Below are 115,343 nucleotides of genomic sequence, written 5' to 3' on the forward strand. Positions count from 1 at the left end.
GCCACAAACCCACCCTCACGGGTAACCGAAGTCAGCAGCGAACCCGGCACCGCATCCACAAGACCAGCGAGATCCCAACCCCGATCAGCAGGGAACCCACCAATGGCGTCCCCACCGCTCGCCAGCAACTCCCACAGCGCTTCCGGGCTGTCCACCCCACCGGGGAACCGGCAGCCCATCCCGACGATCACCACCGGATCCCCCGTGACCGGCGCCCGCCCGGCCACGCCGAGCATCCGCTGAGCAGGGCTCAGCTGCTGGTCGCCCAGCAGCTGGGTGAGAATCTGCCGCCCCAGCACCAGCGGGGACGGGTGGTCGAACACCACTGTCGAGGGCAGGTGCAGCCCGGTGGCCTGGTTCAGCCGGCTGCGCAGTTCCACCGCGGTCAGCGAGTCGAACCCCATCTCCCGGAACGCCCGGCCTGACTCGACCGCGTCGGGGGAGGCGTGTCCGAGCACGGCCGCCGCGTGCGCGCGGACCAGTTCCGTCACGATGCGTTCCCGCCGCCCGGGCGTAGCGCCCACCAGGCGGCCCAGTAGCTCCGCGGCCTCGCCCGAGGTCACCACCGCGGCGCCGGCCGGGCCGGCCTCGGCCTGCCGCGCTTCGGGGATCTCGTCCAGCAGCGGCCAGGCCCGCATGGCGTTGAACACGGCCGAGAACCGTGGCCAGTCCACATCCGCCACCGACAGCACGGTCTCGTCGTCGGCGAGCACCTGGCCCAGGGCCGACAGTGCCCGGCCCGGGTCCAGCAGCCGCAGGCCCTGACGCCGCAGCCGTTCCGGGATCACGCTCAGCGCGCGGTCGGCCGGGTCGGAATCCTGCCCGGTGTCCCAGACTCCCCAGGCCACCGATGTCGCCGGCAGACCCCGGGCGCGGCGGTTCTCCGCCAGCGCGTCCAGGTGGGCGTTCGCCGCCGCGTACGCGCCGTGCTCGCTGACGCCCCAGATGGCCGCGATCGACGAGAACAGCACGAAGGCGTCCAGGTCCAGATCAGCGGTCAGCTCGTCCAGGTGCGTGGCTCCGGTGACCTTCGCGCCCAGGGTCAGTGCCAGCTGGTCCACGCCGGTGTCGGACAGGGTCAGGAGCTCCACCGCCATGGCCCCGTGGATCACCGTCGACAGCGCCGGTCCGATGCGGTCGATCCAGGTCAGCAGGCCGGCGACGGCATCGCGGTCGGTGACGTCGCAGGTCGCCAGGCTGATGGCGGTTCCGGCGGTGGCCAGGGCCGCGGCCACGGCGGCCGCCCCGGGGACCATCGGCCCGCTCCGGCTGACCAGCGTCAGGTGCGGGGCGCCCGCGTCGGCGAGCCAGCGGGCCAGCTCGGGGCCGATCTCGCCGCTCGCCCCGGTCACGAGTACGGTGCCGCGCGGTTTCCACAGGCCGGTGCTGCGGGACGGCCCGCTCCTGACCAGCCGGCGGCCCACGACTCCGGCCGGGCGGATGGCCACCTGGTCCTCACCGCATCCGGCCAGCACGGCGCCGAGGCGCTTGGCGGCCCGCGCGTCGGGCGTGGGCGGCAGGTCGATCAGGCCGCCCCAGCGATCCGGGTGCTCCAGGCCCGCGACCCGGCCCAGGCCCCAGACCTGCGCCTGGGTCGGGCTGGTCAGCGGCTCGCCGGGAGCGGTGGCCACCGCCCCGGACGTCAGTACCCACAGCGGCGCGGTGATCGCGGCCTGGCCGAGCGCCTGGACCACGCCCAGCGTGCCGGCCACGCCGGCGGCCACCGAAGGCCGGCCGGGCAGCGGTGTCTCGTCCAGTGCCAGCAGCGACACGACCCCCGCCACGGACGTCTCGCTCGTGCCGTCCGCCCGGCCGAGGGCGTCCATGATCAGAGTGGCCAGCGACGCCTGGTCGTACTCACTCGAACGCACCTCGGCGAGTACGACGTCCGCGCCGCGAGCGGTGAGGGCCCGCACGCAGGTGGCGTGCGGCTCTCGCTCGGTTCCGCCGGCCGGGACGACGACGAGCCAGGCCCCATGGAGGGCGGCCGACGCCTCTTCGGGCACCGGCACCCAGGAGACCTGGTAGCGCCAGCCGGCCGTCGCCGAGTCGTCGCGCTCCCGGCGCCGCCAGGACGCCAGGGCCGGGACGACGTCGTTGAGGCGCTGTTCGTCCACCGCGAGGGTGTCGGCCAGGACGTCCACGTCGCCGTTCTCGACGGCGGCCCAGAACCGGACCTGCGCCGCCGAGTCGTTCTCGCCCGGCGTGTCGCGCGTGGCCGGGACCGGGCTCGGCCAGAAGTGCTGACGCTGGAACGCGTACGTCGGCAGCTCGACCCGCTGCCCGGCGGGCAGCACCGCCGACCAGTCGACACCGACGCCGTGGACGTGCGCCTCGGCCAGCGAGGTCAGGATCCGGGCCGGACCGCCGTCGTCCCGGCGTAGTGTCCCGGTGACCACCGGCGCCGGGCCGGACAGGCCGTCGGTGTCCTCGCGTCCGGCGAGGCTCTCCAGGGTGGCGGTGATCGACGTGGTCAGCACCGGATGCGCGGAGGTCTCGATGAACACCCGGTACTCGCTCAGCGCTTCGATCGCCCGGGCGAACTGGACGGTCGCCCGCAGGCTCGCGTACCAGTACTCTGCCCCGAGCTCCGGACCGGCCAGCGTCTCGCCGGTCATCGCCGACACCATCGGAATCCGGCCCGCCTGCGGAGTGACCCCGGCCAGCAGACTCAGGATCTCTTCACGCAACGCATCCACCTGCGGACCATGCGAGGCGTAATCCACCGGCAGCATCCGCGCCCGGACACCATCCCGCTCACACCCGGCCAGCACCTCCGCCAGCGCCTCCAGGTCACCCGAGACCACCGTCGCGCCAGGACCGTTCACCGCCGCGACCGACACCCGATCAGCCCAAGGCGCCACCCGGACCTCGACCGCATCCGCAGACTCGGCGATCGACAGCATCCCGCCCCGGCCCGACAGAGCGGTCAACGCCTGACTGCGCAGCGCCACCACCTTCGCGGCATCCTCCAACGACAAGATCCCCGCCACCACCGCAGCCGCGATCTCCCCCTGGCTGTGACCGACCACCGCATCCGGCTCCACACCGGCCGCCTGCCACACCGCAGCCAGCGACACCATCACCGCCCACAACACCGGCTGAACCACATCCACCCGGTCAAACCCAAGAGCCCCGGCCAGGGCGTCATCCAACGACCAGTCCACATAAGGAGCCAAAGCTTGCCCACACTCAGCCAACCGAGCCGCGAAAACCGGACTGACCTCGGCCAACTCCCGACCCATCCCCACCCACTGCGACCCCTGACCAGGGAAGACGAAGACGACCCGGTCCCGCCCGCGACCGGGAGGAACCACGCCGCTCACAACGCCGGCGGCGGGCAGGTCGGTGGCCAGCGCGGCCAGTCCCGACAGCAGCTCGTCCCGGTTCTCGCCCCGGACCACGGCCCGGTGCTCGAACACCGATCGGGTCGTCGCCAGCGACCACCCGATGTCGGTCAGATCCAGATTCACCCGGTTCCGGGCGAAATCGGCCAGCCGTTCGGCCTGGGCCCGCAGCCCGTCCGCGGTTCGCGCCGACACCAGCCAGGCCGTCCCCTCGGACAGCACCGCCGGGGTCACGGCAGGCGCGGACTGAGGGGTGTCGGCGGGGTCGCCGTCGGTGTCACCCGCCGCAGGAGCTTCCTGAACGATGACGTGCACGTTGGTGCCGCTGGCTCCGAACGCCGAGACGCCGGCCCGGCGGGGCTGCCCGTCGGCGGGCCACGGCACCGCCTCCGTCAGCAGCCGGACGTCGCCCACCGACCAGTCGACCTGCGGCGAAGGCACGTCGACGTGCAGGGTGGGCGGCATCAGGTCGTGCTGGAGCGCCAGCACCATCTTGATGATCCCGGCCACCCCGCCCGCCGCCTGGGTGTGCCCGATGTTCGACTTCACCGATCCCAGCCACAGCGGACGACCCTCCGGCCGGTTCTGACCGTAGGTGGCCAGGATCGCCTGCGCCTCGATCGGGTCGCCCAGGACCGTGCCGGTGCCGTGCCCCTCCACCACGTCCACCTGGTCGGCCCGGACCCGGGCGTTGGTCAGGGCCTCGCGGATGACGCGCTGCTGCGAAGGCCCGTTCGGCGCAGTCAGCCCGTTGCTGGCGCCGTCCTGGTTCGCGGCCGTGCCGGCGATCAGTGCCAGCACGGGATGGCCGTTACGGCGAGCGTCCGAAAGCCGTTCCAGGACGAGCAGTCCGGCGCCCTCGCCCCAGCCCATGCCGTCCGCCGCGCCGGCGAAGGCCTTGCTGCGCCCGTCCGCGGCCATCCCCTGCTGCCGGGAGAACTCCGCGAACGCCCCCGGCGTGATCATCACGACGACGCCGCCGGCCAGCGCCAGGGAGCAGTCTCCCGAGCGCAGCGCCTGAGCGGCCAGGTGCAGGGCGACCAGCGACGACGAGCAGGCCGTGTCCACGGTGAGCGCCGGACCCTCCAGACCCAGGGTGTACGCCACCCGACCGGAGATCATCGCGGTCTGGCTCCCGGTCAGCAGGTATCCCTCCGAGCCGGCGTCGGCTTCGACCAGGCCCTCGCCGTACCCGGCGAATCCGGCGCCGACGAACACACCGGTCGAGGAGCCTCGCAGCGACCGCGGCTCGATCCGGGCCCGCTCCAGTGACTCCCACGCCACTTCCAGCAGCAGCCGCTGCTGGGGGTCCATCGCCAGCGCCTCGCGCGGGCTGATCCCGAAGAACCCGGCGTCGAAGTCCGCGGCGTCATAGACGAACCCGCCCTGGTGCGCGAAGGCGCTCGCGCTGTCCGCGTTGCCGCGCCGGAGTGCTTCCCAGCCTCGGTCGGTCGGGAATCCGGCGATGGCATCCGTACCGGACACCACCAGGTCCCAGAAACTCTCCGGGTCACGGACGCCGCCAGGGTATCGGCAGCCCAGGCTCACGATGGCGATCGGTTCCTGCTCGGCCGCCTCCATCCGGTGCAGCCGCTTACGGGTTTCCTGAAGTTCGGCCGACGCCTTTTTGAGGTACTCAAAGAGTTTTTCTTGGCTATCCATGACGGACTCCCAGAATGAGCGGGTCGATTAGTCTGCGGCGTCGATCGCGGGTAGCCCGAGTTCCTGATCCAGGAAGCTGAATACCTCGTCGGGCGTGGCTGATCGGAATTCGATGTCGGTGCTCGCGGGCTTTTCCGCGCTGTGTGTGTCGATCCAGTTCGACAGCATTCCGCGCAGAAGCTTGGTGACGTCGTCGCGCTTGTCGAAGTCGGCGGTGACGCCGGAGAGAGCCGACTGCAGCCGCTCGATCTCGGTGATGATCGACGGCGAGTCGGTCTCCCCGCCCAGGTTCATCGCGGTCCGTACGTGACCGGCCAGAACCTCCGGCGTCGGGTAGTCGAAGACCAGGGTGGCCGGGAATCTCATCCCGGTGGCTCTGTTCAGCCTGTTACGCAGCTCCACGGCGGTGAGTGAGTCGAAACCGAGGTCCTTGAAGGCCCGGTCGGCCTCCACCTCGTTCACCGAGGGGTGCCCGAGGACGGCGGCGGCCTCGGCCCGGACCAGGTCTGTCAGTATTCGCTCCTGCTCGACCCGGGACAAGCCGTGCAACTGCTGACCAAGTGCGCCTTCGCCGGGTCCGTCGTCCTCGCCGCCGGGGCCGGACGCGCCCGGCGACAGAGCCTGCCGGACCTCGGGCAGGTCGCCGATCAGCGCGCTCGGGCGGTGCAGGGTGAACACCGGCGCGAACCGGGCCCAGTCCAGGTCCGCGACCGTCACCGTTCCCGTCTCGCCGGCCGGGCCGTCGAGGATTCCGGCCAGCGTCTCGATCGCCAGGTCCGGGTCCATCTCCCGCAGGCCCAGCCGCTGCAGCCGGTCACCGCCCTCACCCTGGCCCATGCCGCCGCCGCCCCACAGCCCCCAGGAGACCGACGTCGCCGCCAGTCCCCGGCCTCGGCGGTGCTCGGCCAGGCCGTCCAGGAACGCGTTGGCCGCGGCGTACCCGGCCTGCATGCCGCTGCCCCAGACGGCGGCGCCGGACGAGAACGTCACGAAGGCGGTCAGCTCCCGGCCGGCCGTGAGCTCGTCCAGGTTCACCGCCCCGGCGACCTTGGCCTCGGCGACCTCGGCGAGGCCGGCGACGGTGAGGTCGTCCAGCGGGGTGACCTGGCCGGTCCCGGCGGCGTGGAAGACGGCGGTCAGCGCCGGCCCGGACCGATCGATCGTGTCGAGCAGCCCGGCGGCCGGTCCCCGCCGGGCGGTGTCGCAGGCGACCACCTGGACGGCGCTCCCGGCTTCGGCCAGCCGGGCGGCGAGCGTGGCGGTACCGGTGGCGGCCGGCCCGGAGCGGCTGGACAGGACGATCCGGGGTGCGCCACGCTCGGCCAGCCAGCCGCCGACCCGTCCGCCGATGGCTCCGGTCCCGCCGGTCACCAGAACCGTTCCCGGCGGCGTCCAGCGTTCGGCCGCGCTGGGCCGGGGCGCCCGGACCAGGCGCCGGCCCCGGATCCCGCCACCGCGGATCGCGACCTGATCCTCACCGCCGCCGTCGGCCAGGAGCCGGACCAGCCGGTCCATGGCCTGCTCGGCCGGCTCCGGAGGCAGATCGATCAGCCCACCCCAGCGGCCGGAATGTTCCAGGGCCGCGACCCGGCCGAGGCCCCACACAGGCGACTGTCCGGGCGCGGTGAGCGGCTCGCCCGGTTCGGCGGCGACGGCGCCCTGGGTCAGGACCCACAGCGGCGCCTCGATCTCGCGGTCGCCGAGGGCCTGAAGCAGTGCGAGCGTCCCGGCCAGACCGGCCGTGACCCCCGGCGCGTCGGGCAGCGGCGTCTCGTCCAGCGCGAGGAGCGAGACCACACCCGCCACCGCCGAATCCGGCTCGAGCCGCCCCGCCGCCATCAGGTCGGCATCCAGCCGCTCCGCCGCCGGGTCCGGATCCAGCCGGTCCGCCAGCGCCTGCCTGCCTGTCTCGCCGGGTGCGATCTCGATGCGTACGACCTCGGCGCCGGCCGTGTCGAGGGCCCGTACGCACCTGTCGGCCAGATCCCGCTGGGCTGGGGTGGCGACGAACAGCCAGGTCCCGGTCAGGGGCGTCGACTGCGGGTCGGGCAGGGCCGGCCAGGAGGCCCGGTACCGCCAACCGGCGGTGACCGTTTCGCCGCGTTCGCGCTGCCGCCAGGACGCCAGCGCGGGCAGGACCTCGCGGAACGGCTTGTCCGCGCCGACGGCGAGCGTGCCGGTGAGCCCGGCCAGATCGCCGTCCTCGACGGCGGCCCAGAACCGGGCCTCGGCGAGGCTGCCAGCCTGGGGCGCCTTCGCCGCCGCGAGCCACAGTCTCTGGCGCTGGAAGACGTACGTGGGGAGATCGACCCGCGCGCCGGTGGGCAGGACGGCGGCCCAGTCGACCGGGACGCCGTGGACGTGCACCTCGGCCAGCGAGGCCAGCAGCCGGTCCGCACCGCCGTCGTCGCGACGCAGGGTTCCGGTCAGTACCGGGGGCCGGCGCAGAGCTCGGGCCCGTTCGGTGCCGGGTTCCGTGGAGTCATCGGTTCGGGTGTTCTCGAGGGTGGCGCCGATGGCGGTGACGAGCACCGGGTGGGCGGAGGTCTCGATGAACACCTCGTAGTCGCCCAGCGCTTCCACCGCCCGGGAGAACTGGACGGTCGCTCGCAGGCTGGCGTACCAATAGCCGGCGTCCAACTCGGGACCTTCGAGGAACTCACCGGTCATCGCCGACACCATCGGAATCCGGCCGGCCTGCGGAGTGACCCCGTCCAACAGACTGAGGATCTCCTCACGCAACGCATCCACCTGCGGGCCATGCGAGGCGTAATCCACCGGCAACATCCGCGCCCGGACACCATCGCGCTCACACCCGGCCAGCACCTCCGCCAACGCCTCCGGATCACCGGAAACGACCGTGGCATCCGGCCCATTGACCGCAGCCACCGAGGCACGCCCGTCCAACGACGCCACCCGAGCCTCGACAGCATCCGCCGACTCCGCGATCGACAACATCCCGCCCCGGCCCGACAGGGCGATCAACGCCTGGCTGCGCAGCGCCACGATCTTCGCGGCGTCCTCCAGCGACAAGATCCCGGCGACCACCGCAGCGGCAATCTCCCCCTGCGAATGCCCCACCACCGCATCCGGCTCCACCCCAGCCGCCTGCCACACCGCAGCCAGCGACACCATCACCGCCCACAACACCGGCTGCACGACATCCACCCGGTCAAGCCCCGAAGCACCAGCCAGGACATCGTCCAACGACCAGTCCACATAAGGAGCCAGAGCCTGCCCGCACTCCACCAGCCGAGCCGCGAACACCGGCGAGGAAGAAGCGAGTTCACGCCCCATCCCGACCCACTGCGACCCCTGACCCGGGAACACGAACACCACCCGGCCACCGCCACCACCAGCCGGAACCACCCCCGACACCACACCAGCCACCGGCCGACCAACCGCCACCGCCGACAACCCCGACAGCAACCCCCGCCGATCCCCACCGACCACCACCGCCCGATGCTCGAACACCGACCGACTCCTGATCAGCGACCACGCCACATCCCCAACACCCAACCCCGGACGAGCCCCCACGAACTCACCCAACCGACCAGCCTGCGCCCCCAACCCAGCACCCGACCGCGCCGACACCAACCACGCCACCACCGACCCCGACAACACCGGCAGACGCGGACTCTCGATGGCGGGAGGTTCGACGGCTGCGGGGGCTTCTTCGATGATGACGTGGGCGTTGGTGCCGCTGATCCCGAACGACGACACCCCGGCCCGCCGGGGACGGCCGTCGACCGGCCACGGCTTCGGCTCGGCCAGGAGCTCGATGTCTCCGGCCGCCCAGTCGATGTTCTCCGCCGGCTCCTCGGCGTACAGGCTGCGGGGGAGTTCCTGATGCTGCAGGGCCAGCACCATCTTCATCACGCCGGCGGCGCCGGCTGCGCTCTGGGTGTGGCCGAGGTTGGACTTCACCGACCCGAGCCACAGCGGCCGACCTTCAGGACGGTCCTGCCCGTACGTCGCCAGCAACGCCTGCGCCTCGATCGGGTCGCCCAGCGTCGTACCGGTGCCGTGCGCCTCCACCACGTCGACATCCACGGCCGACAACCGCGCGTTGGCCAGCGCCGCCCGGATCACCCGCTGCTGCGACGGACCGTTCGGCGCGGTCAGCCCGTTCGAGGCGCCGTCCTGGTTCACCGCACTGCCCCGCATCACGGCCAGCACCGGGTGCCCGTTGCGGCGGGCGTCCGACAGCCGCTCCAGCAGGATCATCCCGGCGCCCTCGGCCATGCCGATACCGTCGGCCGAGGCCGAGAACGCCTTGCAGCGGCCGTCCTGGGCCAGGCCACGCTGCCGGGAGAACCCGACCAACGCCCCCGGCGTCGCCATGATCGTGACACCACCGGCCAGCGCCAGCGAACACTCCCCCGCCCGCAACGCGGACGCGGCCAGATGCATGGCCACCAACGCCGACGAGCAAGCCGTATCGACGGTGACCGCCGGTCCCTCCAGGCCCAGCGTGTAGGAGACGCGTCCGGACAGGACGCTGGTCGAGCCCCCGGTCAGCAGGTGGCCTTCGGAGCCCGTCGAGGCGAAGAGTCCGTACCCCAAGGCCGCCCCACCGGCGAAGACCCCGGTCTGCGATCCCCGCAGGCTCATCGGGTCGATCCCGGCCCGTTCCAGCGCTTCCCACGAGATCTCCAGCAGCAGCCGCTGCTGCGGGTCCATGCTGAGCGCCTCACGCGGACTGATCCCGAAGAACCCCGGGTCGAACTCGGCCGCGTCGTGTACGAATCCGCCGGACCTGGCGTAGAAGGTGCCGGCCTTGTCGGGGTTCGGGTCGTACAGGCCGTCTATGTCCCAGCCCCGGTCCAGGGGCAGCTCCGTCACCGCGTCGCCGCCGGCGGCCAGCAGGTCCCACAACGATTCCGGGTCACGGACGTCGCCGGGGAACCGGCAGCTCATGCTCACGATCGCGATGGGTTCACCGGGCTCGATCGGGGCGGTGATGGGCGCCGGCCCGTCCGGGCTCAGGACGCCGAGCAGCTCCGAGGCGAGGTGACCGGCCAGGACCGTGGCGGTCGGATAGTCGAACACCAGCGTGGCCGGCAGCCGCAACCCGGTCGCGGCGCTCAGCCGGTTACGCAGGTCCACGGCGGTCAGCGAGTCGAACCCGAGGTCGGTGAAGGCCCGGCTCAGCTCGACCGCGCCGGACGACGTATGCCCCAGGACGGCGGCGACGTGCGTACGCACCAGATCCGTCAGCACCCGATCGCGTTCGGCCGCAGACACGCCGGCCAGTCTCCGGCGTAGGGTGTCCGCCAGCGCTCCCTGGTTCGCGGCTGAGGCCGTGGTCAGTCGAGCCGGCCCGGCCAGCCCTCTCAGAAGGGCGGGGATCTCGGCGCCACGGGCGGCCTGGGCGCGCATCCCGGCGACGTCGAACCGGACCGGCAGCAGCACGGCCTCGTCCCGGGCGAGGGCAAGATCGAGCAGGGTGAGGCCCTCGTCGGCGGACAATTCGGCGGCGCCGCTGCCGGTGATCCGGTCGAGCAGGCCCTTGCTCAGGTTCCGGCCGATTCCCTCGCTGGCCATCCAAGCTCCCCAGGCCAGGGAGACGGCGGGCAGGCCGGCGGCGCGGCGGCGGGCGGCCAGCGCGTCGAGGAAGGCGTTGCCCGCCGCGTAGTTGCCCTGGCCTGGCCCGCCGAACGTGGCCGCGGCCGAGGAGAACAGGACGAACAGGTCCAGATCGAGACCCAGGGTCAGCTCGTGGAGGGTCCACGCCGCGTCGGTCTTGGGCCGCATCACGGCGTCGACCCGGTCGGGAGTGAGTGAGCCGATGATGCCGTCGTCGACGACTCCGGCGGTGTGGACGACGCCGGACAGAGTGGTTCCGGCCGGAAGACCGGCCAGCAGCCCGGTCACGGCGGCCCGGTCCCCGACGTCGCACGCGGCGACCAGCACGCCGGCCCCGGCGGCCGCGATGCCGGCGGCCAGGGCCCCGACTCCAGCGGCGGCCGGCCCGGAGCGGCTGACCAGGATCAGCTGACCGGCCCGGCCGCCGGCGGCCAGGTGCCTGGCGGTGAGACCGGCCAGCTTCCCGGTGCCACCGGTGACCAGGACCGCGCCGGGAACGCGGGGGGACGGCGCCTGATCATCGTTCATGGTGCCGGCCGGTGTGGCGGCGACGGACGGGCGGGCCAGCCGCCGGCCGTAGCCGCTGCCGCCGCGAACGGCGAGCTCCGGCTCCGCGGCGTCCAGCGCGGCGACCAGCACCCCGACCGCATCCGGGGCCGCACCGATGTCGTCCTGAGCGGGCAGGTCTGCCAGGACCAGCCGGCCGGGGTTCTCCGACTGCGCTGAGCGGAGCAGCCCCCAGGCCGCCGCGGCGCCCAGATCGGCCACAGTCTCGCCGGGTACGGTCGCGACCGCCCCCTGGGTGACGACGACCAGGCGCGCCGGCAGCTCCAGCGCCAGCCATCGCTGCGCCAGCCCCAGCGCCTCACCGGTCACTCGCCGGGCGGCCACACCCTCATCCACGTCTTCCCTGCCGTGAGCCGCCGCACCGGCACCGGCCCGCACCACCTGGCCGTGAGCCGCCGTGCCGACACCGGCCAGCACCACCTCCGGCACCGTGCCACCCGCCTCGATCTCCGCCGACAGCGCGGCCAGATCGGTGTAGGCGCTCACCGCGACGCCGGTTACTCCCAGACGCTCGGTCAGTCTCAGCCCGTCGGGCCCGATGACCGCCCAGTGACCGCTCGGGGCGGACTCCCGCACCGGAACGGGAATCCATTCGATGCTGAACAGGGCCTCCCTCAGCGCGCCTCCAGCCGCCGGGGCCGCCACGGGTCGTAGCACCAGCGATTCGACCGAAACGACCGGATTCCCCGTCGGGTCGGCCGCGACCAGCGACAACGCGCCGGTCGCCGACTGCCGCACCCGGGCCCTCAGCACCGACGCGCCGACCGCGTACAACGACACCCCGGACCAGGCGAACGGCATCCGCGCGCCACCCGCGTCGGCGGCCGGCTCGGCCAGCCAGACGGCGTGCAGAGTGGCGTCCAGCAGGGCCGGGTGAAGGCCGAAATCACCGGCGTTGCCGGCGATGCCCTCCGGCAGAACGACCTCGGCGAAGACCTCGCCGGCGCGCCGCCAGGCCGCCCGTAAACCTTGGAACGCGGGCCCGACCCCAGCGGCCGCCGCCAGCTCCTGGTGTACGCCGTCCACCGGCACGACCACGGCGCCGGCCGGGGGCCAGACGGTGAACTCACTCTCGGCGAAACCGGCGGGCGGCCGGGCCGGAGCGACCCGCCCGGTGGCGTGCCGGATCCACGGGACACCGGCGTCCACCGGACGGGCGAAGATCTCGATCTCCCGCAGGCCGTCATCGTCCGGGGCACCCACGGTGACCTGGACCTGGACGGCATCGGTAGCGGGCAGCACCAGGGGCGCGGCCATGGTCAGCTCGTCGATCCGGGTGCATCCCAGCCGTGATCCGGCCACCATGGCGAGCTCGGCGAACCCGCTTCCGGGGAAGAAGACCGTCCCGTCCATCTCGTGATCGGCGAGCCAGGGCTGGGTCGTCAGCGACAGCCGCCCGGTGAACACGAGGGCGTCACCGTCAGCCAGCTCGACCACGGCGCCGAGCAGCGGATGCCCGACCGATCCCAGACCGGCGGAGGCGACGTCGGCGGCGCCGGCCGCGGCCTCGGGCCAGTACCGTTGCCGCTGGAAGGCGTAGGTCGGCAACTCGACCTGTTCGCCCATCGGCAGCACTGCCGCCCAGTCCACCGGAACGCCGTGCACATGCACCTCGGCCAGGGAAGCCAGCAACCGCGCGGGGCCTCCGTCGTCCCGCCGCAACGTCCCCGACACCACCGGGGACGCATCATGCGCGTCGGTGATCGCCGCTGTCAGTACCGGGTGTGCGGAGGTCTCGATGAACACCCCGTACTCGCCCAGCGCTTCCACCGCCCGGGAGAACTGGACGGTCGCCCGCAGGCTCGCGTACCAGTAGCCGGCGTCCAACTCGGGACCTTCGAGGAACTCACCGGTCATCGCCGACACCATCGGAATCCGGCCCGCCTGCGGAGCGACCCCGTCCAGCAGCCTCAAGATCTCCTCCCGCAACGAGTCCACCTGCGGGCCATGCGAGGCATAATCCACCGGCAACATCCGCGCCCGGACACCATCGCGCTCACACCCGGCCAGCACCTCCGCCAGCGCATCGACCTCACCCGACACCACCGTCGCGCCAGGACCGTTCACCGCCGCGACCGACACCCGATCAACCCAAGGAGCCACCCGGACCTCGACCGCATCCGCCGACTCCGCGATCGACAGCATCCCGCCCCGGCCAGACAGAGCGGTCAACGCCCGACTACGCAGCGCCACGATCTTCGCGGCGTCCTCCAACGACAGGATCCCGGCGACCACCGCAGCGGCGATCTCCCCCTGCGAATGCCCCACCACCGCATCCGGCTCCACCCCAGCCGCCTGCCACACCGCAGCCAGCGACACCATCACCGCCCACAACACCGGCTGAACCACATCCACCCGGTCAAGCCCCGAAGCACCAGCCAGGACATCGTCCAACGACCAGTCCACATAAGGAGCCAACGCCCGACCACACTCAGCCAGCCGAGCCGCGAACACCGGGCTGCTCTCAGCCAGCTCCCGACCCATCCCGACCCACTGCGACCCCTGACCCGGGAACACGAACACCACCCGGCCGGCGTCCCCGTCGGCCGGAACCATGCCGCTGATCACGCCGTCGGCCGGTTCGCCGGCGGCGATCGCGGCCAGTCTCGCGGTCAGCTCGTTCCGATCCTGGCCGAGCAGGACCGCGCGATACTCGAACGCCGATCGGGTGGTGGCCAGGGACCAGCCCACGTCCCTCGGGTCCGGAGACTCATCGGCTGAGGTGAAGTCACCCAGCCGCTGGGCCTGGGCGGCCAGGCCGGCGGCGCTGCGGGCCGAGAGCAGCCAGGCCGTGGTGCCACCGGTCAACACCCTCGCGGCGGTGTCGTCCGGGGCGGCCGTGCCGGTCGTGTCGCTGGTGTCCGGGTCGGGGGCTTCTTCGAGGATGGTGTGGACGTTGGTGCCGCTGCCCCCGAAGGCCGACACGCCGGCCCGGCGGGGGCGGTCGCTCACCGGCCAGGCGACGGGCTCGTTCAGCAGCCGTACCTGACCCGAGGACCAGTCGATGTGCGGCGAGGGCTCGTCCACGTGCAGGGTTCGCGGCAACTCCTGATGCCGCAGAGCCAGCACCATCTTGATGACAGCGGCCATCCCAGCCGCCGCCTGCGTGTGCCCGATGTTCGACTTCACCGACCCCAGCCACAACGGCCGACCCTCAGGCCGATCCTGCCCATACGTCGCCAGCAACGCCTGCGCCTCGATCGGGTCGCCCAGCACCGTCCCAGTGCCGTGCGCCTCCACCACATCGACATCCGCCGCCGACAACCGAGCACTCGCCAGCGCGGAGCGGATCACCCGCTGCTGCGACGGACCGTTCGGCGCCATCAGCCCGTTCGACGCGCCGTCCTGGTTCACCGCACTGCCACGGACGACCGCGAGAACCGGATGCCCGTTGCGGCGAGCGTCGGAAAGCCGTTCTAGTACGAGGACGCCCGTACCCTCGGCGATCCCCATGCCGTCGGCTCCCGCTCCGAAGGCCTTGCAGCGACCGTCGCGCGCCAGCCCGAGCTGTGAATTGAAATCGGTGAACATCACGGGGGTGGCGGCGACGAACGCGCCGCCGGCCAGGGCCAGGGTGCACTCTCCCGACCGCAGTGCCTGCCCGGCCAGGTGCAGCGCCACCAGTGACGACGAGCAGGCCGTGTCCACCGACACCGCCGGGCCTTCCAGACCCAGCACGTACGACATCCGCCCCGACAACACACTGCTCGACATGCCAGTGAACAGGTGTGCCTTGTCGCCGCCCACCTCCTGCTGCCGGTCGAGGCCGTACCCGGACCAGGAAGCCCCGACGAACACCCCGGTCGCCGACCCGCGCAACAGCCCAGGGTCGATGCCCGCCCGCTCCAGCGCCTCCCACGACGTCTCCAGCAGCAGCCGCTGCTGCGGGTCCATGCTGAGCGCCTCACGCGGCGAGATCCCGAAGAACCCAGGATCGAACTCACCCGCGTCATACAAGAACCCACCACGAGGAGCCTGACCCGGCTCGGCCGAGGCTGGGTCCTGGATGGCTGTCATGTCCCAGCCCCGGTCGGCCGGCAGGTCCGAGACGACGTCCGCCCCGGCTGCGAGCAGCCGCCAGAACTCCTCCGGACCACGCACCCCACCGGGGAAACGACAGCCGATGCCCACGATCGCGATCGGCTCGTCCGAAGCAGTCGCCGTGACGATCACGGCATCATCACGGTCACCGAGCAGCCGCGAGCGCAGGAAGCCGGCCAGCGCCGCCGAGGTCGGGTAGTCGAAGACCAGCGTGGCCGGCAACGTCATCCCGGTGGCGGCGTTCAGCCGGTTGCGCAGATCCACGGCGGTCAGCGAGTCGAAGCCGAGGTCCTTGAACGCCCGCCCGACCGCCAGCGCCTCCGGAGAGGAGTGGCCCAGGACGACGGCCGCCTCGGTCCGGACCAGATCCGTGAGCAGCCGGATCTGATCCGCCCGATTCAGGCCGGCCAGCCGAGCCGTCAGCTCTGTGCCGGCGGTGATCTCGTGCTCTTCGGTGCTGGTGGGGGTCGGGTCGCTCAGGGCTCGCCGGGCTTCGGGCAGATCACCGATCAGCGGACTGGGCCGCTGCACCGTCAGCACCGGCGCGAACCGGGCCCAGTCGATGTCGGCGACCGTGACCGGCCCCTCACCATGATCCAAAGCCTGCGCCAGCACACCGATCGCCAACTCCGGGTCCATCTCCCGCAGCCCCATCCGCTGCAGCAACTCCCCGGACCGCCCCTCGGCCATCCCACCGCCGCCCCAGAGCCCCCACGCCACCGACGTGCCGGCCAGCCCACGCCCACGCCGATCCTCCACCAGGGCATCCAAGAAGGCGTTGGCGGCCGCGTACCCGCCCAGATGCGAACTCCCCCACGTCGCCGCCCCAGAAGAGAACGTGACAAAAGCGTCCAGATCCACCGTCAGCCCGTCCAGATGCGCAGCGCCACCGACCTTGGCCGCCATCGACGCCGTCAGACCGGCCGCATCCAGCTGGGTCAGCGGATCCCCGCCCCCCACACCAGCCGCGTGGAACACCGAACTCACCCGAGGCCCGGTCGCACCGATCCACTCCACCAGAGCCGCCACCTCGGCCCGGACACCGACATCGCCGGCCAACACCGCCACCGACGTACCCGCCAACGCCAACTCCGCCGCCAGCGCCCCAACACCGTTGGCAGCCGGACCGGAGCGACCGGACAACACCACCCGGCTCGCACCCCGGCCTGCCACCCAGCGGGCCAGCCGGCCACCGATCGCCCCGGTTCCCCCGGTCACCAACACGCTCCCACCCGGAGCCCAAGCGTTCCGAACCCGCAGCTGCTCAGACGGCGACCGTGAAGCCCGTACCAGACGCCGGGCCAGCACACCCGTGCCCCGGATCGCCACCTGGTCCTCGCCGCCCGCCGCCAGCACCACACACAGCCGGTCCGCCGCCGGGCCGTCCAACACCTCGGGCACGTCGATCAGACCGCCCCACCGGTCCGGATGCTCCAGAGCGGCAACTCGGCCCAAACCCCAAACTTGAGCCTGCGCCAAGGCGGCCGGCACCTGCTCGGGTCCGACCGCACCCGACGTCAGCACCCACAACGGCGCAGCAAGCTCAAGATCCCCAAGAGCCTGGATCAGCCCCACCGTGGCAACCAACCCCGTCGACACCACCGGGCTGCCCGCCAGCGACATCTCCTCCATCGCCAACAGCGACACCACCCCGGACAACGACCGCCCTCCGACGACCTCCCGAAGCCGAGCCGCCAAAACCCCCCGATCCACCGACGCAACCTCAGCAAAAACAACATCCGCTCCATGACCGGCCAGCGCCTCAACGCGCACGGCAGCCGACCCGGCACCCGCCGACCCCGTCACCACCAGCCACGTCCCGGTCAAGACAGCCGCGCGACGGTCACCCACCGACAGACGGTCATTGATCGGCACCCACGAGATCCGGTACCGCCAATCCGCCGTCCGCGACTGATCCCGCTCCCGACGCCGCCACGACGCCAACGCGGGCAGCACCCCCTCCAGCCGCCGCCCCTCCAACGCCAAAGTCTCCGCCAGACCGGCCACGTCACCGTCATCGACAGCAGCCCAGAACCGCTCCTCCGCCCGGCCACCGGACGGGACCGCCGATGCCCCCTCCGCCCAGAACCGTTCCCGCACGAACGCATACGTCGGCAGATCCACCCGCCGGCCAGGCGTCAACACCGCCCGCCAATCAACCGGCACACCCCGGACATGCACCTCGGCCAAAGACCGCAGCACACGCAGCGCCCCGCCATCGTCACGACGCAACGTCCCCACCACCACCGGCGGGTCCTCAACCTCCACCTGCGACCGCAGATCGAGCGTGGCACCGATCGCCCCGGTCAAAACCGGATGCGGAGACACCTCAACGAACACCCGATGCCCACCGTCATACAGCGCCTCCACCGCCCGCGAGAACCACACCGACCCACGCAAACTCGCGTACCAGTAGTCGGCGTTCATCTCCGAGCCTTCGAGAGACTCACCCGTCATCGCCGATACCAGCGGGATCCGGCCCGGCTGCGGGGTAACCCCATCCAGCAGCCCCAGGATCTCCTCCCGCAGCCCCTCCACCTGCGGCCCGTGAGAGGCGTAGTCGACCGGCAGCAGGCGGGTTCGCACCCCCGCGCGTTCGCACTCGGCGGCGATCTCGTTCAGTACGGCGGGCTCCCCCGAAACCACTGTGGCGCCGGGGCCGTTCACGGCCGCGATCGCCACCTGGCCGCCCCAGGCGGCCACCCGGGTCTCAACCTCGTCGGCGGACTCGGCGATCGAGAGCATCCCGCCCCGACCCGACAGGGCAGTCAGAGCCCGACTCCGCAGCGCCACGATCTTGGCGGCGTCCTCCAGCGACAGGATCCCGGCGACAACCGCAGCCGCGATCTCCCCCTGACTGTGACCGACCACCGCACCCGGCTCCACGCCGGCCGCCTGCCACACCGCAGCCAGCGACACCATCACCGCCCACAACACCGGCTGAACCACATCCACCCGGTCAAACCCCGAAGCTCCAGCCAGGACCTCGTCCAGGGACCAGTCCACGTAAGGAGCCAGAGCCCGACCACACTCGGCCAGCCGAGCCGCGAACACCGGACTGGTCTCAGCCAGCTCCCGACCCATACCGACCCATTGCGACCCCTGACCGGGGAACACGAACACCACCGGGCTCACCGCCCCGGCCTCCGCACTCACCACACCGGCCGACGACTCCCCCGCCGCCAACGCCGACAACCCCGCCACCAACTCATCCCGATCCCCGCCCAGCACCACCGCCCGATGCTCGAACGTCGACCGGGAAGTCGCCAAAGCCCACCCCACATCCAGCGGATGGAGATCCGTACCGGCATCCAGACGCGCGGCCAACCGAACCGCCTGCCCCCGCAACGCCTCCCGACTCCGCCCCGACACCAACCACACCGGAGCCCCGGTCAGCACCGGCCCGGCAGCTTTCGGGCTGCTGTCCCGGCGCTCCTCCTCCAGAGTGTCCGGCTCGGCGGGAGCCTCGTCGTGCGCAGAGTCCGGCTCGCTCACCGGTGCCTCTTCAAGGATGACGTGCGCGTTCGTACCGCTGATCCCGAACGACGACACCCCGGCCCGCCGGGTACGGCCGTCGACCGGCCACGGCACCGCCTCCGTCAGCAACCGGACCTGACCGGACGACCAATCAACATGCGCAGACGGCTCAGCAGCATGCAACGTGGGCGGCAGCAGCCCGTTCTGCAGCGCCAGCACCATCTTCATGATCCCGGCGACACCCGCGGCGGCCTGGGCATGACCGATGTTCGACTTCACCGACCCCAGCCACAGCGGCCGATCCTCCGGCCGATCCTGGCCATACGTCGCCAACAGCGCCTGCGCCTCGATCGGATCCCCCAGCACCGTCCCGGTGCCATGCGCCTCCACCACATCCACATCCGCCACCGACAACCGAGCACTCGCCAACGCCGCACGAATCACCCGCTGCTGCGAAGGACCATTCGGAGCGGTCAACCCGTTCGACGCACCGTCCTGATTCACCGCACTGCCACGGACGACCGCCAGCACCCGATGCCCATGCCGGCGCGCGTCCGACAGCCGCTCCAGGACCAGGATTCCGGCGCCCTCGGCCCAGCCGGTCCCGTCCGCGTCCGCCGAGAACGCCTTGCACCGGCCGTCCTCGGCCAGCCCTTCCTGACGGGAGGTCTCCGAGAACGCCGCGGGGACGGCCATGACCGTCACCCCGCCGGCCAGCGCCAGCGAACACTCTCCCGCGCGGAGCGCCTGAGCGGCCAGATGCAGCGCCACCAACGACGACGAACAAGCCGTGTCCACCGTCACCGCCGGACCCTCAAGACCCAGCGTGTACGAGACCCGCCCGGAAATGACACTGGGCGCCGTCCCGGTCATCTGGTACATACCGGATCCCGCAGCCGCACTCGCCGGATAACCGGAACTGGTGCCTCCGGCGAACACCCCTGTGGGCGATCCTCGCAGTGATTTCGGGTCGATCCCGGCCCGCTCCAGCGCTTCCCACGAGATCTCCAGCAGCAGCCGCTGCTGCGGGTCCATCGCCAGCGCCTCACGCGGGCTGATCCCGAAGAACCCGGCATCGAACTCGGCCGCGTCGTAGACGAACCCGCCCCGGCACATGGTCGAGTCCGGGTCGAGTTCGATGTCGGTTTCCCAGCCACGGCCCGCCGGCAGCCCGGCAATCGCGTCCGTGCCTTCGGCCAGCAGCTCCCACAGGGTCTCCGGGCTGTCGACGCCTCCGGGGAGCCGGCAGCTCATCCCGACGATCGCGACGGGCTCCAGCTCACCCATCTCGAATTTGCGCAGACGTTCACGAGTTTCGTACAGCTCGGCCGACACTCTCTTCAGGTAGGCCAGAAGTTTTTCATTCTCTACCATCAGAGTTCTCCCTCAAATCCAGTGGTGAACGGTTCGATGAGCATCGGATCTACGACATTCCGAGTTCTTTGTCGATGAAATCGAGAACCTCGTCGGCGGTTGCGGCCTCGAGTTTGCCGACAGCCTCGTTCTCCTTCGGAATGTCGTCAGCGCCGATCCACTTCGAAAGGAGGGTCTGCAAACGGGCTGTGATATCAGCTCGAATATCACTGCCCGCTGGTATGGCCGAAAGGGTGTCTTCCAGTGCGTCGAGTTCGGTGAACACCGGTGGCGTTGGGTCCTCGTCCTGGTAGATCGCGGCCCGAAGATGAGCCGCCAGAACTGCGGACGTGGGGTAGTCGAAGATGACGGTGGCGGGGAGTCGCTGACCGGTGGCCGCGTTCAACCGGTTTCGCAGCTCGACGGCGGTCAGCGAGTCGAACCCGAGCTCCTTGAACGCCCGCCCGGCGTCCACCGCTGCGGCGGAGGTGTGACCGAGTACGGTCGCGGCCTCGGCGCGAACCAGATCAGCGAGCTTCTGCTCCTGCGCCACCCGGCTCAGACCGGCCAACTCCCGAGCCAGATCCGAACCGCCCTCACTGGATGCCTCAGCAGCCACAAGGGCGCGTACCTCAGGCAGATCACGCACGAACGGCACCTGACGCAGGTCACCCATCCGGGACACCGCCTGCGCCCAGTCCACATCCATGACCGTCAGCACACCGTCCGAACCGGACTCCAACGCCTGACCCAGCACCCGCAACGCCGAAGCCGGCTCCATCGCCCGCAACAAACCCCGATCGAGCCGCTGCCGAACCGCCTCACCCGCCTGCGCCATCCCACCACCGGCCCACGGACCCCACGCCAGCGAAACACCCGCCAGCCTCCGGCCGCGCCGATTCTGCGCCAACGCATCCAAGAACGCGTTCGCCGCCGCGTAATTGCCCTGCCCGCCACCACCGAACGTGCCGGCCGAAGACGAGAACAACACGAACGCATCCAAATCCAGACCCGCCGTCAGCTCATCCAGCAGCGCAGCACCACCCGCCTTCGCCGCCAGCACCGTAGCCAACCGCGACGCATCCAACCGATCCAAAACCCCGTCATCCACCACCCCAGCCGTATGCACCACCGAACGCAACGGCGGACCACCAGCCCCCACCACACCCAGCAACCCGGCGACATCACCCCGCACGGCCACATCAGCCGCCAGCACCACCACCGCCGTCCCACCCTCAGCCAACCCCGCCGCCAACCCCGCCACACCCGGCGCGCCAGCACCCGAACGACTCGTCACAACAACCCGCTCAACCCCCCGCTCCGCCAGCCAACGCACCACCCGCGCACCGATCGCACCTGTACCACCCGTCACCAACGCCGTCCCCCGCGCCACCCACCCCCACCCACCGGCAGGAGCGAGATCAGGAACGGCCCGGACCAAGCGGCGGCCCAGCACTCCGGCACCCCGGATCGCTACCTGGTCCTCACCGCAGCCCGCCAGCACCCCCGCCAACCGGACATCGACCCACTCGTCCCAGACCGGCGGCAGGTCGATCAACCCGCCCCACCGGTCCGGATGCTCCAGAGCGGCCACCTGCCCCAGCCCCCACACCTGAGCCTGGACCGGAGCCGCCAGCACATCGGCCGGCCCAGCCGCCACCGCACCACGCGTCAGCACCCACAACGGCGCCGCCACCCCGGCATCCCCCAACGCCTGAACCAACCCCAACGTCCCCGCCACCCCAGCCGACACCACTTCAAGCCCCGGCAGCGCCTCCTCAGCCAGACCCAGCAGCGACACCACCCCCTCAAGACCCCACTCGCTTGGGGAGGGCGCTTCCGCGCCGGAGTGGGACACGCCTATGGAAGAAGGCGCACCCGAGCCGGAGTAGGACACGCCTCCAGCGACGCCAGCGACCGACCCCAGAGCCTCATCGATCCGGGCAGCGATCTCCGCCCGACCCAGGTCACCAAGGCCCAACTCCACGAGCACCGCCCGCGCCCCCCGAGCCGCCAGCACCCGCACACACTCCTGCGCCGACCCGTCATCAGCCGGACCACAGATCACCAGCCACGTCCCCGCCAACCGCGCCGCGGACGGATCACTCACCGGCGCCCACGACGTCCGATAACGCCACAGAGCAGTCGCCGACTCATCCCGCTCCCGCTGCCGCCACGACCGCAAATCCGGCAACACCGCGCCAAGCCGCTCCACATCCTCCACAACCAACGTCTCCGCCAAAGCCCGGACGTCACCGCCCTCGACAGCCGCCCAGAACCGCGCCTCCGCCGCCGAGCCGCGCTCGATGCTCTCCGCCTGGCCGGTCGGCTGCTCTCCGCGCAGCCAGAACCTTTCGTGGGCGAATGCGTAGGTCGGCAGGTCAATCCGCCGCCCGGTCGGCAGGACTGCGGCCCAGTCGACGTCCACGCCGTGGACGTGAGCGCGGCTCAGGGCAGCAAGTACGGAACTCCGCGCGGGCGTGTCCGGGCGCTGGAGCGGGATGAACACCGGCTCGGTGCCGCCGTCGAGCTCGTCGAGAGCGGCCGGGCCCATCGCCGACAGCGTCCCGTCGGGACCGATCTCGATGAACACCGAAATGTCCTGACCTGCCAGCGTGGTGACGGCGTCGGCAAACCGGACGGCCTGGCGTGCCTGCCGACCCCAGTAGCCCGCGTCCGGATCCATGATCACTTCACCGGTGAGAGCGCCCACCCAGGTCACGGCCGGTGCCGCATGCGTCAGCCCGGCCGCCACCGCGCCGAGCTCCTCGAGCATCGGATCCATCCGGGCCGAATGGAACGCGTGGCTCACCCGCAGCCGCCGCACCCGCCGGCCCCGCTCCCGCCACATCTCCACCACCGCGTCAACGGCGGCTTCGTCGCCCGAGATCACCACCGACGACGGGCCGTTCACCGCCGCCACCGACACCCCGGACGACTCGTCCAACATCGCCAGGATCTCCGCCTCGCCGGCTTCGATCGCCGCCATCGCACCGCCCTCGGGCAGCGCCTGCATCAACCGGGCCCGCGTACCCACCAACCGGCACGCGTCCTCAAGACTGAGGACACCCGCCACGTACGCCGCCGCAACCTCCCCGACCGAATGACCCGCGACCGCCTCCGGGACGATCCCGGCCGCCGCCAGCAGAGCGACCAACCCCACCTCGACCGCGAACAACCCCGCCTGCGCGAACACCGTCTGATCGGCCCGCGCGTCGCCTTCGTCACTGCTGAGAACGACGTCCCTGATCGGCAGACCCAGCTCCGCCTCCAGCAGCTCGCACGCCTCGTCGAACACGGCCGCGAACACCGGCGACGCCGCATACAGCTCACGGCCCATCCCGGCCCGTTGCGCCCCCTGACCGGCGAACAGGAATCCCACCCGCGGCCGGCCGCCCAGTACGACGCCGCTGACCACACCGGCCGCCGACTCGCCGGCGGCCACGGCCGCCAGGCCGGGCAGCAGTTCGTCCCCGCTGACCACGGCACGGTGCTCGAACACCGACCGGGTCGTCGCCAGTGACCAGCCCACATCGACCGGATCCAGGTCCGTACGCGTGCTCAGGTACGTGCTCAGCCGCCGCGCCTGCGCGGCCAGACCGGTGGACGTACGCCCGGACAGCAGCCAGAGCGGCTGAGGATCGGCCAGCACCGCCGGTTCCGGAGACGGAGCGACGTCCTCGGCGTCCGTGTCAGGATCGGGGGCTTCCTCCAGAATGGTGTGGACGTTGGTGCCGCTCATCCCGAACGCCGACACACCGGCCCGGCGAGGGCGGTCGCTCACCGGCCAGGCGACGGGCTCGTTCAGCAGCCGTACCTGACCCGACGACCAGTCGATGTGCGGCGAGGGCTCGTCCACGTGCAGGGTTCGCGGCAACTCCTGATGCCGCAGAGCCAGCACCATCTTGATGACAGCGGCCATCCCAGCCGCCGCCTGCGTGTGCCCGATGTTCGACTTCACCGACCCCAGCCACAACGGCCGGTCCTCCGGCCGATCCTGACCGTACGTCGCCAGCAGGGCCTGGGCCTCGATCGGATCACCGAGAACCGTCCCGGTGCCATGCGCCTCCACCACATCGACATCCGCCGCCGACAACCGAGCACTCGCCAGCGCCGAACGGATCACCCGCTGCTGCGAAGGACCGTTCGGGGCCGTCAAGCCGTTCGACGCGCCGTCCTGATTCATGGCGCTGCCCCGGATCACGGCCAGGACCGGATGCCCGTTACGGCGAGCGTCCGACAGCCGCTCCACCACCAGCACGCCCGCGCCCTCGGCCATCCCCATGCCGTCGGCTTCCGCCCCGAAGGCCTTGCAGCGACCGTCATGCGCCAGCCCGAGCTGGGTGTTGAAGCCGGTGAACATCACGGGGGTGGCGGCGACGAACGCGCCACCGGCCAGCGCCAGCGTGCACTCCCCCGACCGCAGCGCCTGCCCTGCCAGGTGCAGCGCGACGAGGGACGACGAGCAGGCGGTGTCCACCGACACCGCCGGGCCTTCCAGACCCAGCACGTACGACATCCGCCCGGACAACACACTGCTCGACGTTCCGGTCAGCAGGTGCCCCTTGTCGCCGCCCGCTTCCTGCTGCCGGTCGAGGCCGTACCCGGACCAGGAGGCCCCGACGAACACCCCGGTCGCCGACCCGCGCAGCAGTTCCGGATCGATGCCGGCCCGCTCCAGCGCCTCCCACGAGGTCTCCAGCAGAAGCCGCTGCTGCGGGTCCATGCTGAGCGCCTCACGCGGGCTGATCCCGAAGAACGCGGGATCGAATTCGCCGGCATCGTAGAGGAACCCGCCACGAGGGGCCTGACCCGGCTCGGCCGAGGCTGAATCGTGAATGGCCGCCAGGTCCCAGCCCCGGTCGGCCGGCAGGTCCGAGACGACGTCCGCCCCGGCTGCGAGCAGCCGCCAGAACTCTTCTGGACCGCGGACCCCACCGGGGAAACGGCAGCCGATACCGACGATCGCGATCGGCTCGTCCGAAGCAGTCGCGGTGACGACCACGGCAGCATCCCGATCGCCCAGCAGCCGCGAGCGCAGGAAGCCGGCCAGCGCCGCCGAGGTCGGGTAGTCGAAGACCAGCGTGGCCGGCAACGTCATCCCGGTGGCGGCGTTCAACCGGTTACGCAGGTCCACCGCGGTCAGCGAGTCGAAGCCGAGGTCCTTGAACGCCCGCCCGGCCGCCAGCGCCTCCGGGGAGGCGTGGCCCAGGACGACGGCGGCCTCGGTCCGTACCAGATCTGTGAGCGTCCGGATCTGGTCGGCCCGAATCAGGCCGGTCAGCCGGGCCGTCAGCTCTGTACTGGCGGTCGTCCGGTGCTCTTCGGTGCTGGTGGGGGTCGGGTCGCTCAGGGCTCGCCGGGCTTCGGGCAGATCACCGATCAGCGGACTGGGCCGGTGCACCGTCAGCACCGGCGCGAACCGGGCCCAATCGATGTCGGCGACCGTGACCGGCCCCTCACCATGATCCAAAGCCTGGGCCAGCGCGCCGATCGCCAGATCCGGATCCATCTCCCGCAGCCCCATCCGCTGCAGCAACTCCCCGGACCGCCCCTCGGCCATCCCACCGCCGCCCCAGAGCCCCCACGCCACCGACGTTCCGGCCAGCCCACGCCCGCGCCGATCCTCGACCAGGGCGTCCAAGAAGGCGTTGGCGGCCGCGTACCCGCCAAGGTGCGAGCTGCCCCACGTCGCCGCCCCAGAAGAGAACGTGACGAAGGCGTCCAGATCCACGGTCAGCTCGTCCAGATGCGCAGCGCCGCCGGCCTTGGCCGCCATCGACACGGTCAGGCCGGCCACGCTCAGCTGGGTCAGTGGATCCCCGCCACCCACACCGGCCGCGTGGAACACCGAGCTCACCCGGGGCCCGGTCGCGCCGATCCACTCGACCAGGGCCGCCACCTCGGCCCGGACACCGACATCGCCGGCCAACACCGCCACCGACGTACCCGCCGACGCCAACTCCGCCGCCAGCGCCCCGACACCGTTGGCAGCCGGACCCGAGCGACCGGACAACACCACCCGGCTCGCACCCCGGCCCGCCGCCCAACGGGCCAGCCGGCCACCGATCGCCCCGGTTCCCCCGGTCACCAGCACGCTCCCACCCGGAGCCCAGGCGCTCCGTGGCCACGACCGTGACGTGTGTATCTCCAGAGCTTCCGGCTGCACAGCCCGCGGCTGCGGAGCCCGTACCAGACGTCGGGCGAACACCTCTGTGCCCCGGATCGCCACCTGGTCCTCGCCGCCCATGGCCAGCACGGCGCACAACCGGTCCGCCGCCGGGCCGTCCAGCACCTCGGGCACGTCGATCAGGCCACCCCACCTGTCCGGATGCTCCAGACCCGCGACCCGGCCCAGCCCCCAGACTTGAGCCTGCGCCAGGCCGGCCGGCGCCTGCTCGGGTCCGGCCGCTCCCGACGTCAGCACCCACAGCGGCGCGGCGAGCTCGAGATCCCCGAGAGCCTGGATCAACCCGACCGTGGCGGCCAACCCGGTCGACACCACCGGGCTGCCCGCCAACGGCATCTCCTCCATCGCCAACAGCGACACCACCCCGGACAAGGACCGCTCTCCGACGGCATCCCGAAGCCGGGCCGCGAGAGCCTCCCGGTCCATCGGCGCGATCTCGGCGAGAACGACGTCCGCTCCGTGGCCGGTCAGGGCCCGGACGCATGCGGAGGCCGACCCGGCGCCCGCCGATCCGGTGACCACCAACCAAGTTCCGCTCAGGGCAGCCGGGCGACGGTCGCCCACCGGCCGACGGTCGGCCACCGGCACCCACGTGATCCGATACCGCCAATCCGCCGTCCGCGACTGATCCCGCTCCCGGCGCCGCCACGACGCCAGTGCAGGCAGCACCTCCTCCAGCCGCCGCCCCTCCAACGCCAGAGTCTCCGCCAGACCGGCCACGTCACCGTCATCGACAGCCGCCCAGAACCGCTCCTCCACCGGATCACTCACCCGGCCCCCGGAGGGCGCCGCGAGCATTCCCTCCACCCAGAACCGCTCCCGCACGAACGCGTACGTCGGCAGATCCACCGGCCGTCCAGGCGTCAACACCGCCCGCCAATCAACCGGCACACCCCGAACATGCACCTCGGCCAAGGACCGCAGAACGCGCTGCGCCCCGCCATCCTCACGCCGCAACGTCCCCACCACCACCGGCGGGTCCTCGATCTCCTGCGACGGCTGGTCGAGCGTGGCACTGATCGCCGCAGTCAAAACCGGATGCGGAGACACCTCAACGAACACCCTGTGCCCGCCGCCGTACAGCGCCTCCACCGCCCGCGAGAACCACACCGACCCACGCAAACTCGCGTACCAGTACTCCGGCCCAGCATCCGCACCGGCCAACACCTCACCCGTCAGAGCCGACACCAGCGGAACCGACCCCGGCTGCGGACTGATCCCCGCCAGAGCCGCCAGGATCTCTTCCCGCAGCCCCTCCACCTGCGGCCCGTGGGAGGCGTAGTCGACCGGCAGCAGGCGGGTTCGCACCCCCGCGCGTTCGCATTCGGCGGCGATCTCGTTCAGAGCTGCGACGTCCCCGGAAACGACGGTGGCCTCGGGCCCGTTGATCGCCGCGACCGACACCCGGCCGTCCCAGGCCCCGATGCGCTCGGTGATGACGTGGACCGGCTCGCCGATCGAAAGCATCCCGCCCCGGCCCGACAACGCGGTCAACGACCGGCTGCGCAACGCCACCACCTTCGCGCCGTCCTCCAGCGACAGAATCCCCGCCACCACCGCAGCCGCGATCTCGCCCTGACTGTGACCGACCACCGCAGCCGGCTCCACCCCAGCCGCCTGCCACACCGCAGCCAGTGACACCATCACCGCCCACAGCACCGGCTGCACCACATCCACCCGGTCAAGCCCAGGCGCACCCTCCCGACCAGCCAGGACGTCATCCAGAGACCAGTCCACGTAAGGAGCCAGAGCCCGACCACACTCGGCCAGCCGAGCCGCGAACACCGGGCTGGCCTCAGCCAGCTCCCGCCCCATACCGACCCACTGCGACCCCTGACCGGGGAACACGAACACCACCGGGCTCACCGCCCCGGCCACCGCACTCACCACACCGGCCGACGACTCCCCCGCCGCCAACGCCGACAACCCCGCCACCAACTCATCCCGATCCCCGCCCAGCACCACCGCCCGATGCTCGAAGGTCGACCGGGAGGTCGCCAAAGCCCACCCCACATCCAGCGGACGGAGGTCCGTACCGGCATCCAGACGCGCGGCCAACCGAACCGCCTGCCCCCGCAACGCCTCCCGGCTCCGCCCCGACACCAGCCACGCCGGAGCCTCGGCCAGCACCGGCCGGGCAGGTCCCGGGGCCCGGTGCTCCTCGTCCAGAGTGTCCGGCTCGGTGGCGGGAGCCTCTTCGAGGATCACGTGGGCGTTGGTGCCGCTCATCCCGAACGACGACACGCCAGCCCGCCGGGGCCGGTCAGCGACCGGCCACGGCACCGCCTCGCTCAGCAACCGGACCTGACCGGACGACCAATCGATGTGCGCAGACGGCTCAGCCGCATGCAACGTGGGCGGCAGCAAGCCGTTCTGGAGCGCCAGCACCATCTTCATGACTCCGGCCACGCCGGCCGCCGACTGGGTGTGACCGATGTTCGACTTCACCGACCCCAGCCACAACGGCCGGTCCTCCGGCCGATCCTGACCGTACGTCGCCAGCAGGGCCTGGGCCTCGATCGGATCACCGAGAACCGTCCCGGTGCCATGCGCCTCCACCACATCGACATCCGCCGCCGACAACCGAGCACTCGCCAGCGCCGAACGGATCACCCGCTGCTGCGAAGGACCATTCGGCGCGGTCAGGCCGTTCGAGGCCCCGTCCTGGTTCACAGCGCTCCCGCGCATCACGGCCAGCACCCGGTGCCCGTTGCGCTGGGCGTCGGAGAGCCTTTCCAGGAGGAGTATCCCGGCCCCCTCGGCCCAGCCGGTCCCGTCCGCGCCCGCTCCGAACGCCTTGCACCTGCCGTCCGAGGCCAGCCCCTGCTGCCGGGAGAACTCGGAGAACCCGGTCGGCACCGCCATCACGGTCACCCCACCCGCCAAGGCCAGCGAGCACTCCCCCGCCCGCAGCGCCTGAGCGGCCATGTGCAGCGCCACCAGCGACGACGAACAAGCCGTGTCCACCGTCACCGCCGGCCCTTCAAGCCCCAGCGTGTACGAGACCCGCCCGGAGATGACGCTGGCCGCCATCCCGGTCAGCTGGTAGCCCTCCAGCCCGCTGTCGGCGGCGCCGACGCCGTAGCCGGAGAATCCCGCTCCGGCGAACACCCCGGTGTCGCTGCCGCGCAGCGAGCGCGGTTCGATGCCCGCCCGCTCCAGCGCCTCCCAGGAGGTTTCGAGCAGGATGCGCTGCTGGGGGTCCATGGCCAGCGCCTCGCGCGGGTTGATGCCGAAGAACCCGGGATCGAACTCGCCCGCGTCGTGGATGAATCCGCCCGCGCGTGTGTGCGAGGTACCGGCCCGCTCCGGATCCGGGTCGAACAGATTGTCAAGATCCCAGGCGCGATCCACCGGGAAGGCAGAGATCGCGTCCGTGCTCGTGGCCAGCAGCTCCCAGAACTGCTCGGGGTCGCGCACGCCGCCGGGGAAGCGGCAGGCCATGGAGACGATCGCGATCGGGTCACCGTCCACCGCCACCGGACCGCGCACCCGGTCCAGGTCGTCGGCGTCACCGAGCAATTCGCCCCGCAGGTGCTGGGCCAGGGCACGCGGTGTCGGGTAGTCGAACACCAGCGTCGCCGGCAGGCCCAGGCCGCTGCGGGCGGTCAGCCGGTTCCGCAGCTCGACGGCGGTCAGCGAGTCGAACCCGACGTCGCTGAACGCCCGGTCGGCGTCGACCGCCGTGGCGGACGTGTGACCGAGCACGGTCGCGGCCTCGGCGCGGACCAGATCAGCGAGCTTCTGCTCCTGCGCCACCCGGCTCAGACCGGCCAACTCCCGGGCCAGATCCGAACCGCCCTCACTGGATGCCTCAGCAGCCACAAGGGCGCGTACCTCGGGCAGGTCGCGCACGAAGGGCACCTGGCGCAGGTCACCCATCCGGGACGCCGCCTGCACCCAGTCCACATCCATGACGGTCAGCACACCGTTCGAGCCGGACTCCTCCAGCGCCTGACCCAGCACCCGCAGCGCCGAAGCAGGCTGCATCGCCCGCAACAGACCCCGATCGAGCCGCTGCCGTGCCGCCTCACCCGCCTGCGCCATCCCACCACCGGCCCACGGACCCCACGCCAGCGAAACACCCGCCAGCCTCCGGCCGCGCCGATTCTGCGCCAACGCATCCAAGAACGCGTTCGCCGCCGCGTAATTGCCCTGCCCGCCACCACCGAACGTGCCGGCCGAAGACGAGAACAACACGAACGCATCCAGATCCAGATCCGCCGTCAGCTCGTCCAGCAGGGCAGCACCACCCGCCTTCGCCGCCAGCACCGTGGCCAGCCGCGACGCGTCCAACCGGTCCAAGACCCCGTCATCCACCACCCCAGCGGTATGCACCACCGAACGCAACGGCGGACCACCAGCCCCGATCACAGCCAACAGCCCAGCGACATCACCCCGCTCAGCGACATCAGCCGCCAGCACCACCACCGCCGTCCCACCCTCGGCCAACTCCGCCGCCAACCCCGCCACCTCAGGCGCGGCAGCGCCCGAACGACTGGTCACAACAACCCGCTCAGCCCCCCGCTCCGCCAGCCAACGCACCACCCGCACACCGATCGCACCAGTACCACCCGTCACCAACGCCGTCCCCCGCGCCACCCACGCCCACCCACCGGCAGGAGCAGGGGAGGATGAAGAGGGACCAGAAGCGGGACCGGAAGCGAGAGCAGGGGCGGGAGCGGGGGTGGGTCGGGTCAGTCGGCGGCCCAGCACTCCGGTGTCGCGGATGGCCACCTGATTCTCGCCGCAGCCGGCCAGCACCGCCGCCAGGCGGCCCTCGGCCCGCTCGTCCCAGACCGGCGGCAGGTCGATCAGTCCGCCCCACCGGTCCGGATGCTCCAGAGCGGCCACCTGCCCCAGCCCCCACACCTGGGCCTGGACCGGAGCCGTCAGCACATCGGCCGGGGCAGCGGCCACCGCACCACGGGTCAGCACCCACAGCGGCGCCGTCACCCCGGCATCCCCCAGTGCCTGAACCAACCCCAGCGTGCCCGCCACCCCGGCAGACACCGCATCGTGCCCGGGCAGCGCCTCCTCGGCCAGAGCCAGCAGCGACAGGACCCCACCGAGGTCACGCGCGGTCGAGGGGACTCCCGCCAGCGCGGGGGTGGAGGACTCAGACCCGGATCCGGCCGTGGTCAGGGCCTCGCCGATCCGGGCGGCGATCGCCGCCCGGCCCAGATCATCGAGTCCGAGCTCGACGAGCACCGCCCGCGCCCCCCGAGCCGTCAGCGCCCGCACACACTCCTGGGCCGGCTCATCATCGGCCGGACCGCTGATCACCAGCCAGGTTCCCGGCAGCCGGGCCGGGAACGGGTCGTTCACCGGCGCCCACGACGTCCGGTACCGCCAGTGGGCGGTCGCCGACTCATCCCGCTCCCGCCGCCGCCACGACCTCAAACCAGGCAGCACAGCGCCAAGCCGCTCCACGTCGTCCACGGCCAGCGTCTCTGCCAAGGCCCGGACGTCGCCGCCCTCGACCGCGGCCCAGAACCGGGCCTCGGCCGCCGAGCCGCCAACACCGCCAACACCGCCAACACCGACGACGCCGCCGACCGCGCCAGGCCGCATCAACTGGGGGCCGCCAGGCCAGAAATACTGATGCTGGAAGGCGTACGTCGGCAGCTCCACCACCCGCCCGGCCGGCAGCACGGCGGCCCAGTCGACGCGGACCCCCTGCACATGCGCCCGCGCCAGCGCGCTCAGCAGCGACTCCGGCGCCGGCGCCCGCCCCCGCAGCAGCGGGATGAACCCGTCACCGGCCCGGTCGGCGAGGATGGCGGGCCCCATGGCCGACAGCGTCGCGTCCGGGCCGATCTCGATGAACACCGTGATGCCCTGCCCGGCCAGGGTGGTGACGGCGTCGGCGAACCGGACCGGCTGCCGAGCCTGCCGGGCCCAGTAGGCCGCCTCCGGGACCGCGATGACGTCACCGGTCAGCGCCCCCGCCCAGGTCAGGGTGGGCGCCATGTGCTCCAGCCCGGCCGCCACCCGGCCGAGTTCGTCCAGGACCGGATCCATCCAGGCCGAATGGAACGCGTGGCTCACCCTCAGCCGCCGCACCCGCCGGCCCCGCTCCCGCCACATCTCCAGCACCTGGTCCACGGCTTCGGCATCACCCGAGATCACCACCGAGGACGGGCCGTTCACCGCCGCCACCGACACCCCGGGCCGGTCCTCCAGCACCGCGAGCATCTCGGCCTCGGTCACCGCCACCGCCGCCATCGCGCCACCCTCGGGCAGCGCCTGCATCAGCCGGGCCCGCGTGCCGACCAGCCGGCAGGCGTCCTCAAGGGTGAGGACGCCGGCCGCGTACGCCGCCGCGATCTCCCCTACCGAATGACCGGCGACCGCCTCCGGGACCACGCCGGCCGCCGCCAGCACCGCGACCAGCGCCACTTCCACCGCGAACAACCCGGCCTGCGCGTACCCGGTCCGATCCGCGCGAGCGTCACCGTCCGCGCCCAGGACCACCTCCCGGATCGGCAGCCCGACCTCCGGCTCCAGCAGCTCGCACACCTCGTCGAAGGCCGCCGCGAACACCTCGGAGGCGGCGTACAGCTCACGCCCCATCCCGGCCCGCTGAGCGCCCTGACCGGCGAAGACGAACCCGATCCGCGGCGACCCGGCGGGGGCCACCCCGCTGATCACAGTGCTCGCCGGCTCACCGGCCGCCACCGCCGTCAGCCCCGACAGCAGTTCGTCCCGGTCCGCGCCGACGATCACGGCCCGGTGCTCGAACACCGACCGGGCGGTCGCCAGCGACCAGCCCACATCGGCCGGGTCCAGAGCCGGGCGGGCGCGCACGAAGGCGGCCAGCCGATCCGCCTGAGCGGCCAGCGCGCCGGCGGTCCGGGCGGACACCAGCCACGCCGGCGCCGCCGCCAGCGCGGCGAGCCCGGTCTCGTCCCCGACCGGCTCCTCGCCGGCGGCCCCGGTCTGCGCCTCAGGTGGTGCTTCCTCGACGATGACGTGGGCGTTGGTGCCGCTGATCCCGAACGACGAGATCCCGGCCCGGCGCGGTCGCCCGTTCACCGGCCAGGGCACGGGCTCGGTCAGCAGCCGCAGCCCGGAGCCGGACCAGTCCACGTGCGGGGAGGGCTCCAGCGAGTGCAGGGTCCTGGGCAGTTGCTGATGCCGCAGGGCCAGCACCATCTTCATCACCCCGGCCACCCCGGCGGCGGCCTGGGCGTGGCCGATGTTGGACTTCACCGAGCCCAGCCAGAGCGGCCGTCCGGCGTCCCGGTCCTGCCCGTAGGTGGCGGCGAGGGCCTGGGCCTCGATCGGGTCGCCCAGCACCGTGCCGGTCCCGTGCGCCTCCACCGCGTCCACGTCGGCCGGCCGCAGTCCGGCGTTCGCCAGCGCGGCCCGGATCACCCGCTGCTGCGAGGGCCCGTTGGGGGCGGTCAACCCGTTGGAGGCGCCGTCCTGGTTCACCGCGGTGCCCCGGATCACGGCCAGGACGGGGTGACCGTTCGCCCGCGCGTCGGAGAGCCGTTCGAGCACGATCATGCCCGCGCCCTCGGCCATGCCCATACCGTCGGCGTCGGCCGAGAACGACTTGCAGCGCCCGTTCGCGGCCAGGCCGCGCTGCTTGGAGAAGCCGACGAGCTCGGCCGGGGTCGCCATGATCGTCACCCCGCCCGCGAGCGCCAGCCGGCACTCTCCCGAGCGCAGCGCCTGACCGGCCAAATGGACGGCGACCAGGGACGACGAGCAGGCCGTGTCCACGGTCAGTGACGGCCCTTCGAGTCCGAGGGTGTAGGAGATCCGGCCGGAGATGACGCTGCCGGCGTTCCCGGTCACCATGTGACCCTCCAGCCCGGCCGAGCCTTCCGGGGCCAGTTGCAGCCCGGTCGCGTACCCGGATCCGTAACCGCCGGCGAAGACGCCGGTGGCGGAGCCGCGCAACGACCTCGGGTCGATCCCGGCCCGTTCCAGGGCCTCCCAGGAGGTCTCCAGGAGCAGCCGCTGCTGCGGGTCCATGGCCAGCGCCTCACGCGGGCTGATCCCGAAGAAGCCGGGATCGAACTGTCCCGCCTCGTGCAGGAAACCACCGGCCTGTACGTAGGCCGTACCGGGATGGTCGGGGTCCGGGTCGAACAGGTGGTCGATGTCCCAGCCGCGGTTGAGCGGGATTCCGGTGATCCCGTCGCCGCCGGACACCAGCATCTCCCACAGGCTCTCGGGACCGGTGACGCCGCCCGGGTACCGTCCGGCCATGCCGACGATGGCGATCGGCTCGTCGTTCACCGGCGCCGTGGTCACGGCGGCCGGGATCGCCGGCAGGTCTCCCAGCAGTTCGGTACGCAGGTGAGCGGCCAGCACGAGGGGAGTCGGGTGATCGAACAGCAAGGTGGCCGAGAGTCTCATCCCGGTGGCCGCGCTGAGCTGGTTGCGCAGCTCCACGGCGGTGAGCGAGTCGAACCCCAGGTCGCTGAAGGCTCGGGCGGCGTCGACCGCCTCCAAGGAGGCGTAGTTGAGTACGGCGGCGGCCTCGGCCCGGATCAGGTCGATCAGGAGCCGGTCCTGCTCGGCCCGGGGCAGGCTCGACAGTCGCCGCGCGAGCTCGCTACCGGCCAAAAGGCCGTCGGGCCCGGTGTCGCTCCCCTGCGGCCGGGGCAGCCTGCCGATCTGGGGCAGGTCGCGGACGAACGGGACGGTGTGCAGGTCGGCCATGCCGGGGGCGCCGGCCATCTCCGACCAGTCCACGTCCATGACGGTCAGGGCGGTGTCGTCGCCGTCGATGGCCTCGGCCAGGGCCTGGACGGCCAGGGCGGGGTCCATCAGGACCTCCCACCGGTTCCGGCTCAGCCGCGCGACGGTGGCCTCGCCGGCCTGGGCGACGCCGCCGCCGGCCCACGGACCCCACGCCACCGACAGCGCCGTCCGGCCGCGACCGCGCCGGTTCTGGGCCAGCGCGTCGAGAAAGGCGTTGGCGGCGGCGTAGTTGCCCTGGCCGCCGCCGCCGAAGGTCGCGGCGGCCGAGGAGAACAGCACGAACGCGTCCAGGTCCAGGTCCGCCGTCAGCTCGTCCAGCAGGGCGGCGGAGGTGGCCTTCGCGGCCAGGACGGCGGCCAGCCGGGCCGGGTCCAGCCGGTCCAGGACGCCGTTGTCGACGACCCCGGCGGTGTGCATCACGCTCGACAGCGGCGAGCCGGTGGCCGTGATCCGGTGCAGCAGTCCGGTGACGTCGTCGCGGCGGCCGGCGTCGCATGCCACCACGTTCACGGTCGTGCCGGCCGTGGCCACCTCGGCGGCCAGCGCGGCCGCTCCGGCCGCGCCGACGCCGGAGCGGCCGGCGAGCACGACCCGGTCGGCGCCCCGGCCGGCGAGCCAGCGGGCCACGTGACCGCCGATCGCGCCGGTGCCCCCGGTGATCAGCACGGTGCCGCCGGGACGCCAGCGCTTGCCGCCGTCCCGGGGCAGCGGGGCCGGTACGAGCCGGCGCCCGAGAATCCCGCCGGGCCGCACGGCGGTCTGGTCTTCGCCCAGGTTCCCGGTCAGGACGGCGCAGAGCCGGTCCGCCGCCCGTTCGTCGAGCAGATCGGGCAGGTCGACGAGGCCGCCCCACCGGTCCCGGTGCTCAAGGCTCGCGACCCGGCCCAGGGCCCAGATCTGCGCCTGTACGGGCGCGGTCAGGACATCGGCGGGGGCCGCCACGACGGCGCCCCGGCTCAGCACCCAGAGCGGGGCGCCGATCCCGGCGTCGCCCAGCGCCTGGACGAGCGCCAGCGTGCCGGCGACGCCGACGGCGACGTCGGGGAACCGGTCGTGCGGGGTCTCGTCCAGGGCCAGCAGCGAGACCACGCCGGCGACGGGCGTGCCCGGCAGGGCCGCGGCGACGGTGTCCCGGTCGGTCTCGCCGACGGTGATCGGGACGACGTGCGCTCCATGATCGGAGAGGATCTGCCGGAGCCGCTCGGTGAGGTCCTGGCCGGGGCCGGTGACAAGGAGCCAGGTGCCGGACAGCCGACCCGGATCCGGGTCGGCGATCGACGTCCAGGAGACCCGGTAACGCCAGGATTCGGTGGCGAACCGTTCCCGCTCGCGTTTCCGCCACGAGGTCAGCGCGGGGAGGACCTCGTCCAGGGGGTGCGGTTCGACGGCCAGGAGACCGGCGAGCTCCCGCAGATCGGAGTTCTCGATCGCGGCCCAGAACCGGGCCTCGGTCTCACTGCGCGTCTCACCCGGCACCGGGGCGAGCTCGGCGGCGGCCGGGGACAGCCAGTACCGCTGACGGGCGAAGGCGTAGGTGGGCAGCTCGACGACGGGCGCGGCCGGGAGCACCGCCGTCCAGTCGACCTTCACCCCGCGTACGTGCACCCGGGCCAGCGCGGTCAGGAACCGGCGCGCGCCGGCGTCCTCCCGATCCAGCGTCCCGGTGATCAGCGAAGCGTCCGAGGCACCGGCCTCGTCGAGGGTCTCGTCGATCGCGGCGGTCAGCACCGCGTGCGGGGACACCTCAAGGAACGTGCGGTACCCGTCCCGGGCGAGGGCCTGCACTGCGTCCTGGAAACGGACTCGTTCCCGTACGTTCGCGTACCAGTAGCCGGCGTCCAGCTCCGTGCCGTCCCGGCGCTGACCGGTGACCGTCGAGAACAGCGGGACACGGCCGGGCAGCGGCGCGATCGACGCCAGATCCCGGACCAGCCCCTCCCGCAGCTCCTCCACCCGCGCCGAATGCGCGACGAAGTCGGTCTGCGGAATCCGCCAGCGCAGCACCCGCCGGGCCGACAGAACACGCTCGAAATCGTCCAGCGCGTCCAGATCCCCGGAAACCACCGTGGTGGCAGGACCGTTCACGGCGGCCACCGACAGCCGTTCCGCCCAGTCCTCGTTAGACGCCAGCAACTCCTCGACCGAAGCCACCGGCATCACCACCGACAACATCCCGGCCGACGCCGCCAGGCGTGAGAGCTCCCGGCTGCGGACCGCCACCACCCGGGCGGCATCCTCCAGCGACAACATCCCCGCCACACACGCCGCCGCGATCTCACCCTGACTGTGACCGACGACAGCGTCCGGACGAACCCCCGCCGCCTCCCACACAGCCGCCAGCGACACCATCACCGCCCACAACACCGGCTGCACCACATCAGCCCGCTCCAACCCCGGCGCACCCTCACGCCCGGCCAGAACGTCCTCCAACACCCAATCCACATACGGATCAAGCGCCCGCCCACACTCCGCCAACCGAGCCGCGAACACCGGAGACGCCACCAGCATCTCCCGCCCCATCCCCACCCACTGCGCACCCTGACCAGGGAAAACGAAAGCGATCTTCCCCGTCCTGGAGGCCACGCCGGAGACCACGCCCGGATTCCGCCGGCCGATGGTGAGAGCGTTCAGACCGGCGGCCAGCTCGCCGTGGTCCGCTCCCAGCACCGCGGCCCGGTATTCGAACGCGGACCGGGTCGTGGCCAGGGACCAGGCGACAGCCGCCGGATCCTGGCCCGGATGATCCCCGGTGAAGGCGGCCAGTCGCCGTGCCTGAGCGGACAGCCCGGCTTCCGAGCGGCTCGACACCAGCCACACCGGCGGTCCGCCCGACAGCACCGGCGCCGGTGGATCGGCGGGCTCGGCGTTCTCGTCCGGGGCGGGGGCGTCGGCGGGAGGCTCGGCGGCCGGAGCTTCGGAGAGGATGACGTGCACGTTGGTGCCGCTCATCCCGAACCCGGACACTCCGGCCCGGCGCGGCCGCTCGCCCGGCTGCCAGGGCGTCGCCTCGGTCAGCAGCCGTACCTGGCCGGAGGACCAGTCGATGTGCGGCGAGGGCCGATCGGCGTGCAGGGTGCGCGGCAGCAGCCCATGCCGCAGCGCCAGCACCATCTTGATCACCCCAGCGATCCCGGCGGCCTGCTGGGGGTGACCGATGTTGGCCTTGATCGAGCCCAGCAGCAGCGGCCGCTCCTCGGGCCGCTCCTGCCCGTACGTGGCCAGCAGGGCCTGGGCCTCGATCGGGTCGCCGAGGGGAGTGCCGGTGCCGTGGGCCTCGACGGCGTCGATGTCGGCCGGGGACAGCCGGGCGTTGGCGAGCGCGGCCCGGATCACCCGCTGCTGCGAGGGTCCGTTCGGAGCCGTCAAGCCGTTGGAGGCGCCGTCCTGGTTCATCGCGCTGCCGCGCACGACCGCCAGCACCTGGTGCCCGTTCCGCTGAGCGTCGGACAGGCGTTCCACCACGATGACCCCGGAGCCCTCGGCCACGCCCATGCCGTCCGCGCCGTCGCCGAACGCCTTGCACCGGCCGTCCGGGGCCAGGCCCAGCTGGGTGCTGAAGTCGGTGAACATCACCGGCGTCGACGCCACGAAGACGCCACCCACGAGGGCCAGCGAGCACTCCTGTGCCCGCAGCGCCCTGGCGGCCAGGTGCAGGGACACCAGCGCCGACGAGCAGGCCGTGTCGACCGTGACCGCCGGTCCTTCCAGCCCGAGGGTGTAGGCGATCCGGCCGGACAGCACACTGCTCGCGGTCCCGGTGACCAGGTGGCCCTCCAGCTCGGTCTGCGAGCCCAGCCCCCAGCCGTATCCCGTCGACGACGCCCCCGCGAAGACGCCGGTCGACGAGCCGCGCAGCGACAGCGGATCGATCCCGGCCCGCTCCAGCGCCTCCCACGCGACCTCCAGCAGCATCCGCTGCTGCGGGTCCATCGCCACCGCCTCGCGCGGGCTGATCCCGAAGAAGCCCGCGTCGAACTCACCGGCGCCCTCGATGAACCCGCCCGCCCGTACGTGCGAGGCGCCTTCCGAGCCGGGCCCGGTTCCGAGCAGTTCTTCCAGGTCCCAGCCACGGTCCTGGGGGAAACCGGAGATCGCGTCGACGCCGCCGGCCAGCAACTCCCACAGGTCCTGCGGGCTCCGGACGCCGCCGGGGAAGCGGCAGCCCATGCCGACGATCGCGATCGGCTCGTCGGCGGCCGCCTCGATCTCGCTGAGCCGCTGACGGGTCTCGTGAAGGTTGGCCGTTACCCGCCGGAGGAAATAGCGGAGCTTGTCGTCATCACTCACCTGCGGAACCTCATCCTTTTCAGCCATGTCAGTGAATTCCAAGCTCTTTTCCGATGAAGTCGAAGACCTCTTCATCGGAGGAAGTTTCGAGATCCTCGGCGACCGTCGCCGCGCGGCGACCGGCGGCGGTCTCTTTCCAGCGGGCGACGACGGCCTCCAGTCGAGCCGTGATCCGGGCCGCGTCGTCGTCCTCACCGGCGAGGCCGGCGAGCATGCTGTCGAGCTTGTCGAGTTCGGCGAGGACGGGCCGGGACGGCGACACCTCTTCCGGGACGAGGGTCGTCCGCAGGTGACCGGCCACCGCGGTGGGCGTGGTGTAGTCGAACAGCAGGGTGGCCGACAGCCGCAGCCCGGTGGCGGCGCCGAGCCGGTCGCGCAGTTCGACGGCGGTCAGCGAGTCCGCGCCCAGGTCGCTGAAAACCCGGTCGGGCGGGATGTCGTCGACCGAGGGATAGCCCAGCACCCCGGCCGCCTCGGTCCGGACCAGCTCCACCAGCAGCTGCTCCTGCTCGGCCCGGGGCAGGGCCCGCAACCGCTCGGTCAGGGCGTTTCCGGTGCTTCCGGCCGGGTCGTCCGCCTCGTTCCCACCGCCGGTGAGCGCCCGCGCGACCTCGGGCAGGCTCTCGATCAGCGGGCTGGGCCGGCGCAGGGTGAAGGTCGGGGCGAACGCGGCCCAGTCGACGTCGGCGACCGTGAGCAGGGCCTCCCCGCCGTCGAGGGCCTGGCTCAACGCCCGGATCCCGAGCTCGGGGTCCAGCAGCCGCAGTCCACGCCGGACCATCTGAGCCTTGCCCTCCCGGTCGCTCATGCCGCCGCCGTCCCACGGGCCCCAGGCGACGGAAGTCGCGGCCAGCCCGCGCGAACGGCGGTTCTCGGCCAGGGCGTCGAGGAAGGCGTTGACCGCGGCGTAGCCCGGTTGCAGGCCGCTGCCCCAGGTCGCGGAGATCGAGGAGAAGAGCACGAACGCCTCGAGGTCGAGGTCCTGGGTGAGCTCGTCGAGGTGTGTCGTCCCGGCGGTCTTGACCGCCGCCATCTCGGCCAGCTCGGTCAGGGTGGTGTCCCGCAGGGCGGTGGCCTGTCCGGCTCCGGCCGCGTGCATGACCGCGCTCAGCGGCGGGCCGCCGGCGGCGATCCGGCCGAGCAGGCCGGCGACGTCGGCGCGGCGGGCGATGTCGGCGGCCACGATGCTGACGGTGGTTCCGGCGGCGGCCAGCTCGGCGGCGAGCCCGACGGCGCCGGGCGCGGCCACGCCCGACCGGCTGGACAGGATCACCCGTGGGGCGCCGCGACCCGCCAGCCAGCGGGCCGTGTGCCCGCCGATCGACCCGGTTCCCCCGGTGATGAGCACCGTTCCGCGCGGTCTCCAGGTCTCCTCCCGCCGGGGGCGCGGGGCCTGGACGAGCCGCCGGCCGCGGATCCCCGCGTCGCGCAACGCCACCTGGTCCTCGCCACAGCCGGCCAGCACCGCGCAGAGCCGGGCGGCGGCCCGCTCGTCCAGGACGGCCGGCAGGTCGATCAGGCCGCCCCACCGTTCGGGATGTTCCAGGCCCACGACCCGGCCCAGCCCCCAGGCCTGGGCCTGCAGCGGCCGGGCCAGCGGTTCGCCCGGGTCGGCGGCCACCGCTCCGGAGGTGAGCACCCACAGCGGCGCCTGGGCCTGTACGTCCCCCAAGGCCTGGACCAGGCTCAGGGTCGCGGCCAGTCCTGCGGTCACCATCGGCCGGTCCGGCAGCGGCGCCTCGTCGAGAGCCAGCAGCGAGACCACGCCGCTCACCCGCGACGCGCCGGCGCGGTCGAACTCGCCGGCGAGCTCGGCGGCGAGCGCCTCCCTGGTCACCGCGCCCACGGTGATCCGGGTGACGTCGGCGCCGTGGCCGGTCAGCGCCTGAGCGCAGCGGCCGGCCGACTCGTCACCGGCCGGACCGGCGACCACCAGCCAGGTTCCGGACAGCGCGACCGGGCCGGGGTCGGAAACCGGCGCCCAGGAGACCCGGTATCGCCAGGCGTCGGTGGCCGACCGGTCCCGTTCGCGCCGGCGCCAGGCGGCGAGCACCGAGAGCAGGTCGCCGAGCCGCTCGTCGTCGACCGCGAGCGTCTCGGACAGGGCCGGCCGGTCGCCGGCCTCGACAGCCGCCCAGAACCGGGCCTCCGCCGCGCCGTCCGCGTGCTCGTCGCCGGAGCCGGTGACCGCGCCGAGCCGGAGCTTGTACGGGCCCAGCGGCCAGAATCGTTGCCGTCCGAAGGCGTACGTGGGCAGGTCCACCCGCTTTCCGGCGGGCAGAACCTCGGCCCAGTTGACGCCGATCCCCCGGACGTGGGCGCGCGCGAGCGCGGTCAGCACGGCATCGGCGGCCTCGACCCGGGCCCGCAACAGCGGGATGAACACCGGCTCGATGCCACCAGCAGGGTCACTCCCACCGGCCCCGGTGGCGACGCTGGGGCCCGTGACACCGGGACCGATGCCGGCAGGACCGGTGTGGGTCGTGGTGGGTCCGGGGAGGGTGGCCGGGCCCATCGCGGAGAGTGTTCCGTCCGGGCCGATCTCGATGAAGACGGACACGCCCTGACCGGCGAGCGTGTTCACGGCGTCGGCGAACCGGACCGCCTGGCGGGCCTGGGCCGGCCAGTAACCCGGCCCGGGGTCGGTCAAAATGGTGCCGTCACAGGCTCCGGCCCAGGTCACCGTCGGTGTCCGGTGCTCCAGACCCGCTGCCACCTGGTGGAGTTCGTCCAGGACCGGATCCACCCGGGCGGAATGGAACGCGTGGCTGACCCGCAACCGGCGCACCCGCCGCCCCCGCTGCCGCCACGTCTCCAACACCTGGTCCACGGCCCCGGCATCACCCGAGATCACCACCGCCGAAGGCCCGTTCACCGCCGCCGTCCCAACCCCTGCGACACCGTCCAGAGTCTCGGCCACCTCGGCCTCACTCGCCTCCACGGCGGCCATCGCACCACCCGTAGGCAGGCCCTGCATCAACCGAGCACGAGCCGCGACCAGCCGGCACGCATCCGCCAGGGTCAGCACACCCGCCGCATGGGCAGCCGCGACCTCCCCCACCGAATGACCGGCCACACCGTCCGGCACAATCCCGGCCGCCGCCAGCAGAGCGACCAAACCCACCTCGACCGCGAACAACCCCGTCTGCGCGTAGATCGTCTGATCAGCCCGTACGTCGTCCTGACCCGCCCATTCGGCATCACCGAGGACGACCTCCCGGATCGGCAGCCCCAGCTCGGCCTCCAACAACGCGCAGGCCGCGTCGAAAGCCGCCGCGAACACCGGAGACGCCGCATACAACTCCCCGCCCATCCCAGCCCGCTGCGCCCCCTGCCCCGCGAACAGGAAACCCACCTTAGGCCGACCCGCAGGAACCCCACCCCGCACCACCGAAGACGCCGACCCACCGCCCGCGAGCACGGCCAGACCCGACGTCAGCGCCTCACGATCCGCCCCCAGAACCACGGCCCGATACTCAAACGACGACCGGGACGTCGCCAGCGACCAGCCGACGTCAGTGACGTCGGCCGGCTCCCCACTGGTTCGGGAGACGAACTCGGCCAACCGCGCCGCCTGAGCCACCAGCCCATCCGCCGTACGCCCCGACACCAGCCAAGCCCGAGCCCCACCGGATAGCACCGCGAGCCGAGCCGGCTCGACCTGCTCGGCCTGCTCGACCAATGCGGTCGGCTCGATCGGCTCGACCGGAAGGGGCGGCGCTTCCTCGATGATGGCGTGCGCGTTGGTGCCGCTGATGCCGAACGCCGAGACGCCTGCCCGGCGCGGCCGCCCGTTCACCGGCCAGTCGACCGTCTCGCTCAGCAGCCGTACCTCTCCCGCCGACCAGTCCACGTGCGGCGACGGCGACTCCGCGTGCAGGCTGCGCGGCAGTTTCCGGTGCCGCAGGGCCAGCACCATCTTCATCACCCCGGCCACCCCCGCCGCCGCCTGGGTGTGCCCGATGTTCGACTTGACCGAGCCGAGCCAGAGCGGCCGCCCGTCCGGGCGGTCCTGCCCGTACGTGGCCAGCAGGGCCTGGGCCTCGATCGGGTCGCCTAGGGGAGTGCCGGTGCCGTGCGCCTCGACGACGTCCACCTCGGCCGGGGACAGCCGGGCGTTGGCGAGCGCGGCCCGGATCACCCGTTGCTGCGAGGGTCCGTTGGGGGCGGTCAGTCCGTTGGAGGCGCCGTCCTGGTTGGTCGCGCTGCCCCGGATCACGGCCAGGACGTCGTGGCCGTGGCGGCGCGCATCGGAGAGCCGTTCGAGGACGAGCATGCCCACGCCCTCGGCCATCCCCATCCCGTCCGCGTCCGCGCTGAACGCCTTGGACCGCCCGTCCGGGGCCAGCCCCCGCTGCCGGGAGAACACGACGAGATCCCAGGGCGTGGCCATGATGGTGACGCCGCCGGCCAGCGCCAGCGTGCATTCGCCCGAGCGCAGGGCCTGGCCGGCCAGGTGCAGGGCGACCAGGGACGACGAGCAGGCGGTGTCCATCGTGACGGCGGGGCCTTCCAGCCCGAGGGTGTAGGCCACCCGGCCGGAGATCACGCTGGTCGCGTTGCCGGCCATCAGGTGGCCTTCCATCCCGGCGGCGCCGTCCGCCCCGGTCTGCTGCCCGACCGCGGCGTAGCCGGAGCTGTAACCGCCGACGTACACCCCGGTCCGGGACCCGCGCAGGGAGGCCGGCTCGATGCCCGCGCGTTCGAGGGCCTCCCACGAGGTCTCCAGCAGGAGCCGCTGCTGTGGGTCCATCGCCAGGGCCTCGCGCGGGCTGATCCCGAAGAACCCGGGGTCGAACTGCCCGGCCTCGTGCACGAAGCCGCCTGCCCGTACGTACGTCGTCCCGCTGTGGCCGGGATCGGCGTGGTAGAGGCGGTCCAGGTCCCAGCCGCGGTCGGCCGGGAACCCGGAGATCGCGTCCGTGCCGGAGATCAGCAGCTCCCACAGCTGGTCCGGGGTCCGGACGCCGCCCGGGAACCTGCAACCCATGCCCACGATCGCGATCGGCTCGTCCTCGGCCACCGCCATCGTCACCAGTGCGGGCGTCGCGGGCCCGTCGCCCAGAAGTTCGGCCCTGAGGTGCTCCGCCAGCGCCGTCGAGGTCGGGTAGTCGAACAGGAGGCTCGCCGGCAGCCGCAGACCGACGGCCGCGTTGAGCCGGTTACGCAGCTCGACCGCCGTCAGCGAGTCGAACCCCAGGTCGCTGAAGGCGCGCCCGGCCTGGACCGCCTCGGGCGAGGGGTAGGCCAGGACGTCGGCGACCAGGGCTTGGACCAAGGCGATCAGCTTCTGTCCCTGCCCGGCCGGGGGCAGGGCGACGAGCTCCCCGATCAGCGCGTCCCTGGTGACCCGCGCGCCGTCGTGCGCGCCGGCCCCGGACACGTCCGCCATCCGCTGGACCTCGGGCAGGTCCCGCAGGAACGGCGCCCGCTGCATCTCGTGCTCGCCACCGGCGGACTCGATCAAGGTCCAGTCGATGTCCATGATCGTCAGCACGCTGTCGGGACCGCCGAGGGCGTCGGCGAGGGCTTGTACGGCGAGCCGCGGGTCCATCAGGACCTCCCAGCGGTTGCGGCTCAGCCGCTGCCGGGTCGCCTCGCTGGCCTGGGCGACACCGCCGCCGGCCCACGGACCCCAGGCGACCGACAGCGCCGGCAGTCCACGGGCCTGCCGGTTCTGCGCCAGGGCGTCGAGGAAGGCGTTGGCGGCGGCGTAGTTGCCCTGGCCGCCGGCTCCGAAGGTCGCGGCGGCCGAGGAGAAGAGCACGAACGCGTCCAGGTCGAGGCCCGCCGTCAGCTCGTCCAGCAGCGTGGCCGCGGTGGCCTTCGCGGCCAGCACCGAGGCCAGCCTGGCGGGGTCGAGCCGATCGACCACACCGTTGTCGACGACGCCGGCGGTGTGCATCACCCCGGTCAGCGCCGGGCCGGTCCCGGCGATCCAGTCCAGCAGCCCGGTCAGCTGGGACCGGTCCGCGGAGTCGCCGGCCAGGATCTCGACGGCGGTGCCGCGGCTCGCGAGGTCGGCCGCCAGCGCGGCGCTCCCGGCCGCGGCCGGGCCCGACCGGCTGACCAGAACCACCCGAGGAGCCCCGCGCCCGGCCAGCCAGCGAGCCACATGCCGGCCGATCGCGCCGGTGCCACCGGTGATCAGAACGCTGCCGCTCGGTGCCCACGGTTCACCGTCCCGGTTCGGCCGTGGGGCTCGGACCAGCCGCCTGCCCAGGATCCCGTCGGCCCGGATCGCGACCTGGTCCTCGTCGCAGCCGGCCAGGACGGCGGCGAGCCGGCCGGCGGCCGGTTCGTCCAGGTCGGCGGGGAGATCGACGAGCCCGCCCCAGCGGTCGGGGTGTTCGAGCGCCGCGACCCGGCTCAGGCCCCAGGTCTGCGCCTGCAGCGGGCTGGTCAGAGCCTCTTCCGGAACGGTCGCGACCGCGCCGGACGTCGCCACCCACAGCGGCGCGACGATCCCGGCGTCGCCCAGCGCCTGCACCAAGGTCAGCGTCCCCGCCAGGCCGGCGGGCACGGAAGGCCACCCGTTCAGGGGCGTTTCGTCCAGCGCCAGCAGGGACAGCACACCCGCCACCGGCCCGTCGCCGGTGATCGAACCGATCCGTCCGGCCAGCGCCTCCCGCTCGTAGGCGTCGGCGGCGAGATCGATCGCGACGACGCGGGCTCCGTGTCCGCTCAGGGCCCGGGTGACCGCCTCGGCCCGAGGCGCGTCGTCCTGCCCGGCGACGAGCAGCCAGGTTCCGGCGAGCCGGGCCGGTGCCGGCTCGGCGATCGGCGCCCAGGAGACCCGGTAGCGCCAGGCGTCCGAGGTGTCGCGCCGCCGGGCCGGGGTCCTGCCCGGGCCGGCCTGGTGGAGCCAGTAATGCTGACGCTGGAAGGCGTAGGTGGGCAGCTCCACCACCCGTCCGGCCGGCAGCACGCGGGGCCAGTCGACCTTCACCCCGCGTACGTGCACCCGGCCCAGCGACGCCAGGAATCGGGCAGCCCCGCCGTCTTCGCGCTCCACCGTCCCCGTGATGAGCGGAACGCCGGAGACCCCCTCGAAGGTCTCGGCGATCGCGGTGGTCAGCACCGGGTGCGGGGACACCTCGACGAACGTCCGGTATCCCGCCTCGGCCAGCGCCTCGGTCGCATCCTGAAAACGCACCCGCTCGCGTACGTTGGCGTACCAGTAGCCGGCGTCCAGCTCCGTGCCGTCCTGGCGCTGACCGGTGACCGTCGAGAACAACGGGACACGACCGGCCCGCGGCGCGATCGAAACCAGATCCCGGACCAGCCCCTCCCGCAACTCCTCCACCCGCGCCGAATGCGCCACGAAATCGGTCTGCGGAATCCGCCAGCGCAGCACCCGCCGAGCCGACAGAACACGCTCGAACTCCTCCAACGCCTCCAGATCCCCAGACACCACCGTGGTCGCAGGACCGTTCACCGCGGCCACCGACAGCCGACCAGCCCACCCCTCCCCCGACGCCAGCAACTCCTCGACCGAAGCGACCGGCATCACCACGGACAGCATCCCCGCCGACACGGCCAACCCGGACAAGGCCCGGCTGCGCACGGCGACCACCTTCGCCGCATCCTCCAGCGACAAAATCCCCGCCACACACGCCGCCGCGATCTCCCCCTGACTGTGACCGACCACAGCATCCGGACGAACCCCCGCCGCCTCCCACACAGCCGCCAGCGACACCATCACCGCCCACAACACCGGCTGCACCACATCAGCCCGCTCCAACCCCGGCGCACCCCCACGCCCGACCAGAACGTCCTCCAACACCCAATCCACATACGGATCAAGCGCCCGCCCACACTCCGCCAACCGAGCCGCGAACACCGGAGACGCCACCAGCATCTCCCGGCCCATCCCCACCCACTGCGCACCCTGACCAGGGAAAACAAAAGCGATCTTCCCCGCGCCACCGGTGGACGCGAGCCCGACGGCACCGAGCCCGACGGCACCGAGCCCAGCGGCCCCGAGCCCGGCGGACAGTCCGGCGCCTCCGCCTTCGCCGGCCAGGGCCGACAGCCCCGCCATGAGCTCGTCCCGGTCCGCTCCCACCACGGCGGCCCGATGTTCGAGCATCGAACGCGACACTGCCAGGGACCACCCAACATCGGCCGGATCCACCTCTGGATCCGCCGTCACGAACGACGCCAGCCGCTGCGCCTGGGCGACCAGCCCGGCTTCCGATCGGGCCGACAGCAACCAGACCGGTGGCGCGGCCGACAGCACGGGCGGCACCGGCTCGCCCCCGCCGACCCCGGATCCGCCGACCGGCCCGAGGCCTATGCCAGGTTCGCCGACCGGACCGGCGCTGGTGCCGGGTTCGTCGGCCGGTTCGGGGTCGTTGGCGCCGGGCTCACCTGCCGGGGCCTCGGCCGGGGCCTCCTGGAGGATGACGTGCGCGTTCGTACCGCTGATCCCGAACGCGGAGACGCCGGCCCGGCGCGGCCGCTCGCCCGGCGACCACGGGCGCGCCTCGGTCAGCAGCTTTACCTCGCCCGCGGACCAGTCCACGTGCGGGGACCGTTCCTGCGCGTGCAGCGTGCGCGGCAGCAGCCCGTGCCGCAGGGCCAGCACCATCTTGATCAGTCCGGCCGCGCCGGCCGCCTGCTGGGCGTGCCCGATGTTCGACTTCACCGACCCCAGCCACAACGGCCGTCCTTCCGGCCGGTCCTGTCCGTACGTCGCCAGCAGCGCCTGCGCCTCGATCGGGTCGCCCAGCGGCGTTCCGGTCCCGTGCGCCTCGACCGCGTCGACGTCGGCGGCGCTCAGTCCGGCGCTTGCCAGGGCGTCCCGGATCACCCGCTGCTGGGAGGGGCCGTTCGGCGCGGTCAGGCCGTTCGAGGCGCCGTCCTGGTTCACCGCGCTGCCGGTCACCAGCGCGAGCACCCGGTGCCCGTTCCGGCGGGCGTCGGACAGGCGTTCCATGACGAGCATGCCCGCGCCCTCGGCGACGCCCATGCCGTCGGCATCGGCGGCGAACGCCTTGCACCGGCCGTCCGGAGCCAGTCCCAGCTGCCTGCTGAAGTCGGTGAACATGACCGGGCTGGCCGTCACGAACGCGGCTCCGGCCAAGGCCAGCGTGCATTCGCCGGAGCGCAGCGCCTGAGCGGCCAGGTGCAGCGCGACCAGGCCGGAGGAGCAGGCCGTGTCGACCGTGAGGGCAGGCCCCTCCAGGCCGAGGGTGTAGGACACGCGGCCGGACAGCACGCTGGTCGCGGTGCCCGTCACCAGGCCGCCGTCCAGCGCGCCTTCGGGCTGGTCGGCGCCGTAGCGGGAGAAGGTGCCGCCGGCGAACACCCCGGTGCGGCTGCCGCGCAGCGAGATGGGATCGATGGAGGCTCGCTCCAGCGCCTCCCACGAGGTCTCCAGCAGCAGTCTCTGCTGGGGGTCCATGGTCAGCGCCTCGCGGGGGCTGATCCCGAAGAAGCCGGGGTCGAAGTCACCGGCCGCGTGCAGGAATCCGCCGGACTGGATGTGGGTGGTGCCCTCCCGGTCCGGGTCGGCATCGAACAGGTCCTCGGTGTTCCAGCCGCGGTCGCGCGGGAAGTCGCCGATCACGTCCGCGCCGGCGGCCAGCAGCTCCCAGAGCCCTTCGGGGGTGTCGACGCCGCCGGGGAAGCGGCAGCCGATGCCGACGATGGCGATCGGCTCGTCGGGGGCCGCCGACCGGAGGAAGCCGGCGGCGGCGCGGCCGACGTTCTCCGCGTCCCCGGTCAGCTGGGAACGGAGAAACTCCGCGGCAGCCACCGGGGTGGGGTGGTCGAACACCAGAGTGGCGGGCAGTCGCAGGCCGGTCGCGGTGTTGAGCCGGTCACGGAGTTCGACGGCGGTCAGGGAGTCGAAGCCGAGGTCGCTGAAGGCCCAGTCCGCCTGGACGTTCTCGATCGACGCATGGCCGAGGACGGTGGCGATCCGGGCCCGGATCAGGTCGAGCAGGATGCGGGTCTGCTCGTCCTGGGGCAGGCCGGTCAGTTGCCGGCCCAGCGCCGTCCCGGAGTTCGGGGCGGCGGAACCGGGGTCGGCGTCGGCCGCCGAGCGCGAGACCTCGGGCAGGCTAGCGATCAACGGGCTGGGCCGCCGCAGCGTGAAGGTCGCCGCGAAGCGGGCCCAGTCCACGTCGGCGACCGTCACCGACGTGTCCGTGTGGTCGAGGGCCTGCCCCAGCGCGCGGATGCCCTGGGCCGGGTCCACCAGCCTCAGCCCACGTCGACGCATCTGCTCGCCGTCGTCACCGTTCGCCAGGCCCTGGCCCGCCCACGGGCCCCAGGCGACCGACGTCGCCGCCAGACCCTGACCGCGCCGGCCTTCCGCGAGCGCGTCCAGGAAGGCGTTCGCCGCCGCGGAGCCCGGCTGCCGGCCGCTGCCCCAGGTGGCGGAGATCGAGGAGAACAGGACGAACGCGTCCAGGTTCAGGGGCCGGGTGAGCTCGTCCAGCCACCTCGCGCCGGCGGCCTTCTCGCCGAGGACGTCGGCCAGGTCGGCGATGGTCGTGTCGGCCACGGCGGTGGCCTGTTCCACGCCAGTGGTGTGGAACACCGCGGTCAGCGGCGTCCCGCTCCGGCCGATCCGGTCGAGCAGCCCGGCCGTCTCATCCCGCCGGGCGACGTCGGCGACGAGAACGCTGACCGTGGCGCCGGCCTCGGCCAACACCGCCGCCAGGCTCGCCGCGCCCGGCGCGGCCGGACCGGACCGGCCGGCCAGGACCAGGCTCCGCGAGCCGCGCTCCGCCAGCCAGCGGCCCGTCGTATCGCCGATCGTGCCGGCGTCACCGGTGATCAGCGTCGTGCCGCGGGTCGTCCAACGTCCGACGCCGTCATGGGCGGACGCGGCCCGATTCGTCCAGGGTTCACCGTCGTGGTGGGCGGACGCGGCCCGATTCGTCCAGCGTTCACCGTCGTGGTGGGCGGGCGCGGCCCGGATCAGGCGGCGGCCGAGGATGCCGGCGCCGCGGATCGCGACCTGGTCCTCGCCGCAGCCGGCCAGCACGGCGGACAGCCGAGCGGCGGCCGGCTCGTCCAGGACGGCCGGCAGGTCGATCAGGCCGCCCCAGCGGTCGGGGTGCTCAAGGGCGACGACCCGGCCCAGTCCCCAGACGTGCGCCTGCACCGGTCCGGCCGGTACCTCGTCGGGGCGGGTGGTCATCGCCTCGCGGGTGAGGACCCAGAGCGGAGCCTGGATGCCGACGTCGCCCAGCGCCTGGACCAGCCCCAGTGTCCCGGCCAGCCCGGCGGGAACCACCGGGAACTCCGGCCGTGGCGTCTCGTCCAACGCGAGCAGCGACAGCACCCCGGCCACCGGCGCGGCCCCGGCGGCCCGGCGCTCGGTGAGCGAGTCGGCCAGCCGGTCGGCCAGGGCCTCCCGGTCGATCTGGTCGGGGGCGATCCCGACGAGAATGGGCTCGGCGCCCCGGTCGCGCAGGATCGACAGGTAGTCGGCGCTCAGGCCGCCGTCCGCCGCGTCGCCCACCACGAGCCAGGTTCCGGACAGACGGGCCGGCCCCGGGTCGGTGACCGGCTCCCAGGAGACCCGGTACCGCCAGTTCGCGGTCAGCGCCTCATGACGCTCGCGCTGCCGCCAGGACCACAGCGCGGGCAGCACCTCGCCGAACGGACGGCTCCCGTCCACCGCGAGCGTGCCGACCAGCGTGGCCAGGTCGCCCGCCTCGACCGCCGCCCAGAAGCGTCGCTCCGCCTCCGTGGTCGCGCCGTCACCGGTCACGCCGCCGGACGGCCCGGACCGGGCCCAGAACTGCTGGTGCGCGAAGGCGTACGTCGGCAACGCCACCCGTCGTCCGGCGGGGAGCACGGCGGCCCAGTCCACCGCGACACCACGGACGTGCGCACGCGCGAACGCGGTCAGAACAGATTCGGGGACGGGCGTCTTGGGCCGCAGCAGCGGGATGAGGACGGCTCCGGGCGGCGATTCCGCGCCGTCGGCGGTGAAGCCCGCCAGCGCCGCCAGGCCGAGCGCGGACAGAGTCGTGTCCGGGCCGATCTCGATGAACACCGAGACGCCCTGGTCGGCCAGGGTGGTGACGGCGTCGGAGAACCGTACGGGCCGGCGGGCCTGCTCCGTCCAGTAGCCCGGATCCGCGGCGGTGATCGGCTCACCGGTCAGGGCGCCCGCCCACGTCACCATCGGGGCGTGGTGCTCCAGCCCGCCGGCCACCGCGGCCAGCTCGGGCAGCACCGGGTCCATCCGGGCCGAGTGGAACGCGTGGCTGACCCGCAACCGGCGCACCCGCCGGCCCCGTGCCCGCCAGACCTCGATCAGCTCGTCGACCGCCTCGGCGGCACCGGAGACGACCACCGACGAGCGACCGTTCACGGCGGCCAACTCGACGCCGTCGATGCCGTCGACGCCGTCCATGGCCGCGACCAGCTCGGCCTCGGTCGCCACGATGGCGGCCATCGCCCCGCCCTCGGGCAGCGCCTGCATCAGCCGGCCCCGCGCCGCCACCAGCCGGCAGGCGTCGGGCAGGCTCAGCACCCCTGCGGCATGAGCCGCCGCGATCTCACCCACCGAATGACCGGCCACCGCGTCCGGGACGATCCCGGCCGCCGCCAGCATGGCCACCAGCCCGGCCTCCACCGCGAACAGCCCGGCCTGGGCGAAGACGGTCTGATCCGCGCGCGGATCGTCCTCGGGGGTGGGGCCGGTGTCGCCGTCATGACGGTCCCGGCCGAGTACGACGTCCCGGATCGGCAGGCCGAGCTCGGCCTCCAGCAGGGCGCACGCCTGGTCGAACACCGAGGCGAAGGCCGGGGACGCGGCGTACAGCTCCCGGCCCATCCCGGCCCGTTGCGCCCCCTGCCCGGCGAACAGGAAACCCACCCGGCTGCTGCCACCGGGCGGAACCACCCCCGACAGCACCCCCGGAGCCGAGTCCCCTGCGGCCACCGCCGACAGCCCGGACGTCAGTTCGCCGAGGTCCGCACCGAGAATCACGGCGCGGTGCTCGAACGTCGACCGGGTCGTCGCCAGCGACCAGCCGATGTCAGTGATCCTGCGGGCATCGGCGAGGTCAGCGTCGTCAGCGTCGTCAGCCGGGTCGGAGCCCGGTCGGCTCGCGAGGAACGCGGCCAGCCTTCCGGCCTGCACCGGCAGCCCGGCGGCGGACCGACTCGACACCAGCCAGGCGGACGGAGCCCCCGTCAGCACCCGCACGGCCACGGCCGGGACATCCTCGGCCACCCCAGCCGACCCGCCGGCATCCTCCTCGGCCACCCCAGCCGACCCGCCGGCATCCTCCTCGGCCACCGCAGCCGGCCCGCCGACGCCCTTCTCGATCACCACGGCCGACCCGCCGGCGTCCTCCGCCCGGTTCGCCTCCTCAGCCGTCCAGCCGAGCCCGGCCGGGTCCTCCTCCAGGATGACGTGCGCGTTGGTGCCGCTCATCCCGAACGACGACACCCCGGCCCGGCGCGGCCGGTCACCGGCAGGCCAGTCGACCGCCTCGGTCAGCAGCCGTACCCCGCCGGACCAGTCCACGTGCGGGGTCGGTTCATCGACGTGCAGGGTGCGCGGCAGGACACCGTGCCGCAGGGCCAGCACCAACTTGATCAGTCCGGCCACCCCGGCCGCGGCCTGGGTGTGGCCGATGTTGGACTTCACCGATCCCGTCCACAGCGGCCGCTCGGGGTCCCGGTTCTGCCCGTACGCGGCCAGCAGCGCCTGCGCCTCGATCGGGTCGCCCAGCTCCGTGCCGGTGCCGTGTGCCTCGACCGCGTCGATGTCGTCCGGGGACAGCCCGGCGCCGGCCAGCGCCGCCTGGATCACCCGCTGCTGGGAGGGCCCGTTGGGGGCCGTCAGTCCGTTGGAGGCGCCGTCCTGATTCACCGCGCTGCCCCGGATCACGGCGAGAACCTCGTGCCCGTGCCGGCGGGCGTCCGAGAGCCGTTCGAGTACCAGCATGCCGGCGCCCTCGGCCAGCCCCATGCCGTCGGCGGTGGCCGAGAACGGCTTGCACCGCCCGTCGGGGGCGAGCCCCAGCTGCCGGCTGCCCCAGACGAACCAGGTGGGACTGGCCAACACGGTCACGGCCCCGGCCAGCGCCAGGCCGCATTCGCCGGAGCGCAGGGCCTTGACCGCGAGGTGCAGGGCGACGAGCGAGGACGAGCAGGCCGTGTCCACCGAGACGGCCGGGCCCTCAAGACCGAAGCTGAAGGCCACCCGGCCGGAGATGACGCTGTTGGCGGTGCCGGTGAGGAGGTGGCTCTCCAGGCTGCCGTCGCCGTCCTGGAGCGCACTGCCGTAACCGGAGAAACTGGCGCCGGCGAACACACCGGTCGACGAGCCCCGCAGCGATCCAGGGTCGATGCCGGCCCGCTCCAGAGCCTCCCAGGAGGTCTCCAGCAGGAGTCGCTGCTGCGGGTCCATGGCCAGCGCCTCGCGCGGGCTGATCCCGAAGAACCCGGGATCGAACTCCCCCGCGTCGTGAACGAATCCGCCCGAGCGCACGTTCGACGTCCCGGGATGGGCCGGGTCCGGGTCGTACAGGGCGTCCAGGTCCCAGCCGCGTGTGCTCGGCAGCCCGGAGACGGCGTCCGTGCCGGCCGTCAGCAACTCCCACAGGTCTTCCGGGTCCTGTACGCCGCCGGGGAACCGGCAGCCCATGCCGATGATCGCGATCGGTTCCTGACCCTGCTCCTCTACCTCGCGCAGGCGGCGGCGCGTCTGCTGGAGATTGGCGGTCACCAGCTTCAGATAATCGCGGAGTTTTTCCTCGTTAGACATTCAGTCGCCATTCCCTGATCGCTCGACATGAGCTTTCCCATGACCCCGCGGGAGCGGTCGGCGTGGCTCGACGCCATTGAACAGATATCGAAAAAGCTTTCCGAGAAGAAATCCGCGAATTACGTTCGGCAGGATGCTAACTGGGCGGGCAGAAGGCACGCAACCCGACCCTGCCACCTTGTTCAACTGCAGAAACGCTCAGTTAAACAGGCATGCGGAAGATTGCGTTCAACTGTGGGGTCTAAGCAGTTGAACACCGCTCGGCGAGGGCGCCGGCGGTGGCGGTGCCGCGTCGTCCATGGACGGGAGCATGCGGGAAAGACCAGGTCAGATACAGAACAGGCACGGCGTTGGGCCGCGCCGGCGATCTTGGAGGTCGGCGCGCCTCACCACGGCGGCTCTTCGACCTGAATATCAATGAGTACGGAAACGCGGGCTTGCGGTCGCCTCATTCACGAGTTTGTCCCACAGCCCGCCGTCAATGCAAATGCACGGCTGCGGAGACAAGAGTGCGGAATCAGTCGAACACCCGGCGGAGTACGCCCGGTGGCGTGCTCCGCCGGCGCCACTCGCGCGGATAGCCGACCGACACCTCCTCGAAACGGACGCCGTCGTGCCAGGTGGTCCTGGGTATGTGCAGGTGCCCGTAGACGGCGACCTCGGCCCGGTAACGCAGGTGCCAGTCGGCGGTCCGGTCGGTGCCGCACCACTGGGCGAACTCCGGGTAGCGCAGGATCCGGGTGGGCTCGCGTACCAAGGGATAGTGATTGACCAGCACGGTCCTCAGGCTGTCGTCGATGCCGGCCAGCCGCTGCTCGGTCTCCGCCAGGCGGGCCCAGCACCAGGCCTCCCGGCTGGGGTACGGGTCGGGATGGAGCAGGATCTCGTCGGTGCACACGACGCCCGTCTCGTAGGCGTACGCCAGCGACGCCTCCTTGCTGGTCAGGCCCGGCATCCGGAAGGAGTAGTCGTACAGCAGGAACAGCGGCACGACCGCGACCGGGCCGCCCGGTCCGTCCCACACCGGATACGTGTCCTCCGGGGTGACGACGCCGAGCTCCCGGCAGACCTCCACCAGGCGGCGGTAGCGGGCCTCGCCGCGCAGCTGGACCGGGTCCTCCCGGGGGGTCCACAGCTCGTGGTTGCCCGGTGCCCAGATCACCTTGGCGAACCGGTCGGCGAGCAGGCCCAGCGCCCATTCCACGTCAGCGAAGAGCTCCCCGACGTCACCGGCGACGATCAGCCAGTCGCCGTCGTGCGCGGGCTTGATCCTCTCGACGATCTCACGGTTCTCCTTGTAGGCGACGTGCAGGTCACTGATCGCGAACAGCGTCGGGGCTTCCACGGCCGAAGGCTAGGCGCGCCTCCCGCCGAGATCAACCCCCACCGGCCGGCCGGCCGAGCCGGATGCGCGTCGCCGAAGAATTCATCAGCCGTTCGGCCCTTGATTCCATGCAGGCATCGTCACCTGACAGAGGAAGTGCTAGGCGCGCGCGGACGATCCCCTCGCTCTCTGTACGCATCGGTGAACGGCGGCCGACGCCTACGGCTCCCCCGCCTCCGGCCCTCATCCCGGCCAGGGCCGCACGCCCGATCCAACGGGTCCGTCAGGGCGCTGCGCGAGCAAGGCATCGACCGGCTGCACGACCCAGGCCGAAGACGTCGACCCCGGAAACCTGTCTTCACAACCTCCGAATGATCATGCGGTGGCCGTCGCCATGTGACCGCTACGCCTGAAGATCGCAAAGTGTCACCGGAGTACTAGCGGGCCGCGGCGGCCTCGTCCGTGATCACCTTTTGCGGGACCTGGGCTGTCGCGAGCGCGACCCAGGCGGTGTCGTCGACGAACACGAGGCCGTCCCGGAGGGCGTCGCGCAGCCACGCCTCGACGGCGGCGGCGCCGACGTCACGGCCCAGCTCCCCCAGGTGGGAGCACAGCCCGTTGACCGTGCGGCGTCGGCGCAGCCCCCGGTAGGCGTCGGCCCGCCAGCCGGTCAACCGGTGCCGGACCCTCGGCCATCCCGCGCGGCGGTCGGTGATCAAGATATCGGTGCCGTCGTCCTCGGCGACCAGCGAGGAGTGCGGGTAGTCGCGCCGCCACCGGAGTAACGCGGCCTTGAGGTCCGCCACGACGTCCTCGCCGATTCCGGCGTTGTCGCAGTCGAAGAAGTAGACGAGGTCGGCGAGTTCGCTCTCGGGGAGGTCGTAGATGTCGCGGTAGAAGGCGGTGGGCTCCCGGCGGGCGAAGCCCAGCTCGGGACGTTCGAAGTAGGGGCTGTAGCGTTCGAGGATGATGCGCTGGGAGTACGAGGGCGGCTGCAGGTGGACCAGTGCCGGGATCTGGTGGATCACGTCGAGGTAGTCCTCGGGCCGCTCCCCGGGGAAGCCATACAGGTAGTTCCACTCACAGGTGACGTGGTTGTCCTCGCAGTCGCGGAGGAGCCGGACGTTGGTCACGCCGTCCACCCCCTTGTCCATGAGGCCGAGCACCCTGCCGCTCAGGCTCTCGATCCCGGGCTGGAGCAGGACGATCCCCGCGTCGGCGAGCGCCGCGATCTGGTCGCCGCGCAGGTTGGACTTGATCTCGTAGAAGACTCGCAGGTCCCAGTCGGCCTCGGCCATGCGGGGGAGCAGGGTCTTCAGGTAGCCCATGTCCAGGATGTTGTCGACGGTGATCACATCGAGGATCTGGTGGCGTTCCACCAGGGTGCTCAGCTCCGTCCAGAACTGGTCGGCGGACTTGCTGCGGAACCGCATGAGCGATCCGTTGAGGCCGCAGAACGTGCAGTGGTGCTTCTCGCCCCACCAGCAGCCGCGCGAGCTTTCGACGACCAGTTCCGGCGTGAGGTACTCGCGCAGCGGCGAGCGTTCGAACGCGTCCTGCCAGGCGGTGTAGTCCGGGATGGGGATCAGGCCGGGAGGCACGCTGTGTGCCGGCTGGTCGTTGGCCACGGAGCGGTCGCCCTCCCACCAGCAGACGCCGGGGATGTCGGCGAAGTCTCCGCGCAGGGCGTCCTCGCTCAGCCGGGTGAGCAGCGCCGGGAACACCTGTTCCGCCTCACCGCGGACGACCAGGTCGACGAACCGGTGGTTGCGGTGCAGGGCGGCGCCCATCGGCCCCTCGCAGTTGGCGCCTCCGAACACGACGGTCACCTCGGGCCGCAGAACCTTGATCCGGCGGGCGAGCGCGAGGCTGGCCGCGTTCTGCATGAAGGTAGTGGAAAACCCGACCACGTCAGGGCGGGACGCCAGGATCTCGGCCGCCGCCTTGTCGACGAATCCGGCGGAGAGCTCGCGCATCCGCCGGATGCCCGCGGCGTCGAAGCCGTATGTCGCGGAAACGCGCTCCAGCGCGTCCGCGCCCCGGCCCAGGTCGTCGTACAGGCATCCGGCGAAGATCAGGTCTCCCAGTCCGTGGAAGACCCCGGTGTCGGCGATCTCGGTGTAGTCCGACGGCGGCGTCGCGTCGGCCGCGAACAGGTGCTCCGCCCAGTGCACGCCACCGTGGTATTCGGTGACCTCGACGTCCGGGCAGTCCCGCGCGACCAGGCCGTGGAGCAGCCCGAGGGGCAGCGAGGGCCGGTTGATCGCCTGCCAGGGCATCGCTGCGAGTGTCAGCCGCATCATGCGTCCGCTCCGTTCGATGCGAAGGTGGTCCGGTGGCGCGCCGGGCGTCGGGCGCCAAGCGTCGGGCGTCGGGCGCCGGTCAGCCGGTCAGCCGGGGAGGCCGGACGAGGGGGCGAGAAGGCCTGTCCGTGCCTCGGCGGCCTTCTCGCCGTCACCTCGTCGTTCAGTCGGTACCGCGCACCCGCCGTTCGGGGACGGACTCGCCCGCGAGGGCCGAGTCCTTCCGGGGCTGACCCATGGTGATCCGCACAGAACGGCAATATTTGGACGACCGGATGCGGGTCTTCTTCAGAGTGGTGGCAATCATGTTCTCACCTCCTCAGCCTCGATCACCTTGAAATGAGCCTCGGCCGGCAGCGCCCGCACCGAGGCGGGTTCGAGGCCCGCCGACCGCAGGAGCGCCTCGAACTCCGCTTCGGTGCGCTCCCTGCCACCCGTGGTCACCAGCAGATCGAGGTCTCCCACGGCCGTCCAGGAGTCCGGGCGATCGGGCAGCATGAGCTCGACGACGATGAGGACCGCGTGCTCGGGCATGGCGCGGCGGCAGTTGGCGAGGATCGTCCGGGCACTGTCGTCGTCCCAGTCGAGCAGGACATACTTGAGCACGTAGGCGTCGCCGCCCTCGGGGACTTCCGCCATGAAGTCTCCCGCGACGATCTCGCATCGCTCCGCGACGCCCGCCTCGGCCAGGACGCGCGGCGCGGACGCGAGACCGGCGGGGGTGTCGAACAGCACGCCGCGCACGCCGGTCTCGCGGCGCAGGATCTCGGCGAGCAGCGCGCCCGCACCGCCGCCCACGTCCACGACCTTCTTGAACCGCGAGAAGTCCACGTGGGCGGCCAGCGCCGGAGCGAGGCCGGCGGTGTCCCGCCGCACGGCCTCGTAATAGGCCACCGCCAGCTCCGGACGGCCGGCCATGTACGCGAAGTTGTTCATTCCGGCGAGGTGGTCGAAAGCGGGCTCACCTGTACGGACGCTGTGCGTGAGCTCCCCCCAGGCTCGCCACGCCATGTCGTCCCCGGCCATCAGCGTCAGGGCCGTCACCGAGTTCTCCGCCTCGAAGCGCAGGGGCCGTCCGAGCGCGCCGAGCCGGTACGAACCGGCAGCCGTCTCGATGACGACGTCCAAGGCCGCGAGTGCGCGCAGCAGCCGGTGCAGGGTCGGCGGATGCGTCCCGGTCGCCTGGGCGAGCCGCGCGACCGTCTTCTCGCCATCCGCGAGGTGGTCGGCGATCCTGAGCCGGACCGCGGTGTGGACCACTTGGGAGAAGCGGAACCCGAAGATCATCTTGAGTAGCTCGGCCCGGGCTCGCGCCTCGGCCGCGTTCTGGGTCTCGTCGTTGGTGCTCATCCGCTCGCCCCTCACAGCCCCATCGCGGGCACCGGCCAGCGCCGCATGCGGTAGGGGAGGACGACCACCTGGTCGGCGGCGCGCAGCAGGAGCCGTTCGTCGAGCAACGCCTCAGCCGCGTCGCGTTCGAGGGCGTCCAGGTCGGTGAGCGCGGTCGGCCGGAGGCACCGGAGGAACGCCCTCAGAACGTGCGGCTCGTCGATGGTGAACCTCCCCGCCTCCTCCGGGTCCCGCACGTCCTTGACCTGGATGAACCCGGGCCCGCGCCGGTAGTAGCACAGCCCCGGCCGGAAGACCGAGCGCCATTCCGCGAAGTCCGGTGCCGCGTTCTCGGGAGGCGGGAGGTGCCACAGGAGCGGGACGACGGTCCGCGGCATCGCCTCGGCGCGCCAGTTCAGCACGCGGCCCGTGTCGAACGCGTCGCGCAGCGCGGCGACAGCGCCGAGCATGGCAGGCGGGTCATCCCACCGGATGGCCAGGTCCAGGGGAAGATCGTCCTCCAGGGCAAGCGGCTGGACCCTTGTCACGCGACCTCCACGCAGGTGATGCACGAATCATTGGAAGTCTGACCCGATCATCATTCGAGATCTATCCGTAAAGTGCGGAGCCTGCCACGCAAATCGGATATCCCTGCCTGGGTCACGTGCGCCCTTGAGCGTGGCCGGGGAGACCGGCCGTACGCCGCGCGGTACAGGTTCGAGTACCGGCTCATGTGCGTGAACCCCAGCGCAGCGCGACGTCGATGACGGTGCCGGGATGACCCGAGGCGGCCAGATCCAGCAGGTCCTCGTGCGCCCGCTCGACGGCGTCCCGGAGGACCTGGACGATCAGGACGTAATGGCCGACGCTCTAGTCCATCTGGATGCGCGGAACCGGTCCGACGATGTTGTCCGACGACGTCACCTCGCGTCCGTCCACGGTCGCGCGCCCGGTCCCGGCGAGCGGGATTCTGCCTGGTCCCATCGGATCTCGATCGAGCCGAATCGGCCGGGGAAGTGAGGTTGTCGCCCTACTCATGTCAGTTAAGGAACTTCAGTCCTATGTGTCTCACTTGAGCTGGGCGCAGAGGGGTGAGACCTCCGTTGGCACGCCATCCCGAGAGCGCACTTCGTGCTGCGCTATATGGATAGCCCACGTCGTGGAATCCTCATAATCTCCATTCTCAGCATAAACAGGCAAACATCTCCGAATGCTCCCGGCTTCCAAAGACTCAGCCGCTCTTCGCTTCCGGGTCATCAGGGGTCGCCCGCATGGGAAGGGGTCTGCGATGAGACTCATCGTGGAAGTGCGCGCGGCAGGACGGCATGCGTTGCATTCTCACCGACCTTATCGCCAGGCCGGCGATCGAAATTTCTGCCTACGTGAACCGTACGTCGATCCTTTTTCTTCTCGGGCGCTCTGAGCCTGTCGATCATGGTTAAGCACAGAAGCACATCGCAGTGGCTCACGCCGCGACCAGGACGGGGGCACCGGGCTGTCGGCCCTAGCTCGGCTTGGGTTTTCGGCGTCCACCTGCGCGGAACGACCGACGCCTCGCAGCCCAGAAGGTCAGTCCGCCCTCTGGGGCGGGCGGTGAACCACAAACAAACGGACCGCCATCTTCATCGCACAAGCATTCCGTTTCTGGAAGGGATAGCCCGATGATCAACCCGTTCCACATAGAAATTCCGCAGGACGAGCTGGATGACCTGCGCGAGCGGCTCTCCCGTACCCGCTGGAGCGGCGAGATCGGCGGTCCAGGATGGAGTCGCGGCGTCCCGACCGGCTACCTGCGCCAGCTCGCCGCCTACTGGGCCGACGGCTACGACTGGCGCAAGCACGAGGCCAGGCTGAACGAGCTGCCCCAGTTCACCACCGACATCGACGGGCAGAGCATCCACTTCGCACACATTCGCTCACCTGAGGCCGAGGCGACTCCGCTGATGCTCATCCACGGCTGGCCCGGCTCGTTCGCCGAGTTCCTGGACGTCATCGGCCCACTGACCGACCCGCGCTCCTACGGCGGCAACCCTGCCGACGCCTTCCACCTGGTGATCCCCTCTCTGCCCGGGTTCGGCTTCTCCGCTCCCCTGCGCGATACGGGTTGGACGCAGGGCCGCATCGCCGACGCTTTCGCCGAGCTGATGCACCGGCTCGGCTACTCCCGCTACGGCGTGCAGGGCGGCGACGTCGGCGCCTTCGTGGCCCCGGCCATGGCCCGCCAGGATGCCGAGCACGTGTTCGGCGTGCACGTCAATGCCCTGGTCACCTTCCCGATCGGGGCCGAGGGTGAGATGGACGGCCTGACCGAGTCCGAACTGGAGCGATTGGCGCGCCTGGAGCACTGGCAGCAGGAACAGAGCGGCTACGACAAGCTCCAAGGCACCCGCCCGCAGACCCTGGGACACGGCCTGAACGACTCCCCTGCCGGCCAGCTCGCCTGGATCGTCGAGAAGTTCAAGGAATGGACCGACAGCGCCGCCGACCTGCCCGAAGACGCCGTCGACCGCGACGCCATCCTCACCGACGTCAGCATCTACTGGTTCACGCAGACCGGCGCCTCCTCGGCCCACAACTACTACGAGTCCCACCACGACCCATCGGCCTGGGCACCGCGCGATCCCGGCACCGTGCCCACCGGCGTGGCAGTCTCCCTCACCCAGGACGTCGCCATCCGTCGCTTCGCCGAACGCGATCACAACATCGTGCACTGGACCGAATTCGAGCGCGGCGGACACTTCCTGGCCCTGGAACAACCCACCCCGTTCGTCGCCGACGTGCGCGCGTTCTTCCGCTCCCTGCGCTGAGCCGTCCGCACCGGTGGCGGCGGTCCGCGACAATTCCGGCTGGCCGGAAGATATCCGGCTCCGCAAGTCACGCCGCAGCGGGCCCCAGCCAGTGATCAGTGAAGCTTTCTGGCGGTGGGCTGCTGGTCACAGCATGATCGCGAATCCGGTGTTCGCCTACGACGTAAGAAACCCCTGGTAGATGGCTTGATCACCACAACCAGGGGAGATCGGGTCGGCCTGGCGGCTGCTCGATCCGGGGCAGCAGGCGTTGCTCGTGCTGGTCTACCTGCGCAAGGGCGAGACGTTCACCGAGCTCGAAGCCGGTTTCGGAGTGTCGACGCCGACCGCTTGGCGGTCGATCGCGTTGCTGTCGACCCGCTCGCCCAAGCTCACGGCGGCGTTGCGCAAGGCGAAGCGGGGCAGGCAGCACTACTTGATCCTGGACGGCACGCTGATCCATACCGACCGAGTCAAGGACGACCGGCCGTACTTCTCCGGCGAGCACCGCGTGCACGGGATGAACGTCCAGGTCATCGCCTCACCCGACGGGACCATCCCGTGGACCTCCGGAGCACTGCCCGGCAAAGCCCACGACCTGAGCGCCTTCCGAGGCCGACCACCTGTGCAGGGCCATCGCCATCCTTCAGAACCACCGCATTGCTCAGGCCGCCTGAGGATGAAAAAGGCCAGTGAGCCTTTGTCGGTGATCAGGGGTTGCGGAGTGTGATCGGCGGAGTTGGTGGAGGCTGATGCCGGATGGGACCATGACCAGTTCGGAGTCCATGTGTGGAGATCCGTTCGGATCAGCGGTGACACCAAGACCGCACGGTCACCCGGACCTTGAAGCTGCCGCAGCGTTGCGTCACCGCGTTACGGGCTCTCTGGGACCACCGAAGCCGTGTTCGCCAGAAGGACGGCGACCGGTGGCACGACAACGATCTCGTGTTCGCCGCCCGGACAGGAACCGAACTCAGCGCCACCGACGTCCGGCGAGTTATCGAGAGAGCGGGCCTGGTCGCCCAGGAGCGGTCCCCGCGCGAACTACGGCACAGCTTCGTCTCTCTGCTCTCCGCTGACGGCGTGCCCATCGAGCACATCGCTCGCCTGATCGGTCATGCGGGAGGGTCGGCGGTGACGGAGAAGGTCTATCGCCAGCAGATCCGCCCGGCGATGCAGGAGTGGGCTGTGATCATGGATCGGATCTTCCCTGATCCGGGCCATGTCGCCGAGGGCCCTGCAAGTCACTCGGAAGATCAAGAGCCGCCTCCCGGATTCGGGAGGCGGCTCTTGAGCTGGTGGGCGATACTGGGATCGAACCAGTGACCTCTTCGGTGTGAACGAAGCGCTCTCCCCCTGAGCTAATCGCCCTCCTCGCCGACGCCTCTCGGTGCCGACGGGGAAAACCATACCGCATCCCGGGGCCCGCTGGCGAAACGGCGAGCGGGAGGGCGAGGAGGCCGCGGCAGGTGGATGATTCGGGTGAAAGGCGGCGGTTGCCCATCGGTGTGGCGGCCGGGTGGCATACCATCGTCCTGTCCCGGGTAGACGCCGATCGTGATCCACGCCGTAAACGTTCTTGGAGCCGCTCGGGACCAGGCTTCACCCCACGCAAAACCCTTGCAAATACGACCCGATAGATGCCGTTTAGCCAGGTAGATGGCTAAATGTCCAGCTGTGAGTTGCGTTACAGAAGGGCCTTGGAGCGGAATCTTTCCTACAGGTTTCTTCGTTCCGCGTCATAGCTCTAGGACGAAGTCCGCAAGAGCAGTGAAAGCCCCGCAGAGGGGACCTACGACGAAAAGGTTTGGCTGACGATGAACAGCACCACCGTCTCCGCCGAGCTTGGCCTTCGGCTTGTGGTCCCCGACCGTACAACCGTCCCCCTGCTCGCCGGACTGAGCTACACAGCCGACGACCCGTACGCCATCCGCATGGCCTTCCACGTAGGGAACGACGAGCCGGTCGAGTGGATCTTCGCACGCGAGTTGCTGACCGTCGGCATCGTGAGACGTGTCGGCGACGGCGACGTGCAGGTGTGGCCGGCCCGCGCCGACGGCGAGCGCACGCTGCACATCAGTTTGACCTCCCCCTTCGGGCAGGCGCTGTTCGAGGTGCCGCTGGCCCCGCTGACGGAGTTCCTGCACCGGACGTACGAGAAGGTGCCCGCCGGCCGCGAGGCCGACTACATGGACCTCGACGCGGAGCTGACCAACATGCTCTGGCCCTCCTGAGCCTCATCCGGGCAGCGTGTCCACGGTCTTGCGCATCCTGGTGATCTCGATGCTCTGGCCCGCGTACACATCCCTGGCCATCAGCCGCATCCGCTGATCGCGGCCGCCCGCGAGCTGCTCCCCCGCCATGCGCACCGCGCCCTCGTGGTGCCTGATCATCAGCTCCAGGAACATCCGGTCGAAGGCCGCGCCCCTGGCCGCGCGCAGCGCCCGCAACTGCGCCTCCGTGGCCATGCCGTAGCCGTCGCCGCCGTCCCGGTCGCCGCCGTGCGTGTGCCCGCCGGGGACAGGGCGGCCGAGGGCGGTCAGCCAGTTCGACATGATCGTGATCTCGGGCTGCTGGGTGAGCGCGATCTGGTCGGCGATGGCGCGGATGGCGGGGCTGGTGCTGCGGTTCGGCACCAGGGCGGTCATCTCCAGGGCCTGCCGGTGGTGGGGGATCATGCCTTCGGCGAAGCGTACGTCCGCGGCCGTCGGGGGTGCGGGCGCGCGCCCCACGCGCTCGCCGGGGGTCGCCGTCCGGGCCGTTCCGCCTGGCTCCTGGGGGACGATCACCGGAGCGTCCGTGCCCACGGGCGCCGGTCGTTCCGGCTCCTGGCCGCAGCCCACCGACACAGATATCAGCAGAACTGTGACGAATAGTGCGCACACTCGGGACTTCTCTGGCATAGCTTCCATACTGAGCTATGTGACGAGGGGGACAGGCGTGATCTTCGCCAAGGTGCGGGGGGCTGCGCTGTGCGCGGCCGTACTGCTGGTATCCGCGTGTGCGGCGAGCCCGGAGCAGCCGGCGGCCGCGCCGCCGACGCAAGCGTCCGAAACGCGGTCGAGCAGCCTTCCGCCGGGCCAGGTCATGACCAGTGACAACGTCAAACTGGTCGCCAACGTGCCCCGGTCGGCCCCGCTCAACGGCCTGGACGACTGGAACACCGACCTGGCCTTCCAGGGTGACTACGCGTTCGTGGGCAACTTCGGCGGGTTCTCGATCTACGACATCAGCGACCCGACCGCCCCCAAGACGGTGAGCCAGGTGGCCTGCCCGGCGCAGCAGAACGACGTCTCGGTCCACGGCGACCTGCTGATCCTGTCCGTGGACGAGCCTCGCAGCGGCGAGGGCTGTGACTCCACCGATCAGGAGCGCGCCTGGGAGGGCCTGCGCATCTTCGACATCAGCGACAAGAAGAGCCCCAAGTACGTCTCCTCCGTCGCCACCGACTGCGGCTCGCACACCCACACGATGGTGCCCAAGGACGACAAGCTGTACGTGTACGTCTCCTCCCCCGGCCCCGAGCCGGACTCCAAGACCTGCCCTGCGCCGCACAAGCTGCTGCAGATCGTGGAGGTCCCGGTGAGCGACCCGAAGTCCGCGCGGGTCATCGCCAGCCCCGACATCCCGATCCAGGGTGCCCAGCCGGGCGCCGCCGGCTGCCACGACATCACCGCCTTCCCGGAGAAGAACCTCGCCGCGGGCGCCTGCTTCGGTGACGGCGTGCTGCTGGACATCGCCGACCCGGAGCAGCCCAAGCTGCTGCAGCAGATCAGCGACCGGGAGAACTTCCAGATCTGGCACTCCGCGACGTTCAACAACGACGCGACCAAGGTCCTGTTCACCGACGAGCTGGGCGGCGGTTCCGCGCCGACGTGCGACAGCAACACCCCGGCCACCAAGGGCGCGGACGCCGTCTACGACCTCGTCGACGGCCAGTTGCAGAAGCGCGGCTACTTCAAGATCCCGCGCGAGCAGCAGGAGGAGGAGAACTGCGTCGCCCACAACGGCTCCCTGCTGCCGGTGCCGGGCAAGGACATCATGGTCCAGGCGTGGTACCAGGGCGGCGTGTCGTTCGTGGACTTCACCGACTCCGACAACCCGAAGGAGATCGGCTACTTCGAGCGCGGCCCGTTCGAGGGTGATGGCGGCATCGCCGGCTCCTGGTCGGCCTACTACTACAACGGGTACGTCTACTCCTCCGACATCCAGCTGGGCCTGGACGTCCTGGAGATCACCGACCCGCTGACCGATCCGGCCAAGCAGGTCAAGATGGACGACTTCAACGTCCAGACCCAGAAGAGCTACTGAGGCGCGCTGATCGTGCCGATGCGCCAGCCGCTGTAGCCGGTGGTCCAGGAGGACGCGAGCACGGCCTCCTGGATCGGGGCGCGCCAGACGAGCTCGAAGGCGCGCGGGCAGTTCTGCTCGTCCAGTGTGAGCTCCCAGTTGAGGGTGCTCTTCTCCAGGTCCTGCCTGCTCCAGCCGCCGGCGATCTCGGCGAGGATGTCCTGTACGGTGTGCGGCGCCGTGGTGGTGACGAGCGAGCCCACGTACGTGCGGCCCGACACGCTCATCCTGGGGGTGAGCGCGACGAGCTCGGTGATGATCCCGACGGAGGCCACGAGCGCGATGAGGCGGGTGTACAGCACGACTCCGGTCTCGTCCTTCCCCTTGGCCTCGCGCCCGTCGAGGTAGACGCCCTCGCGCTCGCCGGCGCCGATGACCACGACCTTGTCGGCGTTCCTCTCTGGGGTGCTCAGGTTCATGGTGAAGTCCACGCTGCCGGAGCCGTCCATGGCGAGCGGGTCGTAGACGAGGCTGCCCTTGGCCGTGGCGGAGAAGCTGCTCTGTGACAGCCCGCCTGTGTGGGTGAAGTCGGCCATGGGTGTGACGGCGAGGGCGGCCTGCAGCGCGGCGGCCAGCGGTTGCGGCTCGTTGGGCGGCGCCGCCACGGCCGTGCGCAGCGACGTGGGCCCGGACGCGAACTCGACCTCTGGCGGGGGGCCGGATCTGGTCTGCCACACGACGACGGCCGCGGCGGTCAGCGCCGCGGTCAGCGCTCCCGCCCCGAGCAGCAGCCCGCGCCGCGAGACGGGGGTGGGTGCGGCGGCGAGGGCGCCCTGCCGCAACGCCTCCGCCTCCCCGGCGGGGCGGGTCTCGCCGAGCAGGTCGAAGAGCACCTGCCTGGCCTCGGGCCGGCGGGCCGGATCCTTGTCCAGGCAGCGCTCGACGATGGAGCGCAGCGGCTCGGGCAGGCCGGTCAGCTCGGGCTGCCCCGATAAGATCCGGTGGATGGCGGCCGGGATCGTGTCGCCGCCGAACGGCGTGCGGCCCGTCGCCGCGTACGCCATCGTGCAGCCCCAGGCGAACACGTCTGCGGCGGAGCCGACCGGGCCGTCACCGAACTGCTCGGGCGCCATGTAGCGCGGCGTGCCGACGAGCCCGCTGCCCACGGTGGTGGCGTCGGCCAGCCTGGCGATGCCGAAGTCGATCACGCGCGGGCCGTCGGCGGCCATCAGCACGTTCGCGGGCTTGAAGTCGCGATGCACCACCCCGGCCCGGTGGATGGCGGTCAGCGCGGTCGCCGTGGCGATGGCCACCCGCGTCAGCGCCGCCCCGCGCACGGGGGTGACCTGCTCCAGGGTCGGGCCGTCGATGAACTCGCTGACCACGTAGGGCGGATCGTGATCGAGATCGGCGGCGATGACCCGGGCCGTGCAGAACTCGGCGACCTGGCGGGCCGCGGCGAGCTCGCGCTTGAACGACCGGTCGAGGCCGCCCGTGAGCACTTTGATCGCCACGCGCTCCCCGTCGTCGGCCTCGCCCAGGTAGACGACGCCCTGGCCGCCCTGGCCGAGCCTGCCCACGACGCGGTGGTCACCGAGCCGCTCGGGATCTCCCGGGCGCGGCTTGCCCACGGCCAACGCGATCAGGGATTGAGGTCGGCGGCGGAGCGCTCGGCGAAGACGCGCATCGCCTTGGCGGTGATCGGGCCCGGCGCGACCGGCAGCTCGGTCTCGTCGACCAGCGAGATCGGCTGGACGTCGCGGGTGGTGGAGGTGAGGAACGCCTCCTCCGCGCCGTAGAGCGCCTGCAGTGGTACGTCCACCTCCTCGGCGCCGAACCACTCCACGACCAGGGCGCGGGTGACGCCCGCCAGGCAGCCGGAGGCGAGGGTCGGGGTGAGCAGGTGACCGTCGCGCACGATGAAGATGTTGGACCCGGTGCCCTCGCACAGGTCGCCGGCGAGGTTGCCGAAGATGGCCTCGCCGCCGCCGCGCGCCTTGGCGTAGGCCAGGGCCTTGGCGTTGTCGCCGTAGGAGGTGCTCTTGACGCCGGACAGCGCGCCGCGCTCGTTACGCGGCCACGGGACGACGGTGACCTTCGCGGCGGCGGGGAACGGCTTCTGCTCGTCGACGATCACGACCGAGGTGCCGCCCTGGTCGCCGCGGTCGGAGCCGAGCGGGCCGGGGCCGCTGGTATAGGTGATCCGGATGCGGCCGAGCGACCAGGCGGGGGCGGCGGCCAGGCACTGGTCGATGCCGTCGGCGATCGCCTCGACGTCGGGCTCGGGCAGGTCCATGCGCGCGGCGGAGAGCTTGAGCCGGTCGAGGTGCCGGGTGAGGGCGAACGCCCGGCCGTGCACGATCTTCACGGTCTCGAAGACGCCGTCGCCGACCATCAGCCCGTGGTCGAACACCGAGACGCCGGCCTGCGCGGGGTCGAGAAGCTCCCCGTTGACCCAGACAGGGATGTTCATCAATTGCCTCCTGAGGATGCCAGGGCTATGAGCCTGGACGCTTTGAGCTCGGTTTCGACCCACTCTCGCCTGGGATCGCTGCCCCAGGTGATGCCCGCTCCGGTGCCGAAGCGGATCTCGCCGCCGGTGATCCAGAATGTCCGGATGCTCACGGCCAGCGCCGCTGTGCCTCGATCGGCGTCGACCCAGCCCACCGCCCCACAGTAGGGCCCGCGCGGCTCCGGTTCGAGCTCATTGATGATGCGCAACGCGGACGATTTCGGCGCGCCGGTCACCGAGCCGGGCGGGAACGTGGCGGCGAACAGCTCCGGCCACCCCATGCCCGGCGCGAGCCGGGCCCGCACGGTGGAGACGAGGTGGGCCAGGCCGGGATGCTCCTCGACGGCGCAGAGCTCCGGGACCTCGACCGATCCGACGGCCGCGACCCTGCCGAGGTCGTTGCGGACCAGGTCGACGATCATGACGTTCTCGGCGTAGTCCTTCGCCAGCATGTCGTCGGCCGTGACGCCGGTGCCCTTGATGGGCCTGGACTCGACGACGTCGCCGGCCCGCGACAGGTAGAGCTCGGGCGAGGCGGACACGACGGCGAGGCCCGGCACCTGGATGATCCCGGAGTAGGGCGCCGGGTTGCCGGCCGCGAGCCGGGCGGCCAGCGCCAGCGGGTCGGCGTCGGGGCCGACGGGCGCGGTCAGCACCCGGCACAGGTTGGCCTGGTAGACCTCGCCGCGCTCGATCTCGTCGCGGATGGCCTCGACGCCGCGCTCGTAGGCGGCCTGGTCGAGCGAGCTACGCCACTCGTCGAGACGCGGGCCGTGCCAGGCGCCGCGCGGCCGGGGCAGCGCAGCGGGACGAACCTGGTCGAACCGGGCGCACGTCACCTTGCCCTCGTAGTCGGCCACGACAGCCCACCAGCCCTCGCCGTCCAGCGCGGCGAGGTCCGTCGTCACATCGCGCAACCCCGTGGCCAGCCGGTGGCCCACATACGCGAAAGCGTCGTCCACACATCCCATTCTCCCAGCATTCCAGCGAGCTCCCGCGCGGCGGGCGGCGCCCTGTCCGAATCGCGGCCCGCCGGCCCGTCAGCGCCTCGCTCGATCAGAGGTGGCGCCGCCACTCCCCGAGCAGCTCGGCGAGCTCCCGCGCGGCGGGCAGCGGCCGGTCCGGCAGGGCGGCGTACACCGTCCGCACGGGCATCTGCCCGCGCAGCGGCATCAGCACCAGGTCGTCCGGCACGGCGCGTGCCGCCAGTTCGGGGACGAGCGTGACACCGAGCCCGGCGGCCACGAAGCCGAACTTGCCCGACCACTCGGCCACCCGCAGCCCGCCGCGAGGCGTGAACCCTGCGGCGGCGCAGGCGGTCACCAGCAGCGTCGGCTGCCCACGCGGCGCCGCCTCGATCCACCGCTCCCCCGCCAGCTCCCGCAGCTCCACACCGTCCTCGTGCGAACCGGCCACAGGCCCGTCCTGACGACGCCCCCGTCCACCCCTCCCATGCGGGCCAGTGGCTCCGCTCCGGGCCACGGGATGGTCGCGGGGCAGGGCGACCAGCAGCCGGTCCTCGTACAGGGGCACCAACTCGCCCGCGACGGCGGGGAGCCCTGCCGGGTAGTCGCTGATCACCGCGAGGTCCAGCGCGCCGGCGGCCAGCCGGTCGGTCAGGCGCGGGCTGAGTCCTTCGACGAGCCGCAGCTCGACCCCCGGATGCCGGTCGGCGAACCGTTTCAGCGTCGTGGGCAGCAGGTCCACGTTGGCGGTGGCGAACGCGCCGACGCGCAGCGTCCCGCCGCTGCCTGCGTGGATCGCGGCCAGCTCCTCACCCGCCCGGCCGAGCCGGTCGAGCACCTCGACGGCGTGCCGGTGCAGCGCGACTCCGGCGGGCGTGAGGCGTACACCTCTCGGCAAACGCTCGAAGAGCGGCCCGCCGGCGGCGCGTTCGAGGGCGGCGACGCGGCGGGAGACCGCCGACTGCGTGTAGCCGAGCAGCTCGGCGGCAGCGGTGAAGGACCCGCTCCTCGCGACCTCGTCGAGCAGGCGCAGGGCGGTGAGGTCGAAGGCATTCACGTCAGGCATGGCTGGTATGCAATCTAGTCGCTGGTGGAATACCGGGCGTTCCGTTTCACTGAGGGATGTGATCGCATTTCTCGGACAAGGACGCATGGGCGTCCCCATGGCCCGGCGGCTCAGCGAGGCCGGGCACGAAGTGACAACGTGGCGGCGCGGGAGCGGTGTCACCGCGGCGGCGGCGGTGGACAGGGCGGACCTGGTCATCACGATGCTGCGGGACCCGGACGCGGTGCGCGAGGTGCTGACGGCGGCGGCACCGGGGCTGCGGCCCGGCGCGACGGTGGTGGAGATGTCCACGATCGGGCCCGAGGCGGTGCGCGAGCTTCGCGCGGCGCTGCCCTCGGCGGTGAGCCTGGTGGACGCGCCGGTGCTGGGCAGCGTCGGCCCGGCCGCGGACGGCACGCTGACGGTGCTCGCGGGCGGAGACCTGTCGGGCTGCCGCGAGGTGCTCGGCGTCTTCGGCACGGTGCGCGAGCTCGGCCCGCTGGGCGCGGGGGCGGCGATGAAACTCGCCGTCATGAGCGCTCTCGTGCCCGCCCAGGTGCTGCTCGCGGAGACCTTCGCGTACGCCGACGCGCACGGGATCGATCGTGACGCGCTGGCCGGCGTGCTGTCGGGCACCCCGCTCGGCATCCTGGCCGGTCGGCTGCACGCCCCCGCCCAGGACACCCGCTACGCGCTCGGGCTCGCCGCCAAGGACCTCGGCCTGGCGGCCTGGCCGGGCGCTTCCCTGGCGAACGCCGCCCACACCCGCCTGCGGGAGGCCGAGGCCGCCGGCCTGACCGACCGCGACATCACGGCCATCGCCCACCATGTACGCGCCACGCCACCGCGGAGCCGGGCGAGGCCGGTCAACCCGGCGACGGTTCCCGCCACCAACGGGTTCTACTCGCACGCGGTGCGGGTCGGGGACATGCTCTACGTCTCCGGGCAGGCGGCCTTCGACGAGCGGGGGGAGCTGGTCGGCGAGGGGTCCATGACGGCCCAGGCCGAGCACGTCTTCGGGTGCCTGTCCCGCATCCTCGCCGACCAGGGCGCCACGTTCGGCGACCTGGCCTTCCTCAGGACGTACCTCACCGACATGGACCTGCGCATGGAGTACGGACAGGTGCGCAAGAAGTACATCACCGGCACGCCGCCGGCGAGCACGACGGTGGAGGTGTCGCGGCTGTTCATGCCGGGCGCGCTCCTGGAGGTCGACGCCGTCGTCGCTCTGCCGGGCACGCGTTAGCGGCTAGGCGAGCGGGCCGGTCACCGACTCGACCGCGTCCAGGACCGCGCCGTCGGTCACCAGCCGGACGGCGGACTCGATCTCCGGCGCGAGGAAGCGGTCCGGCCCCGGCCCGGGGACGGTCTCGCGCAGCGTCCGCACCACGGCGGCCGTCGCGGGGGCCGGCGTCAGCGGGTGCCGCAGGTCGAGGGCGCGGGCGGCGGTGAGCACCTCGATGGCCAGCACCCGGGTGAGCCCGTCGATCGACCGGCGCAGCTTGCGGGCCGCCGACCAGCCCATCGAGACGTGGTCCTCCTGCATGGCCGAGCTCGGGATGGAGTCGACGCTGGCGGGCACGGCCAGCCGCTTGAGCTCCGACACGATGGCCGCCTGGGTGTACTGGGCGATCATGTGGCCGGAGTCGACGCCGGGATCGTCGGCCAGGAATGCGGGCAGGCCGTGGTTGCGGGCCACGTCGAGGAAGCGGTCGGTGCGGCGCTCGGACATGGAGGCCAGGTCGGCGGCGACGATGGCCAGAAAGTCCAGCACGTAGGCCACGGGGGCGCCGTGGAAGTTGCCGTTGGACTCCACCCGGCCGTCGGCGAGCACGGCCGGGTTGTCGACGGCGCTGGCGAGCTCCCAGGTGGCGACCGTCGCGGCGTGCGCGATGGTGTCGCGGGCCGCTCCGGCGACCTGGGGGGCGCAGCGCAGCGAGTAGGCGTCCTGAACGCGGGTGCAGCTCTCCGGGTCGCGGTGGCTGGCCATGATGCCGGAGCCGGCGAGGATCGCCGTCATGTTGGCGGCCGCGGCGGCCTGGCCGGGGTGCGGGCGCAGCGCCTGGAGCTCGGGGGCGAAGACGCGGTCGGTGCCGAGCAGCGCCTCCACGCTCATCGCGGCGCTGACGTCGGCGGTCCTGGCGAGCCGGGTCAGGTCGTCGATGGCCAGGATGAGCATGCCGAGCATGCCGTCGGTGCCGTTGATGAGCGCCAGGCCCTCCTTGGCGGCCAGCTCGACGGGGTCGATCCCGGCCTGCTTCAGCGCCTCTGCGGCTTCCGTAATGTTTCCGGACTTATCCCGTACGACGCCCTCGCCCATGAGCGTGAGGGCGACGTGCGCCAGCGGCGCCAGGTCGCCCGAGCAGCCCAGGCTGCCGTACTCGTGCACGATCGGCGTGATGCCCGCGCTGACGATCGCGGCGAGGGTCTTGGCGGTGGTCGGCCGGATGCCGGTGTGGCCGGTGGCGAGGGTGTGCAGGCGCAGCAGCATGAGCGCGCGCACCACCTCCGTCTCCACCTCGGGCCCGTTGCCCGCCGCGTGGGAGCGCACCAGCGAGCGCTGCAACTGCGCGCGCAGCTCCGGGTCGATATGGCGGGTGGCCAGCGCGCCGAAGCCGGTGGAGATGCCGTACACGGGGACCGGGCTCTCGGCCAGTTCGTCCACGCGCTGCCGCGCCGCCGCGACGGCGGCCATCGCGTCGTCCGTGAGCCGCACGGGGGCGCCGTGGCGCGCCACGCTGATGACATCGTCGAAGGTGAGGGGCTCGGGACCGACGTTCACGACTCCGTTGTCGCGCATGATTACTCTCCCGCATAGGTAACTGGCGTATGTGATGTTAGCTCCTTACCGGAGAACATCTTCGCCAGCCCCTGCCTGCCCTCGTCGGTGAGCGTCACCGCGCGGGGCGTCGTGCCCGGCCGGTACCACCCTCGTTCGAGGAGCACCTCGGTGATGGCCGCGCCCAGCGCGCCGCCGAGGTGGGCGCGGCGCTCGGTCCAGTCCAGGCATTCGGGCGCGAACCGGCGCCTGGCCGCCCGCGCGCCCGCCACGTCGACGCCCAGGCCCGCCAGCAGCCGCTCACCCTCGGCGGTCACCCGCTCGCCGTCCAGGCAGCCGCTCGCGCGCAGGTCGTCCAGCAGTGCCACCCCGGCCCGCCCCGCCAGGTGGTCGTAGCAGGTGCGGGCCTCCTCCAGCAGCCTGGCCTGCCGCGACTGGCGCAGGGACCGCACCGGCGGGCGGGCGCTGACCCTGGCCAGCACCTCCAGCACCTCGGCCACCTCGTGCCCGGACAGGCGGTAGTAGCGGTGGCGGCCCTGCCGCAGCACGGTCACGAGGCCGCCGTCGAGCAGCCTGGCCAGATGCGCGCTCGCCGTCGCGGCGCTCACCCCGGCCAGCCGGGCCAGCTCCCCCGCTGCCAGCGCGCGTCCCCCGAGCAGGGCCGTCAGGATGGCGGCCCTGGTCGGGTCGGCGATGAGCGCCGCCACCGGGGCGATGTCGGCATCGCGTGCCGCGTGGTCAACAGCCATGCCGTGACGTTAACTCACGCACGTTCAACTCCGCGTCGAAGCGTCACCGGTGCTGCCCCGTGCGGCGGCGGCCCAGCAGCAGGCCGAGCGCGATCATGCCGACGCCCAGCAGGAAGTGCAGCCAGTCGTCGGCGGTGTTGAGCGGCACGAAGTTGGCGGCGCTCTCCTTGCCGATGAACAGCCCGTAGAGCCACAGGACCAGATAGATGATCCCGCCGCCGACCAGGAACGTCCGCGCCGTGGTGACGGCCCGGGACATGAGCACGCCCGCGAGCCCGAACAACAGGTGCACGATGTTATGCAGAACGGACACCTGGAAAACGCCCAGCAGGTACGCCTCGGAGTGGTGGCCGGCGAACCGCATGTTCTCGTAGCCGGTGGTGATGCCGGGGATGAACCCGAGCACGCCGACCAGCAGGAACACCAAGCCCACGACCAGCGAGGCGAGCTGGAGGGGTGACCGGGTGTGTGACTTCGGGGTGACCATACGACCCTCTCCCCCGTAGAGCCGGATCTGACGTTGCCCCGCTACCCCGAGCCGGTCACCGCATGCTCGCTGGTCCAGCACGCATCCGCCGCCCGCCACCCCGCCCTGGGTTACGCATGCTCACTAGGCTGACGCCCATGCGTGTTTCAAGGGGTGAGTGGTGAAGGCGGCGTTGGTGACCGGCGCGTCCCGGGGGCTCGGCGCCGCCGTCGCGCGGCGGCTGGGCGCCGACGGCTGGGCCGTCGCGGTCAACTACCGCTCCGACTCGGGCGGGGCCGCCCAGGTGGTCGAGGACATCCGCGCGGCGGGCGGGCGCGCCGAGTCGTTCGCCGCCGACGTCACCGACGAGGCCGGCGTCGCCGAGCTGGCCGCCCAGGCAGCCGGGCGGCTCGGCCCGATCGACGCGCTGGTGCTCAACGCGACCGGCCCGCAGCCCGAGGCGCCGGTGGAGGAGGTGACCTGGCAGGCCTACCTCGACCAGCTCACGTTCTTCGTCAAGAGCCCCACGCTGCTGGTGCAGGCCTGCCTGCCGTCCTGGAAGGCCCGAGGGGGCGGCCGGGTGATCCAGATCGGCTCCGACATCGTCGACCGCGCCCTGCCCCTGACGTCGGCGTACACCGCCGCGAAGGGCGCGCAGCAGGCCCTCACCCGCCTGTGGGCCCGTGAGCTCGGCCCGCACGGCGTCACCGTCAACCTCGTCGCCCCCGGCTGGATCCCGGTCGAACGGCACGCCGAGCTGGAGGTCGCCGACTACCTGGCCCAGGTGCCGCTGCGCCGCATGGGGACGCCCGAGGACGTGGCGGGCATGGTGTCCTACCTCGCCTCCGACCAGGCCGCCTTCGTCACCGGCCAGCACATCACCGTCAACGGCGGGCACACGTGACTTCCGCCCGAGGGGGCGGGATCACCTGGTACGCCAAGGTGGGCGGGGGAATTCGGTTTGGGGACTCGGCGGTAATTCGCTAGAGTGCTCTTCGTCGCCCGGTGTTCAACCGGGACGGACGCGGAAGTGGCTCAGTGGTAGAGCATCACCTTGCCAAGGTGAGGGTCGCGGGTTCGAATCCCGTCTTCCGCTCGGAGCTTCGGCTCGACACGGACGATTAGCTCAGCGGGAGAGCGCTTCCCTGACACGGAAGAGGTCACTGGTTCAATCCCAGTATCGTCCACCACGTCCCATGAGCAGACCAGAGCCCCGGTGCACGGCACATGCCGAAAGCACTGGGGCTTTCTGGGCTGGGTGGAGAGCCCCGCGAAGGGGGCCCTCCGGGGTGATCAGCGGTTCCTCGCCGCCCGCTGAGCCGCCGCCGTCAGTCGATCGGCCGTCCGTGGTGGATGCCGCCGGTGCACTTGAGGGTCCAGCCCCAGAGACGAGGTATGCCACCCCCGTTCCGGCAATCCTGGGAGGAGACCGCCGGGGCGGCCGAGGTCGCCGCCGACGCGGCGGGGGCGACGAGGACGAGGGCGGCTGTCGCGGCCAGGAGGCCGGCGGTGATTGCTGCGGTGACGCGCAACGAGATCTCCTGTCAGAGCGAGGGGAAATCCCCCGACCACACTCTGTGGTCAGCGACTACTTACCGCAACGATGCGCCCAGCAAACCGGAAGCCAGATGCTGGGGAGATGAGCGGCGAGGAACCCGGCCGCCCGACGCGTGCGGCCGCCCGGTATCCGGCGATAAGGCACTGGCGTCAGTTGATGTGAATGAAGGTCAGGGCGCCCTCAGGAATGTCGCCCTCCCACCATTTCCCGAAGGATACCTTGGTGCTGTTGTCGATGATGATGTAGCCGGCGTTGTTGCCAGAATGCAGGCGCGCGGCGCGCCGGAGATAAATCTGATCATCCTCGCCCGCGTTGGCCCAGCAATAGCTGTCGAGGTATTCGTAACCGTCGGAGGTCCACGACCAGTACCAAATGCGCAGGTAACCGCTCTCGTTGCAGGCAACGCGGTTGAGCGCGTACGCGGGGATCGGTGGCGTAGCAAGAACCGAAACCAGACCCAGTGCCAGAGCGACAGCCATCATCCTTGCCGGCTGGGGCCACTTCTTCACTGCATGCCTCCCTCAGCGACTGATATTTAACTGATGATAGATCTTCATGAGTTTTCGGCGATTAACGTCGGGCGAAATGTTCGTGACGCCCCGGCGGGTGCGGGATGGATCAGGTCTTCGTTTCGTCGAGAAACGTCACGCGGTTGTCGTACTGCGGCCTGGGTACCGGCCATTTCATGGCGCAGGCGAGTAGGGAGAGCCGATGAAGGTGATCGTATTCGGCGCCACCGGCATGGTCGGGCAGGGGGTTCTGCGCGAGTGCCTGGTGGACAGCCGGGTGGAGGCCGTGCTTGCGGTGGACCGGTCCCCCAGCGGGCGAGCGCACGGGAAGCTGCGTGAGATCGTGCACGGTGACCTGCTCGACCTGGCGGCCATCGAGAGCTATTTGGTGGGGTTCGACGCGTGCTTCTTCTGCCTGGGCGTCTCCTCGGCGGGCCTGGACGAGCGGGAGTACCGGCGGCTCACCTACGACGTCGCCCTGTCGGCCGGAACCACGCTGGCCAGGCTCGACCCCGGCTCGACGTTCGTGTACGTGTCCGCCGCCGGCGCCGACGCGCAGGGCCGCCAGATGTGGGCCAGGGTGCGGGGGATGACCGAGAACGCGCTGCTCGCCCTGCCTTTCCAGGCGTACGTCCTGCGGCCCGGTTTCATCCAGCCCCGGCCGTCACACACTCCGTTCTACCGGCTGGCGTACGTGGTGGCGCGGCCGTTCTACCCTGTGCTGCGGCGGCTGATGCCGTCGGCGGTGACCACGACCGAACAGATCGGGCGGGCTATGATCGCGATCGCCGACCATGGGGCGCCGAAACGCGTCCTCGGCGCAGTGGACATCAACGCTCTGTGATCCGGAATATACACGCGGGCCCTGGCGCTGATAGCGCTGTTGAAAGTTCAATAGTACTGGATGGTGACTACAATGCAGTTCGGCATCTTCAGCGTCGGGGATGTGACGCCGGATCCGACCACGGGCACGACCCCGGCCGAGGCTGAGCGGATCAAGGCCATGGTGGCCATCGCGCTCAAGGCCGAGGAGGTCGGGCTCGACGTCTTCGCCACCGGCGAGCACCACAACCCGCCGTTCGTGCCGTCCTCGCCGACGACCATGCTCGGTTACATCGCGGCCAGGACCGAGCGGCTCCAGTTGTCCACGGCCACCACGTTGATCACGACCAACGACCCGGTCAAGATCGCCGAGGACTTCGCCATGCTGCAGCACCTGGCGGACGGCCGGGTGGACCTGATGCTGGGCCGTGGCAACACCGGCCCGGTCTACCCGTGGTTCGGGCAGGACATCCGCCAGGGCATCCCGCTCGCCGTGGAGAACTACGCGCTGCTGCACAAGCTGTGGCGCGAGGACGTGGTGGACTGGGAGGGCCGCTTCCGCACTCCGCTGCAGGGCTTCACCTCCACGCCCCGCCCGCTCGACGGCGTGCCGCCGTTCGTGTGGCACGGCTCCATCCGCAGCCCCGAGATCGCCGAGCAGGCCGCCTACTACGGTGACGGGTTCTTCGCCAACAACATCTTCTGGCCGAAGGAGCACTTCGTCCGGCTGATCGACCTCTACCGGCAGCGTTACGCACACTACGGGCACGGCACCGCCGAGCAGGCCATCGTCGGGCTCGGCGGGCAGGTGTTCATGCGGAAGAACTCCCAGGACGCCATCCGCGAGTTCCGCCCGTACTTCGACAACGCGCCCGTGTACGGGCACGGGCCGTCGCTGGAGGACTTCATGGCCGAGACGCCGTTGTCCGTCGGCAGCCCGCAGCAGATCATCGACAAGACCCTGCGCTTCCGCGAGTACTTCGGCGACTACCAGCGCCAGCTGTTCCTCGTGGACCACGCCGGGCTGCCGCTGAAGACCGTCCTGGAGCAGCTCGACATCCTCGGCGAGGAGGTCGTGCCGGTGCTGCGCGAGGAGTTCGCCAAGAACCGCCCCGCCGGTGTGCCGGAAACCCCGACCCACGCCTCCCTCCTGGCCGCCCGCACGACAGCCCCCGCCGGCGCCTGACCAGCCGTCAGGTCCGAACAAGGAGATCAACCCATGAAGCTCGTCGTCGTCACGGCGGGGCTCACCCAGCCGTCCTCCACTCGCCTGCTCGCCGACCGCCTCACCGAGGCGACGGGACAGCGGCTCCAGGGCGCCGCCGACACGACCGTGATCGAGCTGCGCGAGCTCGCGGTGGACATCGCGAACAACTTCGTCACCGGCTTCGCCAACGCCCGGCTGCGCGCCGCCCTCGCGGCCGTGACGGAGGCCGACGGGCTCATCGCCGTCACGCCGGTGTTCACCGCCTCCTACAGCGGGCTGTTCAAGTCCTTCTTCGACGTCGTGGACAACGCCGCGCTGACCGGCAAGCCGGTGCTGATCGCCGCCACCGGCGGCACGCCGCGCCACTCACTGGTGCTGGAGCACGCGCTGCGCCCGCTCTTCGCCTACCTGCGCGCGGTGGTCGTGCCGACGGCGGTGTACGCGGCCTCCGAGGACTGGGGCGGGAGCGGCGACGCCTTCGCCGACGGCCTGCCGGACCGCATCACCCGCGCGGCGTCCGAACTCGCCGACCTCATGCGCCTCCGAGCCCCGCACGCCGTCCCCCAGGACGACGCCCCGGCGAAGCTCGCGCACGACGACGGCGGGACCAAGGAGAACGGACAGAGCGGGCCAAGTGGCGAGAATGGCGGGCGGCCCGGCGGCACGCTGCCCGAGGACGTCGTCCCCTTCGCGGACTACCTCGCCTCCCTGCGCCCCTGATCACCGTTCGCCGAGATCGGGACGTCGTAGCCATCGAGCACGACCCCATCTCGCCGACCGCCCGGCCCTCGCTCGTGCGGGCCGGGCGCTCGGCGCGTAAGGGTCAGCGCTTGATGGAGACGACGTCGTACGGCGTGTCGGGGGTGGGCGGGGTGCTGAAGCGGGCGTTGGGCAGGTAGAGGCGCTTGCCGAACGCCGCCACCGTGGTCGGGATGTCGAAGCGCTCGTCGGTGAGCCGGTCGGGGACGCGGCCGGAGGTGCCGTCGTGGCTCAGGCGGAGCACGGCGACCGTGTTGAGCCGGTTCTGCACCACGTACAGAGTGCGGCCGTGCAGGAGCAGGCCGTCGCCGTTGGTGAGGAGCTCGCCGCCGAGGTCCACCTCGGTGGTGACGCCGGTACGGGGGTCGGCCCTGAACAGTTTGCCGGTGTTGGACTGCACGAGGAGCAACCCCTTGCGGTCCGGCGTGGCGGCGATGCCGTTGACGTTGATGCCGTCGGCGTACTGGACGGCGCCGGTGAGCGGGAGCGTGACGGCCTCACCGGGCAGCCCGCCGTGGCGGCGGAGCGGCAGCTTGTACAGGACGGGGTTGGTGGAGTCGGTGATCCAGGCGGCGTCGCGGGTGAGCACGACGTCGTTGACGAACGAGGCGCCGGTGGCCAGCGTGTAGGACTTGAGCACCGCCCCGGTGCGCAGGTCGATCACGCGGGCGTTGCCCGCGTTGCCGCCCGCCACGAAGAGCCTGCCCCGGTCGTCGCTCTTGAGGCCGAGCGACGGGGTGCCCGGCCCATCGCTGATGATCTTGCCTTTTCCGGTGCGCAGGTCGGCCCGGTAGATGGAGCCGGTCGCGCGGGAGCCGAAGTAGGCGAAGGGGCCTGGCCCGATCTCGATGCCCTCCGGCTGGAAGCCGTTGGGCAGCGGGAAAGTGTCAGTCGCCTGTGTGACCGCCTGGGCGGGCGGTGCCAGCAGCACGCCCGCGAGCGCGGCGCAGAGCGCGGTCTTGAGGATCGCTGATCTCATGCGGCCCAGGATCCCTGCCCGGGGAGCGTCGGGAAAGACCCAGGAATCGGCTCACAGGGACTTCGCAGGATCGCCTCGGGCACCGGCTCGCGGGGCCGGCCGGACAGGCTCGGGGCGCCGCCGCTACTCGCCGTTGCGCAGGTCGGACAGCCGTTTGGGGGTGTACTGGATGTCCTCGAAGCGGACGGTGGCGCCGGCGCCGGTCGGGCTCTGGGCGAGGAAGCCGACCTCCGGGTCTCCGTCGAGCGCGAAGTATCTGATGAGGCCCCAGGCGCCGTCCCCTTCGGCGATGTGGAAGGCGAAGGCCGGGCCGACACGGGAGACGCGGAGCCGGATGTCGTCGCCGTACATCGGCATGGAGTTGCAGTCGTCGGACACGCCGCGGGTGACCACGGAGACGACGGTGGGCGTGCCCTGGGGGGAGAGTTCGAGGCAGAACTTGGCCCACCGGTCGCCGTCGGCGTGCAGCAGCAGGACGGCCGCGTCGAAGGTGGACATCAGGTCGAGCCTGACCCGGGCGCTCAGGGTGAAGTCGCCGTCCAGGCGTCCCACCAGGGCGGGGGCATTGGCGTAGCGGTTCGGCTCGCCCGGATCGGAGAAGAGGTCGGTGCCCGCGGCGGCGGTGATGACGAGCGCGTCGTCACCGTCGACGCTCCACTGCTCGGGCTCGTTCAGCCAGTGCAGCGGTGCGGGGAACGCGGGCAAGGATACGGCCGTCATGTTTCTTCCTCCAGAGGGGTGGCGGCCGCGTACACGGCCGAGATGAGTCGGTCGACGGCGGCGGCGTCGCGGACGGGACAGATCGGGGCGGTCCCGTCGCGGACGCTGCGCGCGAAGTCGGCCATGAGCGGGATGTGCAGGTTCGCCGGTGGCGGCAGGAACTCCTCGACGGGCACCCCGTCGACGGTTCCACGCAGGTGGCCCGAGTCCAGCGGATCGAGCTCCAGGCGCCCGCCGTCGAAGGTGAGGCGCAGGTGGTCCCGGCGCGGCTCGGGGCCCCACACCGTGTCCACCTCGCCGGTGGCCCCTGACGGCCAGGCCAGCCGTGCCCGTACTTCCCGCTCGGCGCCGAGGGGGAAGCGCCGGCCGGTGCGTGCGCCGGTCACGACCGGCTCTCCCAGCAGCAGGCAGAGCAGGTCGAGGCGGTGGCTGCCGACGTCGGCGAGCACGCCGCCGCCGGACAGCGCCGGGTCCGTACGCCACAGCTTCGGGTCGTCGGGACCGGGGTCGAAGGGTCCTCGGTAGTCCACCACCACCTCGTGGATCGCGCGGCCGCTCAGCAGGTCGAGCGCGCGGCGGACGGCGGGGGCGAGCCTGCGGTAGTAGGCGACGCCCACGTGGGCGTCGTCCAGCTCGTCGGCAGCCGGCCGCTCCGCCGGCGCGGGCAGGACGCCGAGCGGCTTCTCCGCGAGCACGGGCAGGCCGGCGCGCGCCGCCGCCATCGCGAGGGGCAGATGGGTGGCGACCGGCGTGGCGACGTAGACGACGTCGACCGCGCCGAGCAGCTTGCCGTAGTCGGCGGTGCCGAAGCCGGCGCCGAACTCGTCGCAGGTCCGCTGCGCGCGGGCGGCGTCCCGGCCCCACACGCAGGTGACCGTCTCGCCGAGGGAGAGCAGCGCGGGCAGGGCCCGCTTGCGGACGATGTCGCCGTAGCCGGCGACCCCCCATCTCAGGGGCATATCGCGATCTTCAGTGTCTTCTCCGGCGGAGTGCGGTGGGGTGTGTCGTGCCCGGCGGGGTGGAGGGTGGGGCTCTGGGAGAGGCGGTCGAGGGCTTCCTGGAGGTTCTCCAGCGGGTAGGTCGCGGTCAGGATCGTATCGAGGCGCACCCGCCCGGCGAACGCCAGCCGTACGGCGATCGCCATGGCCTCGGCCCTGGCCGCGTCGGTCGGCTCGGCGGAGCTGTGCACGCGCAGCCCCTTCTTCTCCCACGTGACCATGTCGAAGGTGACGTGGGTGTCGACGTGGTGGGTGCCGAGGAAGACGACGAGACCGTTCTGGCGGACCAGGTCGACGCAGGCGCGGGCGGTGTGCGGGGTGCCCACCGCCTCGATGGCCACGTCGAAGTCCGCGTCGAAGTCCCCGTCGAGCCGGTCGGGCACCGCGTGCGGGGACTCCACCAGGACCGTCCGGTCGGCGCCCAGCAGCGCCGACTGTTCCAGCCGCCACGGGTCCAGGTCCGCGACCGTGATCTCCGCCGCCCCGCGCAGCCGCGCGACCTGCAGCGCCATCAGGCCGACCGGGCCCTGGCCCACGATGGCGACCCGGTCGCCGAGCCGTACGCCCCGGGTGGCGTGCACGGCCAGTGGCAGCAGCTGCAGGATCGCGCCGCGCTCGAAGGGGACGTCGTCGGGCAGCGCGCCCACGCTGACCTCCCTGGCGGCCGCGAACTCGGCGAACCCCGAGGTGAGCGGGGTCCGGACGAACACCCGCCGGCCCGGCGCGACGCTGGTCACCCGCTCGCCGACGGCTTCCACGGTGCCGGCGATCTCGTGGCCGAAGCAGCCGGTGGCGCAGTGGTCGCGCAGGCCGTAGTAGTGGTAGTAGGCCAGGTCGCTGCGGTTGCAGACGGTGCAGGCGGCCACCCGCACCAGCACGTCGCCCGGCCCGATCTCGGGCACGGGCGCGTCGTGGTCCAGCCGGATACGGCGGCGGCCGGCGAGCGAGATGTGGCGCACGCGCTCTCCCTCAGGGGTCGATGTCCAGGAACGGTTCCCGCCAGTGGAGATCGCCTGCCGGGGTGGCGCCGATGAGCCTGCCGGCCGTGCCGGTCAGGGTGGTCAGGCCGGGGGTGGGGCCCGATCGGGTCCACGCGCCGGTGTCCGGCGCTCTGCCGTACAGCTCGCCGTCGCCGTCCAGGCCCATCAGCCGGCCTCCCACGTGCGCGAGCGCGACGAGCGGCGGGCCGCCGTCCAGACGTGCCCACGGGCCGGGGAGCCCGGCGGCGAGCGGGCGGCTCCACAGCTCGCCGCCGGGGCAGAGCGCGTACATGGTCCGGTCGACGGGTGCGATCCCGATCGCGCCGGGCGGCGCCCGGTAGATCTCGGTCCAGGCCGCCGCCTCGGGCACCGGGTCACGAGCGAGCACCCGGCCGACTGCGTCCAGCCCGTACAGGAAGACGGGTGAGCCGGGCGTCGCCTCGCGCGGGGCGGCCAGTGCCACCAGGCCGGGCGCGGGTTCGATCCACCGCCACGGCAGGTTCTGGGTACGGCCGCGCCGTACGTAGAGCCCGCCGTCGGCCAGCACGCCGAAGAGCACGTGCGCGGAGGCCGCCAGCCCGGTCACGCCGGTCCCGCCGCCCATCGGCTCCCACCAGCCGGCCGGGCCGCCGAGCCGGCTCAGCACGTTGCGGGTGACGCGGTCGATGACCGGGTCCTCGATGGCGTCGCCCCAGCCGATCGTGGCCGCGTTGAAGACGGTGCCCGCCCCGCGCCGCATGATGCCCATCGTGGCGTGCCCGCCCTGGCCCAGGCTCCGCCAGTGACGCAGGTCGGCGGTGGCCAGGATGGCGAACTCGGCGGGTGTCCCGTCGGCGCCGGTCGCCAGCGGCACCCCGTCGACCTCGGTGTACTCGGCGGCGTCGGTCTCGTAGCCGATGGCGCCTCTGCCGAAGGTGTCGCCGTCGCGCAGCCCGGTGCCCTCGAACACCCAGTGCCCGGCGAACCGCACGGTGTACGCCTCGGACTTCACCGCGTTCATGTCCTCCCAGCATCCCGCGCCGCGCCGGAAGCTCACGCCGGTCAGGCTGTTCTCCGGGCGGGACACCGGCGCGCTGGTCCACTCGACGGTGGCCAGGCTCGGATCGACGGCGGACATGGGGTCGAGCAGCGCGTCACGATGGCACACCATCGTCCGGCCGCCATCTTCCAGGCGGGTCTGCCACCAGCAGGTGTTGCCGCCGAAGAAGGCGATGTTGCCGCCGGCCGCCACGAACGACTCGGCCGCGTCCCGCATCTGCCTGGTCCAGTACTCGTCGTGGCCCGCTATCACCAGCAGCCGCCGGCCGCGCAGCAGCGCGCCGGGGTCCTCGTGCAGGTCCAGGTTGGAGCAGTAGTCGGCGGGGATGCCGGTACGGCTCAGCCAGTGGTAGAAGCGGTCCTCCCAGTGGCCGGCCGGACCGCCGCCTGGCCGGTCGAAGGTGACCCGCCCGGCGCGGCCCGCGCCTTCGGTCGGGTAGAGCCCCTCCCCCGGCACGCCCGCCTGGTTGTAGGCCTGCCAGGTGAGGAAGGGGACGGACACCAGGATCGCGTCGCGGGGCGGGCCGCCGGGCCGGACGACGAAGTAGACGTCGTCGTCGGGATCGGCGGAACCGAACGACGCGGCGTACAGGGAGCTGGGCCAGTCCGGCGGGACGTCCAGTGTCCACCCCGGCTCCGTGCGGCCGGACTCCGCCCTGATCTCGCCGGTCACCGCGTCGCGGATCGTGCGGTGGTCCGCGGCGCCGGTCAGGTGGAAGCGCAGCCGGCCGCCCTGCGGCACCGAGGTGCTGCTCGCGTACGCCCTCATCCCCGGGGTCCTCGCAGGTCGCCGTAGCCGGCGTCGGCGGTCCAGCTCAGCGGCTCGATGTGGGCGTTGAACGGGGCGCCGTCCTGTGTCATCTGCGGGCGCGGATGGGCCAGGTGCAGCAGCGGGTCGTCGAACCTGGTCAGCCGCCCGGCGCGGGCCAGCCTGGCCACGACGTCGTCGTCCTCGCCGCCCCAGCCCTGGTAGCGCTCGTCGAACCCGCCGATCTCGTGGAAGAGCGCGGCCCTGACCCACAGGCAGGCGCCGGGCGGCTCGCGCAGCACCAGTGAGCGGATCTCGTCGAGCGGCACGTCGCCCTCGCCCTGCTCGATCCGGCGGCGGATGGCGGCGGCGGAGGACTCGGCGTCGAGGCAGTACATGCGGCGGTAGGGCAGGAAGGCGGACAGTGAGGGGTCGGCGGCCATCCTGTCCACGTTGCGCGCCAGGAAGCGGCGGTCGGCCAGGATGTCGGTGTCCAGCACGCAGATCAGCTCGGGCCGGCCCGGAGTGTTGCGCACCCCGGCGTTGACCGCCCACGACTTGTTGAAATGACCGTCGTGCCGGGCGAACAGGTAGTGGTCGGTCAGCGGCTCGACGGTGTCGCGCCAGCGCGGCTCGGAGTCGGACTCGACCACGGTGACGCGCACCTGGGCGCCGTGATGGTGCTGGTCGCGCAGGGCGGCCAGGCAGGCCAGCAGGTTACGGGCGCGGGCGCCGCCCACCCGGTCGCGGAAGGGGATCACGATCGTGACGGGCAGCCGCGGCCGGGCCCACACGGCGACGTCATCGAGGCTCACCCCGGCGGCCGACCGGTCGGCTTGGTTGCCGTGGTGGTAGTCCACCAGCACCTGCTCGTCGGCCGCGGCGACCATCTTCTCCAGCCGGGCTCGCTCGGCGGGGAACTCCCGCAGCAGCTCGGTGAGCGACTGGGCGAGCGCCGACTCCAGCCGCCGGTCGTCGGGCGCGGCGGCGAAGGCGGACAGACACGCCGCGGCGGGACCGTCCGCCACGACCTCGGCCACGGCGCCGGCCACATCCTGGTAGTGGGGGCCGCTGATCTCCCACCAGTCGGCCGCCACGGCGGGGACCGATGGATCGTGAGCGAGAAAGACATAGGCGGCCAGCCTCCGGCCGAGTGCTCCGACCTCCGTTCCGGACATTCCGGACGACGCTATCGGGAATTCTGCCACGCCGATTCCTCTCACCTGCAATAACACGGAGCGCGCCAAAGGTTACCGTGCAGAAAAATACCTCACAAGAGGGCTTGACCAATTTTGGGATATCGCCTAGCGTCACCTGGGAGCGCTCCCAAAAGTGGCTCCCAAGCAGGAATGGCGGCCTTCTCGGGTCGGCGTAGAATGCTGGCGAAGCGCCCGCAGATGACTCGCGACTTACCGGCCGTCATGGAGACTTGCGCGGCCGAGGGTGGAGACGAGATGTCCGACGAAAGTTACCGATCCGCGCGCCCCCGAAACAGCGACGGTCTGGCGGAGGTCTCTCTTGACCAGGCCCACGCGCCCGACAAGGTGCTGGCCCACGAGGACCTGCTGAGGAAATTCGTCAACGGCGAGACGTTCCGGCCCATCCATATGCGCATCGGCATCATGGGCGCCTGCAACATGCGTTGCAATTTCTGCAACTTCCATTCGCCGAACGAGGAGAACTTCTACGACCTGTTCTCCTTCAAGGACGCCATTCCCACAGATAAGAGCGTCAAGCTCATGCGGGAATTCGCCGAGTCCGGCGGCCGGGCCGTGACGTTCTGCGGCAGTGGCGAATGCACCATTCACCGCGGCTATACGGAGATCTGCGCGGCCGGGAACGAGGCGGGCCTGCGCATCGGACTGATCACCAACGGATCGCGCCTGCACCGGCAGGAGATCGCCGACTGCGTGATCAACACCCACACCTGGGTGCGGATCGGGCTCAACGCCGGCACCGAGGCGACGTTCAACGAGATCACCCGGGACCGGGAGCGGACCTTCACCACCTTCCTCAAGGCGGTGAGCCGCCTGCGCGAGCAGGCCGTCGATCCGGAGTTCCGGATCGGGTTCAACTTCGTGATCACCCGGCAGAACTACAAGGAGATCGTCCAGGCCGCCCACGCCGTGCGCGACTCTGGGGCGCACTATGTCCGGTTCGAGCCGGAGTTCTACAGCTCCATGGGCCACGAGACCATCGAAGAGGTCATGGCCGAGGTCTCCGCCTCGCTGACCGAGGTCGCGGCGCTGTCGTCGGAGGAGTTCGAGATCTCCGTGCCCAAGCTGGACCGGGGGCCGATGGACCAGGTGGAGGAGGTCGAGGGCGACTTCGAGCACTGCCACTACAGCCGCTTCGTCACGGCCGTCGGCGCGGACGGCAACCTTTACCCCTGCCCGCAGGTGCACCTGAACAGCCGTTACCTCATCGGCAACGTGCTGGAGGACGGCTATCTCCCCGTGCTCGAAGGCGGCCCCAGAGCCGAGTGGGAGGCCAGCAACCCGCGCCGGACGGACCTGTGCAAGTCCTGCTTCTACCGGCCGCAGAACGAGCTGCTCGAATGGCTGCGCAGGGGTCAGATCAAGATCGACGACGCCCTGAACAACTACCGCGTCGAAGTGCCTCAGGCCCTTCACACCGACTTCGTCTGAGATCCGAGAACACCGTTGACGCCGATCGAACGCTTCACCCATCTCGGCCGTTCCCCCGTGCGCGCTCCGGACCAGGCCGCCCGCAACGCGCAGGTGCGCCGGGCGGTCGCCCGGCTGGCCGCCGTCCAGGAGCGGACCCTCCGGATCCGGTCCACGCACGGCGCGGAACGCGAGGACCACCGCGTGGACCATTACGTCTTCGAGCATGACGGCCGCGAGGAACTGCGCGCCGTCATGCTGACCCCGGCGGGCCCGCCGCCGTGGCCGGCCGTGCTGGTGTGCCCGGGGCGTAACGCGACGCTGGAGCGGGTGACCGGCCTCGTCCCGCCCGACCATCCGGGCCGCGACGTGGCCGCCCATCTGACCAGGGCCGGATTCCGCACCCTCACCCTCGACCACGGCCTCGACAGCGGCCTCGACCGGTGGGCGGACGCCGCCGCGCTGGGCGGGCGCGACAGCGGCGACGTGCTGGACGGCACGTTGCGGCTGTACGGGGGCAGCCTGCTCGGCGCGCTGGCCGAGGACGCCTTGGCGGCGCTCGGCTGGCTGCGCGCGCAGCCGGACGTGGCCGGCGCCGGCCTGTTCGGCCACAGCATGGGCGCGGCCGTGGCCCTGCACGCCGCCCTCCTGGCGGACGAGCCGGTCCCGCTGTGCGCGGCCAGCCACCTGGGCACCTACCAGACGATGATCGGCAAGCTGCTGGCCTGGAACCAGTACACCGCCCTGCCGTCCATCCTGCGCCACGCCGACCTCCCCGAGCTGTACGCGGCCCTGACCCCCGCCCCTCTCCAGGTCCAGTACGGCAGGGCCGACGTGCGGCTCGACCACGACGACGCGGCGCGGGCCGGAGAGCGGATCATCCGCTCCTACGAGCCGGGACGGGCCGAGGTGCTCGCCCTGCCCATGGGTCACAGCACCGGCCTGGCCGAGGCGGCCGACTTCTTCGCCCGCACCCTGGCCAAGCCCGCCGCCGACGAGCCGTTCGTGCCCGCCGCCCGGGTGTCCTTCGGCGTACGGGCCCGCCTGGACGTCCTGGACCTGGTGGACGACGCGCTGGCGTCCGGGTCGCTGACGCTCGGCCCAGCCGGTGGCCGGCTGGAGGAGCTGGCCGGCCGGGAGATCGGCCGGGGCGCCGCGGCCGTCAGCTCCGGCTCGTCCGCCCTGGAGATCGCGCTGCGGATCGTCGGAGTCGCGGGGCGTACCGTGCTGGTCCCGGCCAACACCTTCTTCGCGACCGCGGCGAGCGCCGTCCGCGCCGGGGCGAGGGTCGACTTCGTCGACATGGAGCCCGACGGTCTCGGCCTGGACCCCGATGGCCTGCGGGCGGCGCTCTCCGCTCATGACGACGTGGCCGCGGTGGTGCCCGTGCACATCGCGGGCGCCCTGCCGGACTCCCTGCCGGAGGTGCTGGCCGTCTGCGCCGAGCGGGGCGTAGCCGTGGTCGAGGACGCCGCGCACGCGCTCGGCTCGTCGCTGGGCGGGCGGCAGGCGGGCACGTTCGGCCGGCTGGCCGCCTTCTCGCTCTACCCCACGAAGGTCATCACCAGCGGCGAGGGCGGCCTGCTGACCGCCGCCGACCCTGGCGACCTGGAGCGGGTGCGGCGTCTGCGGGACCACGGCAAGCGCTCCTTCGAGGAGAACCTGCACGACGACCTCGGCAGCAACTGGCGGATGAGCGAGCTGCACGCCGCCGTGGGGCTCACCCACCTGGCCCGGCTGGCGGAGGTGCTGGCCGAGCGGCGGAGACTGGCCGCCTGGTACGACGAGAACCTGCCCCGCGTGCCCGCCCTCACCCGTCCCGAAATATCACCTAATTGCGCGACAAATCATTACAAGTACCTGGCGCTGTTGCCGGACGGCGTGGACCGGGCGGCGCTCAAGGCGCGGCTGCGCGCCGACGGGGTGCGCCTGGCGGGTGAGGTGTACGACGTCCCGCTGCATCGCCAGCCCTACTTCGCCGCGCGCTTCGGCGACCGCTCCTACCCACGCGCGGAGGCGTTCACCGCCCGCCACGTCTGCCTGCCGATCTTCCCCGGCATGACCACCGCCCAGCAGGATCGGGTCGTCCAGGCGCTGCGGGACTCCCTCTCGTGACCGCCCAGGCAGTCCTCCCGCTGCTGCGCGGGGGCCGGTGGTACCGGTCGATGGACACCGTGCCCGTCTCCGGCGCCGGGTCGCTCTGCCTGGCCCCGGAGATCATCGTCCGCGACGACGCCGCCCGGCTGCGCGCCGGCCTGGCCGGGCCCGGTGTTCCGGACCGGGACAGGCGGCTGGACCTGCTCCGCGAGGCCGTAGACCTGTTCAGGTTCGGCCGGGTGCCGATCGAAGGGCTCGGTGTTCAGGACCCCGGCGACTTCGCCGCGTCGATGGGCGCGGTGGCCGGGCTCCCGCCCGCTCTGGTACGGCGCTGGTCGGACCTGCTCGGCGCCCGATGGGCGGAGCCGGCGGACGAACGCGGCGACCCACTGGCAGAGCTCGCGCCGGAGAAGCGCGACAACCGCCCGGTAGTGCTCGCGCCGGACGAACACGACTGCCGCCCGGCAGAGCTCGCGCCGGAGGAGCGCGACGGCCTCACCCTGGTCTCGCTGCCCGCCAACACCTTCACCTGCCTGAAGGCCGTACTGGAGGCCGCGCTGTCCGGCGCGGCCGTCTGGGTCCGGCCGAGCAGGCGTGAGCCGCTGTCGTCGGCCCGCCTGATCGGGGCCCTGCTGAGCGTGGGCTGGCCGGCCGAGACGCTCGGCTACTACCCGACCGCGCCCCGCACCCTGCACGCCCTCATCCAGAGCTCCGACCACCAGATCGTGTATGGAGGGGACGATCTGGCGGCGGAGCTCGCCGGGAGGGCGGCGGGGCCGCCGTCGCTGGAGTTCCGGGGTCCGGGGCGCGCCTGCGTGATCGTGGACGAGCCGCCGGACCCCGAGTGGCTCGCCGAGCGGATCGCGCAGGACGCGGGCCGGTTCTGCACCAGCACCTGCGTGGTGGCCTGCCTGCGCGGGACCGAGCCGCTCGGCCGGCGGGTCGCCGAGGTGCTCGACGGCATCTCGCTCGACCCGCCGGACCCGCGCCGGCCGCAGGCGGCCTGGCCCGAGGCCGACGCCGCGCGGACGGCCGCGTTCGTGATGGACCGGCTCGCCCCCGGCGGGCGGCTGCTCACCCGGCGGCCACTGCTGTCGGACGGCTTCCTCGCGCCTGCCCTCGTCGAGGTCGACGACCCCGGCCACCCGCTGGTCGGCGTCGAGCTGCCCTTCCCCTTCGCCGTGATCGTCGCCACGGACCGGGCCGGCGCGCGCGGCCTCGCCGCAAGATCCCGTTTCGTCCACCCGGCCCACTACGCGATCTCCCCGGAAGGAGTGTCGTCCTGAACACGAACCACCCCCCAGAGCCGGGCGGCTCCCTGCTTGAGGCCATGCGAGAGCACGTCCCCCCACTGCGCGAATCGCTCGACGAGTGGACGGCCCGCATGATGAGCTGGCACTTCAGCGACCGGACCGGGTCGGCGTTCTGGCTGGCGCGCAAGGGCGGCCTGCCTTTCGACCCGATCCGTGACGTCACCGACTACGCCTCGCTGCGCCTGTTCGGTCTGTTCGACAAGACGGACCTGCGCGGGGTGCGGGCGCGTGACCTGGTGCCGCGTGGCTTCGCGGGGCGCCCGTTCCGGGTCGTGGAGACCGGCGGCTCGTCCGGGAGGCCGTACCGCGTCGTCGACGTCACCCGCGCCGTCCACGACGTGGGGATGTACCGCGTCATGCTGGAGGCGCGCGGCCTGCTCGGCGGCGACATCCTGGCCATGACGCCCAGCGGCCCGCACGCCTACGGCCACTTCGTCAAGCTGCTCGGCGACAGCTGGGGCGCGGCCGTCTTCTCCGTCGACTTCGACCCGCGCTGGGTCAAGCACCTGGTCCGCGCCTCGGGCGAGGCCGACGCCTACGTCGCCCATCTGGTCGCGCAGACCGCGGACATCCTTGAGGACGAACGACCCGCGCTGCTCTTCACGACCTCCCGGCTGCTCATGTCGCTCGCGCCCGCGCTCCGCAAGCCCCTCAGCGCGTACGGCGTGCGGGCGGTGTGCACCGGCGGCACCTCCTGCTCGCCCGAGGAGGCCCGTTACCTGCGCGAGGAGTATCTCCAGGACGTGCAGTGGATCGACACCTACGGCAACACCCTGTCCGGGCACGCGCTGCAGGCAGACGCCCTGGAGCCCGGCGCGCCGCACAGCCACCACCTGCCGCCGCCGCTGGCGGTCATGCACGTGGTGCGGCCCGACGACGTGTGGCAGGAGGTCGCGGTCGGCGAGCGGGGGCGGATCCGGGTGGTGACCCTGCTGGAGGATCTCTTCCTGCCCAACCTGCTGGAGCGGGACACGGCGGTCTCCGCCCCCGCGCATCCGTGGTTCCCGTGGCCGGGAGTGTCGCAGGTGGGCGCGTACGAGTCGGAGGACGCGCCACGGGTCATCGAGGGGGTCTACTGATGTCCCGGCAGGCCGTGACGTCCAACGGGGTGCCCGTCCCGTTCACCCCCGAGCTGTTCGCGCCGCTGACCGACAGCACGCCGCTGGCCGGTGACCTCCCCGCCCTGCGCCGGCGCTTCCACGACGACGGGGTGGTGCTGCTGCGCGGCTTCCTCGACCGTCGGCAGGTGCTGGACCTGCGCGCGGCGTACCTGTCGATGTTCCCGGACGGGCTGCTCGCCGCCGGTTCCACGCCCGAGGAGGGGATCTTCTCCGGGCGGGCGCCCGACGGGCTGCCCGCGCACGGGGTGCGGGGCCATCCGGCGCACACCTTCGTCCGCGAGCGGCACTTCGCGTCGTTCGCCGATCAGCCGTCGCTGCGGGGCCTGGCGGAGGCGCTGCTCGGCGGCCCGGTCGAGCGGCTGCGGCGCGGCATCCTGCGCCACTTCCACGCGGGCACCCAGATGGCCTCACGCGCGCACACCGACCACGCCTACATGACCCAGGGCAGCGAGCGGGTGCTCACCATGTGGATCCCGGCCGGCGACTGCCCGATGGAGACCGGCGGCCTGGTCTACCTCGAAGGCTCGCACCGGGAGGCGGCCGAGCGGTTCGAGCGGGCGCGGCTCGTCAGCGACCGCGCGGGCGACCCTCGGCCGATCAGCCACGACCTCCAGGCCACGGCGCGGGCCGTGGGCCGCCGGTGGCTGTGGCATGACTATGAGGCGGGCGACCTCACCGTGCACAGTCCGCACCTGGTGCACGCCTCGCTCGATACTGTGACCGATGCCATGCGCGTCTCCGTGGACCTGCGGTTCATCCTCCGGGGCGAGAAGGCGGACAGCCGATGGATGAAGGAGTGGGCCGGCGATGACGGCGCCTGAGGACACCAGCACACCCGAACTCGACCCCGAGCCACGCACGGCGGGCCTGACCAGGCTGGCGGCGATGTCCGCGTTCCTGATCGTGGGTCTCGCCTACGCCACCTTCCTGATCCGGGTGCCGACGCTGAAGCTCGAGCACGGCCTGTCGGACGGGCAGCTCGGCCTGCTGCTGGTGGTCCCGTCGGTCTGCGCGCTGATCTCCATGCAGGTCACCGGTGCTCTGGTGGCCCGGTTCGGCAGCGCGCCGATCGCCAGGATCACCGGCGTGGCGCTGCCGCTGTCACTGATCGGCATCGCGCTGGCCGCCGACCCGATGCAGCTCGCCGTCGCGCTGGTGGCCTTCGGCCTGATCGACGGGCTGCTCGACGTGTCGATGAACTCGCACGCGATCGCCGTGGAGCGCACGCTCAAGCGGGCCGTGATGAACCGCTGCCACGCCGCCTGGAGCATCGGCGCGCTGGGCGCTGCCCTGCTGGGCGGCCTGACCCTGCAGGTCGAGATCTCCCTGATGGCGCACTTCGCCTGGGTGGGCGTGGGCGTGGCCGCGCTCGCGCTGGTCACCGGCTTCTGGATGCTGCCCGCCGGCGCCGACCAGGAGCCGGAGCCGGACAAGAAGATCAGGATGCGCTGGCGGGCCGGCTGGACGCCCCGGGTGCTGCTGCTCGGCGCGATGGGGGCGAGCGTGCTCATCCTGGAGGGGGCGGTCGGCAGCTGGAGCGGCGTCCTGCTCATCGACGACCGTGGCGCGACCCTGGCCGTCGCCTCCCTGGGCTACATCCTGTTCAACATCTGCCAGGTCGGCGGCCGCCTCGTCGGCGACCGCCTGCACGAGAAGTACGGCGCGCCGCCCCTGGTCCGGGTGAGCGGCGCGGTCGCGCTCGCCGGTCTGCTGCTGGTCGTGGTGGGGCCCAACGCCGCAGTCACCATCGTCGGCTTCGGCGTGGTCGGCGTGGGCCTGTCCGTCCTGCTGCCCCTCATCTTCAGCGCGGTCGGGCACGGCAGCTCGGACGGCGCGGCGATGGCGTTGTCCAGGTTCACCACCCTGACCTACTCGGGGCTGCTGTTCGGCCCGGTGCTGATCGGCTGGATCGCCGACGCCGTGGGCAAGGTCACCACCTTCGCCGGCCTGCTCCTGCTGCTGACGGTGGTGATCTTCTACGCCAGGGCGACGGCCCCCGCCGACCTGAGAGACGCCTGACCGGACGACGATCGCCAGGTGCGGTCCCGCTGACGCGCGAGGATGGCGCAGGATCGCCGCCACGCGACAGAAGTCGTCGGCGCCGTATCGGCGGTGGTCTCCGCCGATACGGGCCGGCGCGAGCAGGCCCATCGCCTCCCATTGCCGCAGGACGTGCGTGGCCAGGCCGAACCGTGCCGCATGTCCTGGCCCTGCCGATCTTCGTCGCTTCCGCCCGACGCCCCAGAGCCCTCCGGTCAGACCTGGCCGATCCCGCCGTCGACGGGGAGGTCGATCCCGGTGACGAAGCTCGAGTCCGCGGAGGCGAGGAAGAGCGCCGCGGTGGCGATCTCGTCCTCGTCACCGAGGCGGCCGACGGGCACTCGCGAGGCGATCTGCTCCTTGAACCCCGGCGGGAGGTCCGCGAACGCGGGGGTCTCGATCGCGGCGGGACTGAGGACATTGACCCGGATTCGGCGCTGCTTCAAGTCGGTGGTCCAGGTCCGGGCGAACGACCGCAGTGCCGCCTTGCTCGCGGCGTAGACCGTCGTTCCCGGATCGCCCTTGTCCGCGGCGCCCGATCCGATGAGCACGATCGAGGCGCCGTCGGACAGCAACGGCAGCAGTTTCTGCACGGTGAAGAACGTCCCGCGCACGTTCACGCCGAACACGGCGTCGAACGACTCCTCGGTCACGTCGCCGATGTGCTCGTTCCACGTCCAGGCGCCGGCGCTGGCGATGAGCACGTCCACCCGGCCCACTTCGGCCGCCACGACCTCGGCCAGGCGGACCACGTCGGAGATCTGACCGACGTCGCCGAGCACACCGGTCACGCCGTGGCCGATGGCGGCCACCGCCGCGTCCAGCCGATCCTGGCGCCGGCCGGTGATGACCACGTGCGCACCCTCCTCGACGAACAACTTCGCCGTCGCCAGTGCCAGCCCAGAGGTCGCGCCGGTGATCACCGCGACCTTCCCACCGAGCTTCGCCATGTCACTCCCTTAGTCAGAAAATGATGATGCTCTCATCTTTGATTCCGCTTACTGTAGCGAAGATGAGAGCACTCTCAAAGTTGATATATGTCTCACCTTGCTACGATGACCCCATGCCTTCCAGGGACAACCCGCCGCCTGCTCGCCGGGATGCCCGCCGCAACCGCGAGCGGCTTCTCGAGTGCGCTCGGCGCGCGTTCGCCGACCAGGGCGCGCAGGCCGCCCTCGACGGCATCGCACGGGAGGCGGGCTTGGTGGTCGGCACCCTCTACCGGCACTTCCCGACGCGTCTGGACCTCCTGTACGCCGTACTCGAACCGAAGCTGAGCCACGTGGTCAATGAGGTGGAGGCCGCGCTCGGCCTGGAGGATCCCTGGGAGGCGTTTCGCGGCCTGCTCGAAGTCCTGTGTACGGCCCAGGCCGGGGATCGGGCGTTCGGCGACTTCTTGGCGCGGCGGTTTCCCGGTGACGACCGCACCGATGCCGTGCACAGCGAGATCTGCGCGCTCGCACAACGGGTGCTGGGGCGGGCTCAGGCGGCCGGCGTCGTGCGTCCGGACGTCACCGGCGCCGACCTCTTTCTGTTGTTGTGGGCGAGCAGCAGGGTCGCCGAGGCCACGCGGCACGTTGCCCCCTCAATGTGGCGGCGGCACGTTTACCTGGCGTTGGACGGGTTCCGGGCGTCGACCCGGCTCGATCTGCGAGAGCCCGCGTGGGACGCGGACCAGCTCTACCGCGCGATGGCCGAGCCGGGGAAGGTCTTCCACGGTGAGGAACCACTACGTCGCGCTGGAGAAGCTCCCTGACGTTCCTCAGCACTGCCCGGCGGCACCACACGCCGGATTCTGAGTGGGAAGGTCCTCCCGGGCATCCTGTCCGACAGGACCTTCCCATAGCGGTCAAACCCGCGCAGCCTCACAGCCGGGACCTCAGCACGTCGACCTCACAGCCCGGCGCGAACGGGTCGAAGCCGTGCTCGGCCAGCCAGCGAACCGCCAGCAGGCTCCGCAACGACCACCACGCGCGGATCACATCGAGGTCGACGTCGGTGCCATAGCCGGCGACGACGTCACCGAGGTGCTCCTCGTGTCCGAGCGTCAAGATGGCGAGGTCGAACAGGGCATCACCCTGGCCCGCCTCGGACCAGTCGATGATGCCCGTGATCTCCTCACCGTCGACGAACACGTGAGTGATCTGCAGGTCTCCGTGCGTGAACACCGGAGCCCACGGCCGGAGCGCGGCCTCGGCCACCTGGCGGTTGCGGCTGACCAGGTCGGCGGGCAGGACGCCGTCCGCCACGAGCCGCTCGCACTCGCCATCGAGCTCCGCCGCCCACGCGTCGATGCCCAGGCCGGCCCGGCCCGGCCTGGGCGGCAACGGCGCGTCGTGCAACCTCCGGATGGCGGCGCCCGCCGCGGCCCACGCCGCCGGGGACGCGGTCGACGGCTCGCCGAGGCGGCCGAGCGCCGTCCCCGGGACCGCGGCGATCGCGAGCACGGGCGGCTTGTGCCACAGGACCTTCGGGGTCGGGACCGGTGCCAGGGCCATCGCCTCGACCTCGACCTCGAGGCGCGCCCGATCGGCGTCCACCTTCAGGAACACCTCGCCGACGCGCAGGGTCGCGCGCTCGGAATGGGCGACGACCACTTCGACCTCATCCATGGGCGACCAGTATCCCGGGGGTGATCGTCGACGTCACCGGGTTTATCACGTGCGATGGCGCGGCCGACCACGTCCCGCCACCAAGCGGCCTCGTACGTGCCGACGTTGGGACGCCGGCAGCTTGCTCAGCCCAGGCGTCGCGGCACGCCGCGGGCGCGCGAAGATCCGAGCATCGGACGGCGAACCCGGGCAGCGGAACTGAGGTCGGATTGCCCGAGGGGACCCTCCCCTCGGGCTCCGTCCAGGACGTCAGACGCGCACGACCTCCACCTCCATCAGGTCCGCCAGCGCGGACAGCTCCTCCGCCCGGTGACCGGTGCCGAGCGCCCAGTGGTGGGAGATGCCGGTGGCGCTCCACGCGTCGGTCCACTCCCCCGGGTCGCGGCCGAAGTCGACCCGGGAGGTGGTGTTGCCGATCTTGAGGTGCGGGCCGTCCACGGTCTCGCCCTCCGACACGACGAAGCCGAACGCGCCGTCGCGCTTCTGCAGCAGCCCGAACGCCGTCACCGGCCCGTGCGCCACGTCGAACTCGACCGACACGCCCCAGCCGCGCTTGCCGTGGAAGACGCCGAGGCCGCGCAGGAGCGGCTTGCCGGAGCTGATCTCCAGGTGCGCCGGGCCGTCGTGGCCCATCTCGACGTGCCCGCGCAGGAAGTCCAGCGCCTGCAGCTCGGTGAAGGAGCCGCCCGCGCCCAGCCGGTCCATGACCAGCATCGCGAGGGACGTACGCAGCTCGTACTCTCCGGCGGTGGGCACGCCGCGGGCGGTGAGCAGCGACGCGCCGAGGATCATGCCGGCGCCGAGCCGTTCGTGGATCTCCCCGTTGAGCCCGCGGTGGTAGTAGGCGAGGCTGTCGAGCTCGAAGTCGGCCACCAGCCGGTCGAGCCCGGCCGAGACCCGCGCCGCCCACGCGAAGTCCTCGGCGACGACCGTCCCGTCCAGCTCGAACACCTCGCGGGCCAGCTCCATCCGGTCCTTGACCTCGGCGTCGGTGACCTGCTCGACGCGCACCCGCAGGTCGTCGAACTCCAGCACCTCGACGTGCCCGCCGAGGTTCACCGGCACCAGCGTCAGGTCGGTCGACACGTCCAGCATGCCCGGGTAAAGGTGGCCCATCAGCCCGTGCCGGCCGCGCCGCAGCGACGCGCGCACGCCGGCGGCCCGCACCCAGCGGCCGATCCGGGCCCAGGCCCGCTCGTCCTCCAGGTAGCCGGACACCGACCTGAACGGGATCCCGGCCCTGGTGAAGGTGTTGGCCATCTCCGGCAGTGGGCAGGCGCCGCAGTAGGCCAGCCACTGACCGGTGTCGAAGCTGTCGTGGTCCATCGACTCGGTCGGCTGCAGGTTGATCAGCAGCACCGGCGCGCCGGTGCGCTGGGCGACCGGGAGCAGCATGGTGGCGGTCATGTAGGTGGTGAGGAATCCGACGATCAGGTCGCATCCGGCCGCGCGCAGCTTCTCCGCCGCGGCGGCGCCCTCCTGCGCGTCGGAGACGAACCCGGCGTCCACCACCTCGCAGCCCAGCGCCCGCATCCGCTCCGACACGCGGGCGGAGGAGCGCTGCAGCTGCGGCAGCAGGTCGGGGAACTGCGGCCAGTACGCGCCGAGCCCGCCCGCGACGAGCCCGACCTTGGTGCGGTTGGTGGCGATCCGTTCGAGCGTCAAGACGCTCTCCCTTCTGTACGCCCGAGCGGGCGTCTTGCTGTGTGCGACTCTGTACGGCCCGAGCGGGCGTCTTACTGGGTACGACTTTGTACGGCCCGAGCGGGCGGTCTTGCTGGGTGGGGGCGCGCGGCCGGTCAGCGCAGGAAGGCGGCGGCCACCCCGGCGTCGACGGGGATGTGCAGCCCGGTGGTGACCCGCAGGTCGCCCGCCGTGAGCGCGAACACGGCGGCGGCCACGTGCTCCGGCAGCACCTCCTGCTTGAGCAGCGTGCGCTGGGCGTAGAACTCGCCCAGTTTCTCCTCCTCGACCCCGTACACGGCCGCCCGGTTGGCGCCCCAGCCTGCGGCGAAGATGCCGGAGCCGCGGACCACGCCGTCCGGGTTGATGCCGTTCACCCGGATGCCGTGGCCGCCGAGCTCGGCGGCCAGCAGCCGGACCTGGTGCGCCTGGTCGGCCTTGGCCGCACCGTAGGCGACGTTGTTGGGCCCGGCGAAGACCGCGTTCTTGGAGGAGATGTAGACGATGTCGCCGCCGATGCCCTGGTCGATCAGGACCCGGGCGGTCTCGCGGGAGACCAGGAAGGAGCCTCGCGCCATCACGTCGTGCTGCAGGTCCCAGTCGTCGAGCGTGGTCTCCAGCAGCGAGCGCGACAGGGACAGGCCGGCGTTGTTCACGACCAGGTCGACGCCGCCGAAGGCGAGCACCGCCTGCCGTACCGCCTGCTGGACCTGCTCTTCCGAGGTGACGTCCACGCCGGCGGCGATGGCGACGTCCTGCGGCCGGTAGGCGGCGGCGCCGAGCTCGGCGGCGACCTTCTCGGCGGCGGCGAGGTCGCGGTCGGCGACCACCACGCAGGCGCCCTCGGCGGCCAGCCGGCGGCAGGTGGCGGCACCGATGCCGGAGCCGCCGCCGGTGACCAGGGCGACCCGCCCGGCCAGCGGCTTGGGCTTGGGCAGGCGGCGCAGCTTGGCCTCCTCCAGCTCCCAGTACTCGATGCGGAACTTCTCCGACTCGGCGATGGGCCGGTAGGTGGACAGCGCCTCGGCGCCGCGCATCACGTTGATCGCGTTCACGTAGAACTCGCCGGCGACCCTGGCGGTCTGCTTGTCCTTGCCGAAGCTGAACATGCCGACGCCCGGCACCAGCACGATGGCCGGGTCCGCGCCGCGCATCGGCGGCGAGTCCGGCGTGGCGTGCCGCTGGTAGTAGGCGGCGTAGTCCTCGCGGTACCGGGCGTGCAGCTCGCGCAGCCGGGCCAGCGCGTCGTCGAGCGGCGCGTCCGGCGGCAGGTCGAGCACCAGCGGGGCGACCTTGGTGCGCAGGAAGTGGTCCGGGCAGGACGTGCCGAGCGCGGCGAGCCGGGGGTGTTCGGCGCGGGAGAGGAAGTCGAGCACCTCGGGGGTGTCGGTGTAGTGGCCGACCTGGCGGGCGTCGGTGCTCGCCAGGCCGCGCACCGCCGGGAAGAGCTCGGCGGCCCTGCGGCGCCTGGCCTCCTCGGCCAGCGGCTCGTGCAGCACCGGGCCGAACGGGTCGGGACGGCCGTGCTCGGCGATGTAGCGCTCGGCGGTGCGGATGATGTCGAGCGAGTTGCGCTCGCACTCCTGACTGGTGTCGCCCCAGGCGGTGATGCCGTGGCCGCCGAGCACGCAGCCGATGGCGGCCGGGTGGGCGGACTTGATCTCGGCGATGTCCAGGCCGAGCTGGAAGCCGGGCCGTCGCCACGGCACCCAGACGACCCGCTCGCCGAAGATCCGCTCGGTCAGCGCGGGGCCGTCGGCGGCGGTGGCGATGGCGATGCCGGAGTCGGGGTGCAGGTGGTCCACGTGTGGCGCGTCGACCAGGGCGTGCATGGCGGTGTCGATCGACGGGGCCGCACCGCCCTTGCCGTGCAGGCAGTAGTCGAACGCGGTCACCATCTCGTCCTCGCGGTCCACGCCCGGGTAGACGTCGATCAGCGCCCGGACGCGGTCCAGGCGCAGCACGGCCAGTCCCGCCGCGGTGAGGGTGCCGAGGTCGCCCCCGGACCCCTTCACCCACATCAGCTCGACGTCGTGGCCGGTCACCGGGTCGTTCGCGGCGGCCTTCGCGGAGGCGTTGCCGCCGGCGAAGTTGGTGTTGCGCGGATCCGAGCCGAGGGCGTGCGCCCTGGCGAGCAGTTCTTCGACGGCGTTCATCAGGCTCCCCATCCTGCCTGCGCGCCGCCCACCCGCTCGGCGGCGATTTTCTCGAAATATCCTGACTTGGCGTAGGCGGCCATCGGGTCTGGCGCCAGCCCCATCTCCTCGCGGAGCTCGGCCAGCAGCGGGCGCACGTCGGTGTTGTACGCGTCCATCAGCACGGCGTTCGCGCCCAGCACATCCCCTGCCCGCTGCGCCTCGGCCAAGGCGGCCCGGTCGACGAGCAGTGCCTTGGCGGTGGCCTCCTGCACGTTCATCACCGAGCGGATCTGGCCGGGGATCTTCGGCTCGATGTTGTGGCACTGGTCGAGCATGAAGGCGATCTCCTCGGTGTACCCGCCGCCGCCGATCACCTCGAACATGATCCGGAAGAGCTGGAACGGGTCGGCCGCGCCCACCATGAGGTCGTCGTCGGCGTAGAAGCGGGAGTTGAAGTCGAAACCGCCCAGCTTCCCCTCACGCAGCAGGAACGCCACGATGAACTCGATGTTGGTGCCGGGCGCGTGATGCCCGGTGTCGACCACGACCTGCGCCTTGGGCCCGAGCTTCACGCAGTGCGCGTACGCGGTGCCCCAGTCGGGCACGTCGGTGGTGTAGAAAGCGGGCTCGAACAGCTTGTACTCCAGCAGGAACCGCTGCCCCTCCCCCAGCCGCTCGTACACCGCCGACAGCGCCTCCGCGAGCCGGTCCTGCCGGGCCCGGATGTCATCCTGCCCCGGATAGTTCGTTCCATCGGAGAACCACAGCTTGAGGGTGTCGGACCCGGTCTGGTCCATGATGTCCACGCACTCGAGCAGGTGGGCCAGCGCCTTGGCCCGCACCCGGGGGTCGGGATGGGTGACGCTGCCCAGCATGTAGTCGTTGTCCTGGAAGACGTTGGAGTTGATCGCCCCGATGCCCACCCCCAGCTCGGCGGCGTGCCGGGCCAGGTCGCCGTAGTCGTCGACCTTGTCCCACGGGATGTGCAGCGCCACGGTCGGCGCCACCCCGGTGTGCAACTGCACCTGCGCCGCGTCCGCCAGCTTCTCGTACGGGTCCCGCGGCACGCCCTGCTGGGCGAAGACCTTGAAGCGGGTCCCGGAGTTGCCGTACGCCCACGAAGGCGTCTCGATGCGCTGCTTACGCAGCATGTCCTTGATCATGATTGTCCCCGTATCAATCCAGATGGAAAACTTCGGCCAACCTGAGCAGGCCCTCGTCGGGCCGGCCCACCTCGAAGAACGGCGCCATCTCGCGCTGCCAGCGGGTGTTGACCTCGGTGTCGGCCATCGCCCGCTGCGCCGCCTCGAAGTCGTCGGCCTCCAGATAGCCGATGAGCAGCCCGTCGTCACGCAGGAAGAGCGAGTAGTTGCGCCATCCTGCCGCCCGCAGCGCCTCGCGCATGTCGGGCCACACGTTCCGGTGGCGTTCCCGGTACTCGTCGATCCGCTCGGGCCGGACTCTCAGCTGAAAGCACACCCGCTCCACACGGTCTCCTTCCTGCGCACGCGCGCCCCCCGGCGGGAAGCGCGCGTGCGGACTGTCGCTACGTGATCAGAAGTCGAACTCGTCGATGTTCGAGGCGTCGAAGGTGAACGGCGGGCCGAGGATGATCTCACCCTTGGCGCCGATGGTGCGCTCACCGAGCTTGCCGGCCTTGAGGGTCTCGCCCTCGGCCCCGGTGATCTGGCCGGAGGCCAGCGCGGCGGCGGCGTAGGAGGCCAGGTAGCCGAGGTCCTTCGGGTTCCACAGGGCGAACTTCTCGACGGTGCCGTCCTTGACGAACTGGCGCATCTGGTTCGGCGTGCCGAGGCCGGTCAGCACGACCTTGCCCTTGTACTTCGAGCCCGAGATGTAGCGGGCCGCGGCCGAGACGCCGACCGTGGTGGGCGAGATGATGCCCTTGAGGTCCGGGTAGGCCTGCAGCAGGCCCTGCGTCTCGGTGAAGGACTTCTGGTCGTCGTCGTCACCGTAGGCGACCTTGACCAGCTTCATGTCCTTGTACTCAGGCTTGGCGAGCTCGTCCTTCATGAACTCGATCCAGGTGTTCTGGTTCGTGGCGTTGGCCGTGGCCGACAGGATGGCGATCTCGCCCTTGCTGTCGATCATGTCGGCGAGCAGCTTGACCTGGCTGCGGCCGACCTCTTCCGAGCTGGCCTGGTTGATGAAGATGTCCCGGCACTCGGGAGCGGCGTCGGAGTCGTACGAGACGATCTTGATGCCTTTGGCGCGGGCCTCCTGGAGCGGGCCGCAGACGGCGTTGGCGTCGTTGGCCGCGATCAGGATCGCGTCGTGGCCCTGCTGGGTGAGGGTGTTGATGTAGGAGATCTGCGAGGAGGCCGACGCGTCGGACGGGCCGACCTCCTTGGCCTCGCCCTTGAACTCCGCCGCCGCCTCGATGCCGGCCTTGTCGACGATGGTCTCGTACGGGTTGTTGATCTGCTTGGGCAGGAACGCCAGCTTCAGGCCCTCTTTGATGGGCGCGTTGGGATCGGCCTTGGCGGCGGCGCTGGAGGCGGGGGCCGCCGGGGACGCCGAGCTGACCGTGTCCTTGGTGGTGCCACCGCCGCAGGCGGCCACGCCCAGGGCGAGCACCGCTGTCAGGGTGACCATACGGATCGATCTCATGTGGATCCTTTCAGGAGCGCCGGTCTCACCGAGGCGATGAGGCGGGGGGTGAGCACCGAGATGATGAGCAGGAGACCGGTGACGATCGACTGGATCTCGGTCGAGACGTCGTTGAGCATGAGCAGGTTGCGCAGCAGGCCGATGAGCAGCACACCGGCGATGACACCGCCGAGGGTGCCCTTGCCGCCGTCGAAGTCGACCCCGCCGAGCAGCACGGCGGCGATGACCGCGAGCTCGATGCCCAGGCCGTTGTCGGCGCGGGCGGAGCCGTACCTGAGGGTGAAGACGACGCCGGCGAAGGCGGCGACCGTGCCGGACAGCACGAACAGCAGCAGCTTGATCCGCTTGACCCGGATCCCGGCGAAGAACGCGGCCTGCTCCTGCGCGCCGATCGCGAACAGCGAGCGGCCGAACCCGGTGGCGTGCAGCACGATCGCGACCACCACCGCGAGCATGACGAACAGCGCGACCGGATACGGGATGAACGTCCCCGGCACGTCGTCCACGGCCAGCGCGGTGAACTCGCGCGGGAACTGGGCGACGGCCTTGTCCCCCAGCACCACGTACGCCAGCCCCCGGTAGAGGGCGAGGGTGCCGATCGTGACGGCCAGCGAGGGCAGCCCGAGCTTGGTCACGAGCAGGCCGTTGACCAGCCCGCACAGGGCGCCGACGAGCACGACCAGCGGGATGATGGTCTCGATGGCCATGCCGCCGTCCCACAGGGCGCCGACCAGGGCGCTGGACAGGCCGAGCACGGAGGCGACCGACAGGTCCACCTCGGCGGCCACCACCAGCATGGTCATGGTCAGCGCGATGAGCGCGATCTCGCCCAGGTCGCCGAGGGCGAACGACAGGTTCCCGACGGTGGCGAAGCCCGGCGAGGTGAGCGAGCCGCCGGCGAACACCGCGACCAGCAGCACGCCGACCATGACGTCCCAGCGCAGCACTTTAGCCATGGCGGCTTCTCCTTCTGAGCAGCCGGGCGACCCGCAGCGCGAGCACCCGGTCGACGCTGATCGCGAGCAGGAGCAGCGCCCCGGTGATGGCCTGCTGCCAGAACGGGTTGACCCGGAGCACGACCAGCGCGCTGCCGATGGTGGTGAGCAGGAGCGCGCCGAGCGCGGCCCCGTACACGCTGCCGACGCCGCCGGTGATCGCCACGCCGCCGACCACCACGGCGCTGATCACCAGCAGCTCCCAGCCGTTGGCGGAGTCGGCGATGACGGTGCCGAACCTGGCCAGCCAGAGCACGCCGGCCAGCCCGGCCAGGCAGCCGCTGACCAGGTAGGCGACCAGGATGCGGCGCCGGACGGGCACGCCCGCCAGGCCGGCCGCCTCCGGGCTGGAGCCGATCGCGTAGAACTCCCTGCCGCTCGGGTAGGAGCGCAGGTAGTAGCCGATCGCCAGCATGACGACGAGCGTGATGAGCGGCAGGTACGGGATGCCCAGCACGCTGCCGTTGCCCAGCGAGAGCAGCCCCGGCGGCAGGTCCACCGCGTTGATCTGGCGGCCGTGGGCGATGTAGTGGCCGATGCCCTGGATCACGTAGAGCGTGCCGAGCGTCACGACCAGCGCGGGCACCCGGCAGAAGCTCACCAGGAGCCCGTTCAGCAGGCCGCAGACGGCGCCGATGGCGATGCCCAGCACCACGCCGGGCACGATCCCCCAGCCGCTCGCCAGCATGTCGCCGGTGACGAACGCGACCAGCCCCACCACCGAGCCGACCGACAGGTCCAGGTTGCGGGTGACGACCACCAGCGACTGGCCGACGGCCAGCAGCGCCAGGATGGCCGTGTTGAGCAGGATGTCCTCGATGCCCTGCCCGGACAGGAAGTTGCCGTTGACCCCGGCCGTGATGGCGACGAGCGCGACCAGGGCGATGACCAGGCTCAGCTCTCTCGCCCGGAACACCAGGTCGACGAGGCCGCGGGCGCTGCGGGTGCGCACGGCGGGCTCGGCGGGCTCGGGCGGGGCGGTCGCGGTCGTCATGCGGCCCTCCCGGTCGCGGCGGACATGACGCTCTCCTCGGTCGCTTCGGCGCGCGAGATCTCGGCGGTCAGCCGCCCCTCGTGCATGACCAGCACCCGGTCGGCCATGCCGAGCACCTCCGGCAGGTCGGAGGAGATCATGAGCACCGCGATGCCCTGACCGGCCAGCTCCGACAGCAGGCGGTGCACCTCGGCCTTGGTGCCGACGTCGATGCCGCGGGTGGGCTCGTCCACGATGAGCACGGACGGCTCGGTCGCCAGCCACTTGGCCAGCACGACCTTCTGCTGGTTGCCGCCCGACAGCACGCCGACGCCGTCGCTGAGCCGGGCGAACTTGAGCTGCAGCCGCAGCGCCCAGTCCCTGGCCCGGTCGCGTTCGGCGGCCCGGGAGATGGTGACGCCCCGGCGCAGCGAGCGCAGCCCGGTCAGGCCGATGTTGCGCTCGATCGACAGCTCCATGACCAGCCCCTGCTGCCGCCGGTCCTCGGGCACCAGGGCCAGCCCTGCGCTCATGGCGGCGGTGGGGCTGCCGGCGGGCAGCGGCCGGCCGTCCACGGTGACCGAGCCGGCGTCCCACCGGTCGATGCCGAAGACGGCCCTGGCCACCTCGCTCCGCCCGGCTCCGACCAGGCCGGCCAGGGCGACGATCTCGCCCCGCCGCACCTGGAAGGAGACGTCGGTGAAGTAGCCCTCCCTGGTCAGCCGCTCCACCTGGAGCGCGACCTCACCGGCGGTGGTGTCCTGCTTGGGGTAGAGGGCGTCGAGGTCGCGGCCCACCATGCGGCGGATCAGATCGTCGTGGGTGAGGCCCTCGACGGGCTCGCTGGCGATCCAGGCGCCGTCGCGCAGCGTCGTCACCCGCTGGCACAGCGAGAAGATCTCGTCCAGCCGGTGCGAGATGAACAGGATCGCGCAGCCCTGCTCGCGCAGCGCCTCCACGACCGAGAACAGCCGGGCGACCTCGTTGCCGGACAGCGCGGCCGTGGGCTCGTCCATGACCAGGACGCGGGCGTCCCGGGAGATGGCCTTGGCGATCTCGACGAGCTGCTGGTCGGCGATGGACAGGCCGCGCGCGGGCTGCTCGGGGTCGAGCGTCACGCCGAGCCGGTCGAACAGCTGCCCGGCCTGTGCCCGCAGCGCCTTGCGGTCGATGCGGCCCAGGCTGATGCGCGGCTGGCGGCCCATGAAGATGTTCTCGGCGACGGACAGGTCGGGGAAGAGGGTGGGTTCCTGGTAGATGACCGCCACGCCGGCCTGCTGGGCGTCGGCCGGGCCGGCGAACGTGACGGGCTCGCCGCCCAGCAGCACCTGGCCGCTGTCCGGGCGGTGCACGCCGGCGAGGGTCTTGACGAGCGTGGACTTGCCGGCGCCGTTCTCCCCCGCGAGTGCGTGCGCCTCGCCGGGGAACAACTCGAGCGATACGTCGCGCAGCGCCCTCACGGCTCCGAACGACTTGCTGACGTTCGCGAGCGCGAGGGTGGGCGGACCACTCATACGTCCTCCGGGCAACAAACGTTTTAACGGGATGTTTCCCGGAATCTAGGTGTTCCGCCCTCGGTCGTCAATGCCTGCACAGACTCCCTGGCGCATCTGTGATTGTTACGTTTTAATCAGTTGCGTGCGATTCACAGCTGTTGATCTAGGCGCCTCCAGCGGGCGGGTGATGAGCGCCGCCGTGTCGGGCGGCCGGATCGACCTCACCGAGGTGCACCGCTTCCCCAACCGGCCGGTGCAGGTGTCCGGGACGCTGCACTGGGACATCCTCGCGCTGTACCGAGGCGTGCTGGACGGGCTGCGCGAGGCGGGGCCGGCGGAGTCCGTGGGCATCGACTCCTGGGCGGTCGACTACGGGCTGCTGGACGCCGGGGGCCGGCTGATCGGCAACCCGGTGCACTACCGCGACGGGCGGACCAACCGCTTCACCGCGCGGGTGGACCCCTACGAGGTGACCGGGCTGCAGTTCCTGCAGTTCAACACCGTCAACCAGCTCCTCACCGAGCGGCTGGACGAGGCCGAGACGATGCTGCTGATCCCGGACCTGCTCGGCCACTGGCTGACGGGCGCGATCGGGGCCGAGCGGACGAACGCCTCGACCACGGGTCTGTACGACGTGACGCGGCGGGAGTGGGCCTGGGAGCTCATCGACAAGCTCGGCCTCCCTCGCCGGATTTTCCCCGAAATTTCGGAAGAAAGCACCCCACTACGGGCGGACGTGGCGGAGGAGGTCGGCTACACCACGGTCGTCACCAAGATCGCCTCTCACGACACCGCCTCCGCCGTGGTCGCGGTGCCCGCCGAGACCGGCCGCTTCGCCTACATCTCCTGCGGCACCTGGTCGCTGGTGGGCGTCGAGCTGCCCGCCCCGGTGCTCACCGAGGAGAGCCGCCTGGCCAACTTCACCAACGAGGCCGGCATCGACGGCACCACCCGCTACCTGCGCAACGTCATGGGCCTGTGGATCCTGCAGGAGTGCCTGCGCACCTGGGGCGAGCCGGATCTGGAGCCGCTGCTGGCGGAGGCCGGGGCCACCGGGACCGACACGGTCATCGACCCCGACGACCCGTCCTTCCTGCCGCCCGGCGACATGCCCGCCCGCATCGCCGCCTACTGCGCCCGCACCGGGCAGCGCGCTCCGCAGGGCCGCGCGCAGGTCGTACGATGCATCCTGCAGAGCCTCGCCCTCGCCTACCAACGGGCCGTCGCCGACGCCGTGCGGCTCAGTGGCCGCCCGGTCGAGGTCGTGCACCTGGTGGGCGGCGGCTCACTCAACACGCTGCTGTGCCGGCTCACGGCCGACGCCACCGGACTGCCGGTGGTCGCCGGTCCCGTCGAGGCGGCCGCGCTGGGCAACGCGCTGGTCCAGGCCAGGGCGCGGGGCCTGGTGGGCGACCTGGCCGAGATGCGGGATCTGGTACGGCGCAGCGCGGGCGTGCGCACCTACGAGCCTCGGGGGCACCGATGAGCACGAGCACGGTGAGCATCAAGGACGTCGCGGCCAGGGCCGGTGTCTCGCCCGGCACGGTGTCCAACGTGCTCAACCGGCCCGAGAAGGTCGCGGGCAGCACCCGTGACCGGGTGGAGACGGCCATCAGGGAGCTCGGCTTCGTCAGGCACGGCTCGGCCTCCACGCTGCGCGCCGGGCACAGCCGCACGGTCGGCCTGTCGGTGATGGACATCGGCAACCCGTTCTTCACCGACGTCGCCGCCGGGGTCGAGGACCTGGCCAGCGAGCGCGGCTACGCGGTCATCCTGGGCAACTCCTCGGGCAGCCGCGTCAAGGAGGAACGCAACCTCCTGGTCTTCGCCGAGCAGCGGGTGCGCGGGGTGCTGATCACGCCGTCCGACGAGGACCATGCCCGGCTCGACATGCTGCGCCGGCGGGGCATCGCGGTGGTGCTGGTCGACCATCCGGCCGATCGGCCCGACCAGTGCGCGGTGGCGGTCAACGACGTGACCGGTGGCGCGATGGCCGTCGAGCACCTGCTGGCGGGCGGGTTCGACAACATCGCCTACATCACCGGGCCCGCCTCGCTCAGGCAGTGCCAGGACCGGCGGCGGGGCGCCGAGCGGGCACTGGCCGCCGCCGGGCGCGACCCGCAGGAGCTGCGGGAGGTGTCCATGCCGGCGATGACCGCGGCGGCCGGCCAGCAGGCCGCCGAGAAGCTGCTCGCCCAGGACCGCCTGCCGGACGCGTTGTTCTGCGCCAACGACCTGCTCGCCGTGGGCATGCTGCGCGGCCTGCTGCAGGGCGGCGTGCGGGTGCCCGAGGACGTCTCGCTGATCGGCTACGACGACATCGACTTCGCCTCGGCCACGACCGTGTCGCTGAGCTCGATCAGGCAGCCGACCTACCAGCTGGGGCGGGTGGCCACCGAGCTGCTGCTCGACGAGTGCGACAACCCGGACACGCACGCGCACCAGCAGATCATGTTCCAGCCGGATCTCGTGGTGCGCGAGTCCACGCGGTAGCTTGGGGCACTACCGGATAAACGGGGTGGATCATGACAAACGGTGTGCGCCATCTTCTGGGAATCGTCGCCGGACTGCTCCTGCCGCCGCTGATCGCCGCCGGGCTGTTGTACGGCGTGTCCGAGCTCACCCTCACCATGCAGCGCATGCTCGCCTTCTCCTGGCTCGGGCTCGGCCTGCTCGTGCTCTCCGGGATCGCGCTGGCCTTCCTGGCCGGCTCCCGGCTGTCGCCGGTGGCGTCGCTGCTCGGCGGGCTGACGTTCGTCGCGGTAGGCAGCCTGCCGCTGCTGGAGCTGATGGGCCGGACGCGGATCCTGCCCCGGGGGTTCCTGCCTGCCATGCTCGACAACGGCTACCGCAACCTGTCCTACCAGGGGATCCTGCTGGTCATCGGCGTCCTGCTGCTGGTGGTGTCGGCGTTCCCGTCCCGCTGGCGCGGGGTGCGGCCCGCCTTCGACGCATCCACCGGCCCCTACGGTCCCGCCTACCCTCCCGCTCAGCACGCGCCCTCGTACGCTCCCCACCCGCACGGCCCCTCCCACGCTTCCGGGTCACCGGATCGCCCTGGCGGCCCGGACCCGTACGCGCGGAACCCGTACTCCCCAGATGTCCCGCAGCAGGACACCACGCGGCCGATGCACCGCGAGTGAGCGGTGCGCGGGCTGGCAGAATGCCGCCATGCGCGACACAACGATCGTCGACTTCCTGTCCACGCTGGCCGACCGGGTGCCCGCGCCGGGCGGCGGCGCCACCGCCGCGTTGCACGCGGCGCAGGCCGCCGCGCTGCTCGGCATGGTGGCTCGTTACACCACCGGCGAGAAGTACGCCGAGCACGCCGAGACCGTCACCCGCGTGATCATCGAGACCGACGAGGCCCGGACACGGGCGCTGGAGCTGGCGGAGCACGACACGGCGGCGTTCACCGCGGTCACCGACGCCTACCGGCTGCCCAAGGGCGAGGAGCGCACGCTGGCCATCGCGGCGGCTCTGGTGGACGCGGCCGAGCCGCCCGCCGAGGTGGCGGAGCTGGCCTCGCGCCTGGTCGGCCTCTGCGAGACCCTGCTGCCGATCGGCAACCCCAACCTCCTCACCGACGTCGCGGCCGCCGCCGAGGCCGCCCGCGCCGCCATCGCCACGGCCCGGGTCAACGTCGAGGTGAACCTGGGCGGCATCCGTGACGACCGGACCCGCGACGGCCTGCGCGCCCGGCTCGCGGACGCCGACGACACCATGGCCCGCGCCGAGCGGGTGACCGCCCGGGTGCGCGAGGGCCTGACAGCATAGGACGCGACCATAGGCGGACCTGGGAGCATGAGGCGTGACCGGCGGCGTGGGTGAGAGGACGGGCGTGTGAGGAAGCTGACGGGCAGGGAGCTGGCCGCGGCCATCAAGACGCAGACCACCGCGGAGGTGGACGCCGGGCCGCAGCCCCGGCTCGCCGTCGTGGTGGCCACCGACGACGAGGCGAGCCTGTGGTACGTCCGGTCCATCGCCAAGGCGGCGGCCGGCGTCGGCATCGCCGCCGACCTGGTCGATCTGGGGCCCGGCGCGCGGGCCGAGCAGGTCCGGGAGACACTGGCCCGGCTCAGCTCCGACACCGGCGTGCACGGCGTGATGCTGCAGACCCCGCTGCCCGCCGGGCTCTCGGCGCAGAAGCTGGCCGCCGCCATCGACCCGCGCAAGGACGTCGACGGCGCCAACCCGCTCTCACTGGGCCGGCTCGCGGCGGGCCTGCCCGCGTTCGTGCCCGCCACGGCGGCGGCGGTGATGGCCCTGCTCGACCACTACGGCGTGGAACTGGCAGGCAGGCGGGCCGTGGTGGTGGGCCGCTCGACGGTGGTCGGCAAGCCGCTGGCCCACCTGCTGCTCGACCGGCACGCCACGGTCACCGTCAGCCACTCGCGCACCCGCGACCTGGCCGCCGTCACCTCGGCCGCCGAAGTGCTGGTGGTGGCCGCCGGCCGGGCCGGACTGATCGGCGCCGGCCATGTGGCGCCCGGCGCGGTCGTCATCGACGTCGGCACGAACCCGACGGGTGACGGCGGCCTGGCCGGTGACGTGGACTTCGACGCGGTCGCGGGCGTGGCGGGGGCGCTCACCCCGGTGCCCGGCGGCGTCGGGCCGGTGACCACCGCCCTGCTGCTGCGCCACACCGCCAGGGCCGCGAACCTCCCCTGACCTCGGCCCGCTCGGACCTCGACCCACCACGACCTTGACCCGCCCTCACCATGACCCGCCCTGACCTGACGACTTCCTGACGGAGACCTGCGATGCGTGACGTCCTGATCGTGCAGAACAGCCGGAGCGGCGGCCCCGGCCGGTTCGGCGGCTGGCTGGAGGAGGCCGGGCTGCGGCTGGAGGTGGTGCACGCCTATGACGGCGCGCCGGTACCCGACCGGCTGGAGCACGACGCCATGATCATGCTGGGCGGTGGCTACCTGCCCAGCCAGGACGACCGGGCTCCGTGGCTGGCGCCCACCAGGAAGCTGGTGGGGCAGGCGCTGGACGACGGGCGGCCGCTGTTCGGGATCTGCCTGGGCGGGCAGATGATCGCGGAGGTGGCCGGTGGTGAGGTGACCGGAGACGCCGGCGCGCCGGAGAACGGCAGCCTCCCGGTCACGATCAGGCCGGAGGCCGCCTCCGACCTGCTGTTCCGCGAGCTGCCCGAGGTGGTGCCCGCCATCGAGCACCACGTCGACGCCATCACCGCGCTGCCGCCTGGAGCCGTCTGGCTGGCCGAGACCGAGCGCTGCCCGTACCAGGCGTTCCGGGTGGGTGAGCAGGCGTGGGGGGTGCAGTTCCACCCCGAGGTGGTGCCGGAGCGGATCCGTGAGTGGCGGGCGGACGGGTTCGACCCCGACGAGGTGTACGCGAGGGCGGTCGCCGACGAGCCGGTCTCGACGCCGATCTGGCGCGAGGTGGCCTTGCGCTTCGCCAAGCTCGTCTGAGCACCACCCCTCCCCAGGCCTCCGCCCGCGCCACCCACCGTTCTGGCCGCGCGGCCGCCTTCAGGCCGTGTGAGGATTCTCCACGTGTTGCGGGAACGGAGTCCTCACATCGCCTCAGCTCAAGGGCTGTAAGCGTGATCCAATTAAGCGCAACAGGTGTGGTGCGAGCGGTTCTGTGAGGCGGTGGCGCGGGAACAGCTGTGGCGTGGTGTGCGAGGGAGTCTGCGCATGAACCAGGGCGGAGGCCCCCGAAGAATCGGCCAAGGCCATCCGCGGCTTCGCCGCGACCGTCGACGCCGCCTGACCCCCGCGCTGCGCAGTGCCGGCCGAAGCGGCGGGGAAGGATCAGCCCTCCTCCGGTCGGCGCATGAGCACGATTCGTCCGAAATCGGTGGCGACCATGCGAGGCTGAGCCAGTCCGGCGGCTTCCCCCTCGACGATCAGGCGTTCGGCGCTCTGGGCGAACGGCACCCCCAGGCCCTCGTAGACCAAGCGGCGAAGAACGAAAGCCAGGCGCTGGGCTTCGTCCTGTGGCTCACGTTCCATTTCTTGCATCACCAGCAGCGCTCCCGGCTTCAGAGCTCGCCGGATCATGCGCAGCGTCCCGGCTCGGGAATGCTCCGGGAAGAAGGGCTGAGCCCAGAAGCAGGCGTCGAAGGCGTCCCGCTCGTCGAAGTCCTGCGCGTCCAGGCATCGCACATCGACCCGGTCCGCCACCCCGAGCGTCTTGGCCCGGCTTTCCGCCTCGGCCGCCACGGTGGGCACGAGCTCGATTCCCACCGACCGCATGTTCGGAAACATTGTGATCGCGGTCAGCCCGAAACCAGCCACACCGCAACCGACGTCGAGCAGCCGTCCGTCCCGAATCGCCTCAGCGAACTCCGGTAATGTTTCGAGCAACCGCCCATATACCGCTTGGGTCACCGGCGTGGTACGCCCGCCGGCCGCCTTGGCGATGACAAGCGCGTCGTCGCCGCCGAGCGACAGGTCACCCGTACCCTGAGCCGCCTCGCGAACCAGCCGGGTCATCAGCTCCGCACGGTCGAGCAGGTTGCCGAGGTCGACCATGGCATCGTCGGCTGACAGGGCCGCATAGGCCGGACTCAGCCGGACCTGTCCGTCGCGTCGCTCAGCGAACCCGTGAGCCTCCAGGACTGCGACAATGTTCGCAATTGTGTCGATCGGGAGGTGTGAAAAAGTGGCGAGTTGGCCTAAGTCGCGCGGCTCCGCGAGGAAGGCCGTCCATCCCTGTTCGTGCACCAGGGTCAGCAGGGCCAGAGCCTGCGCTCCGGCCGCCCACTCCTCCACACGGCTCTGCGCCGTACCGGCCAGTGCGAAACGCCCCAGTGGGTTTACGTCATCAGTCATTGCTCGTCACTTTCCGTTGTCATTTACTGCTTCGTGACCTACGATAGCCGGATCATGGTCGTCGGCGGCGTCTATGGAGCCCTTTCATCCTGAATAGCGATCCTCGTCGATGAGTTGAAGGACGAGGATGGCCTGCACGATCGCGGTGGTGCGTCGTGGGCAGCAGCGGAGCTTGGTCAGGACTTTCCAGGTCTTCAAGGCTGCGACGGCTCGCTCGCCGAGGGCGCGGATGCGGGCGTGGGAGCGATTGACGTCCTTCTGCTCGCGTGACAGCCAGGGACGGTGGCGATGGCGCTTGAACGGGGTGCGGATTGTGCCGCCCGCGCCCTGCTAGCCCTTATCGGCGAAGGTCGTCACTCCGGCGTTGGTCAGCGCGTCGATCAGACCGACTGTTCGGGCTGCGGTCAGTGGCGCCGGGCAGGGCGGGTGAGGCCCACACGAGCCGGCCGGCGGGGTCGGCGAGGATCTGGACGTTCACGCCGTGGCGTCTGTGTTTACCGGAGTGTGCGCCGTGAGGCGCTCGCTGTTCGAGTGGAGGTGAAAGACCACCACCGCTGTCCTGTCGCAGCAGGGCGGCTGAAGCTGAGGTGCCTAGCAGATTCCGGATAGTCGGCTACATACGCTGACAGAAGTCTGGAAGAGGTACGTACGTGACGAGGCGTCGTAGGCAGTCCTCGCCGGAGTTCAAGGAAGAAGCCGTTCGCATGGTGCTGGAGGGTGAGCGGACGGTCGCGTCGGGTTCGGCGACCGGCAGGGAGAAACGGGCCGGTGGCAACCCCAACCGGTGCGTCTACCGTGCACGCTGCAGCGAAGGCCGGTCCCGCATGGACGCGCGCGCTGCGCGCCGCCGCGACGGTGGCCAGGGCGGTGGCATCCTCTGGGTCAGCGGGCACAACCTGAAGGGCGACAGTGTCGGGCTTGTCCTGGAGCAGGTCGAAGACACAGTCGGCGACGTTGTGGCGCGATCGATATCCGCATCTAGAACCCTGAGAAAACGGCCGGCTTTCAGGTCGTGTACGCGTCGTACCCCAGCTTGATCGCGACCGCCAGCCCGCAGGCCGCGGCGAGGTAGCGCAGGCTCTGGCCGGGCAGGCGCCGCGCGATCTTCGGCCCGAGCCAGCCGCCCAGCAGGAAGCCGACGGCCAGAGGGGCGGCGGCCGCCCAGTCGACCGGGCCGAACACCGCGAACCCCAGTGCCGCCACCGCGTTGGCCAGCCCGGACAGCACGTTCTTCAGCGCGTTGATCTTGGCGGGGCCACCGCCCAGCATGGAGGAGAGCACGGCCAGCATCAGGATGCCGCCCGCCGCCCCGAAGTAGCCGACGTAGATGGCCACCGCGAACAGCGCGAACCGCATCAGCAGCCCGCGGTCGCCGTGCGGCTCACCCTTCGGGGGGCGTACCAGCAGCAGCGAGGCCCCGCCGATCAGCCAGGGGGCGATCTGCTCGAACGTCTCCGACGGCGTCATCAGGAGCAGACCGGCGCCCGTCGCGCCGCCCAGGGCGGTCAGCCAGCCCAGCCGGAACACGCGCGGCGCCTGCCCCGTGAGCTCCGGCCGGGAACCGAAGGCGGCGCCGATCCCGGTGAAGAGCAGTGCGACGGTGTTGGTGACGTTCGCGGTGAGCGGTGGCAGCCCGAAGGCCAGCAACGCCGGGTAGGACACGATGGAGGCGAGGCTCACCACGGTGCTGACCACCCCGGCGGCCAATCCGACGCCGAGCAGGCCGAACACCTCACCAACGATCACGGAGACATGCTAGGGGTTGTCCGTTTTGTCTAGCTGACCCGGGTGTCTCAGGCGTTCCGGAGTTCGGCAGCCGCGCGCAGCCCGAGCAGGTCGAGCGCCTGCGCCCGCATCTCCACCTTGCGGATCTTGCCGGTCACCGTGATCGGGAACGAGTCCACCACGTGGACGTACCGGGGGATCTTGTAGTGGGCCAGCCGGCCCGCGCAGAAC

60 protein-coding genes, 3 tRNA genes and 3 pseudogenes (1 of these 66 running past the window's edge) are annotated in these 115,343 nt (G+C 71.8%); 25 read left to right on the top strand and 41 right to left on the bottom strand.

From position 1 onward, the window contains the following. From ACIBQX_RS07095 to ACIBQX_RS07135, 9 genes are all read right to left on the bottom strand, one after another. On the bottom strand, positions 1–5,009 hold a 5,009-nt coding region (locus ACIBQX_RS07095; protein ID WP_397001579.1), incomplete at its 3' end, for a type I polyketide synthase. Between the two features lie 27 nt (positions 5,010–5,036). After that, the gene (locus tag ACIBQX_RS07100; protein ID WP_397001581.1) at positions 5,037–20,057 is read right to left on the bottom strand and encodes a type I polyketide synthase; all 15,021 of its coding nucleotides are present in this window, start codon (positions 20,055–20,057) and stop codon (positions 5,037–5,039) included. Between the two features lie 49 nt (positions 20,058–20,106). Continuing rightward, positions 20,107–39,237 (bottom strand): type I polyketide synthase, encoded by a 19,131-nt coding sequence (locus tag ACIBQX_RS07105; protein ID WP_397001583.1) that lies wholly within the window; start codon positions 39,235–39,237, stop codon positions 20,107–20,109. A gap of 28 nt (positions 39,238–39,265) precedes the next feature. Then, complete coding sequence (locus ACIBQX_RS07110; RefSeq protein WP_397001585.1) at positions 39,266–53,989, bottom strand: type I polyketide synthase; 14,724 nt, start codon at positions 53,987–53,989, stop codon at positions 39,266–39,268. A 517-nt stretch (positions 53,990–54,506) separates the two neighbouring features. Next, the gene (locus tag ACIBQX_RS07115; RefSeq protein WP_397001587.1) at positions 54,507–55,334 is read right to left on the bottom strand and encodes a metallophosphoesterase family protein; all 828 of its coding nucleotides are present in this window, start codon (positions 55,332–55,334) and stop codon (positions 54,507–54,509) included. A gap of 416 nt (positions 55,335–55,750) precedes the next feature. Further along, on the bottom strand, positions 55,751–57,616 hold the full coding sequence (locus ACIBQX_RS07120) for a RiPP maturation radical SAM C-methyltransferase (RefSeq protein WP_397001589.1): 1,866 nt from the start codon (positions 57,614–57,616) through the stop codon (positions 55,751–55,753). A gap of 163 nt (positions 57,617–57,779) precedes the next feature. Further along, positions 57,780–57,923, bottom strand: coding sequence for a hypothetical protein (locus ACIBQX_RS07125; RefSeq protein ID WP_397001591.1), 144 nt, complete (start codon positions 57,921–57,923; stop codon positions 57,780–57,782). Continuing rightward, the gene (locus ACIBQX_RS07130) at positions 57,920–58,966 is read right to left on the bottom strand and encodes a methyltransferase (protein WP_397001593.1); all 1,047 of its coding nucleotides are present in this window, start codon (positions 58,964–58,966) and stop codon (positions 57,920–57,922) included. The genes ACIBQX_RS07125 and ACIBQX_RS07130 overlap by 4 nt, the downstream gene beginning before the upstream one ends. 11 nt (positions 58,967–58,977) lie before the next feature. After that, on the bottom strand, positions 58,978–59,493 hold the full coding sequence (locus tag ACIBQX_RS07135) for a DUF5825 family protein (protein ID WP_397001595.1): 516 nt from the start codon (positions 59,491–59,493) through the stop codon (positions 58,978–58,980). A 1,113-nt stretch (positions 59,494–60,606) separates the two neighbouring features. Here ACIBQX_RS07135 and ACIBQX_RS07140 point away from each other — a divergent pair. The 3 genes and pseudogenes from ACIBQX_RS07140 to ACIBQX_RS07150 all read left to right on the top strand — a co-directional run bounded on the left by ACIBQX_RS07140 (position 60,607) and on the right by ACIBQX_RS07150 (position 63,057). Beyond that, positions 60,607–61,752 (top strand): epoxide hydrolase family protein, encoded by a 1,146-nt coding sequence (locus ACIBQX_RS07140; RefSeq protein ID WP_397001597.1) that lies wholly within the window; start codon positions 60,607–60,609, stop codon positions 61,750–61,752. Between the two features lie 205 nt (positions 61,753–61,957). Beyond that, positions 61,958–62,344, top strand: a pseudogene (locus tag ACIBQX_RS07145) (transposase family protein); the annotation flags it as partial. Between the two features lie 230 nt (positions 62,345–62,574). Then, on the top strand, positions 62,575–63,057 hold the full coding sequence (locus ACIBQX_RS07150) for a tyrosine-type recombinase/integrase (RefSeq protein WP_397001599.1): 483 nt from the start codon (positions 62,575–62,577) through the stop codon (positions 63,055–63,057). On the opposite strand, the gene ACIBQX_RS07155 is transcribed toward ACIBQX_RS07150, so the two are convergent. Further along, positions 63,028–63,102, bottom strand: a tRNA-Val gene (locus tag ACIBQX_RS07155). The two genes, ACIBQX_RS07150 and ACIBQX_RS07155, sit on opposite strands and share 30 nt — an antisense overlap. 446 nt (positions 63,103–63,548) lie before the next feature. On the opposite strand from ACIBQX_RS07155, the gene ACIBQX_RS07160 reads away from it, so the two are divergent. After that, entirely contained in the window at positions 63,549–63,965 is a 417-nt protein-coding gene (locus ACIBQX_RS07160) for an SsgA family sporulation/cell division regulator (RefSeq protein ID WP_189143653.1), read from the top strand. Between the two features lie 3 nt (positions 63,966–63,968). On the opposite strand, the gene ACIBQX_RS07165 is transcribed toward ACIBQX_RS07160, so the two are convergent. Next, the gene (locus tag ACIBQX_RS07165; RefSeq protein ID WP_397001601.1) at positions 63,969–64,538 is read right to left on the bottom strand and encodes a DUF305 domain-containing protein; all 570 of its coding nucleotides are present in this window, start codon (positions 64,536–64,538) and stop codon (positions 63,969–63,971) included. 115 nt (positions 64,539–64,653) lie between these two features. On the opposite strand from ACIBQX_RS07165, the gene ACIBQX_RS07170 reads away from it, so the two are divergent. Next, positions 64,654–66,042 (top strand): LVIVD repeat-containing protein, encoded by a 1,389-nt coding sequence (locus ACIBQX_RS07170; protein ID WP_397001603.1) that lies wholly within the window; start codon positions 64,654–64,656, stop codon positions 66,040–66,042. On the opposite strand, the gene ACIBQX_RS07175 is transcribed toward ACIBQX_RS07170, so the two are convergent. The 4 genes from ACIBQX_RS07175 to ACIBQX_RS07190 all read right to left on the bottom strand — a co-directional run bounded on the left by ACIBQX_RS07175 (position 66,036) and on the right by ACIBQX_RS07190 (position 70,564). Then, a complete protein-coding gene (locus ACIBQX_RS07175) occupies positions 66,036–67,652 on the bottom strand; it encodes a serine/threonine-protein kinase (RefSeq protein ID WP_397001605.1) in 1,617 nt (538 codons plus the stop codon). The genes ACIBQX_RS07170 and ACIBQX_RS07175 overlap by 7 nt on opposite strands. An 11-nt stretch (positions 67,653–67,663) precedes the next feature. Next, positions 67,664–68,494: an aminotransferase class IV gene (locus ACIBQX_RS07180; RefSeq protein ID WP_397001607.1), complete on the bottom strand. Its 831-nt coding sequence runs from the start codon at positions 68,492–68,494 to the stop codon at positions 67,664–67,666. Then, complete coding sequence (locus ACIBQX_RS07185; RefSeq protein WP_397001609.1) at positions 68,494–69,504, bottom strand: chorismate-binding protein; 1,011 nt, start codon at positions 69,502–69,504, stop codon at positions 68,494–68,496. The genes ACIBQX_RS07180 and ACIBQX_RS07185 overlap by 1 nt, the downstream gene beginning before the upstream one ends. A gap of 85 nt (positions 69,505–69,589) precedes the next feature. Next, the gene (locus ACIBQX_RS07190) at positions 69,590–70,564 is read right to left on the bottom strand and encodes a LysR family transcriptional regulator (protein ID WP_397001611.1); all 975 of its coding nucleotides are present in this window, start codon (positions 70,562–70,564) and stop codon (positions 69,590–69,592) included. Between the two features lie 7 nt (positions 70,565–70,571). Between ACIBQX_RS07190 and ACIBQX_RS07195 the strand changes: the two genes are divergently transcribed. Then, entirely contained in the window at positions 70,572–71,789 is a 1,218-nt protein-coding gene (locus ACIBQX_RS07195; RefSeq protein WP_397001613.1) for an NAD(P)-binding domain-containing protein, read from the top strand. 3 nt (positions 71,790–71,792) lie between these two features. On the opposite strand, the gene hutH is transcribed toward ACIBQX_RS07195, so the two are convergent. Genes hutH through ACIBQX_RS07210 form a run of 3 tightly spaced genes read right to left on the bottom strand, consistent with a single transcriptional unit; the run spans position 71,793 to position 74,558 of the window. Next, a complete protein-coding gene (gene hutH / locus ACIBQX_RS07200) occupies positions 71,793–73,343 on the bottom strand; it encodes a histidine ammonia-lyase (RefSeq protein WP_397001615.1) in 1,551 nt (516 codons plus the stop codon). Between the two features lie 2 nt (positions 73,344–73,345). Further along, the gene (locus tag ACIBQX_RS07205; protein ID WP_397001617.1) at positions 73,346–74,071 is read right to left on the bottom strand and encodes an ArsR/SmtB family transcription factor; all 726 of its coding nucleotides are present in this window, start codon (positions 74,069–74,071) and stop codon (positions 73,346–73,348) included. A gap of 43 nt (positions 74,072–74,114) precedes the next feature. Continuing rightward, a complete protein-coding gene (locus ACIBQX_RS07210) occupies positions 74,115–74,558 on the bottom strand; it encodes a DUF4383 domain-containing protein (protein WP_397001619.1) in 444 nt (147 codons plus the stop codon). 160 nt (positions 74,559–74,718) lie between these two features. Here ACIBQX_RS07210 and ACIBQX_RS07215 point away from each other — a divergent pair, with 160 nt between their 5' ends. From ACIBQX_RS07215 to ACIBQX_RS07225, 3 genes are all read left to right on the top strand, one after another. Further along, positions 74,719–75,441 carry an SDR family oxidoreductase gene (locus ACIBQX_RS07215; protein ID WP_397001621.1) on the top strand — a complete coding sequence of 241 codons (723 nt, stop codon included), beginning with the start codon at positions 74,719–74,721 and terminating at the stop codon, positions 75,439–75,441. 120 nt (positions 75,442–75,561) lie between these two features. Continuing rightward, a tRNA-Gly gene (locus tag ACIBQX_RS07220) sits at positions 75,562–75,633 on the top strand. A gap of 19 nt (positions 75,634–75,652) precedes the next feature. Further along, a tRNA-Val gene (locus ACIBQX_RS07225) sits at positions 75,653–75,727 on the top strand. Between the two features lie 138 nt (positions 75,728–75,865). Here ACIBQX_RS07225 and ACIBQX_RS07230 read toward each other — a convergent pair. After that, positions 75,866–76,069, bottom strand: a complete 204-nt coding sequence (locus ACIBQX_RS07230; RefSeq protein WP_397001623.1) for a hypothetical protein — start codon at positions 76,067–76,069, stop codon at positions 75,866–75,868. 175 nt (positions 76,070–76,244) lie between these two features. Then, positions 76,245–76,604, bottom strand: coding sequence for a hypothetical protein (locus ACIBQX_RS07235; protein WP_397001625.1), 360 nt, complete (start codon positions 76,602–76,604; stop codon positions 76,245–76,247). 202 nt (positions 76,605–76,806) lie between these two features. Here ACIBQX_RS07235 and ACIBQX_RS07240 point away from each other — a divergent pair, with 202 nt between their 5' ends. The 3 genes from ACIBQX_RS07240 to ACIBQX_RS07250 all read left to right on the top strand — a co-directional run bounded on the left by ACIBQX_RS07240 (position 76,807) and on the right by ACIBQX_RS07250 (position 79,353). Further along, complete coding sequence (locus ACIBQX_RS07240) at positions 76,807–77,448, top strand: NAD(P)H-binding protein (RefSeq protein ID WP_397001627.1); 642 nt, start codon at positions 76,807–76,809, stop codon at positions 77,446–77,448. 72 nt (positions 77,449–77,520) lie between these two features. Continuing rightward, positions 77,521–78,612, top strand: a complete 1,092-nt coding sequence (locus ACIBQX_RS07245; RefSeq protein WP_397001629.1) for an LLM class flavin-dependent oxidoreductase — start codon at positions 77,521–77,523, stop codon at positions 78,610–78,612. A 33-nt stretch (positions 78,613–78,645) separates the two neighbouring features. After that, the gene (locus ACIBQX_RS07250; protein ID WP_397001631.1) at positions 78,646–79,353 is read left to right on the top strand and encodes an FMN reductase; all 708 of its coding nucleotides are present in this window, start codon (positions 78,646–78,648) and stop codon (positions 79,351–79,353) included. Positions 79,354–79,456: 103 nt separating this feature from the next. On the opposite strand, the gene ACIBQX_RS07255 is transcribed toward ACIBQX_RS07250, so the two are convergent. The 6 genes from ACIBQX_RS07255 to ACIBQX_RS07280 form a co-directional block, all read right to left on the bottom strand. Beyond that, the gene (locus ACIBQX_RS07255) at positions 79,457–80,371 is read right to left on the bottom strand and encodes a superoxide dismutase (RefSeq protein WP_397001633.1); all 915 of its coding nucleotides are present in this window, start codon (positions 80,369–80,371) and stop codon (positions 79,457–79,459) included. A 123-nt stretch (positions 80,372–80,494) separates the two neighbouring features. Continuing rightward, complete coding sequence (locus ACIBQX_RS07260) at positions 80,495–81,091, bottom strand: DUF1349 domain-containing protein (RefSeq protein ID WP_397001635.1); 597 nt, start codon at positions 81,089–81,091, stop codon at positions 80,495–80,497. Then, positions 81,088–82,050, bottom strand: a complete 963-nt coding sequence (locus ACIBQX_RS07265; protein ID WP_397001637.1) for a Gfo/Idh/MocA family protein — start codon at positions 82,048–82,050, stop codon at positions 81,088–81,090. Before ACIBQX_RS07265 ends, ACIBQX_RS07260 begins: the two co-directional genes overlap by 4 nt. Then, the gene (locus tag ACIBQX_RS07270) at positions 82,041–83,048 is read right to left on the bottom strand and encodes a zinc-binding dehydrogenase (RefSeq protein ID WP_397001639.1); all 1,008 of its coding nucleotides are present in this window, start codon (positions 83,046–83,048) and stop codon (positions 82,041–82,043) included. Before ACIBQX_RS07270 ends, ACIBQX_RS07265 begins: the two co-directional genes overlap by 10 nt. Before the next feature lie 10 nt (positions 83,049–83,058). Beyond that, on the bottom strand, positions 83,059–84,876 hold the full coding sequence (locus ACIBQX_RS07275) for a N,N-dimethylformamidase beta subunit family domain-containing protein (protein WP_397001641.1): 1,818 nt from the start codon (positions 84,874–84,876) through the stop codon (positions 83,059–83,061). Beyond that, entirely contained in the window at positions 84,873–86,033 is a 1,161-nt protein-coding gene (locus ACIBQX_RS07280) for a glycosyltransferase (protein ID WP_397001643.1), read from the bottom strand. Before ACIBQX_RS07280 ends, ACIBQX_RS07275 begins: the two co-directional genes overlap by 4 nt. Before the next feature lie 276 nt (positions 86,034–86,309). Between ACIBQX_RS07280 and ACIBQX_RS07285 the strand changes: the two genes are divergently transcribed. The 6 genes from ACIBQX_RS07285 to ACIBQX_RS07310 are packed head-to-tail and all read left to right on the top strand — an operon-like array spanning position 86,310 to position 94,032. Further along, positions 86,310–87,503, top strand: coding sequence for a radical SAM protein (locus tag ACIBQX_RS07285; protein WP_397001645.1), 1,194 nt, complete (start codon positions 86,310–86,312; stop codon positions 87,501–87,503). A 15-nt stretch (positions 87,504–87,518) separates the two neighbouring features. Continuing rightward, a complete protein-coding gene (locus ACIBQX_RS07290; RefSeq protein WP_397001647.1) occupies positions 87,519–89,597 on the top strand; it encodes a DegT/DnrJ/EryC1/StrS family aminotransferase in 2,079 nt (692 codons plus the stop codon). Beyond that, complete coding sequence (locus tag ACIBQX_RS07295) at positions 89,594–90,865, top strand: acyl-CoA reductase (RefSeq protein ID WP_397001649.1); 1,272 nt, start codon at positions 89,594–89,596, stop codon at positions 90,863–90,865. The genes ACIBQX_RS07290 and ACIBQX_RS07295 overlap by 4 nt, the downstream gene beginning before the upstream one ends. Before the next feature lie 44 nt (positions 90,866–90,909). Further along, positions 90,910–91,971 (top strand): hypothetical protein, encoded by a 1,062-nt coding sequence (locus ACIBQX_RS07300; RefSeq protein ID WP_397001651.1) that lies wholly within the window; start codon positions 90,910–90,912, stop codon positions 91,969–91,971. Continuing rightward, complete coding sequence (locus ACIBQX_RS07305; protein WP_397001653.1) at positions 91,971–92,834, top strand: phytanoyl-CoA dioxygenase family protein; 864 nt, start codon at positions 91,971–91,973, stop codon at positions 92,832–92,834. The genes ACIBQX_RS07300 and ACIBQX_RS07305 overlap by 1 nt, the downstream gene beginning before the upstream one ends. Continuing rightward, positions 92,821–94,032: an MFS transporter gene (locus ACIBQX_RS07310; RefSeq protein WP_397001655.1), complete on the top strand. Its 1,212-nt coding sequence runs from the start codon at positions 92,821–92,823 to the stop codon at positions 94,030–94,032. The genes ACIBQX_RS07305 and ACIBQX_RS07310 overlap by 14 nt, the downstream gene beginning before the upstream one ends. Before the next feature lie 63 nt (positions 94,033–94,095). On the opposite strand, the pseudogene ACIBQX_RS07315 reads toward ACIBQX_RS07310, so the two are convergent. Next, positions 94,096–94,272: pseudogene (locus tag ACIBQX_RS07315) on the bottom strand (MerR family transcriptional regulator); the annotation flags it as partial. Further along, positions 94,269–95,003, bottom strand: coding sequence for an SDR family oxidoreductase (locus ACIBQX_RS07320; protein ID WP_397001657.1), 735 nt, complete (start codon positions 95,001–95,003; stop codon positions 94,269–94,271). The pseudogene ACIBQX_RS07315 and the gene ACIBQX_RS07320, both read right to left, overlap by 4 nt. A gap of 113 nt (positions 95,004–95,116) precedes the next feature. Here ACIBQX_RS07320 and ACIBQX_RS07325 point away from each other — a divergent pair, with 113 nt between their 5' ends. Beyond that, positions 95,117–95,809 (top strand): TetR/AcrR family transcriptional regulator, encoded by a 693-nt coding sequence (locus ACIBQX_RS07325; protein WP_397001659.1) that lies wholly within the window; start codon positions 95,117–95,119, stop codon positions 95,807–95,809. 109 nt (positions 95,810–95,918) lie between these two features. Here the strand turns inward: ACIBQX_RS07325 and ACIBQX_RS07330 are convergent, their stop codons facing one another. The 9 genes from ACIBQX_RS07330 to ACIBQX_RS07370 form a co-directional block, all read right to left on the bottom strand. Next, a complete protein-coding gene (locus ACIBQX_RS07330; protein WP_397001661.1) occupies positions 95,919–96,665 on the bottom strand; it encodes a phosphotransferase family protein in 747 nt (248 codons plus the stop codon). A 249-nt stretch (positions 96,666–96,914) separates the two neighbouring features. Beyond that, positions 96,915–98,330: an arabinose isomerase gene (locus ACIBQX_RS07335; protein WP_397001663.1), complete on the bottom strand. Its 1,416-nt coding sequence runs from the start codon at positions 98,328–98,330 to the stop codon at positions 96,915–96,917. A gap of 134 nt (positions 98,331–98,464) precedes the next feature. Then, a complete protein-coding gene (locus ACIBQX_RS07340) occupies positions 98,465–100,504 on the bottom strand; it encodes a bifunctional aldolase/short-chain dehydrogenase (RefSeq protein ID WP_397001665.1) in 2,040 nt (679 codons plus the stop codon). Further along, entirely contained in the window at positions 100,504–101,649 is a 1,146-nt protein-coding gene (gene rhaI, locus ACIBQX_RS07345) for an L-rhamnose isomerase (protein ID WP_397001667.1), read from the bottom strand. Before rhaI ends, ACIBQX_RS07340 begins: the two co-directional genes overlap by 1 nt. Positions 101,650–101,662: 13 nt before the next feature. After that, positions 101,663–101,974: an L-rhamnose mutarotase gene (locus ACIBQX_RS07350; RefSeq protein WP_397001669.1), complete on the bottom strand. Its 312-nt coding sequence runs from the start codon at positions 101,972–101,974 to the stop codon at positions 101,663–101,665. A 66-nt stretch (positions 101,975–102,040) separates the two neighbouring features. After that, positions 102,041–103,114, bottom strand: a complete 1,074-nt coding sequence (gene rhaS / locus ACIBQX_RS07355) for a rhamnose ABC transporter substrate-binding protein (RefSeq protein WP_397001671.1) — start codon at positions 103,112–103,114, stop codon at positions 102,041–102,043. Then, complete coding sequence (locus ACIBQX_RS07360) at positions 103,111–104,070, bottom strand: ABC transporter permease (protein WP_397001673.1); 960 nt, start codon at positions 104,068–104,070, stop codon at positions 103,111–103,113. The genes rhaS and ACIBQX_RS07360 overlap by 4 nt, the downstream gene beginning before the upstream one ends. Continuing rightward, the gene (locus tag ACIBQX_RS07365; RefSeq protein WP_397001675.1) at positions 104,063–105,103 is read right to left on the bottom strand and encodes an ABC transporter permease; all 1,041 of its coding nucleotides are present in this window, start codon (positions 105,101–105,103) and stop codon (positions 104,063–104,065) included. The genes ACIBQX_RS07360 and ACIBQX_RS07365 overlap by 8 nt, the downstream gene beginning before the upstream one ends. After that, complete coding sequence (locus ACIBQX_RS07370) at positions 105,100–106,596, bottom strand: sugar ABC transporter ATP-binding protein (protein ID WP_397001677.1); 1,497 nt, start codon at positions 106,594–106,596, stop codon at positions 105,100–105,102. The genes ACIBQX_RS07365 and ACIBQX_RS07370 overlap by 4 nt, the downstream gene beginning before the upstream one ends. 169 nt (positions 106,597–106,765) lie before the next feature. Here ACIBQX_RS07370 and ACIBQX_RS07375 point away from each other — a divergent pair, with 169 nt between their 5' ends. The 6 genes from ACIBQX_RS07375 to ACIBQX_RS07400 all read left to right on the top strand — a co-directional run bounded on the left by ACIBQX_RS07375 (position 106,766) and on the right by ACIBQX_RS07400 (position 112,019). Then, complete coding sequence (locus tag ACIBQX_RS07375) at positions 106,766–108,064, top strand: rhamnulokinase family protein (RefSeq protein WP_397003815.1); 1,299 nt, start codon at positions 106,766–106,768, stop codon at positions 108,062–108,064. Then, the gene (locus ACIBQX_RS07380) at positions 108,061–109,071 is read left to right on the top strand and encodes a LacI family DNA-binding transcriptional regulator (RefSeq protein WP_397001679.1); all 1,011 of its coding nucleotides are present in this window, start codon (positions 108,061–108,063) and stop codon (positions 109,069–109,071) included. Before ACIBQX_RS07375 ends, ACIBQX_RS07380 begins: the two co-directional genes overlap by 4 nt. A 44-nt stretch (positions 109,072–109,115) precedes the next feature. Then, positions 109,116–109,721, top strand: coding sequence for a hypothetical protein (locus tag ACIBQX_RS07385; RefSeq protein WP_397001681.1), 606 nt, complete (start codon positions 109,116–109,118; stop codon positions 109,719–109,721). A 28-nt stretch (positions 109,722–109,749) separates the two neighbouring features. Further along, entirely contained in the window at positions 109,750–110,355 is a 606-nt protein-coding gene (locus ACIBQX_RS07390; protein ID WP_397001683.1) for a cyclodeaminase/cyclohydrolase family protein, read from the top strand. Between the two features lie 66 nt (positions 110,356–110,421). Continuing rightward, positions 110,422–111,249 (top strand): bifunctional 5,10-methylenetetrahydrofolate dehydrogenase/5,10-methenyltetrahydrofolate cyclohydrolase, encoded by an 828-nt coding sequence (locus ACIBQX_RS07395; protein ID WP_397001685.1) that lies wholly within the window; start codon positions 110,422–110,424, stop codon positions 111,247–111,249. 92 nt (positions 111,250–111,341) lie between these two features. After that, a complete protein-coding gene (locus ACIBQX_RS07400; RefSeq protein ID WP_397001687.1) occupies positions 111,342–112,019 on the top strand; it encodes a type 1 glutamine amidotransferase in 678 nt (225 codons plus the stop codon). 345 nt (positions 112,020–112,364) lie between these two features. Here the strand turns inward: ACIBQX_RS07400 and ACIBQX_RS07405 are convergent, their stop codons facing one another. The 4 genes and pseudogenes from ACIBQX_RS07405 to ACIBQX_RS07420 form a co-directional block, all read right to left on the bottom strand. After that, entirely contained in the window at positions 112,365–113,387 is a 1,023-nt protein-coding gene (locus ACIBQX_RS07405; protein WP_397001689.1) for a methyltransferase domain-containing protein, read from the bottom strand. Between the two features lie 84 nt (positions 113,388–113,471). After that, positions 113,472–113,892 (bottom strand): annotated as a pseudogene (locus ACIBQX_RS07410) (transposase family protein); the annotation flags it as partial. A gap of 500 nt (positions 113,893–114,392) precedes the next feature. After that, entirely contained in the window at positions 114,393–115,133 is a 741-nt protein-coding gene (locus tag ACIBQX_RS07415; RefSeq protein WP_397001691.1) for a sulfite exporter TauE/SafE family protein, read from the bottom strand. Positions 115,134–115,180: 47 nt separating this feature from the next. Next, on the bottom strand, positions 115,181–115,343 hold the end of the coding sequence (locus ACIBQX_RS07420; protein ID WP_397001693.1) for an AMP-binding protein. 1,451 nt of this gene lie beyond the right edge of the window; 163 of the gene's 1,614 nt are visible here — the last part of the coding sequence; the start codon falls outside the window, past its right edge; its stop codon occupies positions 115,181–115,183.

The sequence above is a fragment of the Nonomuraea sp. NPDC049714 genome (genome assembly GCF_044465295.1).
GTDB lineage: Bacteria > Actinomycetota > Actinomycetes > Streptosporangiales > Streptosporangiaceae > Nonomuraea.

Bases quoted from the DNA above. Each gene is read 5' to 3' on its own strand.
- ACIBQX_RS07250 (WP_397001631.1), top strand. From the start codon at position 78,646: ATGAAGCTCGTCGTCGTCACGGCGGGGCTCACCCAGCCGTCCTCCACT.
- ACIBQX_RS07160 (WP_189143653.1), top strand. From the start codon at position 63,549: ATGAACAGCACCACCGTCTCCGCCGAGCTTGGCCTTCGGCTTGTGGTC.
- ACIBQX_RS07275 (WP_397001641.1), bottom strand. From the start codon at position 84,876: ATGAGGGCGTACGCGAGCAGCACCTCGGTGCCGCAGGGCGGCCGGCTG.
- ACIBQX_RS07280 (WP_397001643.1), bottom strand. From the start codon at position 86,033: ATGTCCGGAACGGAGGTCGGAGCACTCGGCCGGAGGCTGGCCGCCTAT.
- ACIBQX_RS07120 (WP_397001589.1), bottom strand. From the start codon at position 57,616: ATGATGCGGCTGACACTCGCAGCGATGCCCTGGCAGGCGATCAACCGG.
- ACIBQX_RS07310 (WP_397001655.1), top strand. From the start codon at position 92,821: ATGACGGCGCCTGAGGACACCAGCACACCCGAACTCGACCCCGAGCCA.
- ACIBQX_RS07245 (WP_397001629.1), top strand. From the start codon at position 77,521: ATGCAGTTCGGCATCTTCAGCGTCGGGGATGTGACGCCGGATCCGACC.
- ACIBQX_RS07370 (WP_397001677.1), bottom strand. From the start codon at position 106,596: ATGAGTGGTCCGCCCACCCTCGCGCTCGCGAACGTCAGCAAGTCGTTC.
- ACIBQX_RS07255 (WP_397001633.1), bottom strand. From the start codon at position 80,371: ATGAGATCAGCGATCCTCAAGACCGCGCTCTGCGCCGCGCTCGCGGGC.
- ACIBQX_RS07360 (WP_397001673.1), bottom strand. From the start codon at position 104,070: ATGGCTAAAGTGCTGCGCTGGGACGTCATGGTCGGCGTGCTGCTGGTC.
- ACIBQX_RS07210 (WP_397001619.1), bottom strand. From the start codon at position 74,558: ATGGTCACCCCGAAGTCACACACCCGGTCACCCCTCCAGCTCGCCTCG.
- ACIBQX_RS07285 (WP_397001645.1), top strand. From the start codon at position 86,310: ATGTCCGACGAAAGTTACCGATCCGCGCGCCCCCGAAACAGCGACGGT.
- ACIBQX_RS07375 (WP_397003815.1), top strand. From the start codon at position 106,766: ATGAGCGCCGCCGTGTCGGGCGGCCGGATCGACCTCACCGAGGTGCAC.
- ACIBQX_RS07140 (WP_397001597.1), top strand. From the start codon at position 60,607: ATGATCAACCCGTTCCACATAGAAATTCCGCAGGACGAGCTGGATGAC.
- ACIBQX_RS07265 (WP_397001637.1), bottom strand. From the start codon at position 82,050: ATGCCCCTGAGATGGGGGGTCGCCGGCTACGGCGACATCGTCCGCAAG.
- ACIBQX_RS07185 (WP_397001609.1), bottom strand. From the start codon at position 69,504: ATGGGATGTGTGGACGACGCTTTCGCGTATGTGGGCCACCGGCTGGCC.
- ACIBQX_RS07125 (WP_397001591.1), bottom strand. From the start codon at position 57,923: ATGATTGCCACCACTCTGAAGAAGACCCGCATCCGGTCGTCCAAATAT.
- ACIBQX_RS07325 (WP_397001659.1), top strand. From the start codon at position 95,117: ATGCCTTCCAGGGACAACCCGCCGCCTGCTCGCCGGGATGCCCGCCGC.
- ACIBQX_RS07365 (WP_397001675.1), bottom strand. From the start codon at position 105,103: ATGACGACCGCGACCGCCCCGCCCGAGCCCGCCGAGCCCGCCGTGCGC.
- ACIBQX_RS07380 (WP_397001679.1), top strand. From the start codon at position 108,061: ATGAGCACGAGCACGGTGAGCATCAAGGACGTCGCGGCCAGGGCCGGT.
- ACIBQX_RS07340 (WP_397001665.1), bottom strand. From the start codon at position 100,504: ATGAACGCCGTCGAAGAACTGCTCGCCAGGGCGCACGCCCTCGGCTCG.
- ACIBQX_RS07390 (WP_397001683.1), top strand. From the start codon at position 109,750: ATGCGCGACACAACGATCGTCGACTTCCTGTCCACGCTGGCCGACCGG.
- rhaI (WP_397001667.1), bottom strand. From the start codon at position 101,649: ATGATCAAGGACATGCTGCGTAAGCAGCGCATCGAGACGCCTTCGTGG.
- ACIBQX_RS07205 (WP_397001617.1), bottom strand. From the start codon at position 74,071: ATGGCTGTTGACCACGCGGCACGCGATGCCGACATCGCCCCGGTGGCG.
- ACIBQX_RS07130 (WP_397001593.1), bottom strand. From the start codon at position 58,966: ATGAGCACCAACGACGAGACCCAGAACGCGGCCGAGGCGCGAGCCCGG.
- ACIBQX_RS07300 (WP_397001651.1), top strand. From the start codon at position 90,910: ATGCGAGAGCACGTCCCCCCACTGCGCGAATCGCTCGACGAGTGGACG.
- ACIBQX_RS07305 (WP_397001653.1), top strand. From the start codon at position 91,971: ATGTCCCGGCAGGCCGTGACGTCCAACGGGGTGCCCGTCCCGTTCACC.
- ACIBQX_RS07110 (WP_397001585.1), bottom strand. From the start codon at position 53,989: ATGTCTAACGAGGAAAAACTCCGCGATTATCTGAAGCTGGTGACCGCC.
- ACIBQX_RS07100 (WP_397001581.1), bottom strand. From the start codon at position 20,057: ATGGTAGAGAATGAAAAACTTCTGGCCTACCTGAAGAGAGTGTCGGCC.
- rhaS (WP_397001671.1), bottom strand. From the start codon at position 103,114: ATGAGATCGATCCGTATGGTCACCCTGACAGCGGTGCTCGCCCTGGGC.
- ACIBQX_RS07405 (WP_397001689.1), bottom strand. From the start codon at position 113,387: ATGACTGATGACGTAAACCCACTGGGGCGTTTCGCACTGGCCGGTACG.
- ACIBQX_RS07195 (WP_397001613.1), top strand. From the start codon at position 70,572: ATGCAATCTAGTCGCTGGTGGAATACCGGGCGTTCCGTTTCACTGAGG.
- ACIBQX_RS07240 (WP_397001627.1), top strand. From the start codon at position 76,807: ATGAAGGTGATCGTATTCGGCGCCACCGGCATGGTCGGGCAGGGGGTT.
- ACIBQX_RS07320 (WP_397001657.1), bottom strand. From the start codon at position 95,003: ATGGCGAAGCTCGGTGGGAAGGTCGCGGTGATCACCGGCGCGACCTCT.
- ACIBQX_RS07260 (WP_397001635.1), bottom strand. From the start codon at position 81,091: ATGACGGCCGTATCCTTGCCCGCGTTCCCCGCACCGCTGCACTGGCTG.
- ACIBQX_RS07330 (WP_397001661.1), bottom strand. From the start codon at position 96,665: ATGGATGAGGTCGAAGTGGTCGTCGCCCATTCCGAGCGCGCGACCCTG.
- ACIBQX_RS07400 (WP_397001687.1), top strand. From the start codon at position 111,342: ATGCGTGACGTCCTGATCGTGCAGAACAGCCGGAGCGGCGGCCCCGGC.
- ACIBQX_RS07190 (WP_397001611.1), bottom strand. From the start codon at position 70,564: ATGCCTGACGTGAATGCCTTCGACCTCACCGCCCTGCGCCTGCTCGAC.
- hutH (WP_397001615.1), bottom strand. From the start codon at position 73,343: ATGCGCGACAACGGAGTCGTGAACGTCGGTCCCGAGCCCCTCACCTTC.
- ACIBQX_RS07180 (WP_397001607.1), bottom strand. From the start codon at position 68,494: ATGAACATCCCTGTCTGGGTCAACGGGGAGCTTCTCGACCCCGCGCAG.